At 35.5% G+C, this 115,343-nt stretch carries 85 protein-coding genes and 4 tRNA genes (1 of these 89 running past the window's edge); 28 read left to right on the forward strand and 61 right to left on the reverse strand.

From position 1 onward, the window contains the following. From DF185_RS20185 to DF185_RS20195, 3 genes are all read right to left on the reverse strand, one after another. On the reverse strand, positions 1–9,139 hold a 9,139-nt coding region (locus DF185_RS20185), incomplete at its 3' end, for an Ig-like domain-containing protein (RefSeq protein WP_133250105.1). 323 nt (positions 9,140–9,462) lie between these two features. Further along, positions 9,463–10,848, reverse strand: coding sequence for an aminopeptidase P family protein (locus DF185_RS20190; protein ID WP_110363069.1), 1,386 nt, complete (start codon positions 10,846–10,848; stop codon positions 9,463–9,465). Between the two features lie 138 nt (positions 10,849–10,986). Next, entirely contained in the window at positions 10,987–11,442 is a 456-nt protein-coding gene (locus tag DF185_RS20195; protein WP_110363071.1) for an Lrp/AsnC ligand binding domain-containing protein, read from the reverse strand. A gap of 315 nt (positions 11,443–11,757) precedes the next feature. Here DF185_RS20195 and DF185_RS20200 point away from each other — a divergent pair, with 315 nt between their 5' ends. Then, the gene (locus DF185_RS20200; RefSeq protein ID WP_110363073.1) at positions 11,758–13,230 is read left to right on the forward strand and encodes a cobyric acid synthase; all 1,473 of its coding nucleotides are present in this window, start codon (positions 11,758–11,760) and stop codon (positions 13,228–13,230) included. Positions 13,231–13,233: 3 nt separating this feature from the next. Then, positions 13,234–13,776 (forward strand): AAA family ATPase, encoded by a 543-nt coding sequence (locus tag DF185_RS20205; RefSeq protein ID WP_110363075.1) that lies wholly within the window; start codon positions 13,234–13,236, stop codon positions 13,774–13,776. On the opposite strand, the gene DF185_RS20210 is transcribed toward DF185_RS20205, so the two are convergent. From DF185_RS20210 to DF185_RS20225, 4 genes are all read right to left on the reverse strand, one after another. Beyond that, on the reverse strand, positions 13,752–14,420 hold the full coding sequence (locus tag DF185_RS20210) for an adenosylcobinamide amidohydrolase (RefSeq protein WP_110363077.1): 669 nt from the start codon (positions 14,418–14,420) through the stop codon (positions 13,752–13,754). The genes DF185_RS20205 and DF185_RS20210 overlap by 25 nt on opposite strands. A gap of 2 nt (positions 14,421–14,422) precedes the next feature. Continuing rightward, a complete protein-coding gene (locus DF185_RS20215; RefSeq protein ID WP_110363079.1) occupies positions 14,423–15,370 on the reverse strand; it encodes a tRNA-dihydrouridine synthase family protein in 948 nt (315 codons plus the stop codon). 9 nt (positions 15,371–15,379) lie between these two features. After that, on the reverse strand, positions 15,380–16,006 hold the full coding sequence (locus DF185_RS20220) for a hypothetical protein (RefSeq protein WP_110363081.1): 627 nt from the start codon (positions 16,004–16,006) through the stop codon (positions 15,380–15,382). Between the two features lie 549 nt (positions 16,007–16,555). After that, a complete protein-coding gene (locus tag DF185_RS20225; RefSeq protein WP_110363083.1) occupies positions 16,556–17,083 on the reverse strand; it encodes a TlpA family protein disulfide reductase in 528 nt (175 codons plus the stop codon). Positions 17,084–17,217: 134 nt separating this feature from the next. Here DF185_RS20225 and DF185_RS20230 point away from each other — a divergent pair, with 134 nt between their 5' ends. Further along, the gene (locus DF185_RS20230; RefSeq protein ID WP_110363084.1) at positions 17,218–17,724 is read left to right on the forward strand and encodes a DUF4251 domain-containing protein; all 507 of its coding nucleotides are present in this window, start codon (positions 17,218–17,220) and stop codon (positions 17,722–17,724) included. On the opposite strand, the gene DF185_RS20235 is transcribed toward DF185_RS20230, so the two are convergent. Then, the gene (locus tag DF185_RS20235; protein ID WP_110363086.1) at positions 17,725–18,237 is read right to left on the reverse strand and encodes a hypothetical protein; all 513 of its coding nucleotides are present in this window, start codon (positions 18,235–18,237) and stop codon (positions 17,725–17,727) included. Positions 18,238–18,248: 11 nt separating this feature from the next. Continuing rightward, on the reverse strand, positions 18,249–18,665 hold the full coding sequence (locus DF185_RS20240; protein ID WP_110363088.1) for a DoxX family membrane protein: 417 nt from the start codon (positions 18,663–18,665) through the stop codon (positions 18,249–18,251). A gap of 387 nt (positions 18,666–19,052) precedes the next feature. Here DF185_RS20240 and DF185_RS20245 point away from each other — a divergent pair, with 387 nt between their 5' ends. Beyond that, complete coding sequence (locus tag DF185_RS20245; RefSeq protein ID WP_110363090.1) at positions 19,053–20,711, forward strand: M28 family metallopeptidase; 1,659 nt, start codon at positions 19,053–19,055, stop codon at positions 20,709–20,711. Between the two features lie 118 nt (positions 20,712–20,829). Next, complete coding sequence (locus DF185_RS20250) at positions 20,830–23,349, forward strand: hybrid sensor histidine kinase/response regulator (RefSeq protein ID WP_110363092.1); 2,520 nt, start codon at positions 20,830–20,832, stop codon at positions 23,347–23,349. A 61-nt stretch (positions 23,350–23,410) separates the two neighbouring features. On the opposite strand, the gene DF185_RS20255 is transcribed toward DF185_RS20250, so the two are convergent. The 9 genes from DF185_RS20255 to DF185_RS20295 form a co-directional block, all read right to left on the reverse strand. Beyond that, positions 23,411–24,616 (reverse strand): L-serine ammonia-lyase, encoded by a 1,206-nt coding sequence (locus DF185_RS20255; RefSeq protein ID WP_110363094.1) that lies wholly within the window; start codon positions 24,614–24,616, stop codon positions 23,411–23,413. 107 nt (positions 24,617–24,723) lie between these two features. Next, positions 24,724–24,798 (reverse strand) — tRNA-Pro (locus tag DF185_RS20260). Positions 24,799–24,856: 58 nt separating this feature from the next. Further along, positions 24,857–24,931 (reverse strand) — tRNA-Pro (locus DF185_RS20265). 62 nt (positions 24,932–24,993) lie between these two features. Further along, positions 24,994–25,068 (reverse strand) — tRNA-Pro (locus DF185_RS20270). 9 nt (positions 25,069–25,077) lie between these two features. Further along, positions 25,078–25,166, reverse strand: a tRNA-Ser gene (locus DF185_RS20275). Between the two features lie 197 nt (positions 25,167–25,363). Next, positions 25,364–26,344, reverse strand: a complete 981-nt coding sequence (gene floA, locus DF185_RS20280; RefSeq protein WP_110363096.1) for a flotillin-like protein FloA — start codon at positions 26,342–26,344, stop codon at positions 25,364–25,366. A 10-nt stretch (positions 26,345–26,354) separates the two neighbouring features. After that, on the reverse strand, positions 26,355–26,819 hold the full coding sequence (locus DF185_RS20285) for an NfeD family protein (protein WP_110363098.1): 465 nt from the start codon (positions 26,817–26,819) through the stop codon (positions 26,355–26,357). Between the two features lie 18 nt (positions 26,820–26,837). Further along, entirely contained in the window at positions 26,838–27,119 is a 282-nt protein-coding gene (locus DF185_RS20290; RefSeq protein WP_110363100.1) for an ATP-dependent Clp protease adaptor ClpS, read from the reverse strand. A 12-nt stretch (positions 27,120–27,131) separates the two neighbouring features. Beyond that, positions 27,132–29,312: an SPOR domain-containing protein gene (locus DF185_RS20295; RefSeq protein ID WP_165836085.1), complete on the reverse strand. Its 2,181-nt coding sequence runs from the start codon at positions 29,310–29,312 to the stop codon at positions 27,132–27,134. Between the two features lie 353 nt (positions 29,313–29,665). Between DF185_RS20295 and bcp the strand changes: the two genes are divergently transcribed. The 5 genes from bcp to dpp5 all read left to right on the forward strand — a co-directional run bounded on the left by bcp (position 29,666) and on the right by dpp5 (position 35,143). Then, complete coding sequence (gene bcp / locus DF185_RS20300) at positions 29,666–30,133, forward strand: thioredoxin-dependent thiol peroxidase (protein ID WP_110363104.1); 468 nt, start codon at positions 29,666–29,668, stop codon at positions 30,131–30,133. Between the two features lie 60 nt (positions 30,134–30,193). Next, positions 30,194–31,210: a recombinase RecA gene (recA, locus tag DF185_RS20305; RefSeq protein WP_110363106.1), complete on the forward strand. Its 1,017-nt coding sequence runs from the start codon at positions 30,194–30,196 to the stop codon at positions 31,208–31,210. A 126-nt stretch (positions 31,211–31,336) separates the two neighbouring features. Beyond that, entirely contained in the window at positions 31,337–31,837 is a 501-nt protein-coding gene (locus tag DF185_RS20310; RefSeq protein WP_110363108.1) for an RNA polymerase sigma factor, read from the forward strand. A 382-nt stretch (positions 31,838–32,219) separates the two neighbouring features. Next, positions 32,220–32,636 carry a recombinase RecA family protein gene (locus DF185_RS24520; RefSeq protein ID WP_243421806.1) on the forward strand — a complete coding sequence of 139 codons (417 nt, stop codon included), beginning with the start codon at positions 32,220–32,222 and terminating at the stop codon, positions 32,634–32,636. 413 nt (positions 32,637–33,049) lie between these two features. Further along, positions 33,050–35,143: a dipeptidyl-peptidase Dpp5 gene (gene dpp5 / locus DF185_RS20320; RefSeq protein ID WP_110363110.1), complete on the forward strand. Its 2,094-nt coding sequence runs from the start codon at positions 33,050–33,052 to the stop codon at positions 35,141–35,143. Positions 35,144–35,238: 95 nt separating this feature from the next. Here the strand turns inward: dpp5 and DF185_RS20325 are convergent, their stop codons facing one another. Continuing rightward, on the reverse strand, positions 35,239–35,994 hold the full coding sequence (locus tag DF185_RS20325; RefSeq protein ID WP_110363112.1) for a DUF6261 family protein: 756 nt from the start codon (positions 35,992–35,994) through the stop codon (positions 35,239–35,241). A 377-nt stretch (positions 35,995–36,371) separates the two neighbouring features. Between DF185_RS20325 and DF185_RS20330 the strand changes: the two genes are divergently transcribed. Beyond that, positions 36,372–37,274 carry a DMT family transporter gene (locus tag DF185_RS20330; protein ID WP_110363114.1) on the forward strand — a complete coding sequence of 301 codons (903 nt, stop codon included), beginning with the start codon at positions 36,372–36,374 and terminating at the stop codon, positions 37,272–37,274. 135 nt (positions 37,275–37,409) lie between these two features. Here DF185_RS20330 and DF185_RS20335 read toward each other — a convergent pair whose 3' ends face one another. The 5 genes from DF185_RS20335 to DF185_RS20355 all read right to left on the reverse strand — a co-directional run bounded on the left by DF185_RS20335 (position 37,410) and on the right by DF185_RS20355 (position 44,410). Further along, on the reverse strand, positions 37,410–38,180 hold the full coding sequence (locus tag DF185_RS20335) for a YARHG domain-containing protein (protein WP_110363116.1): 771 nt from the start codon (positions 38,178–38,180) through the stop codon (positions 37,410–37,412). Positions 38,181–38,268: 88 nt separating this feature from the next. Further along, entirely contained in the window at positions 38,269–41,388 is a 3,120-nt protein-coding gene (locus tag DF185_RS20340; protein WP_110363118.1) for an ATP-binding cassette domain-containing protein, read from the reverse strand. A 153-nt stretch (positions 41,389–41,541) separates the two neighbouring features. Beyond that, positions 41,542–42,369 carry a hypothetical protein gene (locus DF185_RS20345; protein ID WP_110363120.1) on the reverse strand — a complete coding sequence of 276 codons (828 nt, stop codon included), beginning with the start codon at positions 42,367–42,369 and terminating at the stop codon, positions 41,542–41,544. A gap of 224 nt (positions 42,370–42,593) precedes the next feature. Next, a complete protein-coding gene (locus DF185_RS20350; protein ID WP_207784712.1) occupies positions 42,594–43,298 on the reverse strand; it encodes a LytR/AlgR family response regulator transcription factor in 705 nt (234 codons plus the stop codon). Positions 43,299–43,333: 35 nt separating this feature from the next. Then, on the reverse strand, positions 43,334–44,410 hold the full coding sequence (locus DF185_RS20355; protein ID WP_110363122.1) for a sensor histidine kinase: 1,077 nt from the start codon (positions 44,408–44,410) through the stop codon (positions 43,334–43,336). A gap of 192 nt (positions 44,411–44,602) precedes the next feature. Between DF185_RS20355 and DF185_RS20360 the strand changes: the two genes are divergently transcribed. Continuing rightward, a complete protein-coding gene (locus tag DF185_RS20360) occupies positions 44,603–45,238 on the forward strand; it encodes a cysteine hydrolase family protein (protein WP_110363123.1) in 636 nt (211 codons plus the stop codon). Here the strand turns inward: DF185_RS20360 and miaA are convergent. Continuing rightward, the gene (miaA, locus tag DF185_RS20365) at positions 45,235–46,149 is read right to left on the reverse strand and encodes a tRNA (adenosine(37)-N6)-dimethylallyltransferase MiaA (RefSeq protein WP_110363278.1); all 915 of its coding nucleotides are present in this window, start codon (positions 46,147–46,149) and stop codon (positions 45,235–45,237) included. The two genes, DF185_RS20360 and miaA, sit on opposite strands and share 4 nt — an antisense overlap. Before the next feature lie 212 nt (positions 46,150–46,361). Between miaA and DF185_RS20370 the strand changes: the two genes are divergently transcribed. The 3 genes from DF185_RS20370 to smpB all read left to right on the forward strand — a co-directional run bounded on the left by DF185_RS20370 (position 46,362) and on the right by smpB (position 48,101). Beyond that, positions 46,362–46,937 carry a Yip1 family protein gene (locus DF185_RS20370; RefSeq protein WP_110363125.1) on the forward strand — a complete coding sequence of 192 codons (576 nt, stop codon included), beginning with the start codon at positions 46,362–46,364 and terminating at the stop codon, positions 46,935–46,937. 93 nt (positions 46,938–47,030) lie between these two features. Next, positions 47,031–47,621, forward strand: coding sequence for a hypothetical protein (locus DF185_RS20375; RefSeq protein ID WP_110363127.1), 591 nt, complete (start codon positions 47,031–47,033; stop codon positions 47,619–47,621). A 33-nt stretch (positions 47,622–47,654) separates the two neighbouring features. After that, positions 47,655–48,101 (forward strand): SsrA-binding protein, encoded by a 447-nt coding sequence (gene smpB / locus DF185_RS20380; RefSeq protein ID WP_110363129.1) that lies wholly within the window; start codon positions 47,655–47,657, stop codon positions 48,099–48,101. Positions 48,102–48,397: 296 nt separating this feature from the next. Here the strand turns inward: smpB and DF185_RS20385 are convergent, their stop codons facing one another. From DF185_RS20385 to DF185_RS20395, 3 genes are all read right to left on the reverse strand, one after another. After that, the gene (locus DF185_RS20385; protein ID WP_110363131.1) at positions 48,398–50,065 is read right to left on the reverse strand and encodes a nucleoside kinase; all 1,668 of its coding nucleotides are present in this window, start codon (positions 50,063–50,065) and stop codon (positions 48,398–48,400) included. Positions 50,066–50,214: 149 nt separating this feature from the next. Next, positions 50,215–53,076: an excinuclease ABC subunit UvrA gene (gene uvrA, locus DF185_RS20390; protein ID WP_110363133.1), complete on the reverse strand. Its 2,862-nt coding sequence runs from the start codon at positions 53,074–53,076 to the stop codon at positions 50,215–50,217. 30 nt (positions 53,077–53,106) lie between these two features. Continuing rightward, positions 53,107–54,099 (reverse strand): lytic transglycosylase domain-containing protein, encoded by a 993-nt coding sequence (locus DF185_RS20395; RefSeq protein WP_243421807.1) that lies wholly within the window; start codon positions 54,097–54,099, stop codon positions 53,107–53,109. A gap of 289 nt (positions 54,100–54,388) precedes the next feature. Here DF185_RS20395 and DF185_RS20400 point away from each other — a divergent pair, with 289 nt between their 5' ends. Beyond that, complete coding sequence (locus DF185_RS20400; RefSeq protein WP_133250106.1) at positions 54,389–55,132, forward strand: hypothetical protein; 744 nt, start codon at positions 54,389–54,391, stop codon at positions 55,130–55,132. A gap of 389 nt (positions 55,133–55,521) precedes the next feature. Here the strand turns inward: DF185_RS20400 and DF185_RS20405 are convergent, their stop codons facing one another. Next, the gene (locus DF185_RS20405; RefSeq protein WP_110363137.1) at positions 55,522–56,625 is read right to left on the reverse strand and encodes a pyridoxal phosphate-dependent aminotransferase; all 1,104 of its coding nucleotides are present in this window, start codon (positions 56,623–56,625) and stop codon (positions 55,522–55,524) included. A 117-nt stretch (positions 56,626–56,742) separates the two neighbouring features. On the opposite strand from DF185_RS20405, the gene DF185_RS20410 reads away from it, so the two are divergent. Then, the gene (locus DF185_RS20410; protein ID WP_110363139.1) at positions 56,743–57,924 is read left to right on the forward strand and encodes a MalY/PatB family protein; all 1,182 of its coding nucleotides are present in this window, start codon (positions 56,743–56,745) and stop codon (positions 57,922–57,924) included. A 261-nt stretch (positions 57,925–58,185) separates the two neighbouring features. On the opposite strand, the gene DF185_RS20415 is transcribed toward DF185_RS20410, so the two are convergent. Continuing rightward, a complete protein-coding gene (locus DF185_RS20415) occupies positions 58,186–60,885 on the reverse strand; it encodes a TonB-dependent receptor (RefSeq protein WP_110363141.1) in 2,700 nt (899 codons plus the stop codon). A 367-nt stretch (positions 60,886–61,252) separates the two neighbouring features. Here DF185_RS20415 and DF185_RS20420 point away from each other — a divergent pair, with 367 nt between their 5' ends. Further along, positions 61,253–62,125, forward strand: coding sequence for a DMT family transporter (locus DF185_RS20420; protein ID WP_110363143.1), 873 nt, complete (start codon positions 61,253–61,255; stop codon positions 62,123–62,125). Here the strand turns inward: DF185_RS20420 and DF185_RS20425 are convergent, their stop codons facing one another. Together DF185_RS20425 and DF185_RS20430 are read right to left on the reverse strand one after the other, a co-directional pair. Then, complete coding sequence (locus tag DF185_RS20425) at positions 62,126–63,478, reverse strand: carboxypeptidase-like regulatory domain-containing protein (protein ID WP_110363144.1); 1,353 nt, start codon at positions 63,476–63,478, stop codon at positions 62,126–62,128. Then, positions 63,468–64,058 (reverse strand): RNA polymerase sigma factor, encoded by a 591-nt coding sequence (locus tag DF185_RS20430; protein WP_110363145.1) that lies wholly within the window; start codon positions 64,056–64,058, stop codon positions 63,468–63,470. The genes DF185_RS20425 and DF185_RS20430 overlap by 11 nt, the downstream gene beginning before the upstream one ends. Positions 64,059–64,200: 142 nt before the next feature. On the opposite strand from DF185_RS20430, the gene DF185_RS20435 reads away from it, so the two are divergent. After that, positions 64,201–66,039 carry a vWA domain-containing protein gene (locus tag DF185_RS20435; protein WP_110363281.1) on the forward strand — a complete coding sequence of 613 codons (1,839 nt, stop codon included), beginning with the start codon at positions 64,201–64,203 and terminating at the stop codon, positions 66,037–66,039. A gap of 33 nt (positions 66,040–66,072) precedes the next feature. Beyond that, positions 66,073–66,690 carry a DEAD/DEAH box helicase gene (locus tag DF185_RS20440; RefSeq protein ID WP_110363147.1) on the forward strand — a complete coding sequence of 206 codons (618 nt, stop codon included), beginning with the start codon at positions 66,073–66,075 and terminating at the stop codon, positions 66,688–66,690. A 52-nt stretch (positions 66,691–66,742) separates the two neighbouring features. On the opposite strand, the gene DF185_RS20445 is transcribed toward DF185_RS20440, so the two are convergent. Then, positions 66,743–67,222, reverse strand: a complete 480-nt coding sequence (locus tag DF185_RS20445; protein ID WP_110363149.1) for a Dps family protein — start codon at positions 67,220–67,222, stop codon at positions 66,743–66,745. Positions 67,223–67,497: 275 nt separating this feature from the next. Between DF185_RS20445 and DF185_RS20450 the strand changes: the two genes are divergently transcribed. Next, entirely contained in the window at positions 67,498–67,956 is a 459-nt protein-coding gene (locus DF185_RS20450; protein WP_110363151.1) for a hypothetical protein, read from the forward strand. A 691-nt stretch (positions 67,957–68,647) separates the two neighbouring features. Here DF185_RS20450 and DF185_RS20455 read toward each other — a convergent pair. The 8 genes from DF185_RS20455 to DF185_RS20490 form a co-directional block, all read right to left on the reverse strand. Then, on the reverse strand, positions 68,648–70,036 hold the full coding sequence (locus tag DF185_RS20455) for a C1 family peptidase (RefSeq protein ID WP_110363153.1): 1,389 nt from the start codon (positions 70,034–70,036) through the stop codon (positions 68,648–68,650). Between the two features lie 488 nt (positions 70,037–70,524). After that, a complete protein-coding gene (lpdA, locus tag DF185_RS20460; RefSeq protein WP_110363155.1) occupies positions 70,525–71,919 on the reverse strand; it encodes a dihydrolipoyl dehydrogenase in 1,395 nt (464 codons plus the stop codon). Positions 71,920–72,014: 95 nt separating this feature from the next. Continuing rightward, positions 72,015–72,863 carry a metal ABC transporter permease gene (locus tag DF185_RS20465; protein ID WP_110363157.1) on the reverse strand — a complete coding sequence of 283 codons (849 nt, stop codon included), beginning with the start codon at positions 72,861–72,863 and terminating at the stop codon, positions 72,015–72,017. Positions 72,864–72,867: 4 nt separating this feature from the next. After that, positions 72,868–73,596: a metal ABC transporter ATP-binding protein gene (locus DF185_RS20470; protein ID WP_110363159.1), complete on the reverse strand. Its 729-nt coding sequence runs from the start codon at positions 73,594–73,596 to the stop codon at positions 72,868–72,870. A 14-nt stretch (positions 73,597–73,610) separates the two neighbouring features. Further along, complete coding sequence (locus DF185_RS20475; RefSeq protein ID WP_110363161.1) at positions 73,611–74,483, reverse strand: metal ABC transporter solute-binding protein, Zn/Mn family; 873 nt, start codon at positions 74,481–74,483, stop codon at positions 73,611–73,613. A gap of 210 nt (positions 74,484–74,693) precedes the next feature. Further along, entirely contained in the window at positions 74,694–75,788 is a 1,095-nt protein-coding gene (locus DF185_RS20480; protein ID WP_110363163.1) for a TlpA disulfide reductase family protein, read from the reverse strand. Between the two features lie 92 nt (positions 75,789–75,880). Continuing rightward, complete coding sequence (meaB, locus tag DF185_RS20485; RefSeq protein ID WP_110363165.1) at positions 75,881–77,008, reverse strand: methylmalonyl Co-A mutase-associated GTPase MeaB; 1,128 nt, start codon at positions 77,006–77,008, stop codon at positions 75,881–75,883. Between the two features lie 161 nt (positions 77,009–77,169). Next, entirely contained in the window at positions 77,170–78,267 is a 1,098-nt protein-coding gene (locus tag DF185_RS20490; RefSeq protein ID WP_110363167.1) for a DUF1573 domain-containing protein, read from the reverse strand. A gap of 296 nt (positions 78,268–78,563) precedes the next feature. Between DF185_RS20490 and DF185_RS20495 the strand changes: the two genes are divergently transcribed. Together DF185_RS20495 and fdxA are read left to right on the forward strand one after the other, a co-directional pair. Further along, positions 78,564–79,745: a M20 metallopeptidase family protein gene (locus DF185_RS20495; protein ID WP_110363169.1), complete on the forward strand. Its 1,182-nt coding sequence runs from the start codon at positions 78,564–78,566 to the stop codon at positions 79,743–79,745. A gap of 190 nt (positions 79,746–79,935) precedes the next feature. After that, a complete protein-coding gene (gene fdxA / locus DF185_RS20500) occupies positions 79,936–80,106 on the forward strand; it encodes a 4Fe-4S ferredoxin (protein ID WP_083464674.1) in 171 nt (56 codons plus the stop codon). 58 nt (positions 80,107–80,164) lie between these two features. Here the strand turns inward: fdxA and DF185_RS20505 are convergent, their stop codons facing one another. From DF185_RS20505 to gldB, 3 genes are read right to left on the reverse strand one after another with little or no spacing between them, the layout of a single operon-like run. Then, positions 80,165–80,713 (reverse strand): 5-formyltetrahydrofolate cyclo-ligase, encoded by a 549-nt coding sequence (locus DF185_RS20505; protein ID WP_110363171.1) that lies wholly within the window; start codon positions 80,711–80,713, stop codon positions 80,165–80,167. A gap of 9 nt (positions 80,714–80,722) precedes the next feature. After that, positions 80,723–81,496 carry a nitrilase-related carbon-nitrogen hydrolase gene (locus tag DF185_RS20510; RefSeq protein WP_110363173.1) on the reverse strand — a complete coding sequence of 258 codons (774 nt, stop codon included), beginning with the start codon at positions 81,494–81,496 and terminating at the stop codon, positions 80,723–80,725. Positions 81,497–81,517: 21 nt separating this feature from the next. Then, positions 81,518–82,477: a gliding motility lipoprotein GldB gene (gldB, locus tag DF185_RS20515; protein WP_165836086.1), complete on the reverse strand. Its 960-nt coding sequence runs from the start codon at positions 82,475–82,477 to the stop codon at positions 81,518–81,520. 244 nt (positions 82,478–82,721) lie between these two features. Between gldB and DF185_RS20520 the strand changes: the two genes are divergently transcribed. Beyond that, positions 82,722–84,371 carry an NAD+ synthase gene (locus DF185_RS20520; protein ID WP_110363177.1) on the forward strand — a complete coding sequence of 550 codons (1,650 nt, stop codon included), beginning with the start codon at positions 82,722–82,724 and terminating at the stop codon, positions 84,369–84,371. Between the two features lie 155 nt (positions 84,372–84,526). After that, positions 84,527–85,243: a Crp/Fnr family transcriptional regulator gene (locus DF185_RS20525; RefSeq protein ID WP_110363179.1), complete on the forward strand. Its 717-nt coding sequence runs from the start codon at positions 84,527–84,529 to the stop codon at positions 85,241–85,243. 848 nt (positions 85,244–86,091) lie between these two features. On the opposite strand, the gene DF185_RS20535 is transcribed toward DF185_RS20525, so the two are convergent. Then, positions 86,092–88,563 carry a bifunctional UDP-N-acetylmuramoyl-tripeptide:D-alanyl-D-alanine ligase/alanine racemase gene (locus tag DF185_RS20535; RefSeq protein WP_110363183.1) on the reverse strand — a complete coding sequence of 824 codons (2,472 nt, stop codon included), beginning with the start codon at positions 88,561–88,563 and terminating at the stop codon, positions 86,092–86,094. Positions 88,564–88,569: 6 nt separating this feature from the next. Beyond that, a complete protein-coding gene (locus DF185_RS20540) occupies positions 88,570–89,160 on the reverse strand; it encodes a thymidine kinase (protein ID WP_110363185.1) in 591 nt (196 codons plus the stop codon). 228 nt (positions 89,161–89,388) lie between these two features. On the opposite strand from DF185_RS20540, the gene DF185_RS20545 reads away from it, so the two are divergent. Both DF185_RS20545 and rsmI read left to right on the forward strand, forming a co-directional pair. Further along, positions 89,389–90,081 carry a DUF8457 domain-containing protein gene (locus DF185_RS20545; protein ID WP_110363187.1) on the forward strand — a complete coding sequence of 231 codons (693 nt, stop codon included), beginning with the start codon at positions 89,389–89,391 and terminating at the stop codon, positions 90,079–90,081. Between the two features lie 3 nt (positions 90,082–90,084). Continuing rightward, a complete protein-coding gene (gene rsmI, locus DF185_RS20550) occupies positions 90,085–90,798 on the forward strand; it encodes a 16S rRNA (cytidine(1402)-2'-O)-methyltransferase (RefSeq protein WP_110363189.1) in 714 nt (237 codons plus the stop codon). 147 nt (positions 90,799–90,945) lie between these two features. Here the strand turns inward: rsmI and DF185_RS20555 are convergent, their stop codons facing one another. From DF185_RS20555 to DF185_RS20615, 12 genes are all read right to left on the reverse strand, one after another. Beyond that, on the reverse strand, positions 90,946–92,010 hold the full coding sequence (locus DF185_RS20555) for a PorP/SprF family type IX secretion system membrane protein (protein WP_110363191.1): 1,065 nt from the start codon (positions 92,008–92,010) through the stop codon (positions 90,946–90,948). Positions 92,011–92,220: 210 nt separating this feature from the next. Then, a complete protein-coding gene (locus DF185_RS20560; protein WP_110363193.1) occupies positions 92,221–94,797 on the reverse strand; it encodes a T9SS type B sorting domain-containing protein in 2,577 nt (858 codons plus the stop codon). Positions 94,798–94,807: 10 nt separating this feature from the next. Beyond that, entirely contained in the window at positions 94,808–95,509 is a 702-nt protein-coding gene (locus DF185_RS20565; protein WP_110363195.1) for a hypothetical protein, read from the reverse strand. A 25-nt stretch (positions 95,510–95,534) separates the two neighbouring features. After that, positions 95,535–96,263 (reverse strand): hypothetical protein, encoded by a 729-nt coding sequence (locus DF185_RS20570; protein ID WP_110363197.1) that lies wholly within the window; start codon positions 96,261–96,263, stop codon positions 95,535–95,537. Positions 96,264–96,276: 13 nt separating this feature from the next. After that, positions 96,277–96,978, reverse strand: a complete 702-nt coding sequence (locus DF185_RS20575) for a hypothetical protein (protein WP_133250107.1) — start codon at positions 96,976–96,978, stop codon at positions 96,277–96,279. A gap of 17 nt (positions 96,979–96,995) precedes the next feature. Then, entirely contained in the window at positions 96,996–97,922 is a 927-nt protein-coding gene (locus DF185_RS20580) for a hypothetical protein (protein ID WP_133250108.1), read from the reverse strand. Positions 97,923–98,026: 104 nt separating this feature from the next. Beyond that, positions 98,027–98,947: a hypothetical protein gene (locus DF185_RS20585; protein WP_133250109.1), complete on the reverse strand. Its 921-nt coding sequence runs from the start codon at positions 98,945–98,947 to the stop codon at positions 98,027–98,029. A 42-nt stretch (positions 98,948–98,989) separates the two neighbouring features. After that, positions 98,990–99,811 carry a hypothetical protein gene (locus tag DF185_RS20590; RefSeq protein WP_133250110.1) on the reverse strand — a complete coding sequence of 274 codons (822 nt, stop codon included), beginning with the start codon at positions 99,809–99,811 and terminating at the stop codon, positions 98,990–98,992. 36 nt (positions 99,812–99,847) lie between these two features. Further along, positions 99,848–103,753 (reverse strand): HYR domain-containing protein, encoded by a 3,906-nt coding sequence (locus tag DF185_RS20595; RefSeq protein ID WP_133250111.1) that lies wholly within the window; start codon positions 103,751–103,753, stop codon positions 99,848–99,850. Between the two features lie 782 nt (positions 103,754–104,535). Then, complete coding sequence (locus DF185_RS20605; RefSeq protein ID WP_110363211.1) at positions 104,536–105,024, reverse strand: hypothetical protein; 489 nt, start codon at positions 105,022–105,024, stop codon at positions 104,536–104,538. Positions 105,025–105,406: 382 nt separating this feature from the next. Then, entirely contained in the window at positions 105,407–109,390 is a 3,984-nt protein-coding gene (locus DF185_RS20610) for a choice-of-anchor L domain-containing protein (protein WP_110363213.1), read from the reverse strand. A 145-nt stretch (positions 109,391–109,535) separates the two neighbouring features. After that, positions 109,536–111,497, reverse strand: coding sequence for a C-type lectin domain-containing protein (locus DF185_RS20615; protein ID WP_110363215.1), 1,962 nt, complete (start codon positions 111,495–111,497; stop codon positions 109,536–109,538). Positions 111,498–111,621: 124 nt separating this feature from the next. On the opposite strand from DF185_RS20615, the gene DF185_RS20620 reads away from it, so the two are divergent. Next, the gene (locus tag DF185_RS20620; protein ID WP_110363217.1) at positions 111,622–112,323 is read left to right on the forward strand and encodes a YjjG family noncanonical pyrimidine nucleotidase; all 702 of its coding nucleotides are present in this window, start codon (positions 111,622–111,624) and stop codon (positions 112,321–112,323) included. A gap of 486 nt (positions 112,324–112,809) precedes the next feature. On the opposite strand, the gene DF185_RS20625 is transcribed toward DF185_RS20620, so the two are convergent. The 3 genes from DF185_RS20625 to dnaB form a co-directional block, all read right to left on the reverse strand. After that, the gene (locus DF185_RS20625; protein ID WP_110363219.1) at positions 112,810–113,190 is read right to left on the reverse strand and encodes a GxxExxY protein; all 381 of its coding nucleotides are present in this window, start codon (positions 113,188–113,190) and stop codon (positions 112,810–112,812) included. Between the two features lie 123 nt (positions 113,191–113,313). Next, positions 113,314–114,582 carry a hypothetical protein gene (locus DF185_RS20630; RefSeq protein ID WP_207784714.1) on the reverse strand — a complete coding sequence of 423 codons (1,269 nt, stop codon included), beginning with the start codon at positions 114,580–114,582 and terminating at the stop codon, positions 113,314–113,316. 67 nt (positions 114,583–114,649) lie between these two features. Continuing rightward, positions 114,650–115,343: the end of a replicative DNA helicase gene (gene dnaB, locus DF185_RS20635; protein ID WP_110363221.1), read on the reverse strand. Its footprint extends 842 nt past the window's final position; only the last 694 of its 1,536 coding nucleotides appear in the window; its start codon lies beyond the right edge, outside the window; it ends in the stop codon at positions 114,650–114,652.

Consider the following 115,343-nt stretch of genomic DNA (forward strand, 5'->3'; position numbering starts at 1 on the left):
TCCACTCATAATTTAAATCACGTCCTGTAGCTTTTGCTCTAAACACAACATCTTCATTTTCACAAACTGTTTGATTTGCAATTGGATCTAATGTTGGTTTTGGATTAACAACCTGAGTTCCTACTGAAATATCAGAGCCACATTTATTAGACACCTCAACTTTATAATTGCCTTCCATTGCTGTTGTTGCATCTCCTAAATTCAACTGAACTCCAGCAACAGTATTTGTTGATCCATCATTTAATGTCCACTCAATATCATCGTAAGATCCAGTTACACTTACAGCACCTAATACCAAAGGATCACCTTCACAAACTGCTATTAGATTTGCAATGCCATCTCCATCAATTGAAGGAGCTTGCATAATGGTAATATTAGTTGTGTAAGTATAGGTTTTACCACAATGATCTTCAACAATACACTCATAGATTCCTGAATCAGCATTAGTAACAGCAGCAACCAAATAATTCGTTGTTGCTGTTATTGGATTTCCATTATGAGTCCAGGTGTATGATTTTACATCTCCTGTTACATCAACTTCAAGATTTAATTCACTACCAAAACAAATTGCATCAGGGTCCACCCAATTATTTACAGTAGCAACAGGTTCATATACATTTATATATCCTGATACGGATTCCGTTGAACAGCCATCAAACACTTCTACTTTATATTGACCTGATTCACTCTTATATGCAGGTGTAAATGTATAGTCGGCATTTGTTGCCCCTGGAATTTCTAATCCGTCTTTATACCATTTGTATACAGGAGAGAGTGCAGGATCAATATGATCTATACTTACCGATAAGGTCTGTAAACTACCTGTGCACATTTCACTACTATTTGCCCATGCCTTCAAACTTAATTTTGAACGATGAACAACTGTAAAATCATCATTTCTGTCAGGACAAACTCCATTACTAACGGTTACTTCGTAGTTTCCGTTATCGCCAGTTCCAATATTTACAATTGCAGTTGTAGAAACTTCTGTAGCATCTTTGGTCCATGAATAAGTTAACGGTGTAGTTCCTGCTGTTACATCTAATGTAATTTGCTTACTCTCATCATAACACAATTCTTGATTATCAATATCAGTAAATACAATTGGTTCATAAACCTCAACTTTCACTTCATTTGAAGTATCATCAGCACTCGATCCATCTTTCACGATACAACGGAAAGTCCAATTCCTCATTGAGATTGTTACATTATCAATATGAAGTTTTGCTCCATTAGTTACAGCAACATTTGACATTCCAGATACTCCATCTGCATTTTTATATCCAGTACCATCATTGTATTCCCATACATAAGTTAATGCAGCACCTGTTCCTGTAATTTCAAAATCAATCGCATCACCTAGACAAGCCTGAAGGTTTGTTGGCTGTGTAAAGATTTTGATTAGAGCATTCACAGTTAAAGTTACTATTGCACTTTCTACATCAGATGAACAAGTATTACTTACCAGGCAACGATATTGATTTCCATCAAACGAAAGATTTGCTTTAGTAATTGTTAAACTTGCTGTTTTACATCCTGAATATACTCCTGTATTGGTTAAATCATTCCAATCATTTACTCCTGGACCAACCCATATTTGCCATTGGTAATCTATTGGCTCTTCTCCAGTGGTAGTCAACTCAAATGTCGCATTTTCACCATCTGAAATTGTAATGTCACTTGGTTCAGAAGTAATTGTCACTCCCTGATTTACGATCAATTCTGCAACATCGCTAGTTAAGTTATTTCCACATCCATCTGTAATAATACAATAATAGGTATTACCATCAACAGCTTTTAGTGGTGTATATTTATTACCATCAACTAACGAAGCTGTTACTGCCACTCCATTTTCAAACCATTGATAGCTTAATGGAGCATAACCTTTAGCTACAACGGTAAATTCAGGAATTGGATCTCCTTCGCAAATGGTATTTCGTGAGGGATGGGTTGTAATATTCAATTCATCACGAACTGTTATAGTAAATGTTCTACTTTCAGTTACACAAGCATTAGAAACTTCACACACATAAACAACATCTGCATTAATTTCATCAACATAGTATGAATCAGTTGTTGACAGAATTGTGGCAGGAGCACCTTGCACATACCATTTATACTCTTTATCATCACCCGTTGCTGCAACAGAAAGGTTTCTAGATTCCCCCTTACAAACTTCTGTTGGCGTATCAGGATTAACTGGTGAAGTAATTGCCACTTCTTCCCATACTGTTAATTTCGCTTTATTTGTTGGATCAGGAGAACCAGTACCAATTGCAACTTCGCAATAAAATTCCCAACCATCCATTGCTGTTGTTACTGGATCAATTGTCAATTGTCCAGGAATAGTAACATCCCAAGTTGGTTCGGCATATTTAAATGTACCTCCATCACTATAAAACCATTTGTAAGTGTCTACTGCTCCTACAGCTTTCACTGTAAAAGTAACTGGTAAATTTTCACAAAGCTCCATATTTGATGGATGTGATTCAATTAAAGCTAAAGGATCAATTAATAGTTTCGCCCTATTGCTTTCAATAGAACGAATACAGCCTTTTGTTCCATTTGTTGTTACAACACAACGATATTCTTTACCATCGAAACCTCCAACAATCGTTGCATTTTTAACCGTCAACTTCTCAGTATCAACACCAAAGTAATTAGTTGCATCATTAGCTAAATCATTCCAATCATCAGCAGCTGGGCCAACCCAAACTTGCCATTGATAAGTATAATCAGGTTCTCCAGAAGCTGTTACACGAAAATATGCTGTTCCATTATCAGCAATTGATTGATTTTGAGGATTAGTTACTGTAAGAGGTTTTACAAGTGTTAACAAAGCACTTTTTGAAGTAACTGTATTACAATCAGTAGACACAAGGCAATAATAAGATTGTCCATCCTGGGGAGTATCTACAGTTAAATTTGCATTATCAGTACCAACTGCTACATCATTTTTATCATACCATTGATAAGTAAATGGTCCATCTCCATTTGCTGTTACTGTAAATGTTGGGTCAGCATCACTTTCACACATTACTACATCCTCAGGATCAACAAGAGTTAGCAGCTCTAATACATCTACACCAAATGTTCTTGTTTCATTATTACAATTCTGATCGTTATACACATCAACCTTATAAGTCGCCTCATCAGAAAGAGCAACTTTTGCAATACTAAAAGTAGCAGTAGTTGACAAAATTGTTGTCTCATCTCCTACCTTAAACCATTTGTATTTTAAGTTCTCACCTGAAGCTTCCACTGTTATTGAGAAAGGTGCACCTAAGCAAGCTTTAAGGTTTGGATCATCCAACGTAGTAACATCTATATTTTCCCATACCCCAACAGTAACTTCATTAGATGGCTGAGGTGTACTTACTCCATCACTCACAAGACATCTGAATCCCCAGTTTTCCATATCTTGTGTTGCACCAGAAATTGTGAAGGTAGAAACTTCTACATCCTTTTCTAATTTTGCATTCTGAAAATTATCATCTCCTGTGTGATATTGCCATTGGTATGTCAGACCTGTTGTCTTTGTTCCTGTAATTGAAAATGTAATATCTTCCCCCTCACATACTACTTGATTTGCTGGTTGTCCTGCACTAATAATTTTGTTAACTGAATTTATTGTAAGTTCAGCTTCATCACTAGTTGCGGTAGCATTTAATACACAAATAGCCCCATCACTTGTTACCACGCATCTGTATTTTTTACCATCAAATTCATCTTTCAGCGCATTTGTAATTTTAAGTTCCGAAGAATTTACTCCTGAGTATTTTGCACCAGCAACCGGCTCCCAATCAGACCCATTCCAAATTTCCCATAGGTAAGAATAATCCTTCTCTCCTGAAGCTATTACGCTAAAGGTCGCATCTGCTCCATCATTAATCGTTAAATCATCAGGATTGGTAACTGCAACTTTTGGTATAATTGTAAGAGTTGCTTTTTTGGATGTTGCCGTTCCACAACTTCCAACTTTTCCAGTCACTTCACAATAATAAGTTTCACCATCAACTAAAGTGGTTTCGGTATAAGTGGCTGATGTAGCACCAACAATTTCACCTGCACTATTGTACCACTGATAGTTTGCTCCACCTTGAGCATCTCCTGTAACTATAAAATCAACTGAAGTTTCTGTATCACAAATTATTTTATCAGATGGATTTGTAACAGTTGGATTTTTATTTACCACTACATCAAATGATAGTTTTTGATTACCACATCCCAAATCATTATACAATTCAACTTTGTAAGTTCCAGCTTGTGTCAAATCAACATTGCTGATATTATAAGTAGGTTGATCTGACAATGTTGTACTTGGTTCTGTTTCCTTATACCATTTGTAATGAATTTCATCTCCACCGGCATTCGCGGTAATGACTAAATTTAACTCGTCATTTTCACAAACTGTGTTTATTACAGGAGGTTGAGCTGTAATTACAATATTATTTCTAACATCCAATTTAATAGAAACTTGATTACCTCCACAGTAATCAGAACTCACCTTAGCAACGTAGGTTCCGTCGTCATCAGGGCTTGCTGCAGGATTAATTACGAAATCAGTTGCAACTGCATTACCATCAGTCACTAAAGCTCCATCTTTCCACCAACTAATCCCTTTATGTTCTCCACTTTCGGTGATTTTTAACTCAACGAGACCAGCACATTTGTTTACATTGTTATCAACGGTACTTAATATTGGTTTCTCGTGAACTTGAACAATATACTTTTTCTCCAAGTTATCACAATTTCCAAGACTTGTTACTTTTGCTTTGTAAGTATAAGTTCCTGGTATATCGTGTTTACTTAATTGTACTTGATTTACATCACCAATACCAACTAGTGGATTATCAGCATTATCAGTCCAACTTACAGTATAAATGTCGGCATCTCCATTCACTTCAACATCAAGAATAGGTTGTTCTCCTTGACAAATATGAATAGTTTCATCGGCTGGAGAAACTATAGAAACATGTTCGTGAACAATAAGCTCTCTTTGAATATTAACAACATCTCCACAAATTAAAGTAACTGCACAATAATATATTCCTGCATCACTAAGTTTTACTGGATTAATAGTTAGTGAACCTGTTGATTCACTTAAGATTGTTACATCTCCTGCTTTATTTTTAAAACTCCATTCAAAGTTTGGAGTTCCAGTATAGACTATATCAATACGAAAATCGGTGTCACCAACACATTTTTCAATTGCAGTTCCAGTTGTAGAAGTAGTTACTTTTTCAATACTTAAATTAGCTGTTGCAATTTTTGAATTTCCGCAATGATCTGTTACAATACATTTATATTGTCCTAAATCTGCATCCTGAACATTTGTTAGACTCAAGAAATTCTTATTTTCTCCAATAATAGTTGTATTTGTATTGTCTTTCCATTCATAAGTCAATTCTGACAAAGATGAAACATTATTAACGTCAACTACAAAGTCAACATCTTTTCCAATACAAGTAGTAACATCATTCATCGAAACTGCTCCAAAATCAGGAATCAGGTTCCAGGTAAATTTATGAGTGAAATTATCTCCAACACAATTTGGTACAGCTATAAATTCCCATGTCCCTTGGGTGGTTGTATTCACTTCGAATGTGTATGGATTTGTGATTACAATTTCTGAACCATCTGGCTTCTTAGCCTTATACTCTGCTACAGCTCCATTATCATCAAAAGTAACTGTTACATTTGTTGGACTGCAGAAAGGACCAATAGCACTTGTAGTAATACCATTCACAATCATCTTTGGCACAACAGTTAAATTTGCTACAGATTCCTTGCTGTCACATCTATTTGAAACCACAACCTTATATTGTCCTGCATCGGCAAGTTCAATTGGAGCTATAATCTTCTGAGTAGCATCTCCATCTATATCAACACCATCCTTTTGCCATGAAAAATTATAGAATGATTCAGGTTGAGAAAGTGAAACTGAAAAAGTATGATTGCCATTTCCTTCACAAGGATTTGCATCATCTAAAGGATCGGTAATTGTAACATTAGGATATACATCTAAATTATCAATTGGAATTGTTAGATCTCCAGTACATTTAACATTACCATCAACAGTTGTATAAACACTGGTAGCACTTACTGAATAAGTAAGATCTCTATGAGCCATTGTTGCTGGAAATTTTAAAATTGAACCTTGTTCAGTTAAACCTGTGGTTCCTTCTTTCCAATTGTAGATTATTGTACCATTACCTGTTGCATCTGCGGTTAAAATGATATCGTTATTTTCACAAAGGCCAGGGTTTACCGTTAAAGAATTTAAAACTGGTGCAGACAATACTTCTAAAGTAACTTCATCAAATGCCAAACCACATCCATTTTCAGCTTCGCATCGAACTACATAAGTTCCTGCATCATATCCGGAAAACACAAAAGGATTCTCCAATGAGACTGGATCAACTCCTCCATCTATGTACCACTTAACCTGACCTGCATCACCTGTTACCAAGGCATCAAGAGTTGCAGTTGTTCCGTAACAGAAATTGGTTTTGTCAGGTCGAATTTCAACTGTTGCAGGTTCATCTACTAAAACAGATAAATCAATATGTACATCATCTGTCGAACTAGCACAGTCTTTATATTCCTCTTTAAAACCAATTCTACATCTATAATCTCCTTCGTCATCCTGTTGTGGATTTAAGAAAATCAATTCATGTGTTTTGGTTCCTGAAAATTCACCTGCAACATCATCCAAGTCAATATAATTTCCATCCGCATCCTTTTTAGACCAGGAATAACTATACCAACTTGTGTCTCCATTCGAAACATTTATAGAATTTTCTGTTCCCTTGCAGAACTGGTACGTTTTTCCACTATTTGAATAACTATAATTAGGAATTACTTTTGCAACAAATACAGCAGTTGCATCAACCGAAGGACCAAACGAAATGCTATCGATAGCAAATGCAGACTGAACTCCAGAAGGGTTTTTATTAACTAATTTAATTACTCCTATCTCATCTGCAGACTTAGGACGCCATACCGAAGTTACAGATTGCCATGCATTGGGATCGTTCATTGTAAAATTATCCTCAACGAGTTGATCATTTACAAAAACCTCTAAAGTTTGAGGATTATTAAATTGTGCATCACTCACATTATAAACACTACGACCATACACTCTTAAAATATATGTATATCCCTCAACAACATCTATGGGAATTGTTTCCAGAATTGTATCTCCAGCATTTTTAGAAATCGCCATAAACATGTAATCATTATGAAGATCATTAAATTTAGGCGATTGAAATTTTGGATTTGCTTGTGTGGTTTCAAATACACGACAATATTCTCCAGGATTATTCAATTGGGCATAATCTCCCTTTCCAGCGTAAGTATAATTTGAAATAGGCTCTTCACTAAAATCTCCATTCGTCAGCTGATCCAATGATGGATCCCTATATGAACCAACAACATAGTATGATGTTTCTTCATCTGGAACATCCACAACTATTGACTTTGTATTTGAAAAAGGTTTACTATTGATATCATTAACATACCATTCGAAGAAATCTGCAGAACCTTGTGCTGTTATTGTTATTTTTTCATCATTAAAACTTTCACATAATACTCCTAAATCCGTTTCAACATTTACATCCAAGTCGGGTATAATCTTCGAAATGGCTTTAGTAAAACCTGAATAGTAACCCGCTGCACCGACCCAAGCTGATTCAACAATCCAAGCTACATTTATTGCTTTATTCGCAAAAAAGCGATAATGCCCATTTAGATTTTCATCAAATTTATACATCTCCCACTCTTTGGAAGTTCCAATAGGTATTGCTTCAGAATGATCAAGAGTTATTGCTTGCCCTCCATTTCTTGAGTATCGAACTACGGCATTATGCTGAGTTAATATCGTTATAACTCCATTAACATTTCTTGTATCATCTGCAAGCAAATGTGATTTGGGCACTGTAACTTCTCGTATACCACTAGTTGACAATGGAGGTATAAAATTCATACCTACGGTCGGTCCTATTGTACTTTTACTTCCTGACAATGTTTGATATACATAAATATCTTTACTAGAAGTAACATAAGCATAAACACCATTCTTATAAGGGTTGTTTATGACATGATAATCACCTTTATCTAAAGTAGCTACTAAAATATCATTCACACGAACTTCAGTATTATTATCTGTAGCTATAACAATAGGACGTTCTGTAGTATTATCCCCCTGTCCCTTCATCAAAACATACTTCTTACCAAGTCTTTCTATTGGAACTATTTGGTCAATACCCATATCTTGTCCATTACTTGGTCCTGATGTCCATGAACCAGAATTTACAACAATGGGCTTAGTAGAATTAACAGAAGTACCATTCATCCCATTTCTTTCAAACCAGTTTAGTTTTGTGAATTGTGAAAAATCATGATCTACAGCAATTACATAACTCTCTCCTTTATCTAAATTAACAGATATCGACTCATCAGGCGAAATTGATCTTAACTTAACTTGACTTCCTTCTAAAATTGTATAATATCTACAGTTTATATTGCTAAAATTTATATCAGTATCTTCCTCTGTAGCCATAACAGATATAAAATGACTCCTCCTTTGTGTAGCATTGTTTTTATCAGTATAAACATGACCAGTATAAAACTCCGTTCCATAGGCATAAGTACCTTTAGTTGTTAATGATCCCCCTTGCGCATAAGTTGAATGACGAATATTAACAAAAAATGGGGCATCATTTGAGTAAAAACGATATCCCTGATCTGTTAATTTTTTGTTCAAGTCATTTACACCAATCACATTGTAAGGAAAATCGTAGCTAGTTGGAGGATTATATGGTTTTGATATCGTACCTGAATTTTTCCCTTTCGGTGTCTTAAATAAAAATTCCCCAGGCGTATCATTTGTAACACTAATTGTTTTTATAAACTTCTTACCTTGATATACTTCAACAGTAATAGCATCAGAATTTGTAGACAATATTGCTTTATGTATTCCAATATCCTGAGTACTATTTGATCCATTATAAAACGGTGGTACATAGTGCTCATAATCATACTGAGCAAATCCGGACAAAGGAATTGCTATTAGTATGAAAATTGAAATTGACTTTAATATTTTTTGAAAACGAGTAAAGATCTTATCATTTCTCATATCTAAAGATTCAAGGTTATAGTGGTTAAGTTTAAAATATTTATTTGCAAATATTTCAAATCACATCTTTCTATTATTTTGCATTAATCAACAATGCTATTTCAGCTAGTTAGAGTTAGAGCATTCAATATACTTATTAAATCATTGCATGGACACTTTAATTAATTACACAAATACACCTATTAAACTGATAAAAGGGCTTATTTGTTACATATTTGAATAAATTTTCAGTAAAGTTAATAAAAATTAAACATGAGGTCAAGCTAAAAAAAACGGTCTCTCAAAGGAGAGACCGTTAGTCAATATAAATATTGGGCTTATAATTATTTCATGATGTCTTCTACCTCTTCAACTGAAATAGGAATTCTTTTACCAATTAACCTATTTCCTGTTTCAGTAACAAGAACATCATCTTCCAAGCGAATTCCACCAAAATCACGATACTCATTTACCTTATCGTAGTTGATAAATTCTGTATGTAATCCTTCATTTTGGAACTTGTCAATTAATGCAGGAATAAAATAAATACCTGGTTCGTTGGTTAGTACAAAACCTGGTTTAAGCTCCTTACCTAAACGAAGGTAAGCTGTTCCAAACTGATCTATTCTTTGTACCTCATCATCATAACCAACATAGTTTTCACCAAAATCTTCCATATCATGAACATCCAGTCCCATCATATGACCAAGGCCATGTGGCATGAACAATGCATGAGCACCAGCTTTAACGGCTGCATCAACATCACCTTTCATTAAACCTAGCTCTTTTAAACCTGTTGCAAGAACCTTACAAACCTCAAGATGAATGCTTTGGTAAGTAACACCAGGACGAATTAATTCATTTCCTTTGTTGATTCCAGCAAGTACGATTTCATAAATTTCTCTTTGCTTTTGGCTGAATTTACCGCCAACAGGAATTGTTCTTGTATTATCAGAAGCATAATGAGTATCTGTTTCAGCACCACTATCAACCAACAATAAATCACCAGTTTTTAGTAGGTTACCATGCTCATGATTGTGAAGAGTTTCTCCTCTTTTTGATACAATAGCAGGGAAAGATAACAAGCCACCAGCACGAAGAGCAATGGCCTCACATTCTCCTGCAATTTCTCTTTCATACACACCATCTTTAGCCATTCTCATAGCTGTAGTATGAATTTCATAACCGATTGCCGCAGCTCTTTCTAACTCTTTTATTTCATATTCATCTTTAATTTCACGCAAAGCAACAACAGCTTTAATAAATTCCACAGAAGCATTCTCCTTTATAGCATCAAGTGGTGTTCCTAACATTTCGTGAATTAATATTTTGTTCTCAGCACGATAAACTGGTAAGAAATGAATTTTACGACCTTCTTTAACTGCCTTAGCAACAAAGTTTTTCAATTCAGCAAAAGGAGCTGTATTTTCCAAACCAAACTCAGCAGCCTGATCCACAACACTTGGCTGAGGTCCCATCCAGATAATATCATCAATATCTACATCATTACCGAACACATAGTCTTTGTTGTTATCAATATCAAAAACACCTGCAAAACCTGGATGATCGATACCAAAAAAATATAGAAATGTACTATCCTGACGGTAATGATAAATATTACCAGCATAGTTCATTGGAGCGTCTGGGTTACCTAAAACAATTGCGATACCATCTTTCATTGATGCACGCAATTTCTCGCGTCTGTTTATATAAACTTCTTTTGGAAACATGTTAATAGTATTTAAATTTTAAGATTTTGTAAGATACAAAAATAGCTTGCTTTTAAATTCTTTTTTATGTCATTTATCAGTTTAATCCATAAAAAAAGGCTTCCTAATAGGAAGCCTTCATTTTTTGATATCAGCTCATTATAACTTTATTTCTCTATCTACAGTTTGATCCAAAGAAATTAGAGTTTCCGTTTTGGATACTCCATCAATATTCTGAAGCGTATTTATCAACACATCCATAAGATGCTGGTTATCTCTACACAACATCTTCACTAGAAATGTATAATTACCTGTAGTAAAATGACATTCCACAATTTCTGGAATCGCTTCAATACTATCAACAACCATTTTATATTGATGTGCATGATCTAGAATTATTCCTACAAATGCACAAACTTCGTAGCCTAACGCTCTAGGTTTTACAATAAAACGCGATCCATCAATAATGCCAGCGTCTTCAAGTTTTTTTACACGTTGATGAATTGCCGCTCCCGAAATCCCACATTCTCTAGCAATTTCAAGAAAAGGTATACGTGCATTTTTGATCAAATAAGACAATATCTTCTGATCTACTTCATCAATTTGAATCTTCATGTTCTAACAATTAGGGTCAATCTAAATGGCTTATAATCATCATCCATTAGATGAATTCTTTACAATTAACTTGCAAGCATCTTACAAATCATTACAATAATAGCAAAATTAATAATAATTTATAACCATATGAAATCTATTAACCTGTGATTACAAATTTAGAATGAATAAACTCTACATGATTTTATATCAAGAGTATTTAAATCTAACATTAGATAATTTCAAATAGAATGTTTAAAAACCAATTCAACTCACCAATAAAAAGCTATTTTTGCCAAAAACTAAGGAAATAGATTGAGCTTAAGATTTTAAAACATGAGAAAACTAAAACCTGTAATGTTCGTTGGAACAGGATCTGATGTTGGGAAAAGTATTGTAAATACCGGATTCTGTAGAATTTTAAAACAAGATGGATATAATCCAGCTCCATACAAGGCACAAAACATGTCATTAAATTCTTATGCCACTCCAGAAGGTTTTGAAATCGGAAGAGCTCAGGCTGTTCAAGCAGAGGCATGCAGCATAGATTGTCACTCCGATATGAATCCCATTCTTTTAAAACCAACAAATGACAAAAGTTCTCAGGTGGTTTTAAACGGAAAGCCAGTTGGCACACAAAGTGCATATGATTATTTCATGGGAAATAACAAATCTGCTTTATTTGAGGAAGCCAAATCTGCTTTTTATCGATTGGAAAAACGATACAACCCAATTGTTTTAGAAGGTGCTGGAAGTATTTCTGAACTAAATCTTAAATCCAGAGACATTACCAATATGAGAATGGCTATGGAAACAGATGCAGTTACTTACCTTATTGCTGATATTGACAAAGGTGGTGTTTTTGCCAGTGTTTACGGCAGCATAGCACTTTTGGATGAAAAGGAACGAAATCAAATCAAAGGAATTCTTATTAACAAGTTTCGTGGAGATATCAAGCTTTTTGAAGAAGGAAAAAAAATAATTGAAGACCTTACTGGCAAACCTGTTATTGGAGTTCTTCCCTATTTTAGAGATATTCATATCGAAGAGGAAGATTCTGTAAGTTTAGAAAAGAAATTTAACAATGCACAAGAAGGAAAAATCAATTGTGCTGTTATTTTGCTCCCTCGAATGGCGAACTTTACTGATTTTTCTGTGCTTGAACATGATCCTAGAGTTCATTTATATTATACTAATAACATTCAGGAAATTGAAAATGCCGACATTGTTATTATTCCTGGAAGCAAAAACACCATTTCTGACCTACAAGAACTAAAAAACAATGGCGTAACCAAGGCCATAATTAATGCACGCAAGAATGGCAAAAAGGTGATTGGCATTTGCGGAGGATACCAAATGATGGGAAATATAATCACTGATCCCAAAGGCATCGAAGGTAGTATAAAGCAGATTAGTGGACTTGGATTACTGCCAATAGAAACAGAAATTACAGACGAAAAATTGACTGATCAATGTGAATTTGCTTTTAAAAATTATACTGATACCTGTGAGGGCTATGAGATTCACATGGGACAGAGCAAATCATTGGTTCAAGGTAATAGTTTGAACAAATTATCAAACGGCAAACAAGAAGGATATATTTTAGATGATAATTGCTGGGGGTCCTATATTCACGGAATCCTGGATAATCCTGTTGTTATTAATGATTTATTATCAGGATTTAAGGCGACATCCAATGATGATTTCAATTATAAAAAATTTAAAGAAGAACAGTACGATAAATTAGCCGACGCAATCCGTAAGAGTGTTGACATGAAGCTATTTTACCAACATTTATCGCAAGAGTAAAATATGGAAGTAAATAACAGATATATAATTACTGGCGGTCCAGGCTCTGGTAAATCAAGTCTTTTAAATGCGTTGATTGATAAAGACCATAAAGGATTTGAAGAAATATCCCGTATTGTTATTCGCGAACAACACGAATTAAACGGTGATAAACTTCCATGGAAAAATCTGGCCGCTTTTGCTGAAATCTGTTTTGAAAGAATGAGTAAACAACTTAAAGATTGCAACTCAACAAATTATTGTTTTTACGACAGAGGTATTCCTGATATCATTGCATATGTGCGACGCGGAGGTCTGAAAGTTCCAGAAAAATACTATGAAAAAAGCAATCAGTACAACCCAATTGTATTTATTGCTCCTCCTTGGCAAGAGATATTTATAAACGATGCCGAACGCCCTGAATCATTTGATGATTCAATGGAAATCTATCAGTTTCTAAAAGAAACTTACAATGAACTTGGTTTTCAAACTATTGAACTCCCAAAAGTTTCCATTAAAGAAAGAGTACAATTTATTGAAGATTACTTATCAGCTTGTAAAGACTGAGTTATACCTTGAATTACAGCCTTGGCCAATAATTCTCCAAACAAAACATGTTTGCCACAATAAATTACTTCAGGACCATCTCCACAAGCAATTGCTGCAGAATCAGTTCCTGTTCCTGTTGCTATATTATCAGAAACACGGCTTTTAACGTTCAAATCTTGCATGCAGGCAGCCTTGGCTTCTGCAACCATCATTAAGCATTCTACCATAGCTGCATCCGATAAACTAGCATTTGTTACTATTAGTATATTAATGGTACCTACTTTCTCACACTCCTCATTCATGAACTTGTAATCAGCCGGATCACCAGCTCTTCTTGCATTTGAAACACCCGCAGTTACTAATGCATCAATCCAAACCCCCTGTTCTTCAATATGAACTTTGCGAAAAGTTTTCATTATAGCAGCAGTCATCATACCAACACAAACTCCAGTCCACGAATTTGTTTCAACCATTCTGGCAAGGCTTACTTGTGGCTTTTCAAATTCAGTTCTCTCACCATTAAAATTTGCATCCACCTTTGTATTCAGAAAATGCTTTGCATTCTGAAATCCTCCATTTAAAATTGCAGAACTAAGTATTTTAGTCGGCGTATCAAATTCTACATGAAGAAATTGATGGTTATGCTCTATATTGTATTTCATCCTTAATCTAATTTCAGTCGTTGCGAAAAAGCAAATTCAACCGCTTGCTCATACTTCTTTATTCCTGCCGATTTCTTAATTGCTTTAAATACTTTTTTGTCATTATCGAAATGCGACGAAAAATACTCCCAAAATGGCTTCATTTTTTGCATGATTTGAGAATCTCCTTGTAAATATGAAGCATACAATTTAAAAATATCATTATGCATGTTTTTAAGTTGATCTCTTCTCTCATCAGAATCAGGCAAAGAAATTCCTTTTATCCTATGTGGCAACCAATAATCCTTCAACAAACCGCGCCCTATCATTACATGTTGTATGGTTGGAAATAAACCTTTGATCTTATCAAAGTCCTCTTTACAACAAATATCTCCATTGTATCCAAGGTAAGATTCATACTTCTCATACAAATCATTGAACCGATTTAAGTTTACCTTGCCTTTATACAGTTGCTTTCCAACTCTTGGATGAAGCATTACTTCTGATATATTATAATCTTTTAGAATCGGAAGTATTAAATCAATTTCAGAATCATCAACTAAACCCAATCGCAACTTTACCGATAAGTCTAATTTGTTATGAAATGCCGTCTTCAGAATATCTTCTATCTTATCAGGATTTGGCAACAATCCCGATCCTTTTCCTTTTTTTGTTACCATTGGATATGGACAACCCATATTCCAATTCATTTTTGAATAACCTAATTCTGAAAAGTAAGTTTCAAAGAAACTTAATTCTTCAGAGTTCCCACATAAAAACTGTGGAATCAAATCTTTACATCTAGCTTCGAAAGGCTCAACCTCTCTTTTATGGGCAGTTTTTACGATACCATCATTCTGTAAAACAAGAAAAGGAGTATAGAACTCATCTATACCCCCAATATTCTTTTGATAGGCTTGTCTAAAAACCCAGTCTGTATATCCTTGTAAAGGAGCAAGTGAAATTTTCATAAAATCTCTTTATCGTCCAAAACTTAAGACACCCAACAACTGCTTGCGTTGACGATAATAACTCAATCCCTCATCAGTAGCAATACTTTTTACGAACTCATCGATCATTGTATCGTAAATTGTTCCAAATTTAAATCTCTCAGGAGGATACAATTCCGGATTATGCATATCTTCTAAACGAGAAAGATACATACGCCCAACCATCTCACCACTCAAATCGTTTCTATACATTCCCTGTGCAATTCCCTTCTGAATGTTGATCTGAATTTTATCAAAAATAAATTCCATTCTATCTTCCATATGCTTTGCATAAATATCTGGAAAATATTGCTCAAGTTCCATTGTTATTGAAGGCGTAACATGTTCAAACTTATCATTAATCTCTTGACTAACGATAAATAAAATATCAATAGCATTTTGACCTTCGAAGTTGTACTCAAGAAAAATTGCTTCAAAACTCTTTCTCTCATACTCCAAAATTTTCTCTACCAATTCTTCTTTAGAATCAACAAATTTTGAGATATCTTCTTGTGTTACACCAAAATCTTTAATTTTTTCAAACGAAAAGTCCTTCAAACCATTCTTCAACAGAAAAGTTCTTACTTTTTCTATAACTTGTACAAACTCCTTATCCATATACACTTATCCCTATAAATTCCTCAAAATTGCACTAACGCAATTCCTCAATTCAATATAGCCATAAAATTAAGAAAATTCGCATGGTATATCTAATACAACTCGTAAATGATTTAGTTTTTCGAAGAATATTTCAACAGAACTGTAATAACTAACAACAGTAATGACTATCATTCTGTAACACTATAAATAAGTTCCACGTGTTATTCATCAATTAACAGCTCTTCATTGACAAAATGAGTTTATTCGTAAAAATCGGACTTACAATAGGGTGGGAATTAAAAACAAATAGTATCTTTATTGCAGAATGGATACTTTTAATACATAGGGTGATTGAAAGTTCTTTTTCATAAGTAAATTTAAGTAGTAGTTTTTGGGCGGCTAGTCACCGCCCATTTTTTTTGCCCTAAGGTCTTAATTCACCTTCCAATACCTTTTATTTTTACTATATCCCCTGTCATTTGAACAAAGCGAAAATGGAATAAATACTACACACTTACATTCAAAAAAATTAAAAAAGCTGCAATTAATATGCTTGCAGCTCCTTATTTATTTTTTTTCTAATTCCTTTTCAATTACTTTTTTCATTGCATTAAACTCCTCAGGATTAAATAGCCTTGTCAGAAAAATAATTCTTCCATCCCTATCAATAATTACATTTCGAGTCACTCCACTTTTTAGGTGTGCATATTTTGCAAAAATATTAGCTCCATCATCTAATCCAATTGGATATGTAATTCCTGTTGCTTTGATTAATTTATTAGCCTTTTCAAGCGGTTCATCTCTATCAATACCAAATAAGGCAAAATCCTTTTTCTTATGCACCTTCCAAATATCATTTTCAATATGTGGCATCTCTTTTCGACAAACTCCACACCAACTAGCTGTAAATTGTAACATTACCACTTTGCCTCTATAATCTGATAACTTAATTGTAGATCCATCCGTTAATTTCATTTCAAAATCAGGAGCCAAATCTCCCACTTGTACAATATATCCACGATTATCTCTTTCTTGAGAAAAAGATGTAAAAACAAATACCCCTAACAAAAAAGTAAGCAAAATAAATCTCTTCATTCTATTCAAATCTAATATATTAGTAATAGGCAGCAAACCTATTTAATTTCAACACAATTTCAAATTTTTTAACGAAATTGAACAATGTTTGGCATAGTTCATGCCAAAATGCATATGAACTAAAAAGTAAAAACATGAAAAATATCAAATTAATTGTTGTTATAATTTTCCTATTAGGATCGGCAAACAGTTTTGCTCAGCTAAGCGGAAAAGCTAAAAGACAACAAAAAAAGGAATTTAAAAAGCAAGAAATTGAACAATTGATAAGCAATCAAAAATTCACATTCATTCCGCGTTCGCTGACAACAAGTTCAGGTTACACCAAAGATTTAAACTTTTCATATGAACTAAAATTAAATCAGGATTCTTCAGAAGCTTATTTACCTTTTTGGGGAAAAGCACACCTAGCAAAAATTAATGATGAAGGAGGTATTCTTTTTGAAACAACAGCGGATGATTTAGAAATTAAAAATCTAAACAAAAAAGGCTATGAGATAAGATTTAAAGCCAAAGGAAAAGAAGATACCTATCAAATAAAATTGGAAGTTTCGAAACAAGGCTATTCAAGTTTATTCATTACTTCCAATAATAAAAGTCACATATCCTACTATGGTCACATAGAAGCAATTGATGAAAAATAACTATTGCTTTTTTGAAAACACACCTAATAATTTCTTTTTCACCTCATTCTTTTGAGAAGTTAAATACATATTTACAGCTTTACGCATCAGCTTATCTTTTACAAGAAATTTTCTTAAGAGATAAGCTGATCCTGCATATGGCAATGCGGCGATTAAAACATCTACAAGCTTTACTTTATCGCGTAAAGCATAAGCTATGTAAATCAGCTTTGCCAAAATATTACCCACTAAAAAAAGAATTGGCGGTGTCAATACTTTATAATCCACAACACCATGAAAAATTGCATATACAATGATTCCTGGAAATAATACCGAATCAATTATACCTGCAATAAGTGCCCAACCAGCAAGAACCGAACTTACATATAGAATGCCTGAGAATCCATTCTTGGTAATGGTTTTAACCAGATAATCCTTTTCTGCATTTTCAAACTCCTGCGACCTACTTACATAGATACAGAAAGTACTTTTGGCACATGAACATTTCTCATCGTAGCTTAACGAATTATTCATTTTATCTCTTATTATTTTTTAAGAATTTCTCTATACAATTGAGGTAAATTCGCTCTATAAATAAGAATCACACTAAGTACCAAAGCAATTATAGCCATTGCAAACAACTGTCCATTATCCGAAACCCCATCAACAACTACCTCAATTCCCAAAGGTGTAAATAAATGAAATCCTATAGCTCCCACCATTAAACCAGCAGTAATTAAGGATGCAAATTTCCAATAATTAGGTAAAAAGAATAGAATACCGGTAATCAGCTCAATTGCTCCGATTCCGTACCTTCCCCATGGCTCCATTCCAATGGTTGAAAAAATATGTATCGCTTGTGGATGACCAGAAAATTTAAAATGTAAAGTCTGAATTAAAATTATTGCTGTTACAATTCTTAACAACATTTCAATGGTTCTATATTTCCTTTTCTCTTTCATGATATGCGACTTAAATTCAACTTAAAACTACAAAAATGAATGAATTCTTTGAAATTCATCTTGATTACAATTGCAAGTTAGAATAATCATTACTACTAAATTGTGATACAGATTACAAAATCTACGATTTCATAAAACCTTCTGAATGTCCCGAGAAGACTACTTACTTTTGCTAAGGACAGCGTACTAATCAGAAGGGATGCTTACTTTTTAGAAGAGAAGCATCACAAGACGAAGAAATAACTTCTTTAGCCGCAGGAAGGCTTACTAATTGCAAGGATTACATTCCAGCTCGAAGGAAAGCATTCTCACATCAAAGCGGTAGTTTAATTTCAAGATAAAGAATAAAATCTAAGTATATTTGATCTTTGAAACTAAACCTAAAAGATGAATTTGAATAAACTAAGAAAAGCAAGCCTCTTTCTGCTTGCCTGTAGTATTTTTGCTTGTAGCAATCCTGAAAAGGAGCTTAAAAAAGCCGAATCGGTTATTTCTACTGAAAGAATGGTAGAATACATTAAGGAATTGGGCTCTGATGAGTATCAAGGAAGAAAACCTTTTTCGGAAGGAGAAACAAAATCTATAAACTACATTTCCAACCTGTATAAAGAAATGGGATTGGAACCTATAAATGGAGATTCTTACTTTCAGGAAGTTCCATTGGTAGAAGTAACCGTTGATGTTCCAGAAGGTATAAAATTACAATCCTCTATAGGCAAATCAGAGTTAAAATACCGTGACGATTTTGTAATCTTTTCAAGAAGATTGCAAGATAATATTGAGTTGAAAAACTCTGAAATGGTTTTTGCCGGGTATGGAATTGTAGCTCCAGAATATGGTTGGAATGATTACAAAGATTTGGATGTAAAAGGTAAAACTGTAGTGGTAATGGTTAATGATCCTGGATTTGGATCTACTGACAAGAGCTTTTTTAAAGGGAACGAAATGACCTACTATGGCCGATGGACCTACAAATACGAAGAAGCTGCAAGACAAGGTGCTGCAGGATTGTTAATTATTCATCAAACCAAACCTGCTGGTTATCCTTGGTCTGTAGTTTTAAACTCTGCTTCTGTTCCAAAATTATATCAGCAACCAAAAGACAATTATGAATCACGATGTGCTGCAGAAGGATGGATAACCTGGAATACTGCTAAAACTTTATTCAACTCTTGTGGTAAGGATTTGAATGAAGAGTTGAAAAAGGCTAAAAAACAAAACTATAAAGGCTTTGATTTGAATACTAAATTATCAGTTAAATTTCACAACAAAGCTCGTTTCGATAAAACCAATAATGTTCTTGGCGTTTTAAAAGGAACCGATTTAGCTGATGAATACATTTTTTACTCTGCACATTGGGATCATTTAGGAATTGGCCCTAAAATGAATGGAGATTCAATTTACAATGGTGCTGTTGACAATGGCACTTCACTTGCGTGGATGTTTGAGATAGCAAAAGCATTTAAAGCAATGCCACAAAAGCCAAGAAGATCCATTGTATTTTTTGCCCCTTCGGCTGAAGAATCTGGGTTAAATGGTTCTGGATATTATGCTGATCACCCAATTTTTCCTTTGAATAAAACCGTAGCCAATATCAATAATGACTTGATGTTACCATATGGTAAAATGAGAGATGTGATGATTACAGGCTATGGTCAATCTGAATTAGAAGATTATGTAGTTGAAGCTGCAAAAAATCAAGATCGCTATATCCTTCCTGATCCAAATGCTCAATCTGGAATGTATTACCGATCAGATCATTTTAGCTTTGCACGCGTTGGTGTTCCTTCATTATTTGTGAGAGGAAACAATGACCATTGGGAAAAAGGAAAAGAATTCATGTCGGAAAAAGAACAATATTGGTTGGCAAATCACTATCACAAACCTTTCGACGAATATGAAAATTGGTGGGATTTGGAAGGAGTTGTCGATGATGCCAAACTATTGTTTAGAGTAGGTTGGAAACTGGCTAACGAAGATAAATTCCCCAATTGGAAAGAAGGTTCAGAATTTAAAGCAATCAGAGAAAGCTACATGAACAAGTAAAAATTAAAAGAATGATTTTCGAATCATTCTTTTTTTTGTTTAGCAACATATGAATCTATTTTGTAAGCTTCACTAAAATTTATTATTTTAATAGTACATACTATTAATCAAACATTCTATGAGTCAGCCAAATACCCACAAAACAGCTGAATTACAAAAAGAAATTGAAAAATTGCGCAAACAAATTGACTCTCTAAATAAAAGAGAATATGATTTCTTTGGCAACTATCATCATGTTTTATCCAATGAAAAGATTGTAGCATTCTACTGGTCATTCAATAAAAATCAAATTCATTGGTCGGATTGTGCTGAAACTGTATTCGGCCTAAAAAACACCACTTTTGGAAATACAAAGGAAAGCTTCTTGCACTGCATTAAACATGAGGATACTGCAAGTTTTGTAGACAAACTCTCGGAATGTTTTAGTAAAAAATCAATAAATTGTGAATCAACCTTTAGACTTTCTGAGAAAAATAATTCAACGGTTTGGATAAAAGCCTCTTGCAAAATAGAGTACAATTCAAAAGGAGATCCTATAGAGCTTAGAGGAATTTTAAAAGACATTACTCCCATAAAAGAAACCGAAGAAGAGAGATATCTTAATAACCTTAGATATCAAACTCTATTCAATTATTCTCCTGTTCCTTTATGGGAAGAAGAATTCTCTGAACTTTATCAATATCTAGATGAACTAAAACAAAATGGCATTACAAACTTCAAAGAGTATTTTAATGAGCACCCTGAATCTCTTGCATTATGTTCGCAAAAAGTTAAGGTTACTGATGTAAACCTAGCTACTTTAAAACTGCATGATGCAGGATCAAAAGAAGAATTACTAGGAAATTTAGATAAAATTTTCACGCCAAGATCCTACGAAGTTTTTAAAGATGAAGTTATTGCTCTTGCGAATGGTCAAAAAGAATTTGAAACCGAAGGTGAAATTAAAACTCTAAATGGTATTGCAAAGCAAATTTACCTTAAACTATCAGTAGATTATAACTCTCTGGATCGCGCAAAGGCCATGCTTGCAACAATGGATATTACCGATAGAAAGAAAGCAGATGCAGCGCTTGCTGAAAGCGAAAGAAAGTTTAGAACATCGTTCGAAGCTTCAGATGTTGGAATGGCTATTGTAAGTGAAGACAAGAAATTCCGATCAGTAAATTCTGCATTCTGCAAAATGATGGAATCAACACCTGAGGATCTTAAAAAAAATAATTTTCTAGATATTACCCATCCTGAAGATATCGAGCTTAGCAAACAACGCTATCAGAAATGTAAAGAAAGCAAACAAGCATTTACTATAGAAAAAAGATATCTTACACATAATGGAAATTTAAAATGGGGCTTAACCAGTGTAAGTCCAATTTTTGATTCAAAAAATAAATTTCTTTATACAATAGTTCATGTTCAGGATATTACTGATCGAAAACACTCTGAAGAAGAACTTTTAAAAAGTAATAAAGAGTACGAAGTTTTAGCGGAGGAGTATAAAGATCAAAACGAAGAGTTAATTAAAGCTATTGAAGTTGCTGAAAGAAGCGATCGTTTAAAATCGGAGTTCCTACAAAACCTATCGCATGAAATTCGCACACCAATGAATGCCATACTTGGTTTTACAGATTTCCTTGAGCTGGAAAGCATTACTCCGACCAAACGCAAACAATACATCAACATCGTTAAAAACAGCGGATTTCAGCTATTAAGAATCATCGATGACATTCTAGAAATCTCAGCTTTGGAGACAAAACACGTTCAACTAAACGAAAGCGAGTTCAACCTTAACAACCTTCTAACTGAATTATTTACAATTTTTCAACCTCAGGCCAAGAAACAAAATTTATCGTTATACCTACAAAAAGATTTAAATGACGAAAACTGCTTTATTCGTTCTGATGAAGTCAAATTAAGAAAGGTGCTAGTTAACCTTATTGAAAATTCACTTAAGTATACAAACACAGGTTCTATTGAGATAGGATACCACGTTAATGAAAATACATTAGAGCTGTATGTGAAAGACACAGGTATTGGAATCGACACTACACGACATTCACAAATATTTGAAAGGTTTTCTCAAGCCGAAGGTGAAATTAACAACAAGCAAGGTGGATTAGGATTAGGACTTTCAATTGTAAAAGAAAACGTGAAATTACTTCATGGTGAAATAAAGTTAATTTCTAAAGTAGATGAAGGAAGTAAATTCATTATCGAATTGAAAAATTGTCTTATCCCAAATCAAGAAAACAACACAAAACAATGTGAACAAGGCAAAAACTGCAATATTTTAATTGTTGAAGATGAAGAAATAAATTATCTCTATTTTAAATCTTTAATGGAAGAAATTGCTCCTGAATGCCATTTAGATCATGCAAAAAATGGACTTGAAGCTATCGAACTTTTCAAACAGAAAGAGTTTAAGCTTGTTTTTATGGATATAAAGATGCCTGAAATGAATGGCTACGAAGCAAGTAGGGAAATTATAAAAATCAATCCTGAGCAGAAAATTATTGCACAAACAGCCTATTCAACAAGTGAAGATAAAATAAAAGCCAAACTGGCAGGCTGCAATGATTTCATATCCAAACCTATTAGCATGAAAACAATGCAGAAATTACTGGCAAAACACCTGGTTTCGTAAACAACGTGAACTCAAAAAATAATTGGCTCATTCGACTTTTATTCAAATGAGCCAAGATTTATTATCTATAGGTAAATCCTTTTAAACTAGCCAAACCTCCCAGTGAGGTTTCTTTATAAGACAAAGACAAATCCAGACCTGTTTTCATCATAGTTTCGGTCACCTGATCAAAACTAATTCTATGCCTTCCATCAGACAATAATGCATAAGTATTGTGATTTAATGCACGAGCTGCAGCAAATACATTACGCTCGATACATGGAATCTGCACCAAGCCCAAAACCGGATCACAAGTTAATCCCAAATGATGCTCCAAGCCCATTTCAGCCGAATATTCAATCTGGTAAATGGTTCCTCCATGCAATTGTGTTGCCGCGCCTGAAGCCATCGCACAAGCAACACCAACTTCACCTTGACATCCTACTTCTGCCCCAGAAATTGAAGCATTAAATTTCACGATATTCCCAATCAATCCAGCCGTAGCTAAAGCTTTCAAAATATCCTTCTTTTTAAACTTATAGAATTTCTTGTGATAGTATAGAATTGCTGGTAAAACTCCACATGCTCCACATGTTGGTGCTGTTACAATAGTTCCCCCTCCTGCATTCTCTTCTGATACCGCCAATGCATAAGAATAAAGCATCGAACGCTTTCGCATTGGTCCACTATAGGTCTTTGCTTTTAAATGATACAAATGAGATTTACGAGGTAATTTTAAACCTCCAGGAAGTTCACCTTCATTGTTCATTCCTTTCTTTATGGCATTTTTCATGGCAGTCCAAACCTCATCCAAAAAATCCCAAATTTCTTCTCCCTCTCTTAATAGAACGTATTCCCAAAGTTGCTTATCATTCTCCTTACACCACTGCAAAATAGTATCCATGGTGGTTAAATCGTAAATTGATTGTGATGAATGTTCTGTTTTATCATCAACAATAGCACCGCCTCCAATACTATAAGCAGTCCATTCTTCTACAAGTTCACCTGAATTACTAAAAGACTTTAACCTTAGTGCATTGGGATGCTTTTTCAAAAATTCCTTTGGCTTCCATATTAAATCAAGCTCTTTGCTCTTAAAAACCTCTTCAATAGCAACACCGGTAAGGTGTCCTTTCCCCGTTGCTGCAAGACTTCCAAATAGAGTTACCTCAAATTTATCATGAATAGAATTTCTTTGAAGAAATTCCTCTGCTGCCTTTCTAGGTCCCATTGTATGGCTACTAGAAGGACCACAGCCAATTCTATATAATTCTTTTATCGATTCCATTTCTGTTGTTGTTTAGTTGCGCACAAATTTAATAAATGCAACGAAAGGAATTACAATTTTGGCAGGCATAAAAAAAGAGAAGTTCAATAATGAACTTCTCTTCTCAGTCGGGGTGGCAGGATTCGAACCTGCGACCTCCTGCTCCCAAAGCAGGCGCGATAACCGGGCTACGCTACACCCCGAAAATTCGGTATTTTTTTTAATAAATCGAGAAGCTTTTAAACTCCTCAAATTTTTCAGTCGGGGTGGCAGGATTCGAACCTGCGACCTCCTGCTCCCAAAGCAGGCGCGATAACCGGGCTACGCTACACCCCGAAAAATCCGGTACTCTTTTCGATAAAAAAAGAGAAGCTTTTAACTCCTCTGAAAATTTTCGGTCGGGGTGGCAGGATTCGAACCTGCGACCTCCTGCTCCCAAAGCAGGCGCGATAACCGGGCTACGCTACACCCCGAAAACTTAGCGGAGAGAGGGGGATTCGAACCCCCGGTACCGATTGCTCAGTACGCCAGTTTAGCAAACTGGTGGTTTCAGCCACTCACCCACCTCTCCTGATTGCGGAAGCAAAAGTATGTAAAAATTTCTGATGTGCAAAATATTTTTTTCGCAATAATTCAAAGAATGCTCCAGCCCTGATTATAGTAAATTATAAATCAATGAGATTAGATTTTATTTTTTTTTGAAATATTTTAAAAAAAAGCCGAAAAGGAAACAATCCCTTTCGGCTTTTACTCAAAATTCATTGAATTTTATTTCTTCTTCCCTTTATCTTTAGGGTTTGCAATATTCTCTCTCATGCTAGTATCAGCTTCAATATTCTTCATGCGATAGTAATCCATGATACCAAGCTGTCCATTTCTGAAAGCTTCAGCCATGGCTCTAGGTACCTCAGCTTCCGCTTCAATTACTTTAGCGCGCATTTCCTGAGCCAATGCTTTATTTTCTTGTTCAGAAGCTACAGCCATGGCTCTACGTTCCTCAGCCTTTGCTTGTGCAATTTTCAAATCTGCTTCAGCTTGATCGGTTTGAAGAACCGCACCAATGTTTTTACCTATATCGATATCGGCGATATCAATTGATAGAATTTCAAATGCGGTACCCGCATCCAAGCCTTTTTCCAATACAACTCTTGAAATATTATCAGGATTCTCAAGAACCGATTTGTGAGTTTCAGATGAACCAATTGACGATACGATACCTTCACCAACACGCGCAAGAACAGTTTCCTCTCCAGCACCACCAACCAATTGGCGGATGTTTGCACGCACGGTAACTCTAGCTTTTGCGATAAGCTGAATACCATCTTTTGCAACTGCCGTAACCGGAGGAGTATTAATTACCTTAGGAATTACACTCATTTGAACTGCCTCATAAACATCACGACCAGCCAAATCAATAGCAGTTGCCATTTGAAATGGAAGATCGATATTGGCTTTAGAAGCCGATACTAAAGCGTGTGTAACTTGCGAGACATGACCTCCTGCCAAATAGTGAGCTTCTAATTCATTTCTATTTAATGTCAATCCTGCCTTTGTACCCTCGATTAATGCACGAACAATAACATTCGGTGGCACTTTTCTCCAACGCATAAATACCAATTGAATCAAAGATATTCTAACTCCTGATAACAGAGCTGAAAACCAAAGTGCCACAGGAATAAAGAAAAACAGGATATAAATCCCGACTCCTACAGCAGCAAATATTAGAATTATAGTTCCAATTCCTTCCATCTGTATAGTTTTATATAGGTTTTACAATTACAATTTTATCCATTACGCCAATAACTTCTACTTTGCTTTTCTCATCAATATAAGCGCCTGTAGATTTAGCTTCGACAACAGTTTTATTAATTTTTATTTTTCCCATAGGTGCCAGTCGAGATAAACAGATTCCTTGATCACCTACGTGTATTTTTTCTTCTTCTAACTTTTCTACTTTCGAATCTACCTCTGCTTTCAGCATTATTTTATTCCAGATATTAGACTTTAATGCCAGCACCAAAGATATTCCACAGAAAATAATTGTAGCCAACACCGTTAAATGTCCAATGGTGCTTCCATAGTGATCATAGGCCAAATAAATTCCTCCTCCAATCATTAACACACCACCAATTGCGGCCAAGGTAATTCCTGGAATCACCAGAAATTCTAATAACAAAAGAAGAACTCCCAATAGAATCAATAATACAATAATTAAAGCTGTCATTAATTTTTAAATCTAAAATTATACAATGGTGACCTTTAATCCTTTCTTCGCCAAACCCTCTCTCATTGGTCTAATAACACTCATTTTTCCTTTTTTCACATCGCACTTGCCTTTATAATGTGTAATATATGCACACTGTTCCGCCTGTTCAGGACCGTGTTTACAGATATCAACAAGTGCATCTACTACAAAATCGAAAGTGTGATAATCATCGTTATGCAAAAGCAAAGTGCTACGATTAATGATATCATCCAACACCTCATTTTCCTCCCCTAAATATCCTTCATCGTAATTACTCATATCGTCATTTTTTTAATGTCGAAGAATTTCCAATGCTTGCTGAATGGTAATTTTATCGCTTCCGGAATAAGCCACTGTAAATGCATCACTCAATCCAGCCTCTCTAAGTTCCATTTTCAATTTACTCACTTTGCTATAAGAATCAAAGCTTCCAACCGTACAAATTGTGTATCCTCTATAATCATTGGCATATTCAATCTTATATTTCGAAAATGCTCTAAGTTTATCCTTCACATCTTGCGGAACATCCTCTGAAAAAGCACCCACCTGAACTTTGAATACAACATCTCCACCATTCGTTTTTACTGTCTTAGGTTTTACAATTGGTTTTGGTGTTGATTTCGCAACTACTGTAGGCTGGTAATTCTGATCTGTTGTTTTTATTGCCTGCGCAAGATTTGCCTTCTTTCCATCCTTGTATGCAACTACAAATGCATTAGGGAACAACTGTCTGATTTCAGGAATAGCAGATTTAGCAGAAGCAAATGTTGGGTAATTTCCAACCATGTATTTATACAGCTTGCCATTACCTGCCAATTCTTCCTTAACCGGATTTAAACCTTCAAAAAACTTAGGCTCTCTTCTACTTGAAAATACTCCTACTTGCAAATGATAAACATATCCAGCGATCACATTCTCTGATTTTTCAGGAAGTTCCTCCGAAGTCATTACCAAATGTTCTTTTTTGTCTGTTTGTGCAACAACATCCGTTTCTATGGTTCCTACAATATGCTTGTTCAAATAGTCAGATTCGATAGATCTTGCCTGCATCATTTTTTGTTTGGCTTGATTTCCCAACTCGTGTGATTTTTCTTCCAAGTTTGAAATTTGCTTACTTAACCTATCTTTTGAAGCTTCATTAGCATCTACCAACTTTGTTCTTAAATTTTCTGTTACACTATAAAGGCTATCCGAATTGAATTTATCATTTTTCGATTGCATGAAAATATTCTTTGCCTCATTCGATTTAAACTCCGTTAAGTAATGATAGCTTAATTCTTCACTAATTTGAAAATTGAAGTATGGTAAATTGGCACTAGTGAACTTAGTCGTATATATTATTTCAGAAGAAGCCATTTCAACTACAGGCTTTTCTGGCATAACATTACCGCCTTTTTTTAGTACTGCCAATTCAGGAAGTGATTCAGCATTCATAACCACTTTTTGTTCCGGATATTCCGACATCTTAATTTTATAGATCGTCACATCTGTTTTCCCATTTTCACGACTCGAAGCAAAACAAGCAAACTCATCGTTCACATCCGTTGCAAAAAAGAAATCATTTGAAGTGGAATTGATAGGAAAACCAAGGTTCTCTGGTTCTGTCCAAGTATCGGTTATTTCATTGTATACCGATTTAAAAATATCAAATCCTCCCATACTGGTATGACCTTGAGAACAGAAATACATTGTTCTGCCATCACCTGCCATATAAGGGTAAATTTCATCTAAATCAGTATTCAAAGCAGTTAGTGCTTCCCATTCGCCCCAACCTCCATTTTTTAAACGCTTGGCGCGATATAAATCCCTACCATTTTTCTTATTTTTCCCATAGCTGGAGAAATATATGTATTGACCTTTGTTTGCCAAACAAGCCACATCTACATCACCAGTACCATCATATCTAGATTTGATACTCTTTGTTTTCTTTGACAATCGATCATCAAAACCTTCAATTTTGTAATAGCGAAAAAACTCTTGCTTATTAACTGCTTTTTTATCTCGAACATCAACCACATAATATGAATTCACCAAAGGCAAACCATTCTGACACATTACAATCAACTTATCAATGCCTGTTGATTTTTTCTTATAGTATTCCTGAAACTTTCTGTAGTAACGAATTGCTGAATTGAATTGATAGTTCATATGAAAGGCACGCCCCAAATAATATGGAACCGATGCATTAACATTCTTGGTTGAAGCTATTTTAAGATGTTTGATTGCTTCTGGAACATTTTCATTCAACTCCACCTGGCAAACTCCAAGATAATAATTGTACTCTGGATCTTGAGGATATACATTTATAAGCTCTTGATACAAAGGCATTGCACTTTTGTAATTCTCATCATCAAAAAAAGTAAAGGCTTCTTCTTCAATTTGCTGTTCGGTTTTTCCTCCGCTAAAGCTTTGGGCAAATGATATTTGGGCAATAAACAGAGTGATTAAAAGCAACGTGCTGCGTAATCTCATAGTTTTATTCATAGAATTAATTTCTTGCAAAAAGACAATCCGAAATATTAATTATTTTATCTAAAGCCTGTTTATATCCTCTTCTCTTAAACTCCCCCCATAACAAGGCTTACAATTATAAAATATTAATATAGTAAATATTTATAACAAAGATAATATATAAAGTGTAAGTACGAAATAGACAGAAAAAGATTGAATTAACAAAATATCAGAGCATAATCGTAAAAAAAAGATCCATGATTTCATCCATTTCAGACACATTTTTTTTTAACTTCATGGGTTGATAACTTTAATCGAATTAATTCGCTTGGATATTCGGATTAAGGTATATTTGTAATTCAAATTTCTGAAAAATGACACATTTAAAAGAAGGAGATAAAGCACCCGATTTCAAGGGATTAAACCAAGATGAAAAAGAATTAAGATTAGCTGATTTCAAAGGCAAAAAACTAATTCTTTACTTCTATCCTAAGGATAACACGCCTGGATGTACTGCAGAATCGTGTAATTTAAATGAAAATTACGATGCCCTTACAAATTTAGGTTTCGAGGTTATTGGAGTAAGTCCCGACAAAATTGCATCGCATCAAAAATTCATTGCAAAACACAGTTTGGCATTCAATTTAATTGCTGATACCGAAAAAGAAATTCTGGAAGCATATGGTGCCTGGGGAATGAAAAAATTATACGGAAGAGAATACATGGGAGTAATTAGAACTACTTTCGTGATTTCAGAAGATGGTGTAATCGAGAAAATCTTTAAGAAAGTAAAAACAAAAGATCACACCAATCAGATTCTTTCCGAGATGAATTTACAATAGCTTGAAGCTTGACTCTTGAGACTTGAAGCTTTAATTAGAAAAAATTATAAAACACATATTATGAGCAAAGACGTTGCAGAAATTAACAAGGAAAAGCTGAAAGCCCTTCAGCTGACCATGGAAAAAATTGACAAAACCTATGGAAAAGGTGCTATCATGAAAATGGGTGATGAAGCCGTTGAAGATATACCTGCAATTTCATCAGGATCTTTGTCGTTAAATATGGCATTGGGAGTTGGTGGATACCCTAAAGGTAGAATTATTGAAATATATGGTCCTGAATCTTCAGGTAAGACCACTTTGGCTATTCACGCAATTGCTGAAGCTCAAAAAGCTGGTGGTATTTGTGCAATCATCGATGCGGAGCATGCTTTCGATCGTTTTTATGCTGAAAAATTAGGTGTAGATACAGAAAACCTATTGATTTCGCAGCCTGATAATGGCGAGCAGGCATTAGAAATTGCTGACCAATTGATCCGTTCATCAGCTATTGACTTGGTAGTCGTTGACTCGGTTGCTGCATTGACTCCAAAAGCAGAGATTGAAGGTGAAATGGGTGATTCAAAAATGGGACTTCAGGCTCGTTTGATGTCGCAAGCATTGCGTAAGTTAACTGCAAACATCAACAAAACGAATACTACTTGTATTTTCATCAACCAGTTGCGTGAGAAGATTGGTGTAATGTTCGGTAATCCTGAAACAACAACTGGTGGTAATGCATTGAAATTCTATGCATCGGTTCGTTTGGATATTCGTAGAATTGGCCAGATTAAGGATGGCGACGAAGTAAACGGTAACCACACTCGTGTTAAGGTGATCAAAAACAAAGTTGCACCTCCATTCCGTAAGGCTGAATTCGATATCATGTACGGAGAAGGTATTTCTAAAACTGGTGAAATCATCGACTTGGGTGTTGATTACAACATCATTAAAAAGTCTGGTTCTTGGTTCTCGTATGGTGATACTAAACTAGGTCAAGGTCGTGAGGCTGTTAAAAACTTAATTAACGACAACCCGGAATTGGCTGAAGAATTGGAAAACAAGATTATTGATGCCATCAATAATCCTGCAGAATAAATTCTGATACCTATTATATATGGAAAGGCTCTCGCAATGCGGGGGCCTTTCTTTTATTATTTTTAAACCATCTGTAATTTTTTCGCATAAAAACATACTAATAGTATAAGAAACTATTACAAACATATGCCTCTCAATACAAACAACAACTTTATTGAATTAATTCAAAAGCATTCTGGTATTATACAAAAAATTGTATCTCTATATATCGATAATTATGAAGATCAAAATGACTTACAACAAGAAATAATCCTTCAAGCTTGGAAGTCTTTCTCAAAGTTTAGATTTGATTCTTCTTTTAGCACATGGTTATACAAAATAGCATTAAATACAACTTTAACCTATCACAAAAAAGAGCAAACCAGAATCAAAACTATAGACATTGATGATGCGATATTATTAGAAAAAGATTCCAATTATAATGAGGATCATGAATTATTGTACAACCTTATAAGATCACTTAACGATATCGATAAAACTATAATAACACTGCACCTTGATGGATACAAGAATAAAGAAATTGTTGAAATCATCGGAATAAATCAAAACATGGTGAACGTAAAAATATTCCGAATCAAAAAGCTAATCATTCAAAAATTTAAGGAGGTACAAAATGGATCTAAATAAAACATGGAAAGAATTAGAAACAAAGAAAATTTCTTCAAAAATTTCTAAACAATATATCGAAAATTCTATTCGAAATGAATCTATTTCAATATTCGAAACACTTCAAAAAAGGTTAACAGTGAAAAGCTGGTATTGCCTTTTGTTTTCATCCCTTATTTTTACATTGCTGATATCACTACCTTATAATAAAGCAACAATAATAATCTTATCACTTTTACTAGTACCGTTTCTAGTATTTTACATTTTCATTAAAATAAAATTGAAGATAATTAAAAATACAAGCTTAAACCATAACCTTCTCGCTACTATTCAACTTGTTCACAACATTACTAAGAATATTTTAAATCAAGAAACTGTTATATTCACCACATTAAGCCCTTTTATGATTTTAGGCTCCTTTCTTATTCCCCTATTTTTAAAAGGATATTCAGTTACAAATATTATTTCTCAACCTACTTTAATATTTACTCTCTTAATTTTAATCCCTGCAGGAAGTATTGCCTCATATAAATTCGGCAATAAATTAAATGATATTGTATTTGGTAGTTACCTAAAAAAACTAGAACACTACCTTGAATTCGACAAGAAATACGGAGAAGGTATTTCTAAAACTGGTGAAATCATCGATTTGGGTGTTGATTACAACATTATCAAGAAGTCTGGTTCTTGGTTCTCGTATGGAGATACCAAACTAGGTCAAGGTCGCGAGGCAGTTAAAAACTTAATTAACGACAACCCAGAATTGGCTGAAGAATTAGAAAACAAGATTATTGATGCCATCAACAATCCTGCAGAATAAATTCTGACACCTATTATATATGGAAAGGCTCTCACTCGAGGGCCTTTTTTTATGGACGCAAGAAGGGAGACGCAGATTTTTATGATTTGATGTTTAAAGGTATGTTTAGAATTTGAGGTTGGATACTATATTTTAACCATCGTAGTATACCTAGGCAAGTGGTAAAAGATAAAATATGATTTGTTCTATGATATGCGAACGGCCAGATCATATTTTATCATTATTCTCCAAAGCTGGCAAACCAAAATGGTAAAATAAGAATCACTTAGCTCAATTCCCTATACACATTCAAACATCAAATCATAAAAATCTGCGTCTAAGAATGAAAATCTGCGTCTAATTAATTCGTAATTGTTCATTGTTCACTACATTTACGGTGCTGAAAATTATACAAACAACAAATATCTACAATCATGACAAACAAGTACTTTTTGTTAGGATTGGCTTTTGTAACAGGATTAACTTCTTGTGAGCAAAAAGCCGAAGAATCAAAAAACGATTCATCCTACAAAACTCCTGAAACCAAATTGGCTTCAGACGTTATGACTCCGGAGGTTTTATGGTCTTTCGGACGATTGGGTGGAGAAAGTATCTCGCCTGACGAAAAAACAGTTCTTTACGGAGTAACTTACTTCAACAAAGAAGAAGACAAATCGTACCGCGATTTATACACAGTGCCAGTAGCTGGTGGTGAGGCAACTCAAATTACCAATACGGCTGCCAAAGAGTGGGGCGAGCGTTGGACCAAAGATGGAAAAATTGCTTTCCTTTCTGCAGAAAGCGGAGCTGTTCAAGTATGGGAAATGAATGCCGACGGAACTGCTCGCAAGCAGTTGACTGATGTTGAAGGTGGAATTAACGATTTCAAATTCTCACCAGATGAGTCAAAAATTGTTTACTCGAAAGAGGTTAAGCTAAGAAAAGACGTACACGACAAGCATCCTGATTTGAAAAAAACCAACGGTAGAGTAATTACCGATGAGTTTTATCGTCATTGGGATCATTGGGTAGAAACTTACACTCACCTTTTTGTTGCTGATTTTAATCGCGCAAGCATGTTAAAAGGTGGTAAAGATATTATGGAAGGTGAGCAATGGGAAGCTCCTGTGCGCCCTTGGGGTGGAATGGAACAGGTAGGTTGGACCGTTGATGGCAAAAACATTGCTTATTCTTCTCGCAAGAAATATGGCGTTGAATATTCTCTTTCAACCAATACTGATATCTACTTCTACAATGTAGAATCGGGCGAAACCAAGAACATGACCAAAGGCATGATGGGCTACGATCAGAACATTGCATTCTCGCCTGACGGAAAATACATGGCTTGGGAAAGCATGGAGCGCGATGGATACGAAGCTGATCAGATTCGTTTGTTCCTATTGGATCTTACAACCGGTGAGAAAAAATACATGACCAAAGGTTTCGATCAGAACGTGGGTCACCTTACTTGGACAAAAGACAGCAAATCGATATATTTCATCTCCGACTGGCATGCTACCGACGAAATTTACCGCATGGATATTGCTGATGGAAAGATTCACAAAATCACCGAAGGTGTTCACAATTACCAAACTGTTCATCCTGTTGGCGATAAGTTAATTGCCAAGCGTGTATCGATGAGCAAGCCTGCAGAAATCTATAATGTTGATGCCAAAACTGGCGAAGCAAAAGAGATTTCATTCGTAAACAAGCACATTTTGGATCAGTTAACCCTTGCTACTGTTGAAAAACGTTGGGTAAAAACTACTGATAACAAGCAGATGTTGGTATGGGTAATCAAACCTCCACATTTCGACGAGAACAAAAAGTATCCTGCAGTTCTTTATTGCCAGGGTGGTCCTCAAGGAACAGTTTCTCAGTTCTGGAGCTACCGTTGGAATTTCCAAATGATGTCGGCTAATGGTTATGTGATTGTTGCTCCTAACCGTAGAGGTTTACCAGGTTTTGGACAGGAATGGAACGAGCAGATTTCTGGTGATTACGGTGGACAGAACATGAAAGATTACCTATCGGCAATCGATAATGTAAAAGCTGAAAAGTATGTTGATGAAGATCGTTTGGCTTGCGTTGGTGCATCATACGGTGGATTCTCAACTTTCTGGATGGCTGGTCACCACAACAAGCGCTTTAAGGCATTCATCGCTCACGACGGAATGTTTAATTTGGAAGCTCAGTACTTAGAAACTGAAGAGATGTGGTTTGTAAACTGGGATCTTGGTGGTGCATACTGGGACAAAAAGAACAAGATTGCTCAGCGTTCATACGCTAACTCTCCTCACAAATTTGTTGACAAGTGGGATACACCAATCATGGTGATTCATGGTGAGAAAGACTACCGTATTGTTGCTTCTCAAGGGATGCAGGCATTTAATGCTGCTCGTTTAAGAGGTATTCCTGCAAAATATCTTTACTTCCCTGAAGAAAATCACTGGGTATTGGGTTGCCAAAACGGAATTTTATGGCAGCGCGAATTCGCTAGCTGGTTAGATCAATGGTTGAAAAAATAGATCTTAGATCTTGATATAATAGAATCCCTGCCAATTTTGGTGGGGATTTTTTTGTGCTCTCACTTCAAGTGAGAATCTCAAAGGCAATATTGCAATTATAGTTCTCTCGCTTCCTCTCTCCTCTTTGCCCAATCAGCTCTTCTCTTTCTTATTTTCTGGTTCATTTTTTTGAGACTTACCTGAAAAGTTCTTGCCATACGGTCGTAACTCTCAGGCTCCAATTTTTGAAAAGCAAACAAAATGGGCAGAATTTCTTCATTCAATAATTTATGAACCTTTTGAGCTTGAGCAGTGGTTTGTACTCTTTCTTTTCGTTGGGCTCGCTCTTCAGCACTCAACAAATAACTAGCATCCGACTCTTCAATCAAATCTTCTATACCAGCAAGAAACACCTCTAAACCATCCAGATTTTTTGCTTCAGATTTTAATTCACCTACACTTAAAACCTGTACCAAATTTCTCAGGCACACTACCTTTTTACTACGATTTGTTTTGTGAACATTCACACCAATGGCAACAATTAGTCTCCACACAATTTTGGCATCCCTTCTTTTATCCTCATCAGGATGATACAAATACGATTTCACCAAATGCTTTAATCCCATAAACAAACTTGCAATTTGTTTATTCAATCTATTCAAATCATTGGTATAAGTTCCTTTTCGTGGTTGTCTATATGCATTTCTAAGAATCAAAATTTGTTGTTCAAGCTCTTTTAAATGTTTATGCAATTGGTCATTTATTTTTAGATTTTCATATCTCCAAATATTAACAAACATCTGACCAAGCACAACAACTTCCTTTGCATTGGCATGAGCCAATAATTGCTGATTTTTATTCATAATATCCATAGAAAGTTACACCCATTAAAGTAGTATTTTTTTACAACTAAGTAATTAATTAACTTTTTATTTTTTAATTATATACTTTGTATTATTTATATTTTATTTTTGTTATACTTTTTTTCTGATTGTAGATTTAGTAATTTCTTTTGATTTTTATTTTTTTACATTGATAATTGCATATCTAAATGCAAAAACATAAAATAATTGCATCTAAAAATATTTTCTAACTGATATTTTAATCTGTTATTAATACTTTAAGCAGTATTTCAACAAACAATCGAACTTCCAGTAAAATATAATATGGCATTTAAAATACATTTGGCTTAATTAATCTAAGCAATCAGCTAAAAATCCCTAAGTTTGCAGAAAATTTTTAATCTCCCATGAAGAAATTCTTCCTATCAACCACAGTATTGGCCATATTTGCCTGCCTTTTATGGGCAACACCTTTTACTGCAATTAAAATTGGATTGAAGTACACTACTCCATTACAATTTGCAGGCTTGCGCTTCTTTATATCAGGATTATTGATCCTTCCTTTTATTAAAGATTTAAAGTTCAAAATACTGGAATCGAAAAGAAGATGGAAATTTGTACTGTGGGTAGCCCTTTTGCAAACTACTTTCCTTTACGGATTGTTCTACATGGGAATAAGCTACGTTCCCGGCGCATTGGGCGCCATGCTAATTGGAGCACAGCCACTTTTTGCAGCCATTATGGCTCATTTGATGCTAAGCAACGATAAAATGAGCTGGAAAAAGGTTTTTGCCATTTTGCTAGGAATGGCTGGTGTTTGCATTATCAGTTTAGGACGATCGGATTTCGTTTTTTCTACTACCATTCCTTTGGGTGTTGGTATTCTGATTCTGAATAACATCGTAGGTAGTACGGGCAATGTAATTGTATCGCGCGATGCCAAGGATATGCCTCCACGTGTATTGGCTTCCTTCTCGATGATTATTGGTGGAATCGGATTGATGTTGGCATCTATTCCAATTGAAAATCCATCGTGGAATTTTAATCTACCGGGTGAATATTGGATTTCATTAGGATGGTTGGCCATGGTATCGGCCTTTGCCATTACCATTTGGTTCGGATTGCTTCAACGCCCAAACGTAAAAGTATCAAACCTAAACACCTGGAAATTTATCATCCCTATTTTCGGCGCCTTCCTAAGTTGGATGATTTTACCTGATGAAAACCCGGATACTATTTCGATTATTGGGATGGTAATTATTGGATGTAGTTTGTTAACGGTAAACTATCTAAATCGCAAAGCGATTTAAAATTACGAATGATTAATTACGACGGGCATTTAAAGGAGCAATTTCTATATAAAATAAGACGTAGCAGTGCTACGTCTCTACAAATATTTTTATTAAACGCTGACAGGCCTTGCAGACGCTGTCAGGTTTTCGTAATTATTTTCTTTTACTTACTTCTAATATTCTCTTAATATTTATCTTCTCAATTTCAGTTAATTTATCGCTTACATCATCAAAACGAGGTTGATACCAAGCTATCTTTGAAAAATAATCTGACCATTTCTTAGATTTAAAAATATAACCATGATCAGCAAATATTTCATTTCTCATGATATCTAATTCAGATTCTTCATACTGATACAGTTCCTTCGAATTGAAAACCTTTAATGAGGGTAAAATATATTTACGTTTCTGAGTTATTCTTGATAAGATCACATCGAATCCATTCTCATCAATAAAGTAATATTTATAGGTAGAATCTGCCACTCTTTCAATTTCATAATCTACACCCTCATATACAATATTTTTCTGTACTACCTCTAATAAGTTTTTACTCTTCATCTCAAATTCACACTGATCACCTCCTGATAGATCCAACATATTGTTCCCCAAAGCGGTTCTTTCTAGCAATTCTCCCGAATTTGAGAAGGTATATATCATAACCATACTCGTATATCCTCCTTCCGGATATACTAAATCCACTAATACCGTTATATTACTTTCATCATTTAGAATCTTTACCGCATCAACACCTACCAACCTATCATTTTCCTCTTCATCACAAATCTCATAGAATAGTTCTTTGGGGATCTCCTTGAAACTACTTCTGAAACAATCAATAAACTTATTAAACTTCTCACTTTTGTAGATTTGAGATTTTGAAACAACGGCAAAACAAGTAAGAATTGCTATAAACAGATATTTCATTTTTTATTAATTGAAGTCATATGATGGAAACGCTGACAGATCTTGCCGACGCTGACAGGTTTTCGTAATTCCAAATTCGTAATTGATTCTATTTTCGTTTTTTCTCTCTGCGAACTAGCTTAATGCTCTCGAAGTAGTTCATCATCTTGCGCAACACATCGGCCCAAAGCGTAAAGAACAATAGTATTGTTCCCAACCAAACCACTGCCAAATTGAACCAATAGGTATCGATATAAAAATCTCCAATTCGCTTTACATGTGAGTAGAAATGTGAGCGACCAAATCTCGAGGTAGGCGACATGAATACAGGATCTTTCTTCTGAATCAACTCGTAGTTCACCTCAATCATCTTGTTCACTTCGTTTCTGTTCAAAACCAAATCGGCTAAAGCCTGATTGTAATAGTTCTGCTTGAACTCATACACTCCATCGCGGCCCAATGAATCAACCAAGCGAGAATACTCGAAATCTTTCTTATAGCCCGATTCACTACTCATTCCCATGTAATACAGCTCAACCTGATCTAAAAAGCTCTTGGTTTGCTCGGCTACATTCAAATTAAAATCTTTAAGATTTAACTGGTTGACTTCAGGAAATACGGCCAATCCCGCATTATCTGCCAATTGTTTAATCTCATCGCGCAGCATTTTAAAGTGAGCTTGTGTTTCAGTTGTATCCTTTTCAAACTCCACGCTTCGTTCGCAATCCAAAAGAATCGATTCCAACTTAGGAATCAGAAAAGAACTATTAAACGAAGCATCGCTGATGCCTTTTTCATGATCGAAAAAATGTTTTTCGAATTCATTATCCTTAAACTGGGTAACTGCAAGCGCCTCGTAAGTCCAACGCGTAGTCATCATATCGCCCACTATTGGCACGTACACCTTATCCGTAACACCGTAATGCAAATCATCGAACTTAATCATAGCTCCCCCCAGCAAAAGCTGCGGAACCAATATCAACGGAATCAAAATGTAAATGGTAATTACCGAATTTAATCCTGCCGAAATATTTAAACCAACCAAATTTGAGAAACAAGCCGTGGTAAACAATACCAGCCAATAGGCAAAAGTCATTCCTTCAATTTCCAAGATGAAATTCCCCAGCAGAACAAACGAGATGGACTGAATGGCCGACAACACAAACAAAAACATGATTTTGGATGTGAGATAACTAATTCGACACAAATTCAGGAACTTTTCGCGCTGCAATATTTTCTTGTCCCTGATAATTTCTTCGGCACTAACCGTGAGTCCCAAAAACATGGAAACCACAACCGCCATGAATAAGAAAACCGGGAAATTTTTGTTTTCGCCAAACACATAGGCCCCATTGGCCGTGTATTTGGTAAAGTAACCAAGAATAACCGCAAGCAATGGTGCTTCAAACAAATTGATAATCAAGTATTGCTTGTTGGTAAGCTTCGACAAAACATTTCTGATCCAGAAAATGGAGAATTGTTTCACCTTTCCAGGGATTTTAAAATCGCTTTGCGGCAACTTCTTCTCTGCCCTTAATGGCAGATGGTTTGCCTCTATATTATCCTGATATTTTTCGTACCATTTCTCCGGCGAGACCCTTCTGTCGCGCGTTGGCTTCCCTTGATCATCGATCAATTTGGTCTCTACAATTTGTAAAATCTGATCAGGATTTACATTCCCACAGGTTACACATTCACTTTCCGATGCATTCACCTGCGAATTCTGAGTCTTAAAATAAACAATGGCATCAATTGGATTACCCGTATAAATTGGGTAACCACCTTTATCCAGAATCCAAAGTTTATCGAACATTTTAAAGATATCCGATGATGGTTGGTGAATGTTAGCAATCACCAACTTCCCTTTTAAAGTCTGCTGTTTTAGCAGCTTCATCACCATTTCCGAATCGGTAGACGAAAGCCCTGAGGTAGGCTCATCCACCAAAAGAATGGCCGGTTCGCGCATCAACTCCAAACCAATATTCAGGCGTTTACGCTGCCCTCCACTAATAAATTTGTTTAACGGATTCCCTACTTTCAAATCCCTGGCTTCATACAAAGCCAAATCCTGAAGCATTTTTAAAACAGTTTTCAGAATTTGAATCTCTGTAAAGTCTTTAAAACAAAGCTTGGCGTTATAGTATAGATTCTGAAAAACAGTAAGCTCTTCAATTAATAAATCATCCTGTGGCACAAAACCAATTAAACCTTGAACGGCAAGTTTATTTTTATGGATATCGAAATCGTTAATTCTAATTTCACCATTATTAAGCGTTAGGTTTCCGTTCAAAACATTCAGCAAAGTTGATTTTCCAACACCACTACCTCCCATTATACCAATCAACTGTCCACTTTCTTCTGACAAATTAAATTTCTGGATTCCGTTATTCGAGTTTCTAAATTTAAACTCAATATCCTTAGCAGAGAAAATGATTTTCTCTTGCGCTTCTTCTTCGAGAAACTTGGCAGCAATATCGGAGTAGTAAATCGACTTGATATTTGGCCCTTTAATAATGGAACCATTCCCCAATTGGTAGGTTTTTTCGGAGATAATCTTGTTCCCTTCAAGGTAAAGGTTCAACTCTCCTTCGTATTTAAACACCAACAAGTTCACACTTTCGATGTACATTACGATAATTCGTCCATACAAATTCTCGCAGTACATGTGCTTGGTTTCGTTTTCACTTTTCTTGGCTTCCTTTTTCATGAACCAAGACAAGTTATCCGACCACTCGGTAACCTTATTATCAATAATCAGGAACTTGCTTTTGTCGAAATCGTCAACCGTATCACCCCAAACAAATGCAAGACAATTGATGAATTCAGATCGTGGAATTTTGAAATTCTCAGCCACAATACTAATAAACTCAAACTCTCCTTCGCTTACCATTTTATCTTCGTAAACGAACTCCATCAAGCGAAGCAATACAATTAATCTTTCTTCTTGTATCAATTCCGCTTTTACCTTATTGCAAACTTTAGAAGCCTCTGTCAATGATAGAATATCTGCCTGACGGGCATGAGTTATTGTTTGATATTCCATTTCACGACGATAAAATTCCGAATAATTCTCGAACAAACTCAGGTATTCATCCTGAATATCAGAATTCACGTAACGACTTAAAAAGCTTTCTACAATAATTCTTCCTTTTCCGGAAACACCTTCTTGTTTTGTATTGGCAACAATTGCAAACAGGTGCATTAGAGCATTTAGTATCGATTCCCCCATGTACAAATATGAATTATGGTTTTTTGGCAGATCTGCACTGTTTCTAAAATTACAATTTATTTCTTTACAAAAGATTGCAATTCCAGCTTAATTGACACAAAAAAACTGCCTCCCAAATTGGAAGGCAGTTCTAATATCTTTAATGGAATATGATTACTCCACAATACTGTTTCTTAATTTTGCAACGCTAGCAATAATTTCATTCAATTGTGCTTCAGTCATTTTGCCTTCCACAACTTTATCGTAGCTAGCTTTTAGACCTGTGAATTCAGAAATTAAAGCTGCAACATTAGGATCTTTCTTTTCTGGCTCAAGAACCTGTAATAATTTCTCTAAAGAAGCTTTCTGATCGAAAATTACTTTTACGATTTCAGGATTTGCATAAGTATTCTCTGAAATGTGAGTCGCAATGTACAATCCTTCAATAAAGCTACCACTTACAACCAAAAGAGATAAGTTCGCTTTTCCATTCTTATTCAAAAACTCATAAGTATCATAGAACGAGTTGGTAATCACTTTGACCAACTGATCTTTATCATCAAGATTTTTTTCTACATCATCAACCAAAGTTTTGTTGTATGCACTTGTAATCTCAAGGTTATCGATTAAAGTTTTAGATGCTTTAAGAAACAACATTGTTTCTTGCTTGCGATTGTAAGTACTTGCATAACTTAAATCAGCACCGTAAACACCAAGGTTAAGAGCTCTTGCTTTTTCAGTAAAATATTTATCAGCATTATCTGTAGAATTTGATAAACCTAGAATATAGTCAGCTCCAATACGATTCAACATAGAAGTCAATTCGAAAGTAGTTGGTAAGGGATAAACTACATCTTTAACTTCACTTTCAATAGCTTTCTTCAATAATGGTTTTACTGTTTGTTCTCCACTTTTCTTTTTATCAACTGGCTTACAGGCTACAACACTCAAAGCCAAAGCAAAAAGAATAAAGGTATAACGAGAAATAGCACGTCTGTTCATAGTCTTTTAAATTTAATATTGATCGGATTCAATTTATCAAAGCCTAAATTTAACAAATAGCAGCTAATTCCTAGCATAATTGGGCATTATATTTGACTTCTTTTTTAGTTCTTATACCTAAAAATTGCGTTCTCCCTTAATTCAATCCATTTTTTACAACAAAAAAAGAGCCGATGCTGAAAATCGGCTCTTTCACTTACTCAAACAGACTTGATTATAAAAAATTACACGGGATGAATCCTTTGGAAGAATCCCTGCTTGTAATTATTTCCTATTGGTATGGTACCTTTATCCATATGTACCATATTTCCCTCTATCGATTTTATTTTTGCCAAAGCCACGATATATGACTTGTGAATGCGATAAAATTTTGCAGATGGCAATAATCTTTCAATTCCTTTCAAAGATTGATAAGTAACCACATGTCCATCATTGGTAAAGATCTTAACGTAATCACCCAAAGCTTCAACATACTGAATAGAATCCAAGTTGATATTAATGGTTTTTTTATTTGCCTTTACAAAAATATATTCCAGCTCATCCTTGGTGGTTTCCTGAGGCTCTGCAACTGCCTTTACCTTTTCTTCTGCCTTCTGAACTGCTTGTAAAAAACGCTCAAAAGAGAATGGTTTTTTCAGATAATCCAACACATTCAACTCATAGCTTTCCAATGCATATTCGGTATATGCTGTGGTAATAATAACCATTGGTGGATTTTTATAGGACTTTAAAAAGTTAATTCCACTCAATCTTGGCATATTAATATCTAAAAAAATCAGATCCACCGATTCTTGCTGAAGAACCTCCATAGCTTCAATGGCATCGCTACACTTGCCTTTTAACTCTAGACTCGAAAGCTCTGAAACATACTTTTCCAGTACTCTCTGTGCCAATGGCTCATCATCTATAATTAAACACTTCAACTTCATGCGTTTTGTTTTTTGTCAGAGTTTTAAATGTTACTCTAAGCATTTTGCTCCGATAAATCAATTTGTAAGTTCACCTTAAACAAGTCATCTTGTTTCGAAATATTCAAATCATGTTTATCTGGATACAACAATTCTAATCTACGAGTAACATTCTTTATTCCAATCCCTTTTTCTTTTCGCTCCTCATCTTGCCATTTGTTATCATATCGATTTTCAATTGACAATTCCATTTTATCCCTTTCTTCAAAGTTAAATAGAATATTTACAAATCCATTATTATTCTTGCCATATGATCCATGTTTGAATGCATTTTCAATTAATGGTTCAAACAACAAAGGCGCAATTTTATTTTGAGAAGCGCTTCCTTTTACATTTATACTTACCGGAATGGTATCATCCAACCTGATTTTTTGTAAATCCAGGTAATTTTTAATAAAGTCCAATTCTTTATCTACAAATACATACCTATCATTACATTCATATAAAATATATCTCATCATATCAGACAATTTCAGCACCAAATTTGGTGCTTTATCTGATTTATCTAAAGTAAGCGAATACAGATTATTAAGAGTATTGAATAAAAAATGTGGATTTATTTGAGCCTTAAGAGCTTTTAATTCGGCTTCCAATTTCTCCCTCTCAATATCCTGAAAATTAGCAGTAACTTTTTGCAAAACAATCAACTCTCGTGTCATTGACAAAACAGATGTAATACCTACATAAATTAAGGTGAATATTGCAAAGTTTACCCAAACCACAAAAGTTAACTCCTCGAAATATTGTTCCCCTTGAACAAAGCTATTTAAAGGATACACCAGTAAAAAATCTATCACAAATGCTGCAACAGATATCACTGCAAACACCGAAACAACATAAAGAAAAAAGCGCTGTCGTTTAAATAAAAATGGGATTAAAATCAAAAGGTTAAAATATACGGCTGCCGCAAAACAAAGATTAAAAACCAAAGTCATTAACACAGGCTCAATCTTTAGAATATTTTTAAAATTACTGGCAACAAACATGGTGAGTAACCAAAATACTGTAGCAACTACCCAAAAAAGTATATGATAAATTATCCGACTACGGGATATGGTTCTTATCTTGTTCATTTATTGTCTTCGTATCGATTTTCAAAATTTAAATTAGAAAAGTTCGTCACGACATTAAAATATATTCGTTATCGACTGCAAAATCCATGACAAAAAGCCTTAATTTTCCGATATCTTTAGATTAATTAATCCTATCAATTTTGAATAGGATGGAATCGGTTGTATTTTTATAGAAAAGAAAGACTTACAAATATGTTTACAAAAGATATCTTGTTTTGGAATGTTGATACTCAAATCGACTTTATGAGTAAGAACGGAAAACTTTATGCTCAAAACGCAGAAGAAATTCAGCCTACCCTTGCTGCAATTACAAAATTGGCTGAATTCAACAACATACAGGTAATCAACACAGCCGACTATCATTATAGTAATTCCGCCGAACTATCTTCAGATCCTGATTTCATAAATACTTTCCCAGAACATTGCATGGCAAACTCACTAGGAGCTGAGTATATTTCCGAAACCAAGCCTGACGTAAACAGTCCGGAGATTCTTTGGAATAAAATTTACAATGAAACGGAATTAAGCGAAGCTACACAACACAGAAACATTATTATTAGAAAAGATGCCTTTGATGTATTTGAAGGAAATCCAAACACATATAGCTTGCTAAAGCAGATCAATCCAACAACTGTTTTTGTATATGGAGTTACCACAAATGTGTGTGTTGATTGTGCGGCCGTTGGACTTGCTGAAAGAGGGCTAAAAGTTTATGTAATTGAAGATGCCATTAAAGAACTTCCAAACATCCCACTTCCTTTTGACAAATGGGATGAGCTTGGAATTACACGCATTTCATACAATAAAGTTGTTGAATACTTGGCTTAAGCATTAAACAACTCCTTTACCTTGGTAATTTTTTCATCAAGTGGCATGTAACCATCTAACCAATGAATATTACTGCCACTTCGTTCCATTTTTCGGAACCAAGTCATCTGGCGCTTGGCAAATTGGTGAATTGCGATCTCTAATCCCGAGAACATTTCATTGTATGTAATTTGCCCTGTTACATACTGGGTTAAAAACTTATATTCCAAGCCATAATAAATCAAATCTTCAGCAGATACGCCAGATTTTAACAAAGCTTCAACCTCTTCTACCATTCCTGATTTTAGGCGTTCTTTTAATCTTAGGCTGATTCTATCGCGTCTGCTTTCTCTGTCGAATTTTATTCCAATCAATAATGGATTCATTTCTGGATATTCCATATCAATCTGAGGATTGGCAGCATAGTATCTTTCAATTTCTATGGCTCTAATAGCTCTTTTCTTTGTTTCTAAATCACTGTTATTGTGTAAATCTTTGTACGAACGAAGTATTACCTCAAGCTCTTCAAGCGACTTACGTTCCATCTCATCTCTAAAAGATTGATCTTTAGGAACTGCTATTAATTTATAACCTTTCAGAACAGCCTCAAGATACATTCCTGTACCTCCACATACAACCGGCAGTCTTTTCCTAGATGAGATATCCTCGAAAGCCTTCACAAAATCTTGCTGAAACTCAAACACATTGTATTTATATCCTGCATCTGCAATATCAATCAAGTGGTAAGGTATTTCAACACCATCTACAACATACTCCTCAATATCCTTTCCCGTACCCAAATCCATACCACGATAAATCTGACGAGAATCCGCACTAATAATTTCACCATTGAAATCTTTAGCCAAATTAACCGCCAAACTTGTCTTACCTGTTGCAGTTGCTCCAAGAACCACCAATAAATTGTATTGCATCTTCATTAAATTTTAATCGAAATCATAATCCGATTTTTTTATGTGTTTAAATTTTCTTTTTGTTATCACATGAAACTTTCCATGAAATAAATAATTATTTAATAATGGGCGTTTCATTTTCAGGATAATGCCTATCTTAAATAGGTCGAAAATTCAGAATTCGGCAACAAAATTACTTTAAGTTTTTTGATTTCACTAACCAGATAATCAATATGACAATTCTTACAACCTACAAACACACTTTTCGATTACTAATTTCCCCAGAAAAGGAATGGAATTCAATTCTAGATCATGGAAATATTAAAAGTTCCAAACTTCTAATGGTACTGATTATTCCTTTAGCATTAATCATGTCTACATGTAACTTTATGGGGTTTGTTATTTTTGAAAACGATCCAACAAGTCATGTTGATATGTTTTTGTTTTCATCCATAACAACATTTGTTCTATCAATTGCATCCATCTATATCTCATCATTAGTAATAAGGCCGTTTACAGTTCTTCCCACCAAGAAGGAAAGATTCGAAAGAGCATTTATTTTGGTTGCTTTTTCCTATACTCCAGGCTTCATTTTTAATTCTATTGCATTCCTATTTCCAATCATTAATTATCTAACAATTTTCGGATTATACAGCTTCTATATATTATACAAAGGGATTACTCCAATTTTAAACGTTCCCGACAGAAGAAGATCTGGTTATTTTACATTTATTTTAATTGGCTTACTTTCCATTTATGCAGTTTTGGGTGCACTATTTATAGGTACAGCTAACTTTTTAGGTTTTTAAATCGTAGTATAAATCAATTCTAAAAAATCATAATTTCTTCACTTTTTTAAAAACTTGTTTAATTTTGAATTTATCAAACAAGACTATTCAAACATGGAATACAATTCAAAAGGTGTTTTAAATTCGCTCTTTCGAACACGTAATCTACTACTTACACCCAAAAGAGAATGGGAAAGAATTGCTCCGGAAAACTCGACAACGAAAGAGTTATTTCGAAACTTCTCTTTTCCTGTAATTGCTTTATGCGCAATTATTGCCGCAGGAGGTACTTACATTCACACTAAGGATGTTTTAATTGCTGGATCAAAATTATTTGTTGATTTTTTAGCTCTTAATTTAGGATTGTACTGTGCAGCCAAATTAATTATTTTACTTGCGCCAAATTTCCAGCTACAGATCAATGAAGTTGTGATTTTTAAACTCGTAATTTACAGCGCTTCGATATTCTGTATTTTTCACGGATTGGCCCAATTGTTCTCTCCATTCTCATTCTTAAATCAAATCTGCCTATTATTAGAACTATACTTTATTAGAATATTGTGGCTGGGAACTACTTCAATTTTACCAATAGCCAATAATAAGCGCCCTGGCTTTACTGTTATGGCAAGTCTATTAATTCTTGTTCTTCCTTTGATATTTGAAAGGATGTTTTCAATTCTATTCAGGCTTCCATTAACAATTTAAATACTAAATTTGCATGGAATTTAAGATATAACGATGCAGAATATTAACATCAGAAATAAAAGAGCCAGTTTCGAATACGAATTCATTGAGAAATTTGTAGCCGGAATTCAACTTTTTGGAACCGAAATCAAATCAATTCGTGCTGGTAAAGCCAGTTTAGTTGATTCATACTGCTATTTCACTCGCAATGAATTGTATGTAGTTGGAATGCACATATCGGAATACAAGTTTGGTTCCTACTACAATCACGAAGAAAAGAGAGAGAGAAAACTTCTTCTCAACCGAAAAGAATTAAATAAGCTGGACAGAAAAACAAAAGAATCAGGTCTTACCATAGTTCCAGTTCGCCTTTTTATTAACGAAAGAGGTTTTGCAAAGATGGAAATTGCACTTTGTAGAGGTAAGAAACACTACGACAAACGTGAAAGCTTAAAACAAAAAGATCACAAACGAGAGATAGATCGTATGATGAAGAGATAGTTAGCTATTTTTTCATTTTTTTCTCAAAAAAATCTCTCTCATAAGGTACAAACCAAAGATATTTTCTTCTATATTTGCAGCCCGTTTCTCAAGATTCGGGCTTTCCTATAATTCCTAGTTTATAAACATGAAATTAACAAGTTATCAACACTGTTGGTAATTTGTTAATAAACTTCGCACACCCTAATTTTACTAAGACACACTTGTTAATAACTTAAAAAATCCTGTCTCTGCTGACTAGGATATTAACAGCAAAAACAGGACTAATATAAACAGGTAAAAAAGTTATTAACAATCTAATAATCGAATGTACTTCCTCCCAAAAACTCTCTCATTAACGATGTTGGTGGAATCTCCTCCTCTGAAATTGGCAAAAAGTAGCTAAAGAACTTCAAAAGTCGGTTTGCTTCTGAATATTCTGGTTGATTTGGTTGAACTTCTTTTAAAATTGGCTCTGCAAATCGTTTCAAAACTCCTAATTCGTAAGGCAATGCTGAGTTGAACATTACATCAGCTTCTTCCTGGAAAGGAAATATATTTCGCAATTCGCCTCTGCGAACACTTGGCCATCTGCTAATGGTATCTGATGCACTATAATTTCGATATTTGTAATCACGAACAATTCTTCTGATTAGTCGATTATCTGTAGAAGGAATTCTGTTATGCCCATCAATGGAAATTGAGGTAAGAGCAGAAATGTATATTCTATATTTTGCCTCGTCAGCAATTAGTGGAGTAAGTCCAGGATTCAATGCATGAATCCCTTCAACCACCAACACTTGCTTATCGTTGATTTTTAATTTCTCTCCATCGTAGTATCTCTGACCTGTTTCAAAAGAGAATTTTGGCAATTCTACCTCTTTTCCCTCCATCAAATCAACCAAATTTTGATTGAACAACTGAACATCTAAAGCTTCAAGAACCTCAAAATCGTAATCACCATTCTCATCCCTTGGCGTAAGTTCTCTATTCACAAAATAATTGTCCATAGAAAGATTTACTGGACTTAAACCTGCTACTTTAAGCTGTATGGCCAATCGTTTTCCAAATGTTGTTTTTCCCGATGATGATGGTCCGGATATTAAAATCAGTTTAACTCTTTTTCTATGTTTTCTAATTTTATCAGCAATCTGAGAAATCTTCTTTTCATGTAAAGCCTCAGAAATTTTTATCATCTCAGAAATATTATCCTCAGCTACATATCGATTCAAATCACCAATATTCGAAATATTCAATACTTTTCCCCAGCGTTTGTACTCACTAAACACTTTTAGCATTTTCTCCTGCTCGATTCGCTCCTCAACAACAGTTGGCTCTTCCCTTTTAGGACTCATTAAAAGCATTCCGCGATAAAAATGTTGCAAATCGAAAACTTTTAACACACCAGCCGAAGGTGCAAGAAAGCCATAGAAATAGTCAGCACAATCACTCAAATGATATACCGAGGTATATAAATTCCCTCTTGTTCTAAATAAACCAGTTTTCTCTTTCAAACCTTGATTCTCAAAAATCTCAATCGCTTTCTCTGTTTCGATTTCCTCACGAACAAAAGGCATATCAGCAGCAATGATCTCTTTCATTCTGCTCTTTATTTTTTCAACATCTGCAGGGGATAATACGATATTTTTATCTGTCAACCTACAATACAAACCATTCGAAATTGAATGCTCCAACCTAAAACCTGTTCCCGGATACAGATCCCTCACAGCTTTATACAGAACAAAACACAAGGAACGAATATACATTCTTCTTCCTGCAGGATGTGTAAGATCTACAAAGCGAATATTTTTAGGCTTATATATTTCGTAGGTAAGTTCTTTAATTTTATTATTTACCATTGCACCCAATACTGGTCCATTCAATTTTATATCAATATCTGATAAAATGGTTTGCAGGTCGGTTCCAACGGCATAAGATCTTTTTTCATCAAGATCTTCGAAGTAAATATCTATTAATTTCCCCATGAGCTGTAGATTTAATGGCTACCCTATACATTCAGGACAGTTGTATAAAGATAATAATTATGCTATATCAGCCTTCTTCGAAAATCTTAATTTTTCTTAATTATGAAAATTTAGGGTAAAAAAAATCCCCTTGCGGGGATTTGAGATGTTTATTGTAGTTCTTCTTTTAGAAATCTAGCGGTAAATGATTCTTTACATTCAGTCAATTCTTCCGGCGTTCCTTCGAACAGAACCTCACCTCCATTTCGCCCACCTTCTTTTCCGATATCAATCACATGATCGGCAACTTTAATCACATCCATATTGTGCTCAATCACAATTACGGTATTACCTTTATCAACCAATCGATTTAAAACATCTAGCAGTACTCGAATATCCTCGAAGTGCAGTCCAGTTGTTGGCTCATCCAGAATATACATGGTTTTTCCGGTATCTCTTTTGGCCAATTCTGTAGCCAGTTTTACACGTTGAGATTCACCACCTGACAAAGTTGTTGAAGGTTGTCCAAGGGTTACGTATCCTAATCCGACATCCTGTAAAACTTTCAATTTTGTTAGAATTGCTGGTATATTTTCAAAGAAATCTACAGCCTGATTGATGGTCATATCAAGCACATCACCAATTGATTTTCCTTTATAACGAACCTCCAGAGTTTCTCTATTGTATCGCTTACCATTACACTCATCGCAATGTACATATACATCTGGCAGGAAGTTCATTTCAATAGAACGAACTCCAGCACCTTGACAAGTTTCACACCTTCCTCCTTTTACATTGAAAGAAAATCTACCCGCTTTGTAACCTCTAATTTGTGACTCGGGCAATTTCTCATACAACTTGCGAATATCACCAAAAACATTGGTATAAGTAGCCGGATTAGAACGAGGCGTTTTGCCCAATGGAGCCTGATTTACTTCCACTACTTTATCGATATTCTTTATTCCATCCAAATCTTCGTAAGGAAGAGGATCTTTAACTGAGCGGTAAAAATGTTGCGACAAAATAGGCTGCAAAGTACCATTGATCAAACTTGATTTTCCACTACCCGAAACTCCTGTTACACAAATAAACTTTCCAAGCGGAAAACTTACATCTACATTTTTAAGATTATTACCTGTACAACCTCTTAAATCGATACTTTTCCCTTTGCCTTTTCTTCGCTCTGCTGGCACTTCAATTTTTCTATCTCCATTTAGGTATTGAGCTGTTAAACTATCTCCCTTTTCAATATCATCAGGATTACCAGCAATAACAATTTCACCTCCATGTTTTCCTGCAAATGGTCCCATATCCACCACGTAATCGGCAGATTTAATCATATCCTTATCATGCTCAACAACAATTACTGAATTTCCTGAATCCCTTAATTGCTGTAAAGATTGAATCAATCTTTCGTTATCACGTTGGTGCAATCCAATACTTGGCTCATCTAAAATGTACAATACATTAACCAATTGCGAACCAATTTGCGTTGCCAAACGAATTCGTTGTGATTCGCCACCAGAAAGCGTTACGGAACTTCTATTTAGAGAAAGATATTCCAATCCTACATCTAAAAGAAATCCCAAACGAGATCTTATTTCTTTTAAAATTTCAATGGCAATCTTTTTCTGCTTATCACTTAAGTGCTGTTCCAAATCCTGAAACCACTCACCCAATAAGCCAAGATCCATTTCGGCTAGTTCAGCAATATTTTTATCATGAATTCTAAAATGTAAAGCCTCTTTCTTCAATCGCTTTCCATCACAAGCAGAACAAACATCTGTTTTCACAAACTGTTCTGCCCATTTCTTGGCTTTTTTTGAAGTTCCATTATTTTCCTGGTTCGTGATATACTTTATCACTCCATCAAAACTCAAAAAGTAATTCGAAGATGCTCCCAATGGCGTATTTTCGAGTTTGAATGTTTCGCTGGTACCATCTAAAATTATACTTAAGGCTTCTTCTGGAATTTCTTCAATTGGGGTATTCATATCGAAACCATACTTTCGCCCAATAGCCTCCATCTGCCAAAAAATCAAACTGTTTTTGTATTTACCCAAAGGCACAATACCACCTTCACGAATGCTTAAAGCTTGATCAGGAATAATCTTCTCCAAATCAATTGCATTTACTCGACCAAGACCTTTACATTTTGGACAAGCTCCATGAGGAGAGTTGAAAGAAAAACTGTGCGGTGCTGGAGTATTGTAGGATATCCCGGTAGATGGACACATCAACAGACGACTGTAGTATTTCACCTCATCGGTATCCTTATCCAAAATCATAGTAATCCCCTTACCATGTTTCATGGCGGTTTGTACAGATTCTTTTAGGCGCTTATCTCCAACCTCTTCAACAACCAGTTTATCAACTAGTATTTCTATATCGTGATTTTTATAACGATCGACCTTAAATCCATGTAGCAATTCTACAATTTCACCATCTACTCTGGCATATAAGAAGCCTTTTCTGCGAATTTGCTCGAACAATTCCTTATAATGCCCTTTACGCCCTTTCACAACAGGTGCAAGAATGTAAATTCTCTTCTCGTTAAATTTTTCGTGAATCAAATTGATGATTTGTTCATCGGTATATTTCACCATTTTCTCGCCTGTCTCATACGAATAGGCTACACCAGCTCTAGCGTACAACAGTCGAAGAAAGTCATACAACTCAGTAATGGTTCCTACTGTAGAACGCGGGTTTTTGTTGGTAGTTTTCTGCTCAATAGAAATTACCGGACTTAATCCTGTAATCTTATCCACGTCGGGACGTTCCATGCCGCCAAGAAATTGTCTGGCATAAGCAGAAAATGTTTCGATATATCTACGCTGACCTTCAGCATAAATAGTATCGAATGCCAATGAAGATTTTCCACTACCACTTAATCCAGTAATCACCGAAAGTTGGTTACGAGGAATACTAACATCAATATTTTTAAGGTTATGAACTCGTGCTCCAAACACATCAACACTACCAGTTTCGAGCTGTTCAACACCGTTTACTTCTTTATTCTTTTTGGAACTCAAATCTAAATCTCCTTTTGCAAATCCAACAATCTATTTCTCTGACACTGAACCATCAGGGTTTTTATAATCAGAAAATGCAAAATTAATATATCCTTTGGCAGGAAGTGTAATTTCGTACTCTTTTTTGTATTTATTTGTAAGGTATGCTCTTCGTAGCCATGGATTAAAGTATTTTAAAACTTTATAATTTACCCCATTTTCCTTAGCAAACACAGCAAAATTCTTTACCGGAGTTTTAATTTTTACTTTTCGGGTTGGAATTTCAGGATACAAATCGGACTCACGATATTTAAAACCATATCCCGAAGGATTCTCCATAATCATCTTAATGGCCAAAATTCTGAACACATATCGTCCTGTTTCTTCGCCCAGAAGCAAATCATAGTAATCACCAGCATCTTGCAACTTTAATTGCCTATCAACAAATCTTCTTCCTGCATTATACGAAGCAGCTACCAAAGTCCAGCTTCCATATTTTTTATATGAATCCTTAAGGTATTTACAAGCTGCAACAGTTGCTTTTTCAATATTGTATCGTTCATCAACTTCTGATGATACTTCCAAACCATAATCTTTGGCTGTTCCACTCATAAACTGCCATACCCCAACAGCCCCTGCTGGCGATTTAATTGTTGGCACAAACCCACTTTCGATTAAAGCCAAATATTTAAAATCCTCAGGAACACCTTGCTCTTTTAAAATGGGTTCGATAATTGGAAAATATCGATTCGCTCGTTTTAAGAACAATAAAGTTTGAGATTGCCAATAGGTATTCACCAAAAGCTCCCTATCAAGCGACTCCTTTACATCCCATCTGTTCATCGGAACGATTTCATCGCCAAAGGTTAATTTATCTGGTGTTTTTAAAGCATATACATTATAGCGACTCATGTATTCGCTATTTTCAGGCTCTTTGTCTCGGTCGGTTACGGTTGAATAATTAAATAACTGGGCAGTAAGGTAAACTGCACCCGAAACAACAATTAAGGCTAAAATATTTTTTAAAGGTCGATATATATTCACGGTTGTTGATTTTTAAGATTGTCAAATGTAAAATATTCTACTCGATTAAGTGAAGAAATGTTTTCTTTTAACAAATCTTTACACCAATAAATTTAAACTGTTCGTCAAGTTCGGATTTAATTTTTTCTAAACATTTCAATATTTGCTCTTTACATCCTCATCAGAAGGTTGTAACTTGGAACAACAAAATGAAAGATGTTTCGTTGAATAAGTAATGTCGGGCTATTTATTCAATTTTAACCCAGCATCAACATTTTAAGACCTAACCAGTCTCCTAATTTTTAATCGTATGAAAAACCGCGTGCTGTCTATATTGCTATTCGGGGTGTGCCTTCTGTATGCCTGTGACAGTGAAACTACTGCGATTTTCCCTACACAAATTATCCAAGATTCCCGAGTTTCCGATTCTATTTTTGAAATTCTATTAGATGATGCAAAGTTGATTTGCATGGATTTTTATACCAACCAGGAAATGGAAGAATTATTAGAAATAGAATTTAAGGAATACCATTTTGCACCAATTCTAGCAGCACTTCAAACCGTTTATCTCGATTCTATTTCAACTGCTTCTTCGGATATTAGAAAATACAATGTACATGCCTTATGTCCTGAACAACTGCACAAATCCTTAATCACTGTAGATACGACAAGTGAGAATTTTAATTCATGGAAAGCTTATGGTTTCTCGGATAATTTAAAGTTAGATCTATTAATTGACGAACATAAGTTGCAATTGGATTCTTTAAGAGAAGAACAATACTTGATTCATACCGAAACCGGAATTAATCAGGAATCCTTAGTCAGAGAATTGGTAAAATTTCCATTCATTAATAAAGCTCAATCTGTCAATTGCATTGGCGATGGCTCTCAAATTGAGATTGTTTATTTTAATCCTGATTTCATTCAGTTGATATACAGCTACGGCTGGGGCGATTGCCCATCGGGCTGTATCAGTCGTCATTACTGGGAACTGGGCATTTATGGATCTGGCGTAATTGAGCTAATTTCTGAATCGGGCAATGAACTTCCTTAATTTGTCAATATTAACAAGTGCATTCAAACATTTTGATGATAGCATATTTACTGTTATTTCATATTTTTATTAGCGCTTTTTAGGCTTTCCTTCGCGGAAATCAGAAAATTCGGAAAGTCCCCGCTACGGTTCGGAAAGTGTCCGCTATACTTCGGAAATAGTCCGCTACAGTTCGGAAAGCATCCGCTTTAATTCGGAAAGCATCCGCTTAAATTCTGCGAATGCCCACCCAAATTAAAAATTATCCGCTGTAATTGGATCAGCAACATTTCTAATCTGATATGTCTTAACCACATATATTTTGGTTGCATTTTTATATATGTTATTAGACAACCACATATCAGCTAGGTTATCAGAATTACTCAAGTCCTTTGTTGACTGTTGTTTGCTTACAATTGCTCGAAAAAAGTTTTAAATTTTTCGTGTGGAACAGAAACACAAATTCTTGCAAACTGAGAAGCAAATTCTTTCTTATCTCTTGTAAAATAACTTAAGGACACACTCCCGATTCGAGCCTTAAGAAGTTCCTCTTCCGATTTGTTAACGATCACAAATATTCCAATTGGTTCCGAATTCTTGTAAAACTCTTTAGCAAGCAATCCTTTGCTTTCCAAAAATTCAATATTCTTCTTGATTCCTTCGCAAGTACGCTCTTTAAAGCTTTTCATTACAGCTTGTCCTTTTGCTGAGCTTAGTAATTTGGCAACCATCAATTGCGAGAATGCATTAATACCATTGGTAGCATACATTAAGCGAATTCCCAATTCATTCACAAAATCTTTGTTGGTACTATGCACAAAACCCAATCGTTGTCCACTTAAGCCTACCGATTTGCTAAAACTTTCAACAATAATTACATTTTCCAACTGGCTTAACTCCTGAAAAAACGAGTCTTCTTCTCCACAAAAAATCCTTCTGTACGGACAATCGATAATCACAATTGAGCCATGATCACTCAATGCTTTGGCGGTTTTATAAATATTTTCATCAGCCTGCTTGTTTCCAATAGGATTATTTGGATCGCAGATGATTACAGCGCTGTTCCTATAGGAATCTATATTTTCAATTACATTATTAAAATCGACATAGGTTTCTGATTCCATTCCTCGAACCGTCATAACCTGTACATATGAACCCCAATAATAATCGGGCAAACACACCTTATCTACATCTATGGTTTGAAATACCAAATCGAGTGCCGACATTCCACCTCCGGTTATGGCAATGTTATCCACCGAAGACTGATTGCCAAAATAATGTTGATTTATGGCGTTTCTCAACTCAGCTCTTCCTTGCGATGGTGGATAAACCTGCATCTCGTTCGAATTAAAATCCAATTCGTCAACCACAGAGTTTAAATCGATGTTACAAACCGAATTTACGCCCCGGTTTAATAACAAAAATTCATTACCCGTTTCTTGACTCATTTTTCTGATTCGTTCGCCAATTCCAACAATCGCAGAATATTTAGCTCCACTCTTTCTGATTTTCATGTCTTATAAGTTTTCTACGAATTAAATCAACCCAAACATTATTCGCAAATTTTAAAAGCTGCTTTAAAGACTCTATAAAATTTTATACTTTAACTCTTCCTAAAAAAATCAATTACGATGAAATACAATTTTGATAAGATTATAGACCGCAAAAATACCAACTCGGTAAAATACGATAAACTAGAACATTATTTTGGGAAAGAGGATTTACTTCCTTTTTGGGTGGCAGATACTGATTTTAATGTTCCAGACTGTATCTCGAATGCCATAATCAAAAGAGCCGAACACGCAATTTACGGATATTCATTCCGAGGTAAAGATTGTATTTTGAGTGTACAAAACTGGCTTAAAAATCGTCACGATTGGGAGGTAAAAGAAGAATGGATCTCCTCAAGTCCAGGTGTAGTTACAGCTCTATCATTACTATTAATGAGTTTGACCGAAAAAGGAGATAAAATTGCGGTTCAACCTCCAGTATATCATCCATTCTTTCATGTGATAAATGATACTGAACGCCGTTTGATTCATAATCCATTAATTAGAACCGAAGATTCTTATGAAATGGATTTTGAGCATTTGGAACAACTTGCCAAAGATGGTTTAAAAGCCATAATCATTAGCAATCCTCATAATCCTGTGGGAAGAGTATGGACAAAAGATGAACTTCTTAAGTTAGGAGAAATTGCAAAAAAATATAACTTCCTGATTATATCAGATGAAATCCATCAAGATTTAATTTATAAGAATCACAAACACATATCCCTTGCCTCATTATCGGATGATTTGGCGCAAAGAACAATTACATGCATTGCTCCTTCGAAAACTTTTAATGTAGCTGGTTTAGCAAGCTCTGTAATTATTATTCCCAATCAGCAATTGAAAAAAACATACGAAAAGCTGCTATGTGCCATGCATTTGGATGCTGGTAATTTATTTGGTCATGTTGCCATGCAAGTAGGATATGAACATGGAGCGGAATGGTTAGACCAACTATTGGAATATTTACAATGCAATGTTGATTACGTTCGAGAATTTCTTGAAGAAAATATTCCAGAAATTAAATTGGTTAACCCAGAAGCAACTTATTTGTTATGGTTAGATTGTAGAGACCTGAATATTAGTTCAGAAAAATTAAATCAGATTCTGATTAATGAAGCAGGATTAGCCTTAAATAAGGGAACTACTTTTGGGAAAGAAGGAAATGGTTACATGAGGTTAAACATAGGTTGTCCAAAGTCTATGTTAACAAAAGGATTAATCATTTTACAACAAACCGTAAATCAATTAAAAAAACTTTAATTAGCAGGGTTACCTTTCCTGTTTTTAAGGAATAAATATATAGACGATTAAACAGGATCGAAGATCACCCTAATGATTATCAATTGAAGTTGATTTTCTGCAAAAAACAACTACAGTCTGTTATACACACGAAAAACCCCGGACTAACTACTCCCGGGGTTTTTATATAAAAAATCACCGGAGTTTCCCCCGGTGATCCATCAGCATTAAATAGATAATTACTAACCTATCCTTCTCCAAGTTACTGATGTGAGATTTTTTCTAGAATTTGAAAGTAAGACTTGCATTCCAAGTTCTTCCAAAACCAAATTCTACTGTATTATCAACGCGCACTCCTTTGTAAGTTTCTACACTAGGATCATCACTTGTTTGTCTCGCAGAATAACCTCTTGAGATATATTCTGTATCGAAAAGATTGTTCACATTAAAACGGAAGCGAAGCGATTGTCCATTTTCAAAATACCATTTGTAAGAAACTCCGGCATCGAATAAACTGTAGTTAGGATATTCCAGGTTCTCTGCTCCTTCTGAGTCATAATCCTCTGGATCTACATATGCGAACATCTTATCATAGAAATACCAATCAGCATCAACAGAAAATCCTTGAGTAATTTTATAGTCAGCACCCAAACGAGAACTAAATTGTGGAGCTCCACCTACTTCAACATCTTTCAAATAAAGCATGGTTTCATCTTGGTTTCCATCACCATCATCATCAAGAGGATTTCCTAACTCATCGTAAGTTAATCCTACACTGTTATTTTGATATTTCCAGTCTCCGTATGATAATAAACCAAACACTTTTAAGTTGGTAGTTGGGCGAGCAACAAATTCAAATTCTACTCCTTTGTGCAATTGATCTAACAATGCTCTGGCAGTATTTCTGTTCGAATCGGTAAATCTGTTAAAACGATCTTTCCACTGAGTTCTATAAGCATTCACTTTTGCTGTGAAATATTGAGTTTTGAAACCATATCCAACCTCTAAACCAAAGATACCTTCGTTGTCAAGATCATTGTATACATTGGCAAATTCTGTATAGCTGTTTGGATAAGCATCAGAGAAGAATGGCTGTCTTGAATAATAACCTGTATTGAAATACACATTGTGTTTTTCATCGATGTTCCAGTTCATACCACCTTTGATGTTGTAACCCCACTTATTTTCCCAGCTAGATTCTCTTTCACTTGAAGGAATTTCCATATACTCGTATCTCTTGTACTTCTGATTAGAAGCCGATGCTTGCACAAATGCAGAAATAATAGTATTTGTATACTCTAACTGACCAAAGAAACCAGTCCATTTGATCTTCGAATCAAAGTTACGGTCAATCTTAGTAGCTTTTTTGAAGTTATTGATATCCCAAGGTTTTGGATCAACAGTGAATGTTACAAAATTCCCCGCTGAATTTACGTCTGTATTGTCGTAGTATGCATCAGCTCCTAAAAGATCGGTTAATACGCGGTAGTGCAAACCACGGTATGTTCTTAAATCAATTCCAAAATCAGCTGTCCAATTTTCGTTGAATTTGTGGTTAATATTAGATACCAATCCATACCAGCTGTGCGAATTCATAGAAGCACGGCGAATAGTACCACCACCTCTTTCAGTTACAACACGCTTACCATCCCAGTAAGAGTTTTTACTGTCTAAAGAACTTCCATCCCAAGGTCCAACAGTATCAAAATCTTCAACTGTTTGCCCAGAGTTAGCTCTGATCAAATCATCAACTCTAATCAAACCATTCTCATCATCTGGTAATCTATAATGAGCAGTACCTAATGTACCTGTTCCACCACCAAGTCCCCATGATGCATAAGCAACTGTTGATAAAGATGTTTTTTCATTGATATTCCAGTCCCAGTTAAAGTTAGTTACTGGCTTATGATAGAAGTTTCTTGAGAAATTGAATACTTTACCGTCTCTGTAACCCCAGTTAGAATTATATTTCATTCCATACTTCTGGTAAGTAGAAATTCTCTCTCTCCAATCTTGATGGTGCCATTGTGGCGCTCCTGTAATCATGAAGTTGAACTGGTGTTGTTCAGAAGGTTTGTAACCAACAGAGAAGAAGTAAGTTTGACCTTTACCTTCTGTTGCATCCATGTAACCATCACCTTGCCAGTGCGAAAGAAGAACTGTGGCTCCCCAACCTTTTTCATTTAAACCAGTTGAGTAAGCAGCTGTATATTTTTGATATCCATCGTTACCAAATGAAGATTTAACAAACCCTCCAGCTTCTCTTTCGGTTGCTTTAGTAACAATATTCACAGTACCTCCAACAGAAGAAATAGCCAATTTTGAAGATCCTAACCCTCTTTGAACCTGAACCGCTGAAGCGATATCTTGCAAACCTGACCAGTTTGACCAGTATATACCTCCCCACTCCATATCGTTTACAGGTTGACCGTTGATTAGAACTGCTGTATTTTTCTGTTCGAAACCACGAACAGTCATTTCAGCATCGCCATAACCACCACCTTTAACAACGAAAACAGAAGGGACAGTTTTCATCACCTCTGGGAATTCTTGATTACCTACTTTTTCAACAATTTCATCTGTTTTAATAGTGGTAACTGCAACAGGCGTTTGTCTATCCTTTGCAATATCGGTTACCCCATAACCAACAACAACAACATCTGCCAAAGTTTCTGAATCTTGTGTCAAAAGAATTTCTCCCAAATTGGTAGATTGATTGACATTATATGCCATAGTCATAGGCTCATAACCGATAAATGAAATTACCAATTGACCTGTAGCCTGTTCCACATTTAAGGTAAACTTACCGTCGATATCAGTAGTTGTTCCTTGCGTAGTTCCTTTCACTACAACATTAGTTCCTGGTAATGCTGATTTTGTGTCAGCATCAAGTACCACACCTGTGATTGTTGTTTGTGCAAACGTAAAGCTTGAAAGAGCAAGCATAACGATTACAAAAAGCAATCTTTGTAAAATTTTCATTGAATTAAATTTTAGAGTAAAAAATTTCAAGTAATAAAACGATTAGTTTATAAAAGATAGAAGTTAAGCCACTTACAATTAAAAATCAATATTAATTATCAACAGTTAAATTCTACACTGCAAGCTTAGCAAAGCTTCATAAAACAAGCTTTACCAGAATATTAAGCCTATATTACCATCTGGTTAAAAACGATACCAAATCGTTAATTAGACGTCAATTTTCCATCAATCAAGAAAAAAGATTTAATTCAAGAAGTGTACAATTAGGGAAATCATAACATTAAAATGTATAATGATTTCCTCATTAAAGTAATATTTGTTCCCCTAAGAAATTAGCGTATTTTTGGAGCTCCTAAAACTTAAAAACATGCACTGGAAAAAACCTTGGTTTCAACTTACTATCCTTATTCTATTGGCTTTCGTTTGGGGAAGTTCATTTATACTAATGAAAATAGGCTTGAAAAGTTTTAGCAGCGAACAAGCTGCTGGAATTAGAATGCTTTTGGCTTCACTTGTGCTACTTCCATATTCAATTAAAAATCTAAAGTTTCTTCAAAGAAAAGATTTACCAAGTTTACTTGTGGCAGGATTCATTGGTAGTTTCATTCCTGCATTTTTATTTACCAAAGCACAAACTCAAATTGATAGTGCTTTGGCTGGAATGCTAAATTCACTAACCCCACTTTTTACACTTTTAGTGGGAATTCTATTTTTTAAAACCAAATTTAAATGGTTGCAAACTATTGGTTTGATAGTAGGTTTAATAGGTGCTTTGGGTTTGATTACATCAGGAAAAGAGTTGAACTTTGGAAGTATAAATAGTTACGCCTTACTTATTGTATTGGCTACAACATTTTATGGTATCAACATTAATACGATCAAAGCCAAACTTTCACATTTATCGGGAGTTCAAATTACATCTCTTTCGTTTTTCTTTACGGGGCCAGCAGCTTTAATATATCTTTTAACAACCGATTTTCAACCTGTTTTTACTGTTCCTAATTGGCCAATTCATTTTCTTGCCTTAGCGGCATTGGGAATAATTGGTACAGCACTGGCCATGTTATTAATGAATAGCTTAATCAGACATATTTCTGCTGTTTATGCCTCTTCGGTTACATACGTCATTCCCATATTTGCAATCTTCTGGGGAGTAGTAGATGGAGAGAACATTACACTTCTGCATCTTGCATGTATGTCTGGAATTTTATTGGGTGTTTACCTGATCAACAAAAAGTAATTAATCAAAATTTATACGAAGCGTAAATCGAACTTTTGAGTCAATCAGAGAATTATTGGCTTCTGCTGGAATCCATTTTTCTCCAGTAGCAATGAGCTCTTTTATTTTCTCGGATAACTCAAAATTCTTATCTCCTTTAATCTTGATATCGCCTACAGTTCCCGAACTATGAACCATAAAGGACACTTTAAGCTTATATCTTCCAGTTAAATCATCTCTAAATTCTGATTGCAAAGCAGTGATTAAGTTTTTCTTGTAATCTGATAAATTTCTTGATTGAGTTGGTTGTGCTTTGTTCCAAGATGTAACAGGTTTATCCATTTCAACTTCTGCAACCGATCCTGTTGCAAAAGCCTCTTTCTTTTCGGATCCATATCCTGTAACAACAACTTCATTCATCTCTACAGCATCCTGTTCCAAAACAACAAGCAATGAATCAGCAATGTCTACTTGTTTGGTTTCAAAGCCAACAAAAGAAGCTGTCAGTTTATAGTTGGAATTGGTATCCGAAAGGCTCATCGCAAACTTCCCATCCAAATCTGTAAATGTTCCTTTATTGGTTCCTTTCACTACAATCATTACTCCAGGCATCGGAGTTTTTTCTTTATCCACAACGATACCAGAAATTTTTCTTGCATTTTCATCATTACCAATTGTTGCAAATCCTCTGATTCCAACTCCTGTATCCCTTTTGCTAGCAGCTACACCTGCTACTTTACCAGATAATGATTTTTCAATTTTATTACTAACAATTTTCGAAGTTGGATCCTCTTTCACTTTTATAGCTTTCAGAATTGGCTCACTCTTTTCGATCTCCTCATCTTTTATTTCCTCGGCAAATTGCAACTCTTTATCCTCCTCAACAGTTTGAACTTCAAAATCAGTAAGATCATCTTCTTTCTTTTCTACAGCCTCAACCTCATCTAATTCTTCTACTTGATGATCTTTCTTATCTTTTATGCTATCCTCTTTTATGATTGGGATGCTCTCAAACTTCTGTTTAGGTGTAGCTTGCTCAATATCCTGACTAACAAATTCATTTACACTTGGAGTTTGATTAATGTAATACAAAACAAAACTTAAACCCAGAATAACTACGATACTGGCAGCATAAGGCAACCAAACCACCCTTTTCTTTTGTTTCGATTGCGCTCTTCTTTCCAATCCAAACTTCAATTCTTCCAAGTCTTGCTCAATCTCCAATGAACTTAGCTTCGACAAGCCATCATAAGCATCACTTTCAAACTCATCCATCATTACAGATTTTTCAAAAGTATGCTTTTCCTTTTCGGTCATTTTATTCCCGAAATAGGCCAAAAATCGTTCATATGTCAATCTCAACTTAGACTTCATTTTGTTTGGCAAATTCTTCCATGCAAATTTTCAAATTCCTTTTCCCGTTTTGTATATAGCTTTTCACCTTTTTAACCGGATACTCCAATTGTTCCGATATTTCTTGATAACTCTGTTCTTCATAGTAAAACAACAAAATACATTTTTGCTGCTCTTCTTTTAACCTCTCAATACATCTTTTCAGATTTTGTTCCAGGTTTAAATCCGGCATCTCATCAATAGGATGCAAATAAGAAGAAGATTCCACAAATTGCGATTGTAAAAATTTGTCTGCCTGATTTTTCCGAGACTTTTGCTTTCTCAGTTGCATCAAGCAATAGTTCTTACAAACCACATACAACCACGGTTTAAAGTTCTGTATCTCAAATTTAGGGATTTCTGATATTAAGTGCTCAAAAATGGCATTTACTGCATCCTTTGCTCTTTCTCTGTCATGCAGATATTTTAAACACACACCATAAACCAAATGCATGTATCGGGAATAAAGTGCACCCAATTCCTCTAAATCGCCAGAATCAATATATGATTCCAACAACTCATGATCAGAGAGTTTATCGGGATTTCTTTTAGACCAAAACATTAAAATTTCTGGATTAATTATCAGACTTAATTCTTATGCTAGTTAAACATTTCAGAAAAAAGATGAAAGTTTTTTTATGGAATTTATTCTCGCCTTGCATCCTAATGACAAAGACGAACAGAAATCATTAAAAAATAGAATTATGAGAGCTATAACATTATTATTAGGATTGCTAGGAATAATAATTTCTACATCCCTTTCAGCAAAAACCATAAATGGTGTTGTTACAGATGAATCAAATCTTGCAATACCTGGAGTGAGTGTAATTATTAAAGGTACAACCAATGGAACTTCTACCAATATTGATGGCAAGTATACTATTGAAGTAGAAAAAGGTGATATTTTGATTTATTCTTTTGTTGGTATGATAAGTCAGGAAATTGAAATAACAGACCAATCAGTTATTAATGTTACCATGCGAGCAGAACATATTGGCGTAGATGAAGTCGTGGTTGTAGGTTTTTCAAAAAAGACAAAGAAAAGTTTTTCTGGCAGTGTGGCAGGAATTAGAATAAGAGGCGCAAGTTCCAGAAAAGCCAAAAGACATGCAATGGCATTTTGCGAATATGATATGGATTACAATACCGAAGGTTATTCTACTATTAATGAAAACAACTACAAAAATACAGTAGAAAGTCCTGTCTCAACTTTCTCTATTGATGTTGATGCAGCATCATATAGCAATGTTCGTAGATTTTTAACCAATGGTGAAAAACCTCCAATCGATGCCATACGAATTGAGGAAATGATTAATTACTTCAATTACCATTATGAGCAACCAAAGGGTGAACATCCTTTTGCCATTCATCATGAAATAGCTGAGTGCCCATGGAACAATGATAACCTGTTACTACATATTGGTCTACAAGGAAAAAAAATTGAAGCAGAAAACCTTCCAGCATCAAACCTGGTATTCTTGCTAGATGTATCCGGATCGATGAATTCACAAAACAAACTGCCATTATTAAAGAAAGCTTTTAAACTATTAATAAACCAATTGCGTCCCGAAGATAAAGTTGCCATTGTGGTATATGCTGGTAGTTCCGGATTGGTTTTACCATCTACTAATGGAAGCGAAAAAGAAGAAATCTTAAATGCATTAAATAAATTAAGTGCAGGAGGGTCAACTGCAGGAGCGGCTGGATTAAAACTAGCCTACAAAACTGCTCGCGAAAATTTCATCGATGGTGGAAACAATAGAATCATACTTGCTACCGATGGAGATTTTAATGTGGGTATTTCAAGCAATGCCGAAATGGAAAGACTCATTGAAAAAGAACGAAACAATGGTGTATTCATATCTGTATTGGGATTTGGTATGGGAAATTACAAGGATGATAAAATGGAAATTATTGCAGACAAAGGAAATGGTAATTATTCCTATATCGACAACATATTGGAAGCTAAAAAAGTTTTGGTAAACGAGTTTGGAGGAACGCTTCACACCATTGCAAAAGATGTAAAAATTCAGATTGAGTTTAATCCAGCAATTGTAGAAGAGTACCGATTAATTGGATACGAAAACAGAATGCTAAATAAGGAAGATTTTGATGATGACAAGAAGGATGCCGGCGAACTTGGTTCGGGACACAATGTAACTGCACTTTACGAGATTAAACTGGCAAAGAAAAAAAGGAAGAATCAAAACCTGAAATACCAGGATACAAAATTAAATGCCAAAGCTCTTTCTAAAGATGAAATTGCAAGTGTGAAGTTCCGATATAAAAATCCGAAAGGGAGAAAAAGCATTTTAATTACTGAAGAAATTCCTATGAATGTAAGCTCTGAACAAACTATTTCTGAAAACTTCCAGTTCTCTGCTGCTGTTGCTGGTTTTGGTTTATTGCTTCGCAAATCGAAACACAAAGGAAACTGTAATTACAAAATGCTGATTGATTTGGCGCAAAATTCAAAAGGCAAAGATGAAGAAGGATATCGAGGAGAATTCATCAGATTAATGAAATTGGCAAAACATTTGTAAATTTGCGACATTCAAACAAAAAGCAAAAAGAAGATGTTCTTAAAGAAATTAGATCAACATTTATTGGAAGCCATAGAAGAATATGGCTTTGAGACACCTACAAAAATTCAAAAACAAAGTATTTCAAAAATAAAAAGCGGTGTTGATTTAATGATTCGTGCCGATGAAAAAAGTGGTAAATCATCTACCATTGTAATTGGTGTAATTCAACAATTAAAGTCGGAATTCGAAGATGTACCAAGAGCTTTAATCATTGTTTCTAGTAGAGAAAAATCTATTGAGATGAAGGAACAATTTGAGGCATTGGGACAAAATACCGATTTAAGAGTGTTTTGCGAAGGCGATGCGGGAAACCTTCACGATTTAAGGGATAAGATATATGCCGGTTCCGATGTTGTAATTGCAACAGCAAAAAAATTGAATGAATTGTATTCTTTTAGCGGAATTAATCTGAACAATTTAAAAATGTTCATCATCGATGATGGCGAACTAATTATGAGAGATCAGATTTTGTCTGAAATCAACAGGCTGGCTCCATACATTCCAAAGTCACAAAGAATTGTATTCTGTGAAAGATTTACGGTTCAAATGGATAAATTCATGGATGAGAATATGAATTTCCCAATAGTATTGGATTTTGAGAACGAATAAAAAAAATAAAGCCTCCAGAATCTGGAGGCTTTCTCATTTCCTAAAATTACTATTACTTCAAGTATGCTTTTAGCATCCAATTAATTTTTTCCAAATACGAGATGTAAGCAGGCAAAATATCTAAAGTTCCTTCGTCCTCATTTTCGTTTGCCTCAGCAATTACATTTCTAACTTTTTCAATTAAGATATCATGAGCATTCACCACCTGTTGTACCATTTCCTCTCCGCTTGTATTAGAGTTTGCCTCCTTAATGGTTGAAATTGCCACATAATCGGAATAGTTTCCTAATGGATGACCATCTAAAGTTAAGATACGCTCTGCAACTTCATCAACTTTATCACTTGCATCAGTATACAACTCTTCAAATTTTGCATGCAATTCGAAGAAAGCACGTCCTCTTACATTCCAGTGAAAATTTCTTAGGTTTTGATAATACAACTGGTAGTTTGCCAATAAAATTTGTAACTGCTCAACTTCTCTTTCGTTTGCTGTTAACTCAACTGTTGCTTGATTCTCTTTCAGATTTTTCATGATTCTTATTTTTTAATTATTGATTTGTCATTTTCTTTGATACAAATATCGATAACTAGAAATAAGAGAATCTTATCGACTTATAAGTTTAATTTATCAATCATTCTTCCCAATTGTGGCACCATTATTGCAAAATCATGTCCTTAATGAATAATTTTGCTTATCTGAACAAAAAATTTTGTTTAATTAACATGATTTCAAAAACTATTTTTTAGTTTAGAGGCTCTTTTTAAAATCCTACTAATAATTATAAACCAGTAAATTAATTACCAAACATGAAAAAATTATTGTTACTTTTCATTATTGCCTGTGGGCTTTTTATCGATGCTAGTGCACAATCATACGAGTACAAAGTAATCACTACAGTAGAATCTATCGTTCCAATGGGTATCGGTCGTTCTAGAATTATCGAAGAGAAGTCTCCAATTGATGCAAAAGCATTTACAACCGAAAGAACCGACGGTAAAAAGAGCAAGCAGAAAGATGTAAAAAGATCTGATGCTAAAGTAAGCTTGTTTGCAGAAACAAAACTATTGAACTTCTACAGTATTGCAGGTATCAATTTCCAAAACATTGCTTCTAACGATGCATTGATTTCATCTAAAATCAACAGTATGGTTGAACAAGGTTTCGAATTGGCTTTCGTTACCAGTGGTGTAGAAAGTGATAGTGGTAAAGGTGATGGAAAAGGAATCTTTATTACTCGCTTTATTTTCAAGAGATTGAAGCAGTAATTTTAGAAAAATATTTACAGCTAAGCCTCGAACAATGTTCGGGGCTTTTTTTGGATCATCTCGTCAATCAACTGACGGGCTTATTTTTTTGGAAAAATGAACTCCTGAACCAATTCAGGGGCTTCTTTTTTGGGAAAACGATCTCCTCAGCCAATTCAGGAGCTTCTTTTTTGAGAAAATGATCTCCTCAGCCAATTCAGGAGCTTCTTTTTTGGGAAAACGATCTCCTCAGCCAATTCAGGAGCTTCTTTTTTGAGAAAATGATCTCCTCAGCCAATTCAGGAGCTTCTTTTTTGAGAAAATGATCTCCTCAGCCAATTCAGGAGCTTCTTTTTTGAGAAAATGATCTCCTCAGCCAATTGAGGAGCTTCTTTTTTGAGAAAATGATCTCCTCAACCAATTGAGGAGCTTCTTTTTTGGAAAAATGACCTCCTCAGCCAATTGAGGAGCTTCTTTTTTGGAAAAATGACCTCCTCAGCCAATTGAGGAGCTTCTTTTTTGGGAAAACGACTTCCTCAGCCAATTGAGGAGCTTCTTTTTTGGGAAAACGACTTCCTCAGCCAATTGAGGAGCTTCTTTTTTGGGAAAATGAGCTCTTCAGCCAACTGAAGAGCATATATAACAATCAGAATAGAATAAAAAAAAGGTGTTCTCCTATAGAAAACACCCTTCCTTATATCTTACAAGCAGTTTAGAACATATAATCCCAAACTGGCAATTGTACAGGTTTGCTTTCTGAAGCCTTTTTAGCTTTTTCATCTAAATACTTCTTGTTGATTACAACACGGAACATGTAAGCATCGAACCATGCATCAGTGAAAGTGATGTAACCATTGTGACCAGAACCTGATCCCCATGAGTTTTCGAACTCCCATTTTACAGGCTTTTCGTTCGCGTCAACATCAACACCAACCAATGCCATAGCATGTGAAGAACCAGACTGACGAGTTAAGACTCTAGCTTTTTTGTCCATATCGAACTCAACTCCCAACAAAGAAGCGTAATCGTAAGTATTTACATCCATTACACCAGTCTTACGATTGTGTTGCTTACCCACATCACATGATGCATACATTGCCTCGTTATTCTTGATAGAAGCCAATGCAAACTTCTTGATATCTTCATTTGGCAAGTTCAAGTAGGTCCAGTTAACACCTTCTGAAACGTTTCTGTAATTCTTTATTTCATAAACTTTATAATACTCACGAGTAGGATCGTTCATGATCATTACCATTTCGATATCAGCATATCCAGGAGCAACCTCTTCTAAAAATTGTAGTGGAGTGTATGTTTTGCTTTCGCTGATATTTCCTTTCGAATCCTTAAATCTCCATTCGAAATTTACTGGCGGTTCACCTAAACCTAAAGCAAGCATTCTGTAAATTGATTTTAACGCTTCTACTTTAGCAGCTTCCAATTTCTTTGCTGATGCCTTTTCAGCAGCCAACATTCTTAGCTTGTAACCTTCTCCTCTTAGTTTCTCATTCAACAAGCTACCAATTTCACGTGTTTTGTTACTCACTTTTGTTTCAGGCATCACCTCAGCAGGAACAACTCCATACTTTTTAGCCACATTGTAGAATGAGTTCCATACTCCACCATCACCAACAGGCGACTTAAAGTAAGTTACTACTTCACGATCATCCATATCACGATCGGCAGTTGCAATAATATTTTCAAGGAACAAGTTCGATTTCTCAAACATATCCCAGAAATAATTGTAGTTGTGAGAAAAATCAAATGCATTCAAATTGAATTTCTTCATCGCATTTGGACGAATGGTATTCATAGAAGTAAACATCCAACATCTTCCTGAACTTTCCTGATCAGTAATCCCTTTTACATCCACTCTGTATTTAAAGTAATGATCGGTATTACCAATTTTTGATCTGTTCAAAGATAATTCTCTAATGCTTTCAGTATTTGTAATCGCGTTTTGGATTGCTTGTGTATTTGCATCTAACTTAAAGCTTGAACGAATCTCTTCAAGTGTTTTTGCATCTACAGATCCTGATTTCTGAGCTTGTGATACTCCTGTTAATGCCAATAGCATTGCAGGAACCAATAATAACTTTCTCATCTGTATTGTTTGTTTTAGTAGGTTGTATAAATTGTCCACGCAAACTTAAAAATTTAATTAGGAAACAAGAACGTTATATAGCAGGTTAGATCAATAAATCTTAAAATATTTTTGGAGTAAAAACTCCACAACTTAACAATTGCTTCTACATCATAACATGTGTTACTCAATACTTCTAACTAAAATATTTTTTTATAGCTCAAGCCGCAAGGCTCTTACTTTCTGCATTGATCAGAAAGTAAGCAAAGAATCTAGGACGTGTAAGCACAAACTACTTCTACTTGAAAACTTTAAGTGCAACGGAGTGATCTTCGAACAAGTTCTCAGCTTCTCCGTTTTACTATAAGTTATTCTGCGTATAAATAGCTTGTCCTTCCAATGTCCAACAAGCCTAGTCAACAGGTAGAATAAAAAAACCCGAGGCAAAACCTCGGGCTATATTATTTTAAACTTCAAGTCTCTGTAACTTGATGCTTGTTTCTTGTAGTTTAAATATGAATCACCTCATCGTAAGCAGCAGCTGCAGCTTCCATTACCGCCTCTGACATGGTTGGGTGAGGGTGAATTGCTTTGATCAATTCGTGACCTGTAGTTTCTAATTTACGAGCAACGATCAACTCTGCAATCATTTCGGTTACGTTAGCACCTACCATATGAGCACCTAGTAACTCGCCATATTTTGCATCGAATACCAACTTCACGAAACCTTCGTTAGCACCTGCAGCACTTGCCTTACCTGAAGCTGAGAATGGGAATTTACCAATCTTCACTTCATGACCAGCATCTTTTGCAGCTTGTTCGGTCATACCCATCGAAGCTACTTCAGGAACTGTGTATGTACATCCAGGAATGGTAGTATAATCGATAGGCTCAACCTTCATACCTGCAATTTTCTCTACACAAGTAATTCCTTCAGCCGAAGCAACGTGTGCCAAAGCAGGCCCCTTCACGATATCACCAATCGCGTAAACACCTTCAACATTTGTGCGGTAGAAATCATCAACAATAACACGTCCGTTTTCGGTTGCGACACCTACTTCTTCAAGACCAATGCCTTCAGTATTTGGAGTAATACCTACAGCCGAAAGAACAACTTCACACTCGTGAACTTCCATATCACCTTTCTTGTTCTTGATATTTACTTTAAGGTTTCCTTCTTCACCTTCTACCGACTCTACAGTAGACTTGGTCATCACCTTAATTTTGTTCTTTTTGAAAGAACGTCCCATTTGCTTCGATACTTCTTCATCTTCAATAGGAAGGATATTTGGCATGAACTCTACCAAAGTTACCTTAGTTCCCATAGTTGAATAGAAGTAAGCAAACTCAGATCCAATTGCACCAGATCCAACAACAATCATCGACTTAGGTAATTTCTCAAGCGTTAATGCTTTTCTGTAACCAATGATTCTTTTTCCATCTTGTGGAAGGTTTGGCAACTCACGAGAACGAGCTCCTGTAGCCAAAATAATATGTTTTGCTTCGTAAGTAGTTTTGCTTCCATCTTCAGCCGAAACTTCAACTTGTTTGTTACCAACTAGCTTACCAAAACCGTTTAGAACTTCAATTTTATTCTTTTTGAAAAGATACTGAATACCACCGCTCATCTTTTCAGCCACACCGCGGCTACGAGCAACAACCTTTTCAAAATCAGCTTTTACTTCACCATCAACAGCCAAACCGTAATCTCCGGCATGCTTCATGTATTCAAATACTTGTGCAGATTTCAACAAAGATTTGGTAGGGATACAACCCCAGTTCAAACAAATACCACCCAATTCTGCACGTTCTACAACTGCTACTTTCATTCCCAATTGTGAAGCACGAATGGCAGCCACGTATCCACCAGGACCACTTCCTACTACTATTAAATCGTAACTCATTTTTATTTTGTTGTTTATGTTAGTACAAATTTCGCTCTGCTAATTTAATACAGATACTTTATATATTAATTCATTGATAGAAAAATTCTTCTATCCTATTTTGTTTGTTTAATTCCTTCTCTTCTTCTAATAGCCATTAGTGATAATTGCACCAACTTGGCAATCACAAACAGCATTACAAAAGAGAATATAATGGTTGCTCCCGATGGTGCATTTATTTTATACGAAACCAGTAAACCAATGAAAGAACCTAACAAACCAAAACCGATTGAACCAAAAATCATTCTTTTAAAATCTTTGGTAAACATGTTGGCAATGGTTTGAGGTATGGTTAAGAACGAAATCACAAGTATGATTCCAACCACACGAATATTCAACACAATTGCCAGAGCAACAAGCGCAATCATCAGATAACTGATAAACTGAACGGGAATACGCTGTGTTTTAGCAAATTCTTCATCAAAGGCTACATACAATATTGGTTTCAAAAACATGGCAAAAACAAGAATTGTTAAAATGCTTAAGCCCAACAGAAGGTACAAGTCCAGACTGCTAACTGTAAGTATATTTCCAAACAGAAAACTCATTAGGTTGGGTGCATATCCAGGAGTCATGTATATAAAAATGATTCCCAATGCCATTCCCAATGCCCACAATATTCCAATGACAGAATCTTGTCGTACATCGGTTTTTTTCGATAACCATTCAATTCCAAAAGCGGATAGAACACCAAATAATGCAGCTCCCAAAATTGGATTCAATCCCATGTACCAGGCAATTCCAATTCCTCCAAAAGAAGCGTGGGTAATTCCACCACTAATAAATACAATGCGACGTGCAACAATGTATGAGCCAATAATTCCGCAAGTAATGCTAGCCATTATTGCAGCAAATACTGCATTATTAAAAAATTGATATTGAAATAATTCAAATATAGAGTTCATATTACTAATGATGCTTTAGTACGCGATGCGGAACTTCTCCGTGAGTGATTAAATCGATAGGACAATTGTATGCTTTTAATTGTTCTTGCGATATGATATTGGAATCGTGATAACACAATGTTTGATTTACACAAGCAATGGTTTTTACATGAGAACAAATGGTACCCACATCATGCGATACAATGATAATGGCCATGTGATCATTCAAATTGTCCAAAATATCATACAGTTCCAATTCAAAATTACTATCTACATATGTATTTGGCTCATCTAGAATCAACAATTGTGGATCAGAAATAATTGCTCTGCACAAAAAAACCCTCTGCAGTTGTCCGCCCGAAAGTTCTCCAATGTTCTTATTCTTGAGGTGAAGAATACCCATTTGATCCATCAATTCATTCGCACGCTTGCTATTCTCCGGACTATATCTTCCAAATAATTTCTTTACGCCCATCAAACCAGATAAAACCACATCTCGAACAGAAATTGGAAATTTTTTATCAATTTGATTGATTTGAGGCAAATAACCAATCGTGCTTCCATTCACATGCATTTCTCCACTTATCGGTTTTAAAATGCCAAGAATCACTTTCAACAAAGTAGTTTTTCCACCTCCATTGGGCCCAATGATTCCAACAAAATCATTTTGATTCACTACCAGGTCGACATCTTTCAATACCAGATTGTCATCGTAGGCTGCATTTATGGATTTCAGTTCCAGAAGTTTGTTCATCTTCGTTTTTGAGTTTAAGCCTCACCTTTTAAATGATTGATAATGCTTTTCATTTCAGCCATCCAATCTTCATTCAAAGGATCAATTTGAATTACCTCAGCCTTAATCTCCTTTGCAATGACCTCAGCATTTTCTTTATTGAATTGCTTCTGAATGAAAACAACCTTAATATCATGTTTTTCAGCCTCACCAATTAAATGTTGCATATGAGCTGGTGATGGCTCTTTACCATGCAGCTCAATTGGAATCTGATTCAAACCATAATCGCGAGCCAAATAGGTTAATGCAGGATGGAAAATCATAAATGATTTATGCTCTGCTTCTGCAAAAACTTCTGCTGATTTTTTATCTAACATTTCCAATTCTGAAAGGAACTGATCCAAGTTCTTTTTATAAGTTTCCTTTTTCTCTGGAGCCAATTCTACTATACCTGCATATAAATTCTTCACAATTTGAATTACTGCTTTTGGCGAAGACCAAGTATGAGGATCAATACCTCCCTCATGAAAATGGTCGCCATGCTGAACCTCTGGTCCACGCACTAACTCAATTCCTTTGGAAAGGTTGTATACTTTTATTTCCCCTGCTGCTTCAATCATGTTGTTCATCCAAGTATTTTCGAAAGGAATATGTCCTATTTTAAAGTATGCAACCGATTTTGCGACCTGCTCCATTTGCATAGGAGTTGGTTCATAGGTTGCAGGACTACCTCCTGGGGGAATCAAAATATTTACCTGAAAATCATTACCTGCAATTCGTTCCACAAAATATTTTTGAGGTAGAATACTAACCGAAATCTGATTTTCTACTTTTTTAGCTTGCTTAGGTTGGCAAGAGTAAATTCCGAACATCAATACGGAAACAATAAGAATGTTAACAAATCTCATTTGTCTATAGAATTAATTTATTTAGATCTGATTTAAATAGCAAAAGTAAATATTTTTTCGAATCAACAATTGAAATCCATGTTAAAAATGACTTAAAGCACAGCTGTTTTATTGCATGATTCAGAATATTGAATTTACTCAAATTACTATTACAAACAAAAAGCCCGACAGAAAGAATCTGTCGGGCTAATCTTAATATCTTAAAATATACTATTGAAGTAATTTTTCAATTTCTACTTTCAATTCAGCACTTCTTAAGTTTTTAGCTACAATTACACCATTTTGGTCTACAAGTACAGTAGCAGGAATACTATTAATTCCATATTTTTTACCAGCTTTTGAATTCCACCCCTGAAGGTCAGATACATGTTTCCATACCAAACCATCATCTTCAATAGCTTTCAACCATTTTTCTTTATTATCATCCAAAGAAACACCTAAGAATTCAACTCCTTTTTCGTTAACTTCTTTATACAACTCAACCATATGCGGATTTTCTCTTCTACAAGGACCACACCATGATGCCCAAAAGTCGATAACAACAACTTTTCCTTTCAATGAAGAAAGGCTAAAAGGAGTTTCTTCAGGAGTATTCAAAGTAAAATCAGGAGCTACTTTACCAACAGCTACACTACTTAAAATGTCAATCTTATCCTTAATTTTAACACCATAAATAGAAGCTTTAACATTTTCAGGCATTGCATTGTACATTTCTTCCATCTTTGGAAGCTCCATTCCTCCAGTCATTCTATATTTAATAAAACCAGAAACAACAGATGCAGCATTGTTCTTTAAGAATTCATCTGTTACCTCTTTGATTTCTTGTTGCATAACCTCATCAACCTTAATGATAGAATCCATTTTCACCTGATCTTGAGCATTTCTGGCAGCCATATACTCTTTACGAAGATTCATGCCTTTTTCATTAAAAACTTTTTGTGATTCTTTGTAAGCTGCGAACACATCTTGTTCTGCAGAACCTACCACTTTAGCTTCAGCCAATTTTTCAACATCTGCATTAATGTTGATATTAGAGTTTTCTATAAAAAATTGAAGTGCTTCTTTTTTACCATCCAATTGAATAAAATATCTTTGAGGAGAAGCTACAGTTCCTACAAATTCAAAAACGCCTTCCTTTAACTCTGCCGAATCAATCTTCACCAATTTATTATCCTGAACTTTTGAAAGATATACTTTACCTTCTGTTTGTCCTGATATATTTCCTGTTAGCTTAAATTGTTCACCTTGATTACAAGAAGTAAAAAATAAACCAATCGCTGATATGGCGATAAATAACTTTTTCATGTGTACGGTATTTTGTGTGTTAATAATTATGAATTCCTAAATCTACCAAAAATAAACGCGTAATCGAAACGATTTTCGACATACATATCGATTTACTCTTTATTCTTGATATCCTGAAAATAGGCATCCAATAATTTAAATGCAGCAACAAAAGAACTCATTTCATCATTTAAAACTTTATTTTCAAAATCAGGAATCTGATCTTTAATCAACTGTTTCTGGTAAAAACCATCTTTTAATTGTTCATTAATGGTTTCATACATCCAGTATTTGGCTTGCTCACTTCTTCTTTGTTCAAAGTACCCATTTTGCTGTGTATGGCTGCAATAATCCATAATGGTATCCCAAATATTATCAATACCAGTTTTTTCAATTGCTGAACAGGTTAAAACTTTTGGCGACCAACCTGAAGGCGATTGTGGAAACAAATGAAGCGCATTCTCGAATTGTACTCTTGCCAATTGTGCCTTGTGCACATTATTTCCATCAGCCTTGTTAATGGAAATTAAATCTGCCATTTCCATAATTCCTCGCTTGATTCCTTGCAACTCATCTCCAGCACCTGCAATTTTTATCAAAAGAAAGAAATCTACCATAGAGTGAACTGCAGTTTCCGATTGTCCAACCCCAACAGTTTCAATTAAAATAGTATCAAAGCCGGCAGCCTCACATAAAATTAAACTTTCACGGGTTTTACGAGCAACACCACCTAAGGATCCTGCCGATGGAGAAGGACGAATGTAAGCGTTTTGGTCTACAGAAAGTTCTTCCATCCTGGTTTTATCACCCAAGATACTTCCTTTACTTCTTTCACTACTTGGATCAATAGCCAAAACTGCCAACTTGTGTCCTTGCCCAGTTACATGCTTCCCGAAGGCTTCAATAAAAGTACTCTTTCCTGCTCCTGGAACACCAGTAACCCCAATGCGAACAGATTTTCCAGAATACGGCAAACATTTTTCAATAATTTCCTGAGCAATTTTTTGATGTTCATATTTCGAACTCTCAATTAATGTAATTGCCTGACTCAAGATACCTCTATCTCCATCTAATATTCCTTTTACGTAATCATCGATAGAATATTTTTTGCGCTTATTTTTTAAACGCTCTGCTATTCGAGGATTGATTGAAGGAGGTTGAGAAATTCCTGAATTTACTTGTAATCCCTTATATGAAGGATCATTCTCAATATGACCCTGTTTTTTATTTTTATCTGACATGACTCATTGATCTAATTGTTCTGTATGCGAAGTTATAAATTTAGTAATTAAGCCATCTGTAAACATCAAGAAAAGTGAATATGTTTGTTAGCAACTCTAAATTCAGAGCATAAAAAAAGCCTCTCAGAAACTGAAAGGCTGATTTTCATGAAATATTTTACTTAGCTCTTAGGCATGATAACATTACCTCTCACTCTTAATTGAACTGCAGAATGAAGAGGATCATTCGTAATTACAGTAATCAATTTGTTTTGACGTCCTCTTTTCCCTCTCGAATTAAAGACAACTTTAATTTCTGTTTCTTCTCCTGCTTTAACAATTTTTGCCTGAGGAGCAATGGCAGTACAACCACAAGAAGCTTTTGTTTTACGTATGATTAAATCAGAAGCTCCATTATTTTTCATAGTAAAAATATGCTCGGCATTCTGTCCCTGAGTTAGTTCTCCAAAATCAAAAACTTTTTCGGTGAACTCAACCTTAGGAGCATCCTTTTTTTCTGCGTCTGTTAATCTTTCGAAATCTTCAACAATATTTGCACTTACAATAATTCGTTGACCAGGCTTATGCTTTTGATTCACGATTAGATCCATATAATCTGTTACGAATCCCCAATCATTTTTCTTTGTTCCATCGTATAAGGCAACAATTTTACCTTTTTGCTTAGGAGCCAATTTTTCAGGGACCATTTTTAATTGTAAATGTGCAGGCATTCTTTTAAAAGCAATACTTATTTCTTCATTGCTATCATTATACACCTCTATTGAACCCTCTTTAATCTCAGTGTTTTTAACTTTTGTTAGCGATAAGTGATTATTCTTTAATCGCAAGCCTTCCATCAATCTTGGATAAAGATCAGCTACAGTTTTAACTCTAGGTGTTACCTTTCCTTTAATTCTTAGTATGGTAATTGAAGGATTGGTATTCGCAGTTATCGTAATAGATTTGTTAAAAGGCCCTGGACGGTTTTTAGGATCAAAAGTAGCCTTAATAAAGCCTTTTTGTCCCGGAGCTACTGGCTTCTTTGTCCAATCGGGAGAAGTGCAACCGCAAGATGAACGAACCTGATTAATAATAATAGGCTGTTTTCCTTCATTTACAAATTCAAAAGAGTAAACTTGTTTCCCCAACTCTTCTTTAAAAGTTCCAAAATCGTGTGTTTTAGAAGCGAATTTCATTACTGGCTTCGTATTTTGTGCATTTGCAAATGATACACATCCACAAAGAACTACTGCCAACAAGAAAATTATTTTTCTATTCATAACTTACTAATATTTTTTATCAACTTTTGTTTAATACGATAAAGTCTCTAAAGGGTTTATTTTTTTTCTGAAAAATTCAGAAATCATACAAAATTAAGCATTTTTAATCGATTACCATACGAAATATAGTTAAATACTTGTTAAGCACATTATACTCTCCCGAACACACTAAGCAATTCAATAACCATACCAATTGCCATGAATTATAAAGTATTGTTAGCTTTGTATGAAAGTAATAAGCTGAGCTCAATTAAAATGTTTATTTTCGAGATAAAATACATTCATTAACCACAACTATGACCAATTTCAAAAATCAAATACAAAAATTTGCACAATCAATCGAGAGCGAAATTATCGGTATCCGTGCTCATTTGCATCAAAATCCAGAATTATCATTCGAAGAATTTAAAACTTCAGAATACATCCAGGCAAAACTTGATGAATATGGGATTCCATATACCAATGGATTCGTAAAAACAGGTATTGTCGGAAAAATTGAAGGGAAAAATCCATCGAAAAAAGTAATTGCATTGCGTTCTGATATGGATGCATTGCCCATTAATGAAAATCCTGAAAATAAATATTGCTCCCAAAATAATGGTGTAATGCATGCCTGTGGACACGATATGCACATGGCAAGCTTGTTGGGTGCTGCAAAAATCTTACACCAATTTAAATCAGAATGGGAAGGTACAGTCCTATTGATTTTTCAACCTGGAGAAGAGTTATTGCCAGGCGGAGCCAGGTTAATGATGGAGGAAGGTGCTTTACAACCAGAACCTGAGTGGATTCTTGGAGCTCATGTTCTGCCAGATATGCCTACAGGAACCGTAGGATTCAGGTCAGGAATGTACATGGCTTCGGGAGATGAAATTTACCTAACAGTTAAAGGCAAAGGTGGACATGCTGCCATGCCTCATCTATGTACCGATAATGTTTTAATTGCATCACACATTATTCTAGCTCTTCAGCAAATCGTAAGTCGTCATTGCGATGCCAGAATTCCAACTGTACTATCATTTGGAAAAATTGAAGCCAATGGAGCTACGAATATTATTCCTGGAGAAGTGAAAATTGCTGGTACATTCAGAACCATGAATGAAGAGTGGAGAGCTAAGGCCAAGCAATTAATTACTGATATTGCACAATCTACAGCAAAAGGAATGGGAGCTGAATGTGAAGTTGATATCAAACACGGCTATCCATTTTTGGTAAATCACGAAAAATTTACCGATCAGGCAAAAGCTGATGCCATTTCTCTAATTGGAGAAGATAGAGTTGTAAATATGGATATTAGAATGACGACTGAAGATTTTGGTTTTTATTCTCAAAAGTATCCTGTTACTTTTTATCGATTTGGAGTTAAGTCTGATAAGGAAGGATCATTGCATACCCCAAATTTTGAAGCGAACGAAAAAGCCTTAAAAACCTCTATGAGCGTAATGGCCTGGATGGCAATATCCTATTTGAACAAATAGCTTATTTTTCTGATTTAATTGTAAAAATAAAAGACCCAATCATCTTTAATACTGTAAATTAGATTTGATATTTTGTTATTGTTCATTATTTAATCTCTTTTAAAATAGCGTAAATACTGCAACAATTGTTTTAGCTTTAAAAAATATGATATTACATTTGCATTAGTATTAACACTAAAATTAAAATAAAATGGCTTACGTAATTAACGACGACTGTATTTCATGCGGTTCTTGTGAAGGGGAATGTCCTGTTGAAGCTATCTCTATGGGTGATGAGCGCTATGTAATCGACGCAGATCTTTGTACTGATTGTGGTACTTGTGTTGACGCTTGTCCAGTAGAAGCTATTCACGCTGAATAATCGCAGAATAACCGATATTTAAAAGCCAGTGATCAGATCACTGGCTTTTTTATTGCTATTAATATACGATACAATTCATTTTTATATCATGCTCATCGATTGGGACATGGTCCAAAACTTGAAAATCGAAACAAATTCCAACCTTGAATGCACTTAGCGATTGAAGAAGACGATCGTAATATGCTTTCCCCCTTCCCATTCTATTATTTTCTTTGTCGAAAGCAACACCAGGAATTAGAATCAAATCAATCTCATCTTCATCCATAAATACTGGCCCATCAGGTTCTGGAATTCCATAATTCTCCCCTTCTACCAAATGTTCAACTCCTTTAAACACTTTTAAATCCAGAGTTTGTCCTTTTACACAAGGCAAAATTACCTTCTTCTTGCTGGCCCATTTACAAACAAAATCATGCGAAAACACTTCATCACTCATCGACCAATAAAGCATCACTGTTTTCGCCTCCTTAAACTCAGGTAATTCCTCCAATTTCTCAAGAATAGGAGCCGACATTTCCTTACGCTGTTTTAAAGAGTAATCCTGCTTCATCAGTTTAATCTCTTTTCTGATTTTTCTTTTTTGATCGTCAATGTTTGTTGTGTTCATGTATTTGTGTTATTCGTAAATGTCCGTTCTTCTGTCCTTAAATGCATCATTTAAGGGAGTAATCATTTTATCTTCTGCCTTTTTAGGATCTATTTCAACCATAAGAATTTCTTCCGAAAGCCCTCCTCTTGCCAACACCTCTCCTTTAGTGCCTGTAATAATCGACTGTCCGGTAAAGGTAAGCTCTTTCTCTGTTCCTATTCTGTTTGCAGTAGCAATAAATACTCTATTTACCAATGAGTAAGATGGAATAACCGATTGCGCATATGGCAAAACCAAATTAGAAGGATGAAGAATCAACTCGGCTCCTAGCAATGCCAATTTCCTCCAGGCTTCAGGGAACATCCAATCAAAACATACCAGCATTCCCAATTTTATTCCTTTGTAATCTATTACCAATAAATCTATATTTCCTGGCTCAAAAATATTTTTCTCATTCATGAAAAGGTGCAACTTTCTGTAAACAGATTTTACTCCAGTTTCATCAATTAACACCGAGGAGTTGTATAACTTTTCACCCTCTATTTCAGAAAAACCTGTTGCCACAGAAAATTGATATTCCTTACAGGTATCTTTTAAAAATGTTAGAAAAACACTTTCATTAATTGTCTCGGATAAATTGAAAGCCTGTTCTTTTGAATCAAAATTATACCCCGTATTGGCCAACTCTGGCAAAACAACCAAGTCCGCTTCTTTAGCCTTTTTCAGTAGCGATTTTAACTTTTCAATTGTTTGAAGCAAATCCCCAAACTTAGGTTCGAATTGAATGATTGCAAGTTTCATATCAAATAAGATAAATTCTTTTTATGGCTGATAAGATGAATTACGCAAAATCATTCCATAGTCGTTTTCCTTCATCAAATCGCTTAGAGTATATTCCTTGTTCTTCTCCATAAACTCTTTTACAATTTGCAAACCAACCCAAATTCCCGTTTTCGATGGAGATTCTTGTGGCATACCTGGCGTAAAAGGACCATCGTTAATATACTTTATAATGGTACGATATTCTGTATTAAACAAATGCTTTTGCTCAATAATGTATCCCCAAATCAAATCTTCACTCTCCTTACACCAATCCAATTGTTCTTGAGTATATTTCATTGCATCTGCTTCCGATTTTTCCGGCATTAATTGCATCAGGAAATATCTGATTTTTCCTTGATAGATCATATTACTGATTAGATCATCTGTCTTGGGTGTAAAAGGAAACTCGGTTAATCCATATGCGAGAATAACATCTTGCGAAACACGCTTGGGAATCATATTCTTCCTTGCATACATTGGAGTTGCCAACAAAGAATAAAACTCACAATCCTCCCCTAGGTATTTATCCAAACTGATTCCTATTAAATCTTCGGCTACCACCACCGACTGATTAAATCCTGAAATTTGCGTGTAAACTTCAGGGACATTTCTATCTGGGAAATAGTATTTTAAATATTTAAATGCTTGCTCCAACTCCTTCTCATCTTTCGAAAGGTCCGGAAATACTTCAGCCACTTTTTGCGCTACCTCATTCATGGTTGAATCTTCCAAAAATTTATTCAGGTAATCCATATAGTTGGGATCATCAGGATTACCCAAACCAATTACCTTGTAACTGAACAAGGGAAGAAAATCGGAGTATTCGTTTTTAAACTGAGCAAAATCTTGAGTTTCCTTTAATACAAATAAATCCTTATCGAATCTTTTAATTTTAAGATCTACAGAAATATGTGATACGTTAGGTGTTTTTTTCGAATTACAAGAGAATAAAATTATCATACACATTAATAGTGTTGAAATTCTTTGTAGGTGCTGCATATATTTTATCAGTTTAAGGATTTTGTAAGCAATTTTACATTTATGAAACTCAAAAATAAACAAAGCATAATTCAAAGAAAAAGATTTCTTCAGTTTTGAGGTGTGGATATCTTAATTTACAATGGAATCATTCCCTTTTTATAACTAAATTTGCCATTGCCTCAATCGGGCATCAAAAAGTTTATTCGAGACAATACATATAAGCATGAAAATAGCATTAGCCCAATTAAACTACCATATCGGTAATTTCGAAAGCAATACCGAGAAAATTATCTCTGCAATCGAGAAATCAAAAAAAGAGAATGTTGATTTGGTAGTATTTTCGGAGTTGGCAATCTGCGGATATCCTCCAAAAGATTTATTAGAAAGAAAAGATTTTATTGAAAGAACACAGGATGCTTTGCAAAAAGTAGCTGAAGCTTGTACTGATATTGCGGCAGTAGTGGGTGGTCCTTCAATCAATCCAAATACCAAGGGCAAGAATTTGTACAATTCGGCTTTCTTTATCTCAAACGGAAAAGTAGAAAGCATTCACAATAAAACCTTGTTGCCAAACTACGATATCTTCGATGAATACAGATATTTCGAGCCAAATACAGAATTCTCGTTGGTACAATACAAAGGCCAGAAAATCGCAATTACCGTATGCGAAGATTTGTGGGAAAAACAGCCAACCGATAACAATTTTGCAAAATCGGAGCTTTACACCATTTCTCCTATGGAGGAACTGAACAAGCTGAATCCTGATTTTGTAGTAAACATTGCGGCTTCGCCATTTTCATACAATCAAAAGGATTTAAGAACAAACATCCTAAAGTCGAACACAGAGCGATACAACTTACCTATTATCTATGTGAACCAAATTGGAGCTCACACCGAATTGATTTTCGATGGAGATTCGATGGTTCTGAACTCGAAAGGTGATGTGGCTTGCAGACTTAAATATTTCGAAGAAGATTACCAGGTTGTGGATATGAATAAGATCGAAGACAAAGCTCTTGAAAGTGCTGAAGTCGACTATATCGAAAAAATTCATGATGCTTTGGTGCTTGGCCTGAAAGATTACTTTGGTAAAATGGGCTTTAAACAAGCAACTTTGGGTCTTTCTGGTGGTATCGATTCTGCAGTAACTGTAGTACTTGCAGAAAGAGCATTGGGCAAAGAAAATGTTCGCGTTTTACTAATGCCTTCTGAGTTTTCATCGGACCATTCGATTAAAGATGCGGTTGATTTGGCGGAAAATTTAGGTATTGAATACGAAATTGTAAATATTCAGGAAATTTTCTCAGAATTTCAGAAAGCACTAAAACCTAGCTTTGGCGACTTGCCATTTAATGTTGCCGAAGAGAACATACAAGCCAGAATCCGCGGTACTTTGGTAATGGGCTTATCCAATAAATTTGGCCACATATTATTAAATACATCAAATAAAAGTGAAGCAGCCGTTGGATACGGAACTCTTTATGGTGATATGAACGGAGGATTATCTGTTTTGGGTGATGTGTACAAAACAGATGTGTTCAAAATGGCTTGGTTCATGAATAAAGACAAGGAAATTATTCCGGTAAATACAATTGTGAAACCACCATCAGCAGAATTGCGTCCAGATCAGAAAGATTCTGATTCATTGCCAGATTACGATGTTTTGGACGGTATTTTGTACCGATATATAGAAAAAAATATGTCATCGAAAGAAATAATTGCAGATGGTTTTGAGAAACAAACAGTTGAAAAAGCAATCCGTTTGGTAAACATGAATGAGTACAAGCGTTTTCAAACGCCACCTATATTGCGCGTTTCATCTAAGGCTTTCGGCTTTGGTCGTAAAATTCCATTGGTAGCAAAGCACAGTTAAATGGGTAGAAACACCTATAAAAACGTATGCTGTCGAACATCGTCTAAATAACGATATTTTTCTCTATTCGTTTTCCCATTTAAATTCATTTATATACATTTGAACTGTTTTAAAACATGCAAGTATATATTTTATAACCATATCCGATTATTGTAATGATTGAGAATGAAAGAAAGTCAAGAGAGACGATTTGTGGAGAAGTAATTAATAACCCTAACTCTGTATTCAATGTTCTTGCTCCGTCCGAGAAAGAAGAACTAAAGTCCAATATGACTTGCTCTTTTTTCAAGAAAGGCGAATACATTTACAAAGAAGGTGAAAGACCTATTGGGTTGATTTGTTTATCGGAAGGGAAAGTTAAAATTTTTAAAGAAGGAGTTGGCGGACGTGAACAAATCGTTCGTATGGCTAAGCCAATTGGTTTTATTGGATACCGTGCTTTATTTGCCGAAGAGAACAACATTGCATCGGCAGTTGCTATCGAAGATTCAATTACCTGTACAGTTAGCTACGACTTAATTCTTAAACTACTTCGTTCGAATGCTGAATTGGCATTGAGTATTATTCGTTCGTTGTCAACCGAGCTTGGATTCTCGAACAACAGAACCATTACTCTTACCCAAAAACACATTCGCGGTAGATTGGCTGAATCGTTATTGTTCCTTCGTGATACATACGGATTTGAAGAAGACGAAGCAACCATTAAGGTTTACTTATCGAGAGAAGATATTGCAAACCTATCGAACATGACAACTTCGAATGCAATTCGTACATTATCGACATTTGCCAGCGAAGGCGTTATTGCTATTGACGGAAGAAAAATTAAAATACTAGACAAGGTGCGTCTTGATAGAATCAGTAAATTAGGTTAACTTTTAAAAACAATATTGAGGAGGCGTTGGAAACAGCGCCTCTTTTTTTGTGGAAAAGTTTTTTAGCCTCACCATTTATAGATATCCCACCTAGTTTTATTCCTAATTATTCATATAATATATCGCTCCGACTACATTTTAACATTCCTTACCAACTGGTTATTCACATGAGGTAACTGTTTATGATTTTCCGGTGAAAGGTTATGCCATTCCGCTATCTGTTTGTAATATTCCGATGATCGGTTGTGCACTTCCGCTAGTCGGTTGAAATTTTCCACCGAAAGGTTACAATTTTCCATTGCTCGGTTGAAGTATTCCACTGCTCGGTTGTAATCTTCCACCACTCGGTTGAAGCTTTCCGCCACTCGGTTGAAGCATTCCGCCGCTCGGTTGCAATCTTCCGCTGCTCGGTTGAAGCTTTCCGTTGTAGCTACATAATAAAATATAAAATCACAAGCACATATACATACCACTAAATTTCAACATCTTATCAATAGATTACTTTTAGAAACATTTCTTCTTTAAGCGATCAACGGAAATGAATAACTGGTTGACAAAGAAAGTCAAGCAGAAAGGGATATTATCTAAGGCAATAGCAGAAATTAATTGATTTGCATGGTAAATTATCAATTAATGACGATGATATTGCAGCTGTGTTAGGGATAGAAGCGGAAAGCCCGCAGCGAAGCGAGGACTTGCAGTGGATAGCCCGACCCGAAGGGGAACACCATTAAAATAAATGGTAACACCCTCAAATAAGTTGATTTTGATATTCTCACTCCAAGTGAGATTATCAATGGGATGGTATTTTATTACTGATAATCCCACTTGAGTGGGAATATCAGGAGTTACTCTTGAAGATAAATGCGTTTTACACGGCGCGAAACGGTGGTGAGTATTTCGTAAGGGATGGTATCGAGCTGCTCGGCCATTTGGCTTACCGGGTAATCGTTGCCAAAAATGGTAACCGTGTCGCCTTCCTTGGCCTCCACATCGGTAAGGTTTATCATGCTCATGTCCATGCACACATTGCCAACCACAGGGCAAAGCTTGCCGTTTACCAACACCTTGCCATGGCCGTTGCTTAGCTTGCGGCTGAAACCATCGGCATAACCAATTGGAATAACGCCTATGCGGGTATCTTTTTCGAGCACGCCCTTGCGCCCGTAACCAATGGTATTTTCTTTCGATACGGTTTTAATTTGCGAGATGGTGGTTTTAAGTGTGCTTACATTCATCAGCTTATCCTGATGCACTGCACTTACACCATACAAACCAATGCCCAGGCGCACCATTTCGAATTGCGCATCGGCAAAACGTTCAATTCCCGCCGAGTTTAGCACATGGCGATCGATGGCATAAGAAAAATGCTGGCGTATTGTATCGCTCCATTGCTTGAACAATTGTATTTGATGACGGGTGTAATCGTCGTGTTGCTCCTCATCGGCACCAGCCAAATGCGAAAATATCGATCGGATATAGAAATGATCGTTGCTGCGAATTTGCGCAATTAAATCGTCGAGTTCCGATTGCATAAAACCCATGCGATGCATTCCGGTATCGAGCTTTATGTGTATGGGATAATTTTTAGCCACATTTTTGCGCAAAGCCTGCTGAAATTCGTGCAATATTTTCAGGTTGTAAATTTCGGGTTCCAGATTGTACTCAATCATGGTTTCGAAACTATGTGGCTCGGGATTCATCACAATAATTGGGATGTTGATTCCTGCATTGCGCAGCTCCACTCCCTCGTCGGCAATGGCAACTGCCAGGTAATCGACCCTATGATACTGCAAAAGGTTGGCAATTTCTACCGATCCACTTCCGTAAGAGAATGCCTTTACCATTACGGTAAGTTTGGTTTGCGGTTTAAGCAGCGATCTGAAATAATTCAGGTTGTGCACCATGGCATTTAAATCGACCTCGAGAACGGTTCTGTGTGCCTTAAATTGTAAGGCTTTCGATATTCGCTCGAAGTGAAAATCCCTGGCTCCTTTTATCAGGATAACCTCATCGTGAAACTTGCTTCGATTAAATTGCGACAGAAACAAATCGGTATCCTGATAGAATACTGCATTATCGTCAAACAAATCGGCCTGCATGGATATGCGCTCGCCAATTCCAATGATGCGATCGATTTTTTGCTTGGCAGCCAATTTTGCCACCGCTCGGTACAATCGCTTATCGGTGTATCCCGATTGGTAAATATCCGATAGGATGATGCATTTTTTCTTATCGATTTGCTGTCGGTTCATTAAATCAATAGCAATCTCTAGCGATCCCAAATCGGAATTGTAATAGTCGTTGATTAAAGTGCAATTGCCAAAACCCTCTTTAATTTCCAATCGCATGGCAACTGGCTCGAGCTTTAGCATTTCCTGTTTCAAATCCAATGCGTCAATGCCCAGCACCAATGCGGTAACATAGGTAGTAATGGCATTATCGACAGAGGCACGATCGGTAAAAGGAATTACAAATTCACTGGTATTTTTTCCAATCTGAATGGTAATATGAGTTCGATTGCCTATCCTTTTCTCCTTTAAAATTCGGCAAAAGGCATGCTTATATCTGGCCCAGGTGTATTGCTCCTGATTTGGCTCAAGGTTTACCACAAAAGAATTCACCACCAATGCATCATCGGAACAGTACACCACCTTTTTGCAAGATGCAAACAGCTTTAACTTTTCGGATAACAAATGCTCTTTGTTCTCAAAGTTTTCACGATGTGCTTCGCCAAGGTGGGTAAAAACACCAATACTTGGTTGAATGATATCGGCCAATTGCTGCATTTCTTCGGGCTGTGAAATTCCCGCTTCGAAAATTCCCAAATTCGCATTGGTATTCAAATTCCAAACCGATAATGGCACTCCAACCTGTGAGTTGTAGCTTTTAGGGCTACGAACTACTCGGTAGGTATTCTGCAAAACCTGATTCAACCACTCCTTCACAATGGTTTTTCCATTGCTTCCGGTTATCCCGATAACAGGAAAATTAAAATGTTCGCGATGTCTGGCTGTAAGTGTCTGAAGTGCTTTTAATGTATCCTCTACACAAACAAAAGAAGCATCTGTATATTGTTTTAGGCTAATATCATCCTTACTGATAACAAAAGCCCGAACGCCTTTCTGATATAGGTCTGAGATGTATTTGTGACCGTCGTGGCGATCGCCCACAATGGCAAAAAACACAGTTTCCTCAGGCAAGTATAAAGATCTGCTGTCAATTGATATGGATTGAATTTCATAATCGGCATTGCCAATTATTTTCCCATCAACAATCTGGGCTATCAATCCTATGGAATACAATTGTTCAGATCTCATTTAATACTATTTTGTTTCGGTATGATTAATGGCTTTGGTGTAGCACTCGCGACAAAGTGGTTCGTACTCGTCCTTTTCTCCCAATAAAACCAGTTTTTCAGCTTCTGATAATCTGTGAGAGTAATTGGCCAAATTTCCACAACGCATACATATTGCGTGCACTTTGGTTACATATTCAGCACGAGCCATTAAGCTTGGGATTGGACCAAATGGTTTTCCTTTAAAATCCATATCCAAGCCAGCTACAATCACTCTTACCCCCTGGTTTGCCAATTCGTTGCAAACATCCGATAATCCTTCATCGAAGAATTGGGCTTCATCAATACCAACAACATCAACATTGCTGGCCAATAGTAAAATATTAGCAGAGGTTTCTACCGGAGTTGATCGAATAGAGTTTGAGTTGTGCGATACCACCTCATCTTCGGAATAACGAACATCGATATGAGGTTTGAAAATTTCTACGTTCTGTTGCGCAATCTTAGCACGATTCAAGCGACGGATTAATTCTTCTGTTTTACCAGAAAACATCGACCCTACAATCACCTCAATCCATCCCTGTCGACCAGCTCTGTTTATATCATTTTCAAGAAACATCAATTATAGTTTAGGTAGTTTTGTGCCACTTATCATTGAAATCCAATTGCTTTTGGAAAGTATTCAATGTGTAAATGACATTGTAATGTGATTATTTAAAAATTCAAATGGTTGTTTCATCGATATACAAAAATAGGAAAAGAATCTTAGCAGAGAGAAAACAATCAAATCAAAAAAATCTCGTTTCTTTGTATAGATTTAATTTAAATCAATAATAAGCTCATTAACATGGATCATAAATTACTACTTCAGCTGCTCCAAAATAAAACAGAGGAAATTCAAAACCTATTGAATCATTTCAAGAACAATCCTGATGATCTGAATAAAGGTTTGAATCTTTTAGCGGATCGAATTGAAAGTCTTTCAAAAGAATTTGAATTCATGAAGGATGGTTTTTCCAAGGTAAATTCTTCAACTCCAAAAGAGGTAAAAGTTGAATTGCCAAGTGCTGAAAGTAGCGAATCCAAAGTGATTCAACATGAAGAAAAAAAGGAAGCCGTTAACGAGCTAATCAATGTAACTGTTGAGGTAAAAGCTGAACCTGAAACTACACCAGAAATTTCTACAGAACAAAAAGTGGAAACTGTAGTAACAGTCTCAGAAAATTCAAAGGAAGAAAAAACTGAAACCGACGAAATATTAAATGACCAACTGCAAAAAAAATCAACAGAAGTAATTGGTGAAAAATTAATCAACGATAAGCTCAGCGATATCCAAACTGCTATTGGTATTAACGATCGTTTTTTATTTATTCGCGAGCTGTTTGAAAACAATACGGAAGCATACAATTCCAGTATCAAATTCATTAACGAAACAAGTAATTTTAGTGTTCTTGAAGAACACTTTAAGAACAACACCAATTGGGATTTCGAAAATCCTACGGTAATTCAGTTTATGGAACTTACTAAAAGAAAATTCTAAGAAATGTCAAAATTATACCTTATTCCTACTCCAATCGGTAATTTGGAGGATATGACCATACGATCTATTAATACCTTAAAAAGTGTCGATTTAATTTTGGCAGAAGATACCAGAACCTCTGGTTTTCTTTTAAAACACTACGAAATTAGTAAGCCTCTTTTGTCTCATCATAAATTTAACGAACACAAAACTTCCGAGAATATTGCCAACAGAATTTTAGCTGGCGAATCGGTTGCCCTGATATCGGATGCTGGTACTCCTGCAATTTCAGATCCTGGTTATTTCCTGGTTAAACATTGTGTTGAGCAAGGAATTGAGGTGGAATGTTTGCCTGGTGCAACAGCTTTTGTTCCTGCTTTGGTAAACTCTGGATTGCCTAACGACAGGTTTTGCTTCGAAGGTTTTCTTCCTCAAAAGAAGGGACGACAGAGTAAGCTAAATGAATTGGCAGAAGAAAGCAGAACCATGATTTTTTATGAGTCTCCTCACAGGTTGGTAAAAACCTTACAGCAATTTGCTGAAGTATTTGGCGAAGAAAGAAAAGCTTCTGTTTCGAGAGAGTTGACCAAGTTGCACGAAGAAAATGCAAGAGGTACACTTACCGAATTGATCGCACATTTTAGTTCTAAAACCGTTAAGGGTGAAATTGTAATTGTTGTAGAAGGCAAAACGGTAGTAAAGAAAAAGAAAGAATACATTAAGAAAGACAGGGTATAGTCAATTAACAATGATCAATTAAAAATTAATAATATCCTTTTAGTTCAAGCATTTAAGCTATCAAGTTAAAAAATGACAATCATTTTAATTGGGATTTACAATTTTATCCCAATTATTCATTGATCATTATTAATTGCCAATTGCTTTTTAGTCTTCGTGAGAAAACTTCGGACATGAAATAGCCTTATCGCCTAGTTTCTTCACTTTCTGGCGACGTTTAAGCTTGCGAATTTCTCTAGGGTTTGAGTAATTGTAATTGAAGGTTAAAGACACCTCTAAACCTCCTCTACTGGATGATGCTACCTGTAAGTCTGAAACGTTGATATCATAGGTTAGCATGATTTTTAATCGCTTTCTCTCATAACCAAATGCAGGAATTATATCCTGGGTAAATCGATACCACAATCCATAGTGGAAGATGTTGCCCCTGTTTCCAAACAAAGTCATGAAGTTGGCACCAGCAATCCACTCATTGGCATTTTTCTCGGTAGTATACATGATTTCAGGCTTGAAATACATTCTTGGACTAATCCTACTTTCGGCACCTGCGTGCAGTGCAAATCGTCTTTTAAGGTTATTGGTACTATAGTTGATATCCTGACTTTCGTATCGATAAAATGATTCTTTTGGTTCATTGATATGATTTACAGAAGTTCCCAAGAAATACTTGGTTTTTCCTCTGAAATAAGTCATCTGCATTCCCAAAGAAAAATCCATATAGAATAATGATTGAGAAATAAAATCCTCTCCAGTTTCTCCTCCTTCCAATTGCTCACCAAATGTCAGCTTACTAAGATCAACCGATTTGTTAATCATTTCAACTCCAATACCTCCATGTAAAAAGAGTGTATTCCCTGCATTCAAACTCTTGTTAAGAGAAGATGCAAACATTACCTGGGTAGTTTTTAATCCCCCATCACCGGCTTTGTCATTAAAAATCATACCACCAACTCCAATCCAAGATGAACTTAGCAATTGGGTTGATAATTTACCATCTACAAAAACCGACTGAGAAACAAAAGGAATGGTAACACTATTCCACTGATTACGATAATTTATTCCTCCTCGAAGGTTATAATCGGAATTACCTGTAAGTGCTGGGTTTAACAATAATGGGATAGAATAGAATTGAGAAGAGTGTACACGCTGAGCAGAGAGTTTAAAAACTCCCGAAATTATAATCAACAAGAAAATAAGAATACTCTTCCTCATAAACACTCACTTGGGTTTGCCATTTATTCCTAATAGTCATTATAATATTGGCATAAAACCCCAAAACAAAAAATATGAAAATGGGTAATATTTCCTTATTACCCAGACTTTATCTATATCAAGCTTGACAAAATATTTCTTTATTTTGGCGCTCTAAATATAACTAATCAATTTTAAATACTATCATCATTAAAATTCGATTGGTCAAATCTATCTTAATATCGTAATGTTACCTGAATTCTGCATTTGACTTCCATCTTTAAAGGTAACTTTCAAGAAATACACATAAGCATCCATATCCACATTTTGTCCTTTATAGGTACCATCCCATCCTGCACCTGTTCCACGATGCATATGAACAGATTGGAATACTGTATGACCAAGTCGGTTTACGATCAATAAACTCATGCTTTGCACCTCTTCCACATCACCTGCAAGTTCTAGCCTGTCATTCTTACCATCACCATTAGGTGAAAATGCTGTTGGTAAATAAACATTGAATTGACTTCCATTAGTCGATACATTAATTGTATCTCTACCAATACAACCAAACTCATTAGTTACCTCTACACGATACTCTCCAGCTTGACTCACTTTAATGACTTGATCAATTTCACTTGGCTTAATTTCAACTCCTGAATTAACATACCACATGTATGATACAAAATCATCACCAGCATCTAAATCAACCACCTGACCATTTGTCAATACTATATCATCACCAAGATCTACTTCTGGAGTTGGGTTGAAAGTAACCTCAACACAATCTTCCTCAGTATTTCCATTCTGATCGGTCACATAAACACAATATTTACTGCTCTTTTCAACATATATTCCTTCCTCAGTTGATTCCGAAGGAGTCCAACGATAAGTTGCAGTAAAGTCTGCATTATTGGTCTTTATTTCAGGTGTCAAGTAGATTCTCTCTCCCAGACAAACATTATCAATATCAGCACCTAAATCAACTGCAAATTTACCTTCTCGTTTGGTAACACTTATTTCATCTGTTCCAACACAACCTTGAGCACTTGTTACACGAACAGAATATACATTTTCATCGCTTACGGTAATGATTTGCGTAGTTTCACCGTTTGGCAACCACTCATATGATCCACCAATACCACCATCTCCAGCATCAAGCGTTGCACTTTCATCATCAAACAGAACGATATCATCGCCCAAATCAACAATTGGTAATGCATGAACAGTAATCGTAACTTGATCTGTTTGTTCATTTCCTGCATCATCGCGAACTGTTACCGTATAAAGTCCAGATTCGGTAACTGTTAATGTTGAAGTTATCGCACCATTTGACCATAAATAGGTATAGTTCTGAGATATCGATGGATTAGGATCCAAAACAATTTCTTCTCCCACACAGATATCCTGATCATCACCTAATTCAATTGCAAACACATCATTCACACTTGTAATAACAATCTCATCTGAAGCCGAACAGCCATTAGCATTTGTAACGGTTACACCATAGGTATTACTTGTGTTTACCTGAATGGTTTGACTCGTTTCCCCTGTAGACCATAAGTAATCGGCACCAGCATTTCCTGCATCAAGCGTTAAGACCTCAGCATCGGCCAATTGATAATCTGCACCCAAATCAACAGTTGGAGCTTTCCAAACGGTTACATTAACAAATGCCGACGATTGCTTTCCTGTTTTTGTATCGGTTACTGTAACAGAATAAGTACCTGTTTCATTCACCTCCAATGTATTATTAACCGATCCATCGGACCATAAATAAGTGTAAGTTCCGTCAAAATCGATTTCTGGTGTTATCACCCTGCTTTCACCCTCACAGAAACTTAAATCTGCTCCTAATCCAACTGAGAAGGATTCAACAACTGTAACATTCGCATAAACGGTATCACCAGCACAATCAAATGCACTTCTTTCTATCAGTTTCACCTGATAATCTCCTGGAGTTACTGCCCATTGAACATCGAAACTCAATTGACTATGGAAGTTGTCGCTTAAACGACTTGTACTTTCATTAAGCACTGTTGCTCCAGCTGGAACAAAAATCTCATATTTTTCACTCTTCTCGATGGTTGCAGTATACGCCTGAATGGTTCCAGACTGAATTACTGGTTCGTAATCACCAAATGCAGTATTTGGCAAGGCCATTACATCAACCTCCAATGTTTGATTCGCCAAATCTTCCTCAACTGGTATTCCGCTCAAAGTTTTTGCTTCAACAAGCAATATTTCTGCCCTGTGCGTTTTACCGGTTGTATTCGGTATCTCCAAATCAAACGTAAATGAATTGGTATAAATTTCATCTGCCCCTTCTGGCAATTCTGCCGGAGCTCTATCAATAGAATACTTAAATGTCCAAGGTTTAGGTCCGGTATAATTAACCGTTACGCTAAGCTTACCATTTGTATCCCCACCATTGTTCATAGCACAAACATATGGCACCTCAAGATCTTCGAATACTGCTGTAGGAGATGCATCGTCTACCACAACAAGCATGGTTAACGCTTCCCCGAAACAGTGTGTTCCCAAATCTTCAGGATAAACTTTTACTTCATAAGTTCCCGGATTATTAAACTGATAATCTCCCGACTCAAATGTATTTGATGCCAAGTAAGCAACAGATCCATTCGATGTATTGGTTATCGACCAATGATACTTGTATGAAGCATTTTCATCAACCTTAAAATTAAGCTTTGTTCCTTTTACCACATACTGCTGCGCCACAGCCGCTAATCCTCCCATGAGGATCAGCAGTGCGGTAAGCAGTGTTTTATGTAGTAAGGTTTTGAACATTTATTCTATATTAAAATTTTATACCACCTGTAATTCTTGGTTTTGGCAATACTGTAATTGTTCTTGTTTTATCAGCATCATCAGCAGGTAAACCAACTGAAGCACCATCCTTAGTTTTAGCACTAACAATTACAACTTTGTAAACAGCATCTGTAGTACCATCGTTGATAAATTCATTTGGCACATCTAATTGATCTATTGCACTCAAACCTTTTACTTCCACATCAAGTCCAACTTGTGTACCAGTTGGATCCAGAACTCTATAAATCAAATCATATGGAGCTAAACCTCCAGAAAACTCAACCGCAAATGAACTATTTCCTCCACTAGCTCCACCGCCAAAAACATTTCCATCTAAATCAGAACAGGTTTGTGCATCGTCGGCTGCTGCAAATAATACTGAAGCTTGACCTAATACTTCTACAGAAATGGTTTCAGTTTCCGAAATACAGTTCGTTGCATCCGTAGCAAAAACAGTAATATTATATGTTCCCTTAACTTGATTCCAATCAACAGTTATAGAGTTTCCTGTAACTGCACTTACATCAGTATTGGTACCAGCAGCGTCTACAGTCCAAGTGTACTTATATCCCGCTACAGGATCAACTGTATAAGTATGGCTAGTACCCAAGGTAACTTGTTGGTCAGCCTGTGCACTAGCAAAGTGCACAAGACCAAATGTTAAAACGAATAATAGATATAATTTTTTCATATTATTATAGTTTATTGATATATCACTATAAAATTGTAATAGTTGGTTTCGCTGGAATTGGGTGAACTGTAATAACTAACTTATCAGCATCGGCATCCGGAGTAAAGATTACACCATTCGCATCTTTGATTTGTACAATTGTTACTGTTACACTAGTAAATGCAGGAGTGACTGGATTTACAACATCCATACCAGGAATTGTAAACTTATTATCAGTTCCAATAGTTGCAGTATAATCGTTCGTTCCAACTTTATATTGAACTTCCATACCATAATATGAAGTTGCAGGTGCAGTGCCACCAAGTGTTACATCAAGAGTAATTTCCATTCCTGAAGCAATATTTGCATCATCAGCACAATAAACATTTTCTGTTCCCGCATTAAATGCCACAACATAATCATTATTCGCAACATCAACCTTAATCACAAAGTCATTGGTACACAGGGTTGTTTTATGCTCTGCTGTAACTCTCACATAGAAAGTACCAGCAGTTTTCCATGTTATATTCTTACTATAACCTACGGCAGGAGTAACATCAATTAACGCATAATCATCAGTATCTGCATCTGCTCCTAAATTATCTAATACTTCCCAAGTCCAATTATGATTTGGATCTTCAGGCACAGTATAGGTGAAATTACCACCGACAACCACAGGATCTTGCTCTGCATCATGAGTAACCTGAGCATTAACAGTTCCACATATTCCAATGCTAAAAATTGCAAACAATAAAAGCTTTTGTAACTTTTTCATATCAAATTAGATTTTAGTTTTTTACAGTAATCACAGGTTTTGCAGGTAAAGCATATATAGTTCTTACATGAACTTCTTTTCCTCCAATAATATTGAGTGTTCCACCATATTTATTGGTAGCACTAATTATTGTTATATTATTAATTGTTTCTTTATTTTCATCTTCAATAATGCCTAATACATTAAGCATTTTGTCTGCATATGTAATTGTCGCAGTACGGTCTGCAGCATCACCATCTAAACGATAGTTCACCGTAACTGGATATTGAGATTCGGCCAATTCAGTTCCCGAATCAAACATTGCTATCAATTCTGTAGCAAAACTATTGTCAGCATCAGCACAGTCATCTGATGCCAGTTCTTTAAATTCTATGGTTGGCGTAGTAACTACACTTACCTTATGTGCTTTTAAATTTTGGCAAGGCCCAAATTCTTCAATGACCAAAATATAATCGCCTGCTTGTTTCCAATTAATTTCAACCTCTTTCGAAGTTTTCCCAGAAACAAATTCAACAATACTTGAATTTATAATTTCTGTATTCAGATCTGTCATCGCAAAAACAGACCACTGATAAGTACTTCCTATATGCTCATCAACAGAGTAGGTGCGTACTTCCTTTTCAAATACGACAAAGGTATCCTGGGCCGTGACTTTTGTCACGGCCAGGATCATGAATATCATGAACAGAATTCCTTTATGTATTTGATTTCTCAATTAAATACGTGTTATTTTTAGTTAGATCCAATTCCTGAAGTAGATGGACGTGCAGGAACATTCTGCTTTTTATCAACATCAGCAGGTAATTTTGCTGAAGCAGCTTCTTGTGTACCAGACACCAGTTTAACGGTAACATCATGAGCTGTGATTCCTTCAAAAGCAGTTCCATTAACTAATTCCACCTTAATAATGACTGTAGATGCATTAGCTGTGTTTGTAATAGGCTGAGTTGCATCATCACCATCTGAATAATTAATTAGGTCAGAATAAGTAACTCCCCCATCTGTACTATAAGTAGCCTTAACAGTTTCTGTGAAATTATCATTTACATCGATATTATAACCTAACACATAATCTGCAGCGTCAATATTCGTAGCATCTACCTTATAATATAATGCAGTAGTACCATAATTGTATTCTACTTTACCATCTCCATCAAGAGAAAGAGCCACATTTGGAGCACAAACCTTCAAATCGTCAGCAGCAGCTGTAACTAGATCCGCAGCAGTAACATTCGCAATAGCCAATTGGAAATCACTAAATGGAGTAATAATTTCAGCTTTATGATTTGTACATCCATTGTCCTTGTCTGTTTCAATAATATGCAAATAATATGTAGATCCTGCAGAAGCTGCCTGCCATGTAATATTTACTGCAAATAAATCTACAGTAGCAGTATTATAATCTTCTGCAAATGCAAACTCATTGAAACCAGGTGCACCTATATCTATAGCCGTACCATCAATAGTTGACGTTAAGTACCAAGTATAACTATTTCCTTTACCTTCTTCTTGTATGGAACCATCAACATTGGCATTAACCCAATATTTATGGGGTGTACCTATTGCAGGAGTTGTTCCTGAATTTGTTTGTGCAAAAGCTGAACTTGATAGTCCAACCAAAGCAATAATTGCAATGCATAAATTTCTTATTCTTTTCATGATATTCATTGTTTTACTGATTACTTTTATTATAAATTGGATCTTTTCTAAATTCCTTAATAATCTTCCCAGAAAATCTGGGAAGATTAATTTTTAAACTTTATTTAATCAAAAGAAATATCTGTTGTGTTTGGAGAAGCTGTAATTACGTAAGCTGTTCCAAGTGTATTGTTTCCATCTTTTGCTGCCAACTCCATGTTATTCGTACCTCCTGTAACAATGTAAGGTGTTGTTGATGTTGCAGTAAGATTTAATGTGATATTATTGGCTGGTGACGGACCTGGTGTATTATCAACAGTAACTTTTAATATGATTTTTGGATGATTTCCTGTTACAATAACTTTACCTGCTGTCCCTACATCAACACCTGCGGTTACAGCTTCTACAACTGCAGAATTTGTTCCTGTAGCATTGTTTTCTGTAATGGTATAGTCAAATCCCCAATTGCCTGTCCAATCTTGATTATCAGTTTTCATTGTAAATGCAAAATATCTTACTGATTTTCCAAAGTCTGTACTTCCTCGAGGAATAATTTGTCCCGACATATCATTACATGATGTTAATTCTGTCACATCTGAACCATCCGCTTCAACAGCAGCAATGCTTAAATCCAGTTCTCCTGCTGTAACCGAAATCCAAATTCTACGCAATGTAGAACAAGCTCCTGTTCCTGCATTTGTTTCAGCAACTTCAACTAAATAATTCCCTGTTTGTAACCACTGAATTTGAACAGTGTTAATATCTGTCCCAGTACTAGTGCTTACAAATGTATATTCATTAGTAGAAGAAGCTAAATCGTCATTGCCATCCGTATCTATATCAACAGGAGCTCCACTAGCATCCGCTTTATATACTAACCATGTGTATGTATTTCCAACATGATCACCCAAATGCTTACCATCTGTATCTACATTTACTTTAAAATTATGTGTCGAACCAACCGACTGAGTATCATCTTGTGCAACCGCAACAATACTACCCAAGGAGAAAATTAAAGCTAAACTAAATTTTATCAGTTTTTTCATAAGGCTTAATATTCTTTTAAAATTGTTTTCTTTCATTTAAAACTAGTTCACAACAATAATCGGTGTTGTAGCAGGAACAGCATTAATATTATATGACATCACATTATTTAAAGCGATATTCGCAGCAGATTCAGACGTACCCGAACCATCTTTCGCATCAGAAACCGTAAGCTTCAATATAACATCTGGATCTTGACCATTATTTGCAGTCTGCTTATTCGTATTATATGTAACTGTAATTGTTGCAACATTACTCTCTGTTGCTGTAGGCGCAGCACCTGCAACAGTATAAACACCAGAAGCCTCAGTTGCTCCAGAAACAGCAACATCGTATCCATCAAAACCAACCGCTCCAGTTATATCAAATTTAAATGTCCAATCTTTTGTAAGATCTCCACCTTCCATCTTAACGTTAAATACTCTTTGTGTCTGTCCAAAAACATCATTTGCATTAGATCCGTCACTTCCTTCATCTTTTACTGGATTAGATATACCTGCACAACCATCTGCATTTCCAACAATCGAAGCAATTACATTAAAATTATTTGCTACAACTTTAACAGGGAATTTTCTTATTGTAGGACAAGCATCACCTGACGATCTTTGTTCAGTTAATACAAGAGTGTAGTCTCCAATAGATTTCCACTTTACAGAAACTGTTTCCTTATCTGTATCTCCTACGAATTCGTAACCACCAGCATCTCCTTCAATTGTCCATGCTAATGCAGTAGTCAAGGTTGCACTTTTTGTAACACGGTACGAATGAGTAGAACCTTCAAAAGGCTCAGCTCCAGTATTCTGTGCCTGCACTCCAATTCCTGCAAACACAAACATCATTACTAATAATAATCGTAGCTTTTTCATAGCATTTAAATATTTATTTGTTTATTATTTCTCTTATTAAAAATCCGTGGTTATAGAACTCGGATTTGGTCTCTCATATATTGTAATTGTTTCACTTTTTGCACTAGTAGCAGAACAACCATTGGTATTTTCGTAATTCACACTAACTATACCTGTTCCTGCATTTTTCCATTTCACAGTAATTTCATTTGTTCCTAAGCCAGATTCAATTGTTCCTCCTGTAACAGTCCATGTATAATTACTCATTCCTGCTTCGGTAAAATAAATTTCTGTGTTTACCAGTTCAGGATCTAATGGTGTTTCCGGATCTTCTGCACAAACACTAAAATCACCAGTAATTGTAGGGGTTGGCAATGCTCTCACTGTCATAACAACCTTATCACTTGTCTTCTCACAAGAATTATTATCTATCACTTTTACAGTAATCTCGTCTCCGTTTGCAAAAGCACTTGATGTTAATTGATTGCCACTAATTGTATAGTTTGCATTACTTGTTAATTGCGTTCCGTTCAAATAAAACTCATAAGTATAAGCTGCCACACCACCTGAAACTGTTGCTGTAACAACTACAGGTTCTCCTTCACAAATAGTATTATTATCTGCTGCAATATTTACATCCAATACTGTTGGTTCATTAATTGTAATATTAGTTTGTGCCACACATCCATCTCCATCTTTCACATACAAAGTATGCGTTCCTGCAGGCATACTGTATACATTAGAAGCAGCTTGATAGTTTGTACCATCTTTACTGTAGGTGTAAGATCCATCTCCTCCTCCTGCAGTAATTGTTATATCAGCATTACCTCCATTACACAAAATCGGACTTGTTTCTGACAGGCTAATGGTTACAACTGGTAAAACGGTAACATTAAAACTTCGAATATCAGTATTACCTGTTGCATCGGTTGCTGTATAAGTAACCAGTGTTGTACCTACAGGAAATACGTCACCTGAATTATGAGTTTTTGTAAGAGTTACCGAACAATTGTCTGTTGCAGTTGGTTCAGTCCATGTTACATTATTGCACGCCCCAACTGTAATATCAGTAGGAAGATTTACGATTACAGGGTCCTCATCATCACTTATCGTTACATCAAAACTACATGACGTTTTGTTTCCTGCTGCATCGGTTACCTCAAAAGTATTTGTTGTAGTTCCGATTGGGAAAGTAGATCCTGAAGCTAATCCTGCAGTTTGAACAGTACTTGCACCAGCACAGTTATCAGCGCCTACTGGAGTTGCATAATTTATAATGGCTCCACATGATCCTGCATCGGCAGTTTGAGTGATATTTCCAGGACAACTAATCGTTGGTTTTTCATTATCGATTACTGTTACAATTTGTGTATCGCTTGAAGTTAAGCCTGCATTATCAGTTACTGTCCAGGTTACAGTTGTATTGCCCAATGGGAAAGTTGTTGGTGCATCATTCGTAACAGATGCTACACCACAGTTATCTGATGTTGTTGGGGTTCCCAAAGCAACTGAACTGGCATCACATGATCCCGCATCAGCGTTTACATTAAAATCTGCTGGTGCTGTAATCGTAGGATTAACATCATCTATCGCTGTAATTGTCTGGCTTACATTAATGCTATTACTTGCATCATCAGTTACCGAATATATTCTTGTTACAATATAAGGGGATGCTGTTGTTCCTAAACCTCCATTATCAGAATCAGAAACCCAAGCAACTGTTGGTATAGCTGTACAATTGTCATTTTCATCTATTACTACATTAACATTCGGAAGTGGTACATCACCAATACACTTTACTGCCAAAGGTGCAGGATTCGAAGCTGTAGGAGATATATTATCACCTAATACATCCATCTCATACGTAGCTTCATTACCAGCTTCATCTCTAGCTGTAAGTACAACTTTTTCGCCTCCAAATACTTTTTCACCTGCAGCAGGATTTTGAGTAATCACAAGATCCGCATCACAATTATCAATAGCATCAACTCCAACAGTATAATCTGGCAATACAAGTTCACATGCACCTCCCAAATCAATTGTGTTTGCAGGAAGGGTAGCTTTGATAAATTGAGGAGGCTCAACATCCGAATCAACAGAGTAAAACTGTATGCCATCAATTAAATTTCCTGAACTAGATGAAGGACTAACTGTTTCAATTTGGAAGCGCACTTTACCTCCTGGTAATGAGCTAGGAACTGTATATGAACCTGAATGAACAACCCAAGCATCACCATTATCATTTGAAATTGTCGCAACATTGGTAAGGTTTCCTCCAACAGGACCAATTCTTAAACGTATTGTCTCTGAACTGCTATTTCTATACCTATACGTAATAGCCCATACCATCTCTGCACCTGCGTTAACATCAATATCTTGATACATGGTATTGGCACCATTTGAATTCAATTCACAAAATTGTCCTCCATCAGGTGTGGTGATACCAAGAAATCCTGATCTCCATATCTCAATTCCATGAGGAGTACTATTCCAACCATTTACGCTTGAATAAACTTTCCAACTCTCGGTCAACACAGGAGTATTAAAGGTCCAATTCTCAATCGTTGTTTCACAAGGAGATACCACATAAATTGAAAACAATTCTGAGTATCCACCAATACCACATGCATTTGTTCCTCTAACTTTTAATTCTCCCGATGTAGCATTATCTGCAAAACTTACACTTATCTCATCTCCATTATTTGTGATATTCGCACCGGTTCCCGAATATTCCCATTCATAATTGGTTGCATGTGTTACGGCAGGTATTCTATAAATAACCCCAGTCTGACCTGATTGAACAATTGCATCTCCAGTAATATCACCAGCATCTAATGGTGAAGTAAGAACAGTAGTGGTTATACCTGCATAAGTAGCTACACAACCATTGCCATTGGTAACATCAACAGTTACTTCCTGACCGTTTGTTAAACCTGTAGTGGAATAAGTTGAACCAGATCCGTTTTGAACACTACCTCCATCAACCTTAAAATTATAATTTGTCCCACCTGTTGCCGTAAAAGTCACGTTATCGCCTGCACAGATGGAATTATCCGAATCACTGCTAGTTAGTGTACCTGTTGGTAAAGTATTTACTACGGTAGTTATACCAGCATAAGTAGACACACAACCATTGGCATTGGTAACATCAACAGTTACCTCCTGACCGTTTGTTAAACCTGTGGTAGAATAAGTAGAACCAGATCCATTTTGAACACTACCACCGTTAACTTTAAAGTGATAATTTGTCCCACCAGTTGCTGTAAAGGTCACATTATCCCCAGCACAAATTGTATTATCCAAATCACTGCTGGTTAGCGTACCTGATGGCAAAGTATGTACTGCGGTAGTTATACCAGCATAAGTAGAAACACAACCATTGGCATTAGTAACTTCAACAGTTACCTCCTGACCGTTTGTTAAGCTTGTAGTAGCAAATGTTGAACCTGAGCCATTTTGTACGCTTCCACCGTCAATCTTAAAATTATAATTTACACCACCAGAAGCTGTAAAAGTTACATTATCACCAATACAAATAGCATTATCTGCATCGCTACTGATTAATGTACCTGATGGTAATGCATGAACGTACACCGTTAATTTTATCACATTAGAAGAACAGCTCGGATTTGATTCTACGATCTCAACCATAAAAGTACCTTCACTTGTCCAAGTATGTGAAAAGCTATCTTTAAAATAATTTGATTTATCACCATCAGGATGAACAGGATGATTGGTAGCATCCGCTGCATCAATTGTATGCACCACTGTAACTACTGGAGTAGTAACAGGAGAAGTATTTACTTTCCACTCCACTGTAGAGCTATCAAAACCATACATATGGTAGTCCACAGTTTGACCTACACAAACATGCTGCTCAGTAGCTTGCCCCCAACCTTCAGTTAGGCCAAAAACAAAAATGAATAGTAGGAAGAATATTATATGGCGTAAAAATCTTATCAAATGCTCTTGTTTAGTGTATAAATAAGTACTTACAGCGCTTAAAATAAGCTATTTTTTTCCAATTTATAAACATCTATACGGCAATTGTTAAAAAGTGTTTACTTATTTTTTGATTAATTTCATCTTAAAGGATTTTTTTATCCGTTTTTAACAATGATTAATCATTCTTAAACAAGTATTCATAAGGCAACAATAAACTCTCATCAATAAGTTAATACCCCTCATCTACAAGACAATAACACTAATCAACAAAAACCAAATAATGATACAATTAAAAAATGACTCTATACACAGAGTCATTTCCTTTTGGCTGGCAAATATACACAACGCATCAAGAAAAATAAAGAGCAAATTATCTTAAATTTAGGAACACTCCAAAGAATCTTACCAATTACATATTGCTTTACACTAAAAAAAAACAAAGCGTAAAATAGCAAGTTGAATAGCTGTAATAATGGCATTAACACCTGCTATCTGATAAATACTCCATCAGACTTTCATAATATCACATAAGCGTTTGATGGCTTTATTAAAGCGTTCGTTTTTTTATTAAAGCCTTTCATAATTTTTTGAAAACTTTGGTTAATTCATTAAAGCCTTTGGTAATTTTATTAAAGCTTTGATAAAATTACCAGAGCATTGGTGACCGGAACCAAAGGTTTGGTAAAAAAACGAAAGATTTGCTAAAATTACCAAAGCGTTGGTTATTTCATCAAACAAAAAGAGTGACAAAAAACCTAAGTCTTTTGCCACTCGCAACATTTCACAACCCAAAGTTATAATTATTCTTCGTTATCTTTAGTTTTGTCCTTGCTATTTCCGGTTCCTGGGAAATAATGCTTCAAGCCATCATACAAAGGCTTTGCTCCAGGAACTCCATCTTTTGATGCTTGCTTGATATAATTGTAAAAACTCAACATGGAAGAGTAAGCCTCACTACCACATAAAGTGGCCGTATCATTAAGCATACTTACCAATTGTTCAAGGTCTCGGGCTATGGAATGCAATAGCTTCCAAGCCTCCATATCAACCTTCACCTCGTCCATTTTAATGTATGAAGGTGCTAATGTTGGATTTTTTCCGACTCCTTCGTAGGAACGCTCAACAAAATCCATCATGTGTTCTCCCAACTTTGGCAGATCTTTTTTCTGTTTCGGCGACAGAGCGATTAATAAAGTACTTAACTCTGTTTTTAATCCCGTAAGATTGGTTTCAATGGCTTCTCGTTTGGGGTCATCTACTACCAGATTTATTCTATTTTCAATAGTCATAGTATAAATTTTATTTTGGGTTGATCATTTCTGAGCAAATCAACTGTAGGATGATAAAATAATATTATTGGAATCAGTAAGCTTAGGTTATTTCGCTTACATTCTAAATTCCAATAGAGTAGGATAGATTAAAGGTAGTAGTTTAAATTATTTTATATTCAATTAAGGCAAATAAATACAAAGCTTTTACAGTAAACTATCTATAAATCATGTCATCTTGTCAAACGTGTTTGTCAAGTACTGTTTTTTGTTGATTACAATCACCATACCAACACCACAAAAACCTGTAAACTAGGCAGTCTAATAGAATTTTTCGATACATTAACTATTCAACATACAAAATCACCGCCTTTATTATACATTCATTACTTCTTATCGTAGCCTAATAAAATATTCCGATAGGTTTTGGCTCGGTTTTTACCTGAACATCTAAACTAGTTTGGCATGATTTAGAATCCCGAACAGTAACAGTATAGGTTCGAGGTGCCAATCCATTCACATGATCTATATTCAAAGCTGCATCATGATTCCAAAGATAATCATACTCAGCACCTGTTATACGAGGTGTTCCACCTGAAGCTTCCACCTTAATTTCTCCATCTGTTCCATCCGAACAAAGATTTGACTCTGCTGCCTTCAGAGATACAATAGGATTTGGATTGACCTGAATTCCACTCACACTTTGAGTTGCACTACAATTGTTATTGGAAACTACCTCTAATGTGTAAGTTCGAGATGATAATACATTGGTTACAGGAACTGCTTTTACACTAAGTCCAGCTCCAATAATTTCAGAGGAAGGACTCCAGTTGTAAGTTGGACTTATGGCATTAGACACATTGGCAGTTAAATTAATCTCTGCCCCACTACAAACCTCTGTTTGACTAGCTACCAAACTATTAATAACAGGAGTGGATTTAACTGTTACCACAACATCATCCGACGACTCACATGCTTTACCAACTCCGTCGGAAACGGTAAGCGTATAGGTATATACCCCTGCTGGTACATTAGGTGATATTGTAGGATTCTCACTATTCAAATCCATATCGGTTAATCCTAAGGCTTTATCACAAGTCCATTCGTAGACAATTCCTCCGGTACCATTCAATGTTCTGGATGTTTCTTTTTCACACATTTCAAAATCACTACCTGCATTAGCCTTTAAGTCAGTAGGTGCAGGTATATTGATTTCAACATCTTTCGAACTACATGAAAACTTATCTTTTATTGTAACGGTATGAGGACCTACCGTATAGGACCCTTGAAACTTATTCGGTTCTTGAAAATCTCCTCCATCTAATGAATACAAATAATTAAGAGGATCCAAACCGTCTTTTAATTCAATAATGATTGTAGAAATGGCAGCACCTCCCCCACAAGTTACATTGGAAATTGCATTAGCCTTAATTTCTCCGACATCTAGTATGTCTATCTTTTTTCTGAAATAGTCAGAGTCATCGGTACTACAAGGACACCCTCTTAGCACCTCAAACAAAATATCTTTGGCTCCAGAAACTTCGTCACTAGCCATATAATAAATCTTGATTTCAGATTGACCGGGAGCAAATGTTATATCTTCTGGAAAGTTGCCAATTTTGGTACCACTCTCGGTTACTTCGAAGTAATCAGTCCCATTGACTGCAGTTCCTGAAATATTTACATGAAAGGTATACGCTTCGGTTAAGTTTTCTTTCCTGGTAAAACTAATGTAACTCTTGTCGCAACCACGATACATCACCTCCTTATCACCGTCCAAACCATCCAATTTATTTTCAACTGTCACCTCATTGGACTTGAAACTTTTGGCTTCTAAGAAAACGGCAGAATCAAAATTATCATCTGCAACATCCGCAATTGCCAATTTAATATGATATGTTTCACATTTTTTTACATCATAAGTTGCTGTTAAAATTACAGTACGACCATCGTATTCAATATCATAAGATCCTGCCGTATTATACACATCTCGTATTCTTCCCCCTTGATAAACAATTCTCTCCCGACTTTGATTATCAACATACAAATGTGAATTTATTGGAGAACAAGCAGTTTTGTCAACCCAATTTGTTTCCCTATAATATGTTCCCCTCCAATCACTAAATGCACCATTAGGATCATAAACTCTTCTTACCGAAGTCCTATCCCTTTCATATCCATGAACTGTACTAATCATTACAGGTGTTACACCATCATCTAACAAGGCAATATTTTCAGCTTGAGCCTTTGTTCCATCATTAATTTCAGGACCACTCAATAAAAATGCAAATACATCATTAAAATTACTACATGCATATTCAGCATATTCCTCAGATGCAAATATATATCTAAATTCTACTTTGTTACCTGCCGGAGTAAAATCAAACTCCAGAACTGATGCATCATTTGTTGCTTGTCCTGCTATTCTTGTTAAATCTGTATCGCCAGCTCCTCCAAATCCCGTTGAGGTTTCACTGTCATCATTTTCTCCAACAGCATCTGTAACATTACCTGTAGAAAGAATAATCCCCTCTGCCAATGGAAAATCCGAACTTCCTTTATTAAAATAGCCAATTTGCCTGCTATCTCCTGTAAACCTAATATTATCTGCAGTCAAACATCCGGTTACCAAAACATTTTGAACCAAATCTTCCGGAGAAGTTCCAATGCTCGGATCTTGCGTATTTATTTCAATAGGTTCTGTTGAAGGTGTATCATCTTCTTCAACTGTCACTTTCACATTAATTGCAGCAGTATTTCCGCTGGCATCACGCACTGTAAGGATCACATTATTAACACCAACATCAGAAGTCGTAAAATTTGATTTATTCAAACTTCGAGTAGTTACACCACAATTATCAATAAAACCAGGATCTACATCATCAGGAGATAGACTAGCATTTCCTGATTTATCTAATTTTATAGTAGTTTCAACCGTTGTATGATTTAAAACTGAAGATTTTGAGAATACCTGTCTCGTGATTCCTGCATCAGTCGATTCCCATTCCAGCTCTACAACTGCTCCTCCTCCATTTTCGTAAAACTCTAATACTATTGAGTGCTGGCCTTTTGTTAGATTCCTAGTTGAGTTATCAACCGTTGGTCCATGATCAGTCCAATTGTTAATCACTCTTGTTCCATCAATATATAGACGAACACCATCATCCGATCTTGTATAAAATGTATAATTGCCAGTTTCTGGAATTACAAAATTACCACTGTATCGAATCGAATATTGGTCATTTCCTAAAAGGCTTGTATTTGGAGATCCTCCACCCCAATCGGTATGAGCCTCATCAACCGATTCAGTATACTTCAAATCGCTTAAAGTTCGCTCATCATGATACTCTGCATTTAAATTCAATAGTGATGGAGCCACATTATCTTCTACGGTAACATTCGCAATACAAGTTGATTCATTTCCATCTTCATCCTCAACCGTTAAGGTAACAGTATTTGCACCAACATCAGAACAGTCAAAATTGGATTTATCTATACTTAGAATCAAATCTGCATCTGCTGTTTCAACATCGTTACTACCATTATTAATGTCATCAGCAGAAATACTAGCATTTCCAGCAGCATCTAATTGAACAGTTAGGTCTTTACAATTGGCTATCGGAGAGTTTCCAACTCTAGCTACAATATTTAATGAATAATCCTCAACCTCACCTTTAAAACCAATATCACAACTATTTGGGTAATTATTCGCTCTAATTGCAGAAACTCTCATTCGAGTTACCCCTTCCAAAGCAATAGTTGGAATCGTAATACTAATTGGTGAACTTCCTGTTAAGCCATCAGAATTTGTATTACCTAAGTTGTATTGTTCCCCAGAATCATTAAAATTACCATTTTGATTCCAGTCAATCCATACTCTTGTCCAAACATCACGCCCATTATCTGGTGTATTAACACTTACACTTAAGTCATAACTTCTACCGGTTACAATTGAAGTATTAATTCCAGTATTATCAGTATAGGAAGGATTTCCAGATGTAGATTCATTAATGGTATTAAAGCTTACATTGGTAATTCCAAATCTATTGTTATTTTGACCATAAGAGGAACAATAACTACTTGCACCGCCCGCAATCAAAGTAACCGTTTCAGGTCCAGAATATCCTTCTGCATAACTGAAATAGTACAATTCATAATCTCCAGCTCTTAAGCCATTAAAATTTACAACATTCCAACTTTGCCAATCTCCATTCAATCTAATAATTTTGCCTCCGCTTACAGGCCAATCCACGGATATACTACCATCATAACTCGTAGCAGAACTCGGATGCGTAACATTAGCAGTCTGCGCAGCTAGAAAATTACTTATCAAACAAAAAACACATAAAACAAAAGCTCTTCGCAGGAAAGACTGTAAGTAGGACATAACAGAAGGCTTGACAATTAACTTTATTAAAAATTAAACAATTGCCAAAAATAAAAGAAAATTACAGACTCTTAGATGTGCTTATATCTATTTATTCATTTTTTATCAAAAAAAATAAAAAAATAACCATCTAGTTCCTCTATTACTACTCATGATAAATTCCAAAAGGAACCGGAATTGTATTTACTGTAATTTTTGTACTAGCCGATATTTGAAGTGTTGGATCTCCAGCCATTCCTCCATATTCTACGATATATCCCTTTGGCTGATATACTCCACTATCAGCTCCAGTTATAGATAAATCATTCCATGAGCCATCAATACCTACTGTAGGATCTGTTATGTGTGCATAATCTTCGTTACCAGCCTGATTTGGTTCACCAGTATTCCAAAATGCCCAATTCGGAGAACTTCCTCCTGCGGTACCATTCCAAAAAACAGTTCCAGACTCAGGACCAGTAACCCACCTCCATTCACCCTCAACTGCAGCATCACTCGCACCAATCCAACCTGCTCCATTAATTTGTGAACCTGCCAAATCCGACTCTTCCTGAGAAGTAAGTGTGGCTAAATACCCTTGAAGACCATAATAAGATCTTAAGGCAGCCGCATCGCGAGCGTCATCCCAACGAATTCCTACATCAGGTACGAACTCATAAAAGTGACCTGTTTGAGCTAAAAAATTTGCCTGTTGAAGCGTTATTGTAAAGGTTCGCTCACCCAAACTTGGAGAAGCATTACTGTTCGAATACATCACTGCTGAAATTGCAGCTTCAAATTCTGCAAATGTAGCCGGGCCTGTTAAGGTTATTTTCCCAGAAGATACATCCCAACTGCTTGAGATATTTGCTTGAGAACCTGATAAACTTAAAACATCCTCACCTGATACATATCCTCCCGAAATTTGAATAGACATCTCTTCAAGAGTGGTATCCGTAACATCCGGATCTGTAATTGATATTGATTCTACTACTGAAATTTGAGGATCTCCCGTACAAAAGCTTTGATCCCCCGAAGCCGTTATCACAGGTGGGGCACTAGAGGTAGAAGTCCCTGAAACAACAATATTATCAATATAGTGGTGTTCATCCGTGTAAGTATTTCTCATACGCACTCTTAAAACCAAACTACTCCCATTAAAAACACCAGCACAAGATTTTACAGGTATAACATCATCTGTAAAGTATGGATTGGACTGAAAACGCACAAAACCAGCTCCATCAAGAGAATAAAGCACTTCTATATAATCGTTTGTTTCCAATGAGTTTCCTCCTGAATCAAACCATGATCCAATATCCATATTTACTTTTACATCTTTATAATCTGAAATATTTATAGTATTTGAAGTCCATATCGCAACATTATCAACATCAGTAGCTACCAATCCCGAACCTCCTGATCCATTCTGAGGATAATTTCTTACACCAATCGTCCCTTGTCCGTTATTACTGACTGACCATCCCTGATTTATTCCTTCAAAGTTCTCAGTCCATATATTATCAGAACCATTAGCACAAGGACTTAAAGTTGCATCTGTTGAATAAGAAATTTCCAAATTATCAATAAAAACATATTCATTAGGTTCCCAGTCTCCCCAACTTAATGTATTAGTATTTATAAACCTAACAGTCGTATTTGACGAAATATAAGCTGATATATCCAGATTAAAGACACCATTTTGCGTTCCTTTAAATGATCCTATCGTAACAAATGGTCCATTCAGCGCACTAGATACCTGAACATTCAATTCCTCACCACTTCCTCCACTTTGATCGAGTCTAACAGTTTCCCAATTAAACCTAAGGCTAGCAGAAGTAGCACCAACACTATTAAGATTAAATGTTCTTTTTACCCATTGACTATTTCTAGAAATATCTTCAAATCTTAAACGCGATCCATTAACCTGAATTCGACCTCCTGTTGCACCATTCGAATCATTAGATTCAATCCAATTGGTACTCCAATTCTGAGTTCCATCATTGTTATCATACCTTCGCAGTCCAAACTCATCACGCACGGTTTCCTGAGCGAAAATTAAATTCGCATTAAATAATAGATAAGCTAAACCGATAAAAGACTTTAATCTTAATAAAGTAGAAAAACGCATAAGCTAATAATTTTCAGAACCAAAGATATACTTCTTCCAATTTATAAATAAATATTTCAATATTCCCACTTACGCAAGAAAAGATATTTTGTTTATTTGCAATATAATTCAGATAAAAATTCAGATGCAACATAACAAATACAAACACATCTTCTTCGACCTTGATAGAACCTTATGGGATTTTAATGCGAATTCGGAAATTACCTTAAACCAATTGTACCGAGATTACCAATTGCAAAACATTTTTGGAAGCTTTCTGTTTTTTAAATCACGCTTTGAATACCACAATGGCAAACTTTGGAATGCCTATTACCAAAACAGAATCAAGAAGGAAGATTTGATGTATAGAAGGTTCTATCTGTGTTTGAAAGAATCGGGAGCAGACGATTTAGATTTGGCAAAAGAAATCGCCCAGGATTTTATTGAAATAAGCCCTTTACAAACCAAAACCTTTCCCAAGGCACATGAAATGTTACAACAACTAAAAGAAAAAGGGTACCAATTGCATATTATTACCAATGGATTTAACGAGGTACAATACAAGAAGCTTACAAACTGCGAACTCATTTCTTATTTTACCGAAATCATAACATCGGAAGATGCCGGGGCTAACAAACCCTCACCCTTGATATTCGAATATGCATTACAAAACACAGGTGCCACAACAAGTAATAGCCTTATGATTGGTGATGACTTAAAAACCGACATAGCAGGAGCAAGAAAATCAAATATTGACCAGATCTATTTCAATTCGAATAAAACCAAACACAATGATGATGTAACTTACGAAGTCAATGAATTGATAGAAATCACAAAAATTCTGTAAAAAGCACTCAAACCTTACAATTTAAAATTACTTTTTAAGATATTTTAACAATTCATAAGCAAAAAATGCCGAAGAGCATGTTTTTTGCAATAAAACAAAACCTATATTTGCAGCGGTAATTGTGACGGACAGGCTTGGTAACCCTTCCGTTCTTTCAACATCATTAAGTTTGTATGTAACTTCCATAAAAATTCTAATGGGTTAGTAAAAGTTACAGGGTTAATAGATATACAAATGGTTAATAAAATATAGAGTTAGACTATACAAACGATGTTGAACTTAAGGCTGTGTTTAGGGGACACAGCCTTCTTCTTTTTTACCTTATCCACAAATGGACACGAATTCACTCGAATTTATATTACAATCTATACAAACTACTTGTGTTAATCCAAGGATATTTTTTTTAATCCACGAATACACTCAAATACACACGAATATTTGCAGGGATTTATTTGTGTCTATTCGTGTCCATTTGTGGACTTTTATTTAAAGGATTATTCTTTTATACTGAAGTCGAGTTGTGCCAAAATTAATAAGTAATGCTATTTTCTTTTTTGTGGCCTTCAAATAGTTTAAAGTCTGAGAAATGTGTTCTGAGTGGATTGAATCTGTAGCTTTTAGTTCTACGATTACTTCATTAAAACACAAAAAATCAGCAATGAATTTCTTTTGCAAAATGTTACCTCTGAATGAAATTTCCAATATTTTTTCTTTTTCAAATGGGATGAGTTTTTCGTCAAGTAAAATTGCCAAAGCTTCTTGGTAAACAGCCTCAAGAAAACCACATCCTAATTCATTGTGGACTTCCATTGCCGCACCAATAATTTGATAACATTCATCTTTGAAAGGGAATTCTTCAGAAATCATTTGTGTTTTTATTTGAGTTCATTTGTGGACTTTTTTTTCGCCCTTCATCTGTCTATACTAATCCACGGATAAGAATATCAGTAGGAATTATTTGAGTAATTTTGTGTCCATCCGTGGACAACATCACGTTTTTCTTTTCTTTTTCTTTGCTGCAGGAAATAGTACATTATTTAGAATCAAACGGTAACCTGCCGAGTTTTTTTTCAAATTCAAATCGGTTGGAGGATCTCCCACCAAATGTTGATAATCTTCCGGATCGTGACCTCCATAGAAAGTCCAGGTTCCTTTACCGAACTTGCCATGTATATAACGAGCCTCTCCTGCCGATTTATTCTCCCCCATAATTAACACTCCAGGCTTAATTAAATCCTTTTTAAAAGCTGTGGTCTGTCCCATGAATCCCTTAATCATATTTCTATGATTTTGACACAGCATTGTAGGAACAGGATCCCATTTGGCTGAAAAATCAAAAAGGGTAAAATAATCTTCGTCACGATTTACTTTTCGGGTTAAGGTTACATCAATATCCGAAAATTCATACACATATGGATTGGTTTCCAGCTTAAAATCAGTAAATGCGAATGTTTTATTATAATCTAACTTCTCTTGAGCGTGCTCATCTATTGGGTCTCCATCGAAAACATGATTGCAGATATCCGTGTCGTCTGCAGCCAGGGTAATATCAAAAGTATCCGTTGCTGAACACATGGCAAACAAAAACCCACCATTCTCAACAAACTTTCGAATGGTTTGCGATACAGCTTTCTTTAAATCTGAAACCTTAGAGTATCCATATTTTTTAGCTCTTGTCAGATTATCTTTCACCTCATCCTTATACCACTGCATATTTCTATAAGAAGCGTAAAATTTACCATGCTGTCCGGTAAAATCTTCATGATGCAAATGAAGCCAGTCATAATCTGATAGCTTATTGGTCAAAAGCTCATCATCATATACAATATCATATGAAATCTCTGCATAGGTTAGTGCCAATGTTACAGCATCATCCCAAGGCTTTTTGCCTTTAGGAGTATATACAGCTATTTTGGGAGGTTTCTCCAGTTTAATGGCATCCATATTGGCTTCGGGAGAAGAAATTTCATTCATGATCTGCGAAACATTGGCATCAGAAACTACTGAATAACTAACGCCCCGAATTTTACATTCATCCTCAATATTTTTGCTTAATGGCAATAGAAAAGAACCTCCTCGATAATTCAACAACCAATGAATTTCATGATTATTTTGTAAGGTCCAATAGGCTATTCCATATGATTTTAAATGATTCTTTTGTGAATCATCCATTGGAATAAGGATACTCGCCGAGAAGCCAGGAATATAGGCTAAAAGGAAAAAAAATAGGATCAGATGTTTTCTTGAGAAACTCTTCATAGGTACAATCGAAAATTGATTTAATTCGAAAGTACAAAATCACAATCTAAAGGAAAAACGAAATCATTTAAAATGGAGCAGCATCTTCAAAATCGCTACCACCAACAAGACCTGCATTAGGATCTTCAAAACCACCTCCTGAATCCATATTCATACTAGAACTAAAGGTTTTAACCTCTTCAGGCCCTTCTTCTCCAAATGGATTCAAACTTTCGCCTTCTAAATCCATAAATCGAGCCAACTGATTACGGAATCGTAGCTGAATATCCCCTACTGCACCATTACGATGCTTTGCAATAATGATATCAGCAATACCAATTAATGAGTTTCCTTCGGCATCTTCAGTAATACCATAGCGTTCCGGACGGTGAATAAATAGAACCATATCGGCATCCTGCTCAATCGCTCCAGACTCACGAAGGTCGGAAAGCATCGGTTTCTTCGCATCACCTGTACGCTGCTCAACACCACGGTTCAACTGAGAAAGTGCAATCACCGGAATATTCAACTCCTTTGCAATGATCTTTAACTGACGCGAAATCAAAGATACCTCCTGTTCACGATTCCCTCTCATATCGGAACCTGCTGTCATCAGCTGCAAGTAGTCAATAATCACACAACCAATATCGTATTTGGCTTTCAATCGTCTACATTTCGAACGCAATTCATAAATAGACAAACCTGGTGTATCATCTACATAAATTGGAGCATCAACCAAATCTTTAATTTTAACATGCAGTTGCTCCCATTCGAAATCTTCC

Source organism: Marinifilum breve (genome assembly GCF_003202155.1).
GTDB classification, from domain to species: Bacteria; Bacteroidota; Bacteroidia; order Bacteroidales; family Marinifilaceae; genus Marinifilum; species Marinifilum breve.

Coding starts and splice junctions, on each gene's coding strand:
- DF185_RS20190 (WP_110363069.1), bottom strand. CDS start 10,848: ATGTTTCCAAAAGAAGTTTATATAAACAGACGCGAGAAATTGCGTGCA.
- DF185_RS20195 (WP_110363071.1), bottom strand. CDS start 11,442: ATGAAGATTCAAATTGATGAAGTAGATCAGAAGATATTGTCTTATTTG.
- DF185_RS20200 (WP_110363073.1), top strand. CDS start 11,758: ATGAGAAAACTAAAACCTGTAATGTTCGTTGGAACAGGATCTGATGTT.
- DF185_RS20205 (WP_110363075.1), top strand. CDS start 13,234: ATGGAAGTAAATAACAGATATATAATTACTGGCGGTCCAGGCTCTGGT.
- DF185_RS20210 (WP_110363077.1), bottom strand. CDS start 14,420: ATGAAATACAATATAGAGCATAACCATCAATTTCTTCATGTAGAATTT.
- DF185_RS20215 (WP_110363079.1), bottom strand. CDS start 15,370: ATGAAAATTTCACTTGCTCCTTTACAAGGATATACAGACTGGGTTTTT.
- DF185_RS20220 (WP_110363081.1), bottom strand. CDS start 16,006: ATGGATAAGGAGTTTGTACAAGTTATAGAAAAAGTAAGAACTTTTCTG.
- DF185_RS20225 (WP_110363083.1), bottom strand. CDS start 17,083: ATGAAGAGATTTATTTTGCTTACTTTTTTGTTAGGGGTATTTGTTTTT.
- DF185_RS20230 (WP_110363084.1), top strand. CDS start 17,218: ATGAAAAATATCAAATTAATTGTTGTTATAATTTTCCTATTAGGATCG.
- DF185_RS20235 (WP_110363086.1), bottom strand. CDS start 18,237: ATGAATAATTCGTTAAGCTACGATGAGAAATGTTCATGTGCCAAAAGT.
- DF185_RS20240 (WP_110363088.1), bottom strand. CDS start 18,665: ATGAAAGAGAAAAGGAAATATAGAACCATTGAAATGTTGTTAAGAATT.
- DF185_RS20245 (WP_110363090.1), top strand. CDS start 19,053: ATGAATTTGAATAAACTAAGAAAAGCAAGCCTCTTTCTGCTTGCCTGT.
- DF185_RS20250 (WP_110363092.1), top strand. CDS start 20,830: ATGAGTCAGCCAAATACCCACAAAACAGCTGAATTACAAAAAGAAATT.
- DF185_RS20255 (WP_110363094.1), bottom strand. CDS start 24,616: ATGGAATCGATAAAAGAATTATATAGAATTGGCTGTGGTCCTTCTAGT.
- floA (WP_110363096.1), bottom strand. CDS start 26,344: ATGGAAGGAATTGGAACTATAATTCTAATATTTGCTGCTGTAGGAGTC.
- DF185_RS20285 (WP_110363098.1), bottom strand. CDS start 26,819: ATGACAGCTTTAATTATTGTATTATTGATTCTATTGGGAGTTCTTCTT.
- DF185_RS20290 (WP_110363100.1), bottom strand. CDS start 27,119: ATGAGTAATTACGATGAAGGATATTTAGGGGAGGAAAATGAGGTGTTG.
- DF185_RS20295 (WP_165836085.1), bottom strand. CDS start 29,312: ATGAGATTACGCAGCACGTTGCTTTTAATCACTCTGTTTATTGCCCAA.
- bcp (WP_110363104.1), top strand. CDS start 29,666: ATGACACATTTAAAAGAAGGAGATAAAGCACCCGATTTCAAGGGATTA.
- recA (WP_110363106.1), top strand. CDS start 30,194: ATGAGCAAAGACGTTGCAGAAATTAACAAGGAAAAGCTGAAAGCCCTT.
- DF185_RS20310 (WP_110363108.1), top strand. CDS start 31,337: ATGCCTCTCAATACAAACAACAACTTTATTGAATTAATTCAAAAGCAT.
- DF185_RS24520 (WP_243421806.1), top strand. CDS start 32,220: ATGATTTTAGGCTCCTTTCTTATTCCCCTATTTTTAAAAGGATATTCA.
- dpp5 (WP_110363110.1), top strand. CDS start 33,050: ATGACAAACAAGTACTTTTTGTTAGGATTGGCTTTTGTAACAGGATTA.
- DF185_RS20325 (WP_110363112.1), bottom strand. CDS start 35,994: ATGGATATTATGAATAAAAATCAGCAATTATTGGCTCATGCCAATGCA.
- DF185_RS20330 (WP_110363114.1), top strand. CDS start 36,372: ATGAAGAAATTCTTCCTATCAACCACAGTATTGGCCATATTTGCCTGC.
- DF185_RS20335 (WP_110363116.1), bottom strand. CDS start 38,180: ATGAAATATCTGTTTATAGCAATTCTTACTTGTTTTGCCGTTGTTTCA.
- DF185_RS20340 (WP_110363118.1), bottom strand. CDS start 41,388: ATGGGGGAATCGATACTAAATGCTCTAATGCACCTGTTTGCAATTGTT.
- DF185_RS20345 (WP_110363120.1), bottom strand. CDS start 42,369: ATGAACAGACGTGCTATTTCTCGTTATACCTTTATTCTTTTTGCTTTG.
- DF185_RS20350 (WP_207784712.1), bottom strand. CDS start 43,298: ATGAAGTTGAAGTGTTTAATTATAGATGATGAGCCATTGGCACAGAGA.
- DF185_RS20355 (WP_110363122.1), bottom strand. CDS start 44,410: ATGAACAAGATAAGAACCATATCCCGTAGTCGGATAATTTATCATATA.
- DF185_RS20360 (WP_110363123.1), top strand. CDS start 44,603: ATGTTTACAAAAGATATCTTGTTTTGGAATGTTGATACTCAAATCGAC.
- miaA (WP_110363278.1), bottom strand. CDS start 46,149: ATGCAATACAATTTATTGGTGGTTCTTGGAGCAACTGCAACAGGTAAG.
- DF185_RS20370 (WP_110363125.1), top strand. CDS start 46,362: ATGACAATTCTTACAACCTACAAACACACTTTTCGATTACTAATTTCC.
- DF185_RS20375 (WP_110363127.1), top strand. CDS start 47,031: ATGGAATACAATTCAAAAGGTGTTTTAAATTCGCTCTTTCGAACACGT.
- smpB (WP_110363129.1), top strand. CDS start 47,655: ATGCAGAATATTAACATCAGAAATAAAAGAGCCAGTTTCGAATACGAA.
- DF185_RS20385 (WP_110363131.1), bottom strand. CDS start 50,065: ATGGGGAAATTAATAGATATTTACTTCGAAGATCTTGATGAAAAAAGA.
- DF185_RS20400 (WP_133250106.1), top strand. CDS start 54,389: ATGAAAAACCGCGTGCTGTCTATATTGCTATTCGGGGTGTGCCTTCTG.
- DF185_RS20405 (WP_110363137.1), bottom strand. CDS start 56,625: ATGAAAATCAGAAAGAGTGGAGCTAAATATTCTGCGATTGTTGGAATT.
- DF185_RS20410 (WP_110363139.1), top strand. CDS start 56,743: ATGAAATACAATTTTGATAAGATTATAGACCGCAAAAATACCAACTCG.
- DF185_RS20415 (WP_110363141.1), bottom strand. CDS start 60,885: ATGAAAATTTTACAAAGATTGCTTTTTGTAATCGTTATGCTTGCTCTT.
- DF185_RS20420 (WP_110363143.1), top strand. CDS start 61,253: ATGCACTGGAAAAAACCTTGGTTTCAACTTACTATCCTTATTCTATTG.
- DF185_RS20425 (WP_110363144.1), bottom strand. CDS start 63,478: ATGAAGTCTAAGTTGAGATTGACATATGAACGATTTTTGGCCTATTTC.
- DF185_RS20430 (WP_110363145.1), bottom strand. CDS start 64,058: ATGTTTTGGTCTAAAAGAAATCCCGATAAACTCTCTGATCATGAGTTG.
- DF185_RS20435 (WP_110363281.1), top strand. CDS start 64,201: ATGAGAGCTATAACATTATTATTAGGATTGCTAGGAATAATAATTTCT.
- DF185_RS20440 (WP_110363147.1), top strand. CDS start 66,073: ATGTTCTTAAAGAAATTAGATCAACATTTATTGGAAGCCATAGAAGAA.
- DF185_RS20445 (WP_110363149.1), bottom strand. CDS start 67,222: ATGAAAAATCTGAAAGAGAATCAAGCAACAGTTGAGTTAACAGCAAAC.
- DF185_RS20450 (WP_110363151.1), top strand. CDS start 67,498: ATGAAAAAATTATTGTTACTTTTCATTATTGCCTGTGGGCTTTTTATC.
- DF185_RS20455 (WP_110363153.1), bottom strand. CDS start 70,036: ATGAGAAAGTTATTATTGGTTCCTGCAATGCTATTGGCATTAACAGGA.
- lpdA (WP_110363155.1), bottom strand. CDS start 71,919: ATGAGTTACGATTTAATAGTAGTAGGAAGTGGTCCTGGTGGATACGTG.
- DF185_RS20465 (WP_110363157.1), bottom strand. CDS start 72,863: ATGAACTCTATATTTGAATTATTTCAATATCAATTTTTTAATAATGCA.
- DF185_RS20470 (WP_110363159.1), bottom strand. CDS start 73,596: ATGAACAAACTTCTGGAACTGAAATCCATAAATGCAGCCTACGATGAC.
- DF185_RS20475 (WP_110363161.1), bottom strand. CDS start 74,483: ATGAGATTTGTTAACATTCTTATTGTTTCCGTATTGATGTTCGGAATT.
- DF185_RS20480 (WP_110363163.1), bottom strand. CDS start 75,788: ATGAAAAAGTTATTTATCGCCATATCAGCGATTGGTTTATTTTTTACT.
- meaB (WP_110363165.1), bottom strand. CDS start 77,008: ATGTCAGATAAAAATAAAAAACAGGGTCATATTGAGAATGATCCTTCA.
- DF185_RS20490 (WP_110363167.1), bottom strand. CDS start 78,267: ATGAATAGAAAAATAATTTTCTTGTTGGCAGTAGTTCTTTGTGGATGT.
- DF185_RS20495 (WP_110363169.1), top strand. CDS start 78,564: ATGACCAATTTCAAAAATCAAATACAAAAATTTGCACAATCAATCGAG.
- fdxA (WP_083464674.1), top strand. CDS start 79,936: ATGGCTTACGTAATTAACGACGACTGTATTTCATGCGGTTCTTGTGAA.
- DF185_RS20505 (WP_110363171.1), bottom strand. CDS start 80,713: ATGAACACAACAAACATTGACGATCAAAAAAGAAAAATCAGAAAAGAG.
- DF185_RS20510 (WP_110363173.1), bottom strand. CDS start 81,496: ATGAAACTTGCAATCATTCAATTCGAACCTAAGTTTGGGGATTTGCTT.
- gldB (WP_165836086.1), bottom strand. CDS start 82,477: ATGATAATTTTATTCTCTTGTAATTCGAAAAAAACACCTAACGTATCA.
- DF185_RS20520 (WP_110363177.1), top strand. CDS start 82,722: ATGAAAATAGCATTAGCCCAATTAAACTACCATATCGGTAATTTCGAA.
- DF185_RS20525 (WP_110363179.1), top strand. CDS start 84,527: ATGATTGAGAATGAAAGAAAGTCAAGAGAGACGATTTGTGGAGAAGTA.
- DF185_RS20535 (WP_110363183.1), bottom strand. CDS start 88,563: ATGAGATCTGAACAATTGTATTCCATAGGATTGATAGCCCAGATTGTT.
- DF185_RS20540 (WP_110363185.1), bottom strand. CDS start 89,160: ATGTTTCTTGAAAATGATATAAACAGAGCTGGTCGACAGGGATGGATT.
- DF185_RS20545 (WP_110363187.1), top strand. CDS start 89,389: ATGGATCATAAATTACTACTTCAGCTGCTCCAAAATAAAACAGAGGAA.
- rsmI (WP_110363189.1), top strand. CDS start 90,085: ATGTCAAAATTATACCTTATTCCTACTCCAATCGGTAATTTGGAGGAT.
- DF185_RS20555 (WP_110363191.1), bottom strand. CDS start 92,010: ATGAGGAAGAGTATTCTTATTTTCTTGTTGATTATAATTTCGGGAGTT.
- DF185_RS20560 (WP_110363193.1), bottom strand. CDS start 94,797: ATGTTCAAAACCTTACTACATAAAACACTGCTTACCGCACTGCTGATC.
- DF185_RS20565 (WP_110363195.1), bottom strand. CDS start 95,509: ATGAAAAAATTATATCTATTATTCGTTTTAACATTTGGTCTTGTGCAC.
- DF185_RS20570 (WP_110363197.1), bottom strand. CDS start 96,263: ATGAAAAAGTTACAAAAGCTTTTATTGTTTGCAATTTTTAGCATTGGA.
- DF185_RS20580 (WP_133250108.1), bottom strand. CDS start 97,922: ATGAAAAGAATAAGAAATTTATGCATTGCAATTATTGCTTTGGTTGGA.
- DF185_RS20585 (WP_133250109.1), bottom strand. CDS start 98,947: ATGAAAAAACTGATAAAATTTAGTTTAGCTTTAATTTTCTCCTTGGGT.
- DF185_RS20590 (WP_133250110.1), bottom strand. CDS start 99,811: ATGAAAAAGCTACGATTATTATTAGTAATGATGTTTGTGTTTGCAGGA.
- DF185_RS20605 (WP_110363211.1), bottom strand. CDS start 105,024: ATGACTATTGAAAATAGAATAAATCTGGTAGTAGATGACCCCAAACGA.
- DF185_RS20610 (WP_110363213.1), bottom strand. CDS start 109,390: ATGTCCTACTTACAGTCTTTCCTGCGAAGAGCTTTTGTTTTATGTGTT.
- DF185_RS20615 (WP_110363215.1), bottom strand. CDS start 111,497: ATGCGTTTTTCTACTTTATTAAGATTAAAGTCTTTTATCGGTTTAGCT.
- DF185_RS20620 (WP_110363217.1), top strand. CDS start 111,622: ATGCAACATAACAAATACAAACACATCTTCTTCGACCTTGATAGAACC.
- DF185_RS20625 (WP_110363219.1), bottom strand. CDS start 113,190: ATGATTTCTGAAGAATTCCCTTTCAAAGATGAATGTTATCAAATTATT.
- DF185_RS20630 (WP_207784714.1), bottom strand. CDS start 114,582: ATGAAGAGTTTCTCAAGAAAACATCTGATCCTATTTTTTTTCCTTTTA.